Origin of the sequence: Brenneria rubrifaciens (genome assembly GCF_005484945.1) — a bacterium.
GTDB lineage: Bacteria > Pseudomonadota > Gammaproteobacteria > Enterobacterales > Enterobacteriaceae > Brenneria > Brenneria rubrifaciens.
This window is the reverse complement of the sequence record NZ_CP034035.1, coordinates 1,901,726-2,017,068: the sequence shown is the minus strand read 5'-3', so window position 1 is coordinate 2,017,068 and position 115,343 is coordinate 1,901,726. Positions and strand designations below refer to the sequence as shown.

The window sequence follows — 115,343 nt, the reverse complement described above, 5'->3', positions numbered from 1 at the left end:
CACGTGCCCGGAGGTGGGTTTAACCAGCCCCATGATACTTTTGAATAACGTCGATTTCCCACTGCCGTTTACCCCGACCAGCGCGCAAATCGTTCCGCCGCTCAGCGAAAAAGAGGCGTGCCGTATCGCCTGATGCCCGTTGCTATAAGTGACGGAAACATCATGGACATCTAATGATTGTGCTGCGGTATCACTGCTCATTGATCAAATCCTTTGGCGATGGTTTCTACCGTGACGTTCAGCAGGTCGATGTAGGTAGGGACCGGGCCTTTTTCATTTGACAGAGAATCAACATAGAGAACTCCGCCATACCTGGCCCCGGTTTCTTTGCTGACTTGTTTTGCCGGTTTGTCCGAGACGGTGCTTTCGCTGAATACGACAGGAATGTGTTTCTCCCGGACGGTATCAATCACGCGGCGTACCTGTTGAGGCGATCCCTGTTCATCCGCGTTTATTGGCCATAAGTATACTTCATTGAATTGATAATCTTTGGCCAGATAGCTAAAGGCGCCTTCACTGGTCACCAGCCACCGTTGCGCTTCAGGAATACGAGAGAGGCGTTCGCGCAGAGGGGCATCGATCGCGTTGACTTTTTCCGCATAGGCTTTGGCATTGCGATTATAGATGTCGGCATTCTGCGGATCGTATTTTACCAGTCCCGCACGAATATTCTCGATATAAATCCGCGCATTGGAAGGCGACATCCAGGCATGCGGATTGGGATTGCCATGGTAGGCGCCTTCACGAATGGATTGCGGCGTAATCCCTTCCGTCACCACTATGGCGGGAACATCTTTGACATTTTCAAAAAAGCGCTCAAACCAGCGCTCCAGATTCATGCCATTCCACAGTATCAACTGAGCTGACTGCGCTTTAACGATGTCGCGCGGCGTCGGCTGGTAGTCGTGAATTTCCGCTCCTGGTTTGGTAATTGACTCTACCGTCGCGGCATCACCTGCGATGTTTTGCGCGATATCCTGAATAACCGTGAAAGTGGTGACGACTTTGAGCTTTTCAGCCGCCTGAGTATGGACGCTGGCCAGCATGAGTAATGCGCACGGCAAGGCAAAACGTCGCAGATAGGGAAAGAAATGCGCCTGAAAGCCGGTCATGCTGATATCCTTACAAAGCTTGAGTATGGTGGGTGAGAATAATTATCAATATCATTTAAGTCAAGGGCCGGAAACGAGTAGCAAAGGTAGTTGAAGGTGATTGCGTGTCTGATGATAAGAGTGATGGCTGTGTGTACGCCCGTGCATATGAGCAAAAAACTCATAATGCTCCTTGCGGTTACAAAATATTGACCTAATTTAATAAATCGTACTCAATGTTGCAACGTAAGTCTAACTGAAACGATGATGCGTGCAATCTGCGCTTTTTGAGCTGACGGGTAAGTAAGCGAAATGAGGGGATAAAGTGTCGGATGAAAATTAACAAAACATTCAAAGCTGCCGATAAAAGATTGGTAAGTTAAATATACAGTATAAAACTCCATCAGGAAGGTGTGTAAAAGACATGAGCACTAAATCAGAAAAACGCTGGAAGCTAGCAAGTATCATTTTACTGACGCTGTTGGCCGGATTGTTTATCGTTATGATACAAGTCGATTAACCGGAAAAATTGATAAAAATCAGCAAAAAAGCCACTTTCATTTCTCTTTGAAACGAAGGTCGTGAGCTAATGAAGAAAAGTAGAAATAAAGTGCGAATATTTCTATAAGGCGTGGGGCGCAGGGGCGCTTTGTTCTCTGGTTTAATCTCTCTATACCAGGATTTAAGAACGCTAATTATTATAATAAATCGTTATAATTTGCCGCTCCAATAATTCGCTACATGTGTGTTTCTCTTTGTATTTTCTTATCTCTCTATAGGTGACTGATTGGACTGTTCGAGTCTAGATGTATTTAATCTTATCAATAGAATAAGTTAGCGCATGACGGCCTAATTCCGAACGATGGATGGCTCTAATTTGTGTGGTATGTCCACGACTGACAAAAAATGGCTTGCTATCGATTACAGAGTGTGTAATAACGCATTTGGGTAAAACGAGGTACAGTTCTGTATATGAATGGCATTTTCAGTAAAGAAGTCTTGAGTACAAACGTTAGCGTTGAATACCGCTTCTCTGCCGAACCTTATCTTAGTGCCTCAATCAGTAACGACTTTGGTTTGTCTGTATAACGCCTCTGGCGGTTTAACAATTAAAGGATATTTGAAATGGCAAAGATGAAAGGTCAGGTTAAGTGGTTCAACGAGTCTAAAGGTTTTGGTTTCATCACCCCGGCTGACGGTAGCAAAGATGTATTCGTACACTTCTCTGCAATTCAAGGTAACGGCTTCAAAACACTGGCTGAAGGTCAGAATGTAGAGTTTGAAATTCAAGATGGTCAGAAAGGTCCGTCAGCAGTGAATGTTACTGCGCTGTAATTTACAGTTCCCATTGCAAAACCCGCCATGTTGCGGGTTTTTTGTTGCCTGATTTTTATCAATGCAGCACCATTTTTGTGATATAGCGTCTTATCGATAAATGTGACGTCATTTAAAAAATATCTTTAGTAGGAAAAATGTGCTGATGTCTTATCAATGCCCACTGTGTCAGCAAGCCTTGCACCGGATAAATCAGCAATGGTCATGCGGCCGCCATAGTTTTGACTGTGCGAAAGAAGGCTATGTGAATTTGTTGCCGGTGCAATTTAAACGCTCGAAACAACCGGGTGACAGTGCCGAGATGATGCGGGCTCGCAGAGCGTTTCTGGATGCAGGCCACTATCAGCCGTTGCGTGAGTTCGTGACGCAGCGTGCTGATGAAAAATTAGCGCAAGACGCGACCGCCCTGCTGGATATTGGCTGCGGAGAAGGGTATTACACGGCGGGGCAGGCGGCGTGTTTGAAATGGCGAAGAGAACTGACAGTTTACGGACTGGATATCTCAAAAGCGGCGATCCAGCAGGCGGCGAAGCGCTATAAGAATGTCGATTTTTGCGTGGCGTCAAGCCTGCGTCTGCCTTTCGACGATCGGTCGCTGGACGCCATATTGAAAATTTATGCCCCCTGCAATGATGCCGAATTGCAGCGCACGGTGAAAATAGGCGGGTGGGTGATAACCGTATCACCTGGGCCTCGACATCTTTTTCAACTCAAGGCCGAAGTCTACGAGCAGGCGCAGTTGCATGTGATCAAAGATGAGACGCTGGTGGGATTTGAGCTTGTCGAGCAACAAACGCTGTCCTATCCGATGCAGTTGACGGGGCAGGAAGGTGCTGCATTGTTGCAGATGACGCCATTTGCCTGGCGGGCGACGCCGATGGTTAACCAACGTTTACAGGATGCGCCGCAATTCATTTGTGAGACAGACTTTATTATCCGGTTGCATCAGCGCATTGGGTCATTGCCAGCCTCGTCGTGTTGCGCTGGCCGGCAGGGGAGCGTGTAGGGATTGCCGTTATAAAAAATGGGCGGGATCGTTACGATCCCGCCCATTTTTCAGGAAATACCGGGAAGTCAGGCCAGATTGCCAATATGTTCATAGAGGATATTACAGCCAATACCTATCAGTATTACGCCGCCTACTATTTCGGCCTTTTTGCCAAGCAGCGGGCCGATGTATCTTCCAATCAGCATGCCGAACGTCACCATAATCATGGTTGCCATACCGATAACCATAGCGGTGTGGAAGATATTGACCTGCAAGAAAGCCAGTCCGACACCGATCGCCATCGCATCAAGACTGGTGGCGATCGCAGTGCACATCAGCAGCGCCAGACTATGTTTTTTGATTTTTTCATGCGCGCAGGCTTCTGTTTTCTTGAAGCCTTCGGCAATCATACGGCCGCCGAGGATCACCAGTAAGGTGAATGCAACCCAATGATCCCATTCGAGAATATACTGGCTGGCAAAAAAACCTAAGGTCCAACCGATTAACGGCGTAATGGCTTCAATGATACCGAAGATGAGACCGGTGCGTATGGCGTCCCGAAAACGGGGTTTGTGCAGTACGGCACCTTTACCGATAGATGCGGCGAACGCATCCATAGACATACCAAATGCAAGAATAAGGGTTGCTGATAAGTTCATTTTAAATAGCCTCGGCTGGGCGGTTCTCCATATCCACGTAGATCATCCCCAACCAGATGATGATCCCCCGTGTCTATGGTCTCGCCTGCCAATCGGCCGCCCGCACCACGTTTGAACTATCCATTATGCAGATAGGAAACGAGTATGTTGATACGAGCATTTCTGACGCTAAGATTATCAGAAACCGGCTACTCCCCAATGACGGCGCAACCTTAACATATTAATTATGGATCAAACAACAATAAATATTCTATGGATAATTGATGCAATTGATAATTGTTTTCATTTAAATAAGAGTAGCTAAAAAGACATTAAATAACTTCGATTAAGATAAGTTTATAATACCACTAATACGTTATGGTTATGTTCAATAATAATTCGATTTTTTAATGTTTTATTTTTAACCTATTGATTTTCAATCATAAAATTATATATTTTTTCCAGATCATCAAGCTGACTGACGTGTATTAGTAACCGGCGCTGTTCAAGGTCAATAACCAAAATCCCATCTTCTGATAAATTCATATTTTGAATACGGTGATAAGAAATAAATATATTGACATAAAAGAATCCTGTTAATTTGAACAATAATTTTGGGCGCCGAATATAAGCAAGATAGAACGCGATGAGTGCCAGAAAAAGTAAAAGCGCGGTGGTTATTGTCGTACCGTTATTCATGACATTCTTATAAATAAGAATTCCCACCAGACCAATGAAAATAAGGGCATCCAGCCGGTTTGTTCGTTTTAGCACAACGCGTAGCTGTGTTTTACCCTTCAGCTGATCCAGAATGAATTCAACGTAAACGGCATAAAACAGCGCCAGTCCGATCAGCATCACCAGAACGATATCCGTAAACGTCATGAGAGACTCCATGGGCAGCTATCAGCATCGAAGGACCGGGCACCTGCATCGTGAACCAGGGCGGCTTTAGGAAGATATCGCCGAGGGTTACCCGGCGATTTGACAGATTACACGCCTAGCAGACCAATCCAATAGCCAAATATACCGATGGCAAAGAATCCGATGATGAGCCACAGCGCGTTCACTTTACGCCTGAGCAGCCACATACAGCCGAATGTCAACAGCAAAGGAATCAATCCCGGCATGAGTTGATCGAGAATCGACTGAACCGTGGTTACCGTGGTCTCACCATTCTGGTTGGTGACCCGCGATACCACGAGCGGGACGTTGACGTGGGTCCATTTGTTAACCAGCGCCCCCATGACAAACAAGCCGAGAATGGATGCCCCCTCCGTCAACTTTTGCAGGAAGCCGCCGCCCATATCGTTAACGATATCCACGCCTTTGCGATAACCATAAGCAACCCCGTAGTAACGCACCAGCAGACGCACCAGATTAAACAGTACAAAGAAGAGCACTGGCCCCAGCAGGCTGCCGCTCATGGCGATACCGGCCCCCAGTGCGGCGAACACAGGCCGGGCCGTACCCCAAAATATCGGGTCGCCCACGCCGGCCAACGGCCCCATCAGACCGACTTTAAGCCCGTTGATAGCCCCGTCATCAATGGGTGCGCCGTTGGCACGCTGCTCTTCCATTGCCATGGTCACGCCAAGTACCGGGGCGGCAACAAACGGCTGGGTGTTGAAAAATTCCAGATGGCGCTTAATCGCCTGCTTGCGATCTTCCGAATTCTCAGGATAAAGACGACGGATCACCGGCACGATGGAGAAACAGAACCCCAGCGCCTGCATACGTTCAAAGTTCCATGAACCCTGGAAGAGATTGGAGCGAATGAACACCGCGCGAATATCGCCGGCAGTGAGTTTTTTGACTTCAGTTGTTTCACCCATTTTTCTCACTCCTCTTAGTCCAGTTCATTGTCAAGATCGTTGCTGCCGGCGGCCACCGGTAGACCCGAAGACTTGTTGTATTTCGGGCTCAGTTGGATATACAGCACGGCCATCACGATACCAATCACACCCAATGCGACCAGGTTGAAGTCGGTGAACGCGGCGGTCACAAAACCGAGATAGAAGAACGGCATCAGGTAGCCCGCGCGCATCATGTTGATGACCATGGCGTAACCGACAACGACAATCATGCCGCCCGCAATATTCAGGCCGTTGGTCACGACGTCTGGAATGGAGTTCAGTATGGCGTGAACGGCATCCGTGCCGACGGAAATTGCGACGATTACGGCAGGGATAGCGATACGCATCGCCTGAAGCAACAGGGCGGAGACGTGAAGCCAGCTAATCGCGCTTAAACTGCCGCGTTCAGCCGCGCTGTCAGCGGCATGCTGGAAGGCGACGGTGATGGTTCGGACAATGATCGTCAGAACCTGTCCTGCGGCGGCCAGCGGAATGGCCAGCGCAATCCCCGCTCCCACGCTCTGTCCGCCGGCAATAACCAGAATGGTCGAGATAATTGAAGCCAGCGCAGCATCAGGCGCAACGGCCGCCCCGATATTCATCCAGCCGAGGGCGATCATTTCCAGCGTACCACCGATTATAATCCCGGTTTGCAAATCACCCAGAACGGCGCCGATAAGCGTACAAGCCACCAGCGGACGGTGGAACTGAAATTCGTCAAGAATCGATCCCATCCCCGAGACGCAAGAGACGATAAATATCAGCACAATTTGAAGTGTGGTAATCTCCATTGTACTTCTCCTATGGAATATGTTTCTGAGTAAAATAGATCGTTACACAGCGATTTTGATTGATTATGTTAACCAATGTTTGCATTGACCCATGATAGTGTTAACGAGCCAACTTATTAATTAAGTCCATCATTTTGAGCTTGGTATCCGATGACACTTTTCTGACTTCTAATTCAATTCCCTTTTTATCCAGTTCTCTAAACGCGGCAATATCTTTTTCGTCGATAGAGACCGCATTATTGACCTGGGTTTTCCCCTGACGGTAAGCCATTCCGCCAATATTAACGGATGTTATTTTTACGCCATTTTCAACCAGCGTTAAGACATCGGTTGGATTAGTAAATAACAACATGACACGATCGGAGGCATATTTCGGGTTGTCATAAACGCGAATGGCTTTGGCGACATCCACCACATGCGCCGTAACGCCCGGCGGGGCAACCTGGGTCAGCAGTGTTTTACGCACGTGGTCGGCGGCAACTTCGTCACTGACCACAATAATGCGTGAAACGTTGGTTTCTTTAGTCCAGCGAGTAGCCACCTGACCGTGAATTAAACGGTCATCAATACGGGCCAACCCGATCGTCATATGTCCGCCAGTTCCGCTGACAGGGGCGGGGGCGGTAGCTTGCGCTTTCGGCGGTGCGGAGGCGGGCGCGACGGGTTTTTGCTGCTTCAGCGCTTTGACGCCATCTCTGCCCGCTTCAAGGGCAATGGAAACCAGATCGGCGAATGCAGGATTATCATCACGCGCCATAAAGGTTTCCGCCAGCATGGGAATATTAACCCCGGCGATAACTTCATGATTTTCCTTGTCCGTCACCAGGCGGCTGGCCGCGTTGAACGGGCTGCCTCCCCAGGTATCGACCAAGAACAATACGCCGTTCGACGTGTCTAATTGGGATAATTTATCCTGATATTTTTCTATTAATGTTTCAGCGTTCTCTCCGGGGACGAAATCGATCCAGGCGACATTACTCTGTTCACCAAGGATCATTTCTGCTGTTTTTAACAACGGCCCCGCAGTGGCTCCGTGAGTGCATAACATTATCGCAATACTCACTTGCTACCTCCTCATTATTCACGATCAAATTGAATGTGTAATGTGTCAGGAAACAGGGTTAACGCTCATGTGTTGAAAGTTAACCGTCGCGGTATCAGTATGGTCGTTAAAATTCAACTCGCTGACGTGGTCGGGTAATTAATGTGACCGTTTATTTAATTCAGTCAGCGAGTCAAGGCTGGCGACTAAACGTAACACTACGGTTCGACAGAATTATTTTAGCCATCGAAAAAATAAATAGTGTGATATTGCTCTAATGCTGCTCAGTTAAAAAATGGTTATTAATGAGTTACGCACGTTTTATCTGCGCGCTTGGTCTATAAGCGGGAAATCGATTTGAATGCGCGAGATGGTGATATTTTCACTTATAGTCTGGTTTTCACGGGGAGCGCGGTTTTATAAACCAACCGCCGCAGGGAAAAGGAGGTTTGAACATCTCGTAATCCCTCAATCTTGATCAATTTCTTTTGTAGAAAACGCTCGAAATCCGACAGGCTAGCGGCGACCACCCGCAGCATGAAATCATGACTGCCGGACATCAAGTGGCACTCCATCACTTCATCAAACGTGGCAATCTGTCGTTCAAACTTGTGGAAGGTTGTCTCTGATTTCGGCTCCAGCGTCAGCGAGATATAAGCGTTTACCGGAAACCCCGCTTTTTCCTGATCGAGCAGCGCGACATATTGCTCGATCACGCCGCGATCTTCCAGGTTTTTGAGCCGACGGGTACACGGCGTGGCCGACAGGCAAATCCGCTCCGCCAGTTCGGTGGTTTTTAATCTGGCATCATGCTGTAACTCATTCAATATTTGTGCATCGATGCGATCGATTTTCATGAGGTAATACTCGCTTTTTTCTATTTATAATGAGGTTAAATCACTCATCATTGGCATAATAAAGGTTATTTTTAGTTAAAACTCACTCAGTAATCAATGTTAATTTAAGCGCGTTAAGTGAATCGTCAGGCGAGTAAAATGCAAATATATGCATTTCTTATGGCTGGAAACGTTCGGTGAGAATGAGACTAATGCGTGTGCTAAGAAAATCGGTTGCGCGACAAAAAGAGCCGGGCGAGTGCGTTGAGGTTGTCACCGCCCATACGTTGAAAGATGATATTTACGGTCTGACGCTGGGTGTGATGTTTATAGCGGTGGGGCTGAATATGCTCAAGCTTTCCGGCATGGTTACTGGCGGCATTGCCGGTATTGCGTTACTGATTTCCTATTATGTCCCGCTTTCAATCGGCCTGCTGTTTGTAGTAGCCAATATCCCGTTCATGATTTTTTGTTACTTCAGTATGGGCCGCGCTTTCACGCTGAAAACGCTGATCGTCAATCTGGCTCTCAGCCTCGCTACACAAGGTATTCCTCATTTTATTACCATCAGCTATATCCATCCGCTGTTTTCCGCGTTGATTGGCGGCACATTTCTCGGCATGGGGATTCTTTCTCTCGCCCGTCACAACGCGTCGGTGGGGGGCACGGGCGTCGTCACCCTGTGGCTGTACCGGCGTTTCAATATGAACGTCGGCAAAACTCAGATGCTGCTGGACCTACTGGTGTTCTCGCTGTCACTGATCAATATGTCCGCCATGCTGCTTTTCTGGTCCGCGATCAGCGCACTGGCGATGAATGCGATGTTGATGAACTGGCACAAACCGGGCCGCTATCAAGCGGGGTGAGCAGGCCCCTGGCTGATGGATAAGATAACGTTCTTACCTCACCGGTATCAGTCTGTGTACCTTATCCATTGATTATTTCCAACCTTTTGCCGGAGATAAGCCAGTGTCGAAAACGCGCGAACATTATCAACATTTGCATCAAATCCCTGAGTTGGGTTTTCAAGAGGTTAAAACCTCGTCATATCTCGCGCACGAGTTGGCGCGCGAGGGTTTTGCCGTTACGCGCCAGGTAAATGGGACGACGGGGATTGTCGCTGAACTGGACAGCGGCATACCGGGTCCCGTGATGGCGCTGCGTGCCGATATGGATGCGCTTGGCCACATCATTGACGGTGAGCCGGTCGCGCGACATACCTGCGGGCATGATGCGCACGCCTCGGTGGTACTGACCACCGCTCAGGAGGTGATGAATGAAGGGATAGTTAAAAAAGGTCGTTTAAAGATCCTGTTCCAGCCGGCGGAGGAACTGGGAACGGGGGCGCTGGCTATGGTCGCGGGGGGCGCCATTGACGATGTTGATATATTACTCGGTTTTCACCTGCGTCCTCTTGAAGAGTGCCCGCTGGGGCAGGCTGTGCCGGCAATGCTGTATTCATCCTGCGCGACCATCGAGGCGTCGATCGCCGGAGTGCCGTCCCACGCGGCTCGCCCGCATTTGGGCGTGAACGCGCTGGATGCGGCGGCGGCGGCAGTGCAGGCTGTCAATATGATTCATCTGGCGCCGACGCTGACATACAGCGTCAAGGCGACACGGTTTATCTGCGATGCCGGCGTCACTAACTCGGTGCCCGCCGACGCCCGCGTGTGCTGGGATCTGCGCGCGCAATATAATGAGCCGATGGATGAATTGAAGGCCAAAGTCATCAGAGCGATTGAGCACAGCGTGGCGGCGCTGGGGGCGACTGCTGAGATTCGTGTGATAAAGGAAATGCCGGCGGCGGTGGTTGATGATCAGGTAACCGACTTGATTGCCGACGCCATTGCGGACGTATTGGGCGCGGATGGAGTAACTGAGCCAAAATTTACGCCTGGCAGCGAGGATTTCTTCCACTACGCGCGGGCGCGACCGCAGGTTAAATGCGGATTCTGGGGGCTGGGCGCCAACCTGACGCCGGGTCTGCACCATCCTGATATGCGTTTCGACCTTGAAGCGATGGCCCTTGGCGTCAGCGTGTTTAAAACCTGCGTGAAAAAAGTATTGGGGTGAAGAGGCGATGTCTCACGGCTGTCATCGGCTGACGATCGCCTTACCCGCAAGCAGAAAAACCACGCCCATGCTTTCTGTATTTATCACTCAAAAGGTGTAAGAAAATCTTTGTGAAAAAACCGGACAACCTGTTAGAGTAATCTTCCGTTAAATTGCTTAGGAGCACTGGGCATCAGCCCTTCCCATGGACTGTCACCGACAAAACGTTAACCGTTTACCTGCGCATGCTGGTGGTTTTCTGTACTCGGTTGGTTTTTCCGACCATTCCCTGAGTTACTCTGATTCATTCCAATTCTTTCTATTACCATTCAATGTCGATGACGCATTGAAGTCATCTGCTCGTTCATTTTTGGGAGTCTGACATGGAATTTTTGCTGGATCCTTCAATCTGGGCAGGGCTATTGACGCTGGTGGTACTTGAAATTGTTCTGGGTATCGACAATTTGGTGTTTATCGCGATTCTGGCGGATAAATTGCCACCCAAGCAGCGAGATAAAGCCCGCATTATCGGTCTGTCGCTGGCGTTGCTGATGCGTCTGGGCCTGCTATCTTTGATTTCCTGGATGGTGACGTTGACTCGTCCCTTGTTCAGCGTGGGCGATTTCAGTTTCTCCGGCCGGGATCTGATTCTGCTGTTCGGGGGGGTGTTCCTGCTGTTCAAGGCGACGATGGAGTTGCATGAACGGCTGGAAAGTAAATCCCATGACGAAAATGGTCATCGCGCCCATGCCAGTTTCTGGGCGGTAGTGGCACAGATTGTCATACTGGATGCGGTGTTCTCACTTGATGCCGTGATTACGGCCGTGGGCATGGTCAATCACCTCGGCGTGATGATGACCGCCGTGATTATTGCGATGGGGGTTATGCTGCTGGCCTCCAAGCCGCTGACCAATTTTGTCAACGCGCACCCGACGGTGGTGGTGCTCTGTCTCAGCTTCCTGCTGATGATCGGTTTGAGTCTGATGGCGGAAGGCTTCGGTTTTCATATTCCCAAAGGCTATCTGTACGCTGCGATTGGCTTCTCGATCCTGATCGAACTGTTCAACCAGATTGCCCGTCATAACTTCATAAAGCATCAGTCGCGGCGTCCTTTGCGCGAGCGTACCGCCGAGGCGATTTTGCGCCTGATGGGAACCCGCAAAACGACGGAGGAAATCGACGACGAACCGCAAAAAGTGACGACGGATACCTTCGCCGAGGAAGAGCGCTACATGATCAACGGCGTGCTGACGTTGGCGTCCCGTTCTTTGCGCAGCGTCATGACGCCGCGTACCGAAATTTCTTGGGTGGACTGCGATCGCTCCGTGGAAGATATTCGCTTGCAACTGCTGGATACGCCGCACAGCCTATTTCCGGTATGTCGCGGTTCGCTGGATGAGTTGGTCGGCGTGGTGCGTGCCAAGGATCTGCTGGTTGTGCTTGAAACGCACGCCGATGTCGAAAGCTTCGCGGCGGCAACGCCGCCTATCGTCGTGCCGGAAACCCTGGACGTGATTAATCTGCTTCCTGTCTTACGCCGTGCCAAAGGCAGCCTGGTCATGGTGAGCAATGAGTTTGGCGTGGTGCAGGGACTGGTGACGCCGTTGGATGTACTGGAAGCGATTGCCGGTGAATTTCCGGACGAGGATGAAACGCTGGATATTGTGGTTGACGGCGACGGCTGGTTGGTTAAAGGGGGAACGGACCTGCATTCGTTGCAGCAGGTGGTCAACAGCAGCGATCTGGTGAGTCCAAAAGAGGATTATGCTTCTCTGGCAGGGCTGTTGCTGGCAAATAGCGACGAGTTCCCGAAAGTGGGGGAAATCATCGAACTGCATCAACTACGTTTCCAGATTCGTGAAGTCTCGGAATACCGTATTGAATTGGTGAGGGTGGAGAAAATCGCCGATCCGGTTGAAGACGACGACGCGTCATAACGATTTGTGCGCAACATTGCCGCTCGCCAGCCGACGGTGTTGCGGCTAAATCCCATCCATACGGCTTGCTGGTGAATCGGCAAGCCGTATCCTTTTCCGCCTTTAATCGCGGGTTTTTCTTGAATTTAATCGCACTGAACCTTGATCGCCAAACCGCCGCGGGAGGTTTCACGGTATTTGGCATTCATGTCTTTACCCGTTTCATACATGGTTTCTATGACCTTATCCAGCGAGACGCGGGGTTCGCTGGTGCGGCGCATGGCCATTCGGGCGGCATTGATCGCTTTCACCGAGGCGATGGCGTTTCGCTCGATGCAGGGAACCTGAACCTGACCGGCAACCGGATCGCAGGTTAATCCCAAATTGTGTTCCATCCCGATTTCAGCCGCGATACAAACCTGCTCCGGGCTGGCGCCCATCAGCTCGGCCAAACCCGCCGCCGCCATGGAACAGGCGACGCCCACTTCCCCCTGACAGCCCACTTCCGCCCCGGAGATCGACGCGTTCATTTTGTACAAAATGCCAACGGCGCCCGCGGCGAGAAAATAGCGGATATAAATGCCTGGCCCTACCGGTTCGATGAAGTGGTCATAGTAGGCCAACACCGCCGGGACGATGCCGCATGCACCGTTGGTTGGCGCGGTCACCACGCGTCCGCCCGCCGCGTTTTCCTCATTCACCGCCAGCGCAAACATATTCACCCAATCCACGACGTTCATCGGATCGTTAGAGTGTTGGTCCGATGAAACCAGAATGCGGCGCAGGGCGGAGGCACGGCGTGGAACGCGCAACGGCCCCGGCAGCACGCCCTCGGTGTTCACGCCTCGGTCAATACATGTCCGCATGGTCTGCCAGATGGCCGCGAAATAATCTTCAATGTCCTGGCGGCTGTGCAACGCCAGTTCGTTACGCATCACCATACCGGACAGCGAGAGACCGCTTCGTCTGCAATGCTCCAGCATTACTTTGGCGGAATGGAACGCATAGGGGACAGCGACTTCGGTCAGCGAGGATTTTCCGAAGTTGGTTTCATCAACGATGAACCCCCCGCCGATGGAGTAATAGGTTTTGCCGTAAATTTCTTTGCTGCCGGCATAGGCCGCGATCGTCATGCCATTTTCATGCAACGGCAGGTTTTCGCTGTGGAAAACCATGCCGCCTTCGCGTGGGAAGTCAACTTCATGTAGCCCTTCCGCCACTAACAGACGCTCGCGCTGTTCGACATCCCGGATAAACCCCGGTATCGCGTCAATATCGACCGTGTCAGGCATATTGCCCGCCAGCCCCATGATGATGGCGATATCGGTGTGGTGGCCTTTCCCCGTTAATGACAGCGAGCCATAGACATCGACGGCAATGCGCGTGGTGGCGGTCAGCAAGTCCTGATTTATCAACTCATCGACAAATTGCTTACCGGCTTTCATCGGCCCAACCGTATGAGAGCTAGAAGGGCCAATACCGATTTTAAACATGTCGAAAACGCTTATCACGCGGAACTCCTTAAAAAGCTTAGCTTATACCTTAAAGCTAGAATAAAACTCGTTAAATCGCGCTATTGTAGTGTGGAATATGTTGCAGAGTTTTCTTTTTCGCATGAAATAAACTTATGCTGGTTCACAATACACGCTATATCAGAGAGATAAAGGGTATTTATGGCGTACTGGCAACATGCAGGGCGAGTTGGCGGATGATGGAGGCAGTCAATCCCCAGACAAACCGCCGCTGATACCAGGAGAGGTAAACACGATGGCGCTTTTGCTGTCGTTCGATATCCAGCGGGTAATAACGCGTCAGGGCAAAGGCCTCCTCCAGCGGGATTTCAAACAGTTCCGCCACTTCACTTTCATTGGGGTGAAAACGCGTCTGGGGTGAGATCAGTCCGACAACCGGCGTAACCTGAAATCCACTGACGCTGTCTACGGGCGGCAAGGTGCCGAGCACCTGCACATTTTGCGGCGGGATGGCGACTTCCTCCTGCGCTTCACGCAGCGCCGTCGCGATCGGCGAGCCATCTTCCTGGTCGGCGCTGCCACCGGGAAACGCCACCTGACCGGCGTGTTTTCGCAAATCCGGCGCGCGCCGGGTCAGCAGTAATGTTGGGGAAGGACGACAAACGATCGGCACCAGTACGGCCGCCTGGCGTTGTTGATACGCCGGGGAATGGGGCCGTAAGGTTTGCAGTTGAAAACGGGTAATAAACGCCGCCAAATCAAATGGCGCTGACGCGGTTTGTCTGTCAATGACTGGATGGGTCACAACTTTGCACCTGATTGTTTGGCTGTTGATCCAATATGGATAAAATGCGGCCGACTTTATCAAAGGTTTCCTGATATTCCGCCTGCTCCTGACTGTCAGCCACAATGCCGCCGCCTGCCCAGCAGTATATTTTTCCCTGTTCGGTTAATAATGTGCGGATGGCGATGTTGGTGTCCATGGTGCCGCAAACACTCAGATAGCCAATACTGCCGCAATAGGCATTACGTCGTTGCGGTTCCAGTTCTTCGATAATCTGCATCGCCCGTATCTTGGGCGCGCCGGTTATGGAGCCGCCAGGGAAACAGGCCCGCAGCAGCGCGAGGGCGTGACACGTATCCGGGAGCCGCGCTTCAATAGTGCTGACCAGATGATGGACGGCCGGGAAGGGTTCAACGGCGAACAACTCTGTTACACGGACGCTGCCCGGCACCGCCACGCGGCCGATATCGTTTCGCAGCAAATCCACGATCATCAGATTCTCCGCGCGATTTTTTTCGGAGTGCGCCAGGCGTTCGGCCTGCAAGGTGTCCGCATCTTGGTCAGACAACCGTGGCAACGTGCCTTTGATCGGCCGGGTCTGAATGCGGTGATTTTCCAGCCACAGGAAACGCTCGGGAGAGACGCTGATCACCGTATTTTCAGGTAAACGGATAAAGGCGGAAAAGGGCGCTTTATTCCCTTCCGACAGGCGCAGAAACGCCTGCCATTCATCGCCTTCATATTCCGCGCAGAAACGCTGAGCCAGATTGACCTGATAGCAATCTCCCGTCAGCAGATAATCCTGTATTTTATCGAATTTAACGCCGTACTCCTCGCGGCGCATGTTCGTGCGCCAGGGGGCGCGAAGTTGAAACGTTGACCGAACGTCATCGGCAGGCGACGCAGTCAGCCAGGCGAGCCGATCCTGAAGCGAACCTTCCGCGCCTTGTACGATCAGTGTTAGCGTCTGACGTTGATGATCCGCAACCAATGCCCAGTCATAGAGACCGACGGCCATATCAGGTAAATCAATGTCCCGTTCCGCCTGAACGGGCAATGTTTCAACACAACGCCCCAAATCGTAGCCGAACAAGCCCAGGGCGCCGCCCTGAAAAGGGAAGTCAGGATGCCTTTGCGCGGTAATGCCGAGTTGTTCCAGGGCTTGCTGTAACAGCGCGAACGGATCGCCTTCCACGACTTGGGTGGTTTCGTCGCGCGTTATCGCGGTTTTTCCGCCGCGGGTGGAGAGCGTAACCCGCGGGTCGGCGACCATGATGTCGAAACGGTTATGGGGGTGATCGGCAAAGCCTGAATGCAACAGCATCGCCCACGGCTGTTGTGAAAAGGGCGCAAAGCGCGCCAATAGCGCACCCGGCTGATAGGGGAGCGAGTGATAGACAAAGGAGGAGCCTGGAGGCTTTTCATGTAATTTCATACTTGGCAGGTGACGTTTATGCTGTTTCTGTCTGTTTGGCTATTCAGATCGGCTAGCGTATCACAAACCATAAGCGCTGGTGTATGACTGAAGGAGCGTGCGATGATACGCGCCAGGTTGGTAACCAGGAATTTATCATGATTACAGGCATGCCCGCGCTGACGCATCAACAGCAACAAGAAGCGGTGGAACGTATTCAGGAACTGATGTCGCAGGGAATGAGCAGTGGTCAGGCGATTGCGCGAGTCGCGGCGGAAATTCGTGAATCCCATAAGGGTGACAGTGTCACCGCAATGTTCGATGACGAGGACGATCGGGACAGCGGCCAGGAAGATCCCGATGCGACGTTTGACGATGGCGAAGAAGAGGAAGAACACTGACCGTTTTTCCTCTCCTGATGTGGTTTAAACGAAGTATTGGCATAATCAGCCCGGCGGGATCAGGGGATAGCGCCGGCAGTCTGAATCTGATTTAAGAGAGAGAGCGTGACAAGCGATCGTGTAATTGATGATTTTGCCACCAATGGGGCGTTAGCCAAAGCCATCAGCGGATTCAAACCGCGTGAACCGCAACGGCAAATGGCACAGGCGGTGATTCAGGCCATCAACAGTAAGCAGGCGGTGGTGGTGGAGGCAGGAACCGGCACCGGGAAAACCTACGCTTATCTGGCGCCTGCACTGCGCTCGAAAAAGAAAGTCATCATCTCAACGGGGTCGAAAGCCTTGCAGGATCAGCTCTACAGTCGGGATTTACCGACGGTGGCGCAGGCACTGAAATACAAGGGAAAGCTGGCGCTGCTTAAAGGCCGTTCCAATTACCTTTGTCTCGAGCGACTTGAGCAGCAATCACTGGCTGGCGGAGATTTATCCCCGCAAACTCTCAGTGAGCTGGTACGGTTACGGGGCTGGGCTTCTGAAACCACGGAAGGCGACGTGACCACCTGTAACGGGGTGGCGGAGGACAGTCCGGTTTGGCCGCTGGTGACCAGTACCAACGATAACTGTCTGGGGGGCGATTGTCCGCGATACAAAGAGTGTTTCGTGGTAAAAGCCCGCCGCAAGGCGATGGATGCGGATATCGTGGTGGTGAATCACCATCTGTATCTGGCGGATAGGGTGGTGAAAGAAAGCGGTTTTGCCGAATTGATCCCGGAAAGTGACGTGGTCATTTTTGATGAGGCACACCAGATTCCCGATATTGCCAGTCAGTACTTTGGTCAGCAGCTTTCCAGCCGGCAACTGTTGGATTTGGCGAAGGACATCATTATCGCCTATCGAACTGAGGTGCGGGATGCGGCTCAGCTACAGAAAAGCGCCGATCGTCTGAGCCAGAGTACGCAGGATTTTCGCCTGGCGTTGGGCGATCCCGGCTTTCGCGGCAATCTGCGCGACGTGCTTAGCCAGCCTGCTCTTCAGCATACGCTGGTCTTATTGGATGACGCGCTGGAACTCTGCTACGACGTGGCCAAACTTTCATTGGGACGCTCTGCGCTGCTCGATGCCGCCTTTGAACGGGCAACGCTGTACCGCAACCGGCTGAAACGCCTGCGGGATGTGCGGCAACCGGGTTACAGCTACTGGTATGAGTGCAATTCCCGCCACTTTGTGTTGGCGTTGACGCCGCTGTCGGTTGCCGATCGCTTCCGTGAACTGATGAAAGAAAAACAGGCGGCATGGGTATTTACCTCTGCGACGCTCTCCGTCAACGAACAGTTGAAACATTTTACCGATCGCCTGGGGCTGGACGAGGCCAGTACGCTGTTGCTGCCCAGTCCGTTCGACTACGCGAGGCAGGCGCTGCTTTGTGTGCCGCGTTATCTGCCGGAAACCAACCAGCCGGGCGCCGCGCGTAAGCTGGCAGCCCTATTGCGTCCGTTGATTGAAGCCAATCAGGGGCGCTGTTTTATGCTGTGTACATCGCATCAAATGATGCGCGATCTGGCCGCCGAATTCCGCGCCACGCTGACATTACCCGTGCTGTTGCAGGGGGAAACCGGCAAATCGCAGTTGCTGTCGCAGTTCGTGTCAGCAGGGAATGCGCTTCTGGTGGCGACCAGCAGCTTCTGGGAAGGCGTTGACGTGCGCGGCGATGCTTTGTCTTGTGTGATCATCGATAAATTGCCTTTTACTTCACCGGACGATCCCTTATTGAAAGCGCGTATCGAAGATTGTCGTCTGCGTGGCGGAGAGCCATTTGATGACGTACAACTGCCTGATGCGGTGATTACCCTGAAACAGGGCGTTGGTCGCCTGATTCGCGATACAGACGATCGCGGCGTGTTGGTGATTTGCGATAGCCGGTTGGTAATGCGACCTTATGGCGCTGTGTTCCTTAACAGTCTGCCCCCCGCCCCCCGCACGCGCGATATGGCGCAGGTTATTGAGTTTATTAATCAAAAAGCATAGCTATTGCCAGCGAACGGTAGGTGTCAAGGTGCAGGACAGTGGCTTGGATGATGACGGGGACACAGGGTGTTATGCTATTATGTGCGCCGTTAAGATTTATTTATCCCGCCTGAGGTTGGCATGTCTACGCGAATTCTAGCGCTTGATACCGCGACGGAAGCCTGTTCTGTCGCGCTCTGGAATGATGGTGAAATTCATTCTGTGTTTGAAGTTTGTCCCCGTGAGCATACTCAGCGAGTGTTGCCAATGGTTCAGCAGGTGCTGGCGGAAAGCGGTTTAACGCTTGGCGAACTGGATGCGGTGGCGTTTGGTCAGGGTCCAGGCAGTTTTACCGGCGTGCGAATCGGTATCGGCATCGCACAAGGCCTGGCGCTGGGCGCGGAACTGCCTATGATTGGCGTTTCCACATTGGCGACGATGGCGCAGGGCGCGTTTCGTCGGGTTAATGCTTCTCAGGTGTTGGCCGCGATTGATGCCCGGATGGGCGAGGTTTACTGGGCGCACTACCAGCGTAGCGTCGATGGCGTCTGGCAAGGCGAATCTTCCGAGGCCGTTCTGACGCCACAGCAGGTGCAAACATTGACGGCTGAACTGCGTGGCGAGTGGGCAACGGTAGGAACAGGCTGGCAAACCTATCCCGATCTGGTGAATCGAGCCGCGTTGACCTTGCGTGACGGCGAGATGCCGTTGCCACAGGCCGAAGACCTATTGCCACTGGCGCTTGCGCAATGGCGGGCCGGAAAAGCGGTGAGTGTTGAACAGGCCCAGCCGTGTTACCTGCGTAACGAGGTGGCCTGGAAAAAACTGCCTGGGCGTTGAATTTCAACGCGATTCGCTGGACTGGATGACGGTTACAGCCGTTTCCAACCGCGAGAAAACGGCAACTAATTCGATGCGTTATCCTCTTATTATCAGACCTTAAAAAAGGTGTATGTCATGACAGCGATTATAATGCATATGAAGCGCAAAAAATGGCTGGCACAGTTCGTATGGCAGGGGATCGCCGTTGCCGCTGTTTCAATGCTTGCTGGCTGCGTCAGCGTGCCTGATGCGATTAAGGGAACCTCTCCGACGCCTCAGGACGATCTGGTGCGGGTAATGAATGCGCCGCAACTTTATGTCGGCCAGGCGTCCCGCTTTGGCGGCCGGGTGGTCAATATTCATAATGACGCCAACCGAACCCGATTGGAAATCGTCAGTCTGCCACTCGACAGCGGCGCCAGACCGCGGCTGAATCAGCCTTCTGAAGGGCGCTTTATTGCCTATGTGAATCGCTTCCTTGAGCCGGTTGATTTTCAGGATCGATTGGTTACCGTCGTCGGCCCCATTACGGGCTCTGAGCAAGGCTCCATCGGCAATAAACCTTACCGCTTTGTGGTGGTGGAAGTGCAGGGGTACAAACGCTGGAACGTGACACAACAGGTGATGATGCCGCCCGGCGCTTACGGCCCGTGGGGGTGGGAAGGTCGATACGGCCGAGGCTGGGGCCCCGGTTGGGGTTTCGGCGGCGGTTGGTATGGACCTGTGCAAGTTGAAAATGTCGTAACAGAATAATATCTGTTGTAGACGAAAAATTCAGGCGACCCAGGTTGCCTGATTTTTTTTGAACAAATTACTAATACAACCTCAGTGATCGCTCTCGCGGCCTTGATATTGTTTGCTGGCTTACGGATAAGGTGAGTTAAAATAATGTTAATTAATGGGGCGGTGAGGGTGGCGATGCCACTGAAAAAATCTCTCGGGAGTAACGTTTTGGACAAAATTTGGTTATCACGCTACCCGGCCTCGGTGCCTGCGGAAATTGATCCGGATCGCTTTGCCTCACTGATTGATATGTTTGAAAGCACCGTAAAGCGTTATGCCGATCAAACTGCATTTATCAACATGGGTGAAGTGATGACATTTCGCAAGCTTGAAGAGCGTAGCCGGGCCTTTGCAGCCTATCTGCAAAACCGGCTTGGGTTAAAGAAAGGCGATCGTGTCGCTTTGATGATGCCCAACCTGTTGCAGTATCCGGTGGCGTTGTTTGGCGTGCTGCGGGCGGGGATGGTGGTGGTGAATGTTAACCCGCTCTATACGCCGCCAGAGCTGGAGCATCAGCTCAAAGATAGCGGCGCCAACACGATCGTCATTGTATCCAATTTTGCCCATACGCTGGAAAAAGTGGTCGCTAATACGTCGGTAAAACACGTTATTCTGACCCGTATGGGCGATCAGCTCTCCACGCCAAAAGGGACGCTGGTCAATTTTGTTGTCAAATATATCAAGCGGCTGGTGCCGAAATATCATCTACCCGGCGCTATCTCTTTTCGTCGGGCATTGCAGGAAGGGCGACGCCTGCAATATGTCAAGCCCGACGTCATCAATACCGATCTGGCCTTTCTGCAATATACCGGGGGAACGACGGGCGTTGCCAAAGGCGCGATGCTGACCCACCGCAACATGCAGGCAAATCTGGAGCAGTGTATCGCCGCCTATGGCCCCACACTGCGGGAGGGGCAAGAATGGGTGGTAACGGCATTGCCGCTATATCACATTTTTGCGCTGACGGTGAATTGCCTGCTGTTTTTTGCTCTGGGCGGAAAAAATAGGCTGATCACTAATCCCCGTGATATTCCGGCGGTCGTTAACGAATTGAAAGCGTTCCCGTTCACGGCGATCACCGGGGTAAATACCTTATTTAATGCTTTGCTGAATAACAAAGATTTTCATCAGCTTGATTTTTCCGCGTTGCGATTGTCCGTAGGCGGTGGGGCGGCGATACAGCAGGCGGTTGCCGAACGTTGGGAGACGCTCACGGGTAAACATTTGTTGGAAGGCTATGGGCTGACGGAGAGTTCGCCGCTGGTGTCGGGTAATCCCTATGACATGAAATGTTACAATGGTAGCATCGGGTTGCCGGTTCCTTCTACCGATATCAGGATCGTAGATGATAACGGCATTGACGTTGGGCCAGGAGAGGCTGGCGAGCTATGGGTCTGCGGTCCGCAGGTGATGCAGGGTTATTGGCAGCAGCCAGCGGCAACCGATGAAGTATTAAAAAATGGCTGGTTGGCGACCGGTGACATTGTCACGATTGATGATGAGGGATTTCTACGGATTATCGACCGCAAGAAAGAGATCATTCTGGTGTCCGGTTTTAACGTTTACCCCACGGAAATTGAAGATGTGATCGCACGCCATCCGAAAGTCTCTGAGTCTGCGGTGGTAGGGGTGCCGAGTGATTTGTCGGGTGAGGCGGTGAAAGCCTTTGTGGTGCGCAGCGATCCTTCGTTGACCAAAGCGGGCTTGATTTCGCATTGCCGCCGTAACCTTACCGGGTATAAAGTGCCAAAAGAAATTGAATTCTGTGATGATTTACCCAAATCAAGCGTAGGGAAAATCCTGCGACGGCAACTGCGAGACGAAAATCGTCCGGTCGCAAAGGCGGTAAACGCCTAAATCCGCGGCGAGAGCGATGATATATCAATAAAACGCCTCCAGCAGACGACGGGGCGCGATACCCTGGCTATCAGCATAAAAAGCGGCCTGCTGTGACCTGCGGCAATACGATCCGCCACAATGCATCAGGTCCGTTATTTTAGTCACGCCGGTTAGTCCGGCGTGACTTATTAGATTTATAAGCTATTGAGAGAATAATGTTTTGAATTATCAGTTGATTACTACCGACACCGGGTTAACACACGTTTGCACACTAGCGCGCCAGTATCGTCAGATTGCGCTGGATACCGAGTTCGTCAGAACAAGGACGTACTACCCGCAGTTAGGGTTAATCCAATTGTACGATGGCGAACGGCTTTCGCTTATCGATCCCCAGGCGATTAACGACTGGCTTCCTTTTCAACAACTGCTGCGTGATCAGCAGGTCACCAAATTTCTGCATGCCGGCAGTGAAGATCTGGAAGTGTTTCTCAATGCTTTCGGCCTATCTCCCTCTCCTTTTATCGACACCCAGATTCTGGCCGCCTTTTTAGGCAAACCGCTTTCCTTTGGTTTTGCCGCGTTGGTCGCCGAGTACATGGGAGTGACGCTCGATAAAAGCGAATCACGTACTGACTGGGTCGCCCGTCCGCTGAGTGAAAAACAGTGTGATTACGCCGCTGCGGATGTGTTCTATCTGTTACCGATGGCCCTTAAACTGGTAGCGCAAACCGAGGCGGCCGGTTGGACAAGCGCGGCGCTGGATGAGTGTCTTCTTCTGTGCCAGCGTAAACAGGAGGTTTTGGCGCCGGAGGAGGCTTACCGTGAAATTGGCAACGCCTGGCAGTTGCAAGGCCGCCATCTGGCGTGTCTGCAACGCCTTGCCGAGTGGCGTTTGCGTAAAGCCCGCGAGCGCGATAGCGCGGTGAATTTTGTGGTGCGTGAAGAACATCTCTGGCAGGTTGCCCGATTTTTGCCTTCGTCACTGGGAGAGTTGGATTCACTGGGGCTTAGCGGCCCGGAAATCCGCTACCACGGTAAAACGCTGCTGTCGCTGGTGGAGCAAACCGAGGGTATCGCGGATGCCGATTGCCCGGCCCCGATCGTCAATCTGATTGATTACCCCGGCTATAAAAAGGCATTTAAAGACATTAAGGCGCTGGTGCAGCGCTACAGCGAGAGCAGCGGACTCTCCGCCGAACTGCTGGCGTCACGCCGCCAAATTAACCGGCTATTGAACTGGCACTGGAAATTAACCGGACGGGACGCTTTACCTGAAATGCTCGTCGGCTGGCGCGATAATTTATATGGTCAGGCGCTGCGGGAAATTTTGCAGGGATATTAATTTTTGCTGATTTGTGATTAATCGCCACTCTCCTATTAATTTATTGAAACATGTCTTTTTAAGATGGGGGCGAATGGCGATTATTTCAGAAATATCTCAGTCAATTTTATCCATCTGGGGAAATCTTTGCCGTGACAAAAGCGAATAAACCATTGCGCGTAAATAAATTTGAAGCGCAAGATTGGGATGATTAATAGAGGCTGGATATATATACAACATCCCCTGCCAATGAGCAGGGGATGTTTATGACAGAAAAATCATTTAGGCGTTTCTTCCGCTTCTGGCAAAGTGACGTTCAACTCAAGCACGGAAATATCATCGCCTTTTTGCTCGAGTTGAACCGTTACCATTTCCGGGTCAATCTGCACATATTTACAGATGACCTCAAGTATATCCCGTTTCAATTGCGGCAGATAATGGGGCTCACTGTCTCCCCGACGTCGCTCCGCGACAATAATTTGTAGCCGTTCCTTGGCGATATTGGCTGTCGTTTTTTTGCGGGACAGAAAGAAGTCGAGTAGTGCCATAATTTATCCCCCAAAAAGTCGTTTAAGGAAACCTTTCTTCTCTTCCTCTACAAAGCGGAAAGCCCGCTCTTCTCCTAACAGACGGTCGACCGTATCGGCATAGGCTTTGCCCGCATCGGATTCGACATCCAGAATAACCGGTTCGCCCTGATTGGAGGCGCGTAGTACGGACTGATCTTCTGGAATCACGCCAACCAGCGGAATTCGCAGAATTTCAAGTACGTCTTCCATGCTCAGCATGTCGCCGCGGCTTACTCTGCCTGGATTATAACGGGTCAGCAGCAGATGTTCCTTAATGGGGTCTTCTGAGCGTTCCGCACGACGCGATTTTGACGATAGAATGCCAAGAATACGGTCGGAGTCACGAACCGAGGAGACTTCCGGGTTGGTCGTGATGATGGCTTCATCAGCGAAATACAGCGCCATCAGCGCCCCGGTTTCGATACCTGCCGGTGAGTCACAAACGATGAAATCGAACGCCATTTCGTTCAGATCGTTCAGCACTTTCTCGACACCTTCACGGGTCAATGCCTCTTTATCACGCGTTTGTGAGGCGGGCAGAATGTACAGGTTATCCGTGCGTTTATCTTTGATCAGCGCCTGATTCAGCGTTGCATCACCTTGAATAACATTAACAAAATCATAAACTACGCGACGTTCGCACCCCATGATCAGATCCAGGTTGCGCAGACCGATATCAAAATCGATAACGACGGTCTTTTTTTCTTTCCGGGCTAAACCGGTAGCAATGGCCGCGCTTGAAGTGGTCTTGCCAACGCCCCCTTTACCCGATGTAACAACAATGATGCGTGCCATAAATGTTTCCTTGTCAAAGGGTTTAGAACGTATCCCATCAGGCTGTGCCTATTGTCACGGCCAGTCATCGCCTGCTGGCATAGGTGCTAGTCTAGAGGTTTTATGTTTAAAACATTGTCCAGAAGGTCGAGGTTTATTCTCGCCGCCTGCCCGAAATATGACGCGGGTATCTGGTCGCTCAGCCAATAACGCCCGGCGATAGACACCAATTCTGCGGCCAGATGTGTACAGAATATCAGGCTTTGTTCATCGCCTGAGACGCCGGCGAGGGCGCGACCTCGCATCATGCCATAAATATGAATATTGCCATCGGCAATCACCTCAGCGCCCGCGCTGACGCTGCTGGCCACAATCAGATCGCAGTTTCGTGCGTAAATCTGCTGGCCGGAGCGTATCGGCGTATTGATGACTTGGGTTTTTACCGCGGCAGGGGCGGATGCAACGGTATCGTTTGGACGGCGTTGCGCTTTTCCTTCGCTCAGCAGAGGTAAACCTGCCTGCGTAATCATCTGCTTCAACTGCTCGTCTTTACAGCCGCTGACGCCGACGACGCGCAATCCTGTCGAAGAAATAGCCTGTTGTAATTTTATCCAGTCGGTTTCAGCCGTCAATGTGGCGACATTAATGACAACCGGGGCATTTTTCAGAAAAGCGGGCGCTTGCTCGATTTTCTCCTGTAGTGCCTGATAAATTACCTCGGGTTGGGAATCATGCAAATGAACAACCGATAAGGTAAAGCTGCTGCCTTTTAATTCTATTGGCGTTTGTGACATCTATCCTGACTCAGTTTCAGCATCTTTTAATCCCCAAAGTAACATTTGAGGCATGATATTCTAGAGCGCTGTAAGCATGTTATAGTCACAATTATATACAGGCAAGATGCCATTCCCATTAAATAGAGTAAAAAAAGATGTTTTGTGCGATTTATCGAAGTTCCAAACGTGATCAGACATATCTTTATGTCGAAAAAAAAGACGATTTTTCCCGCGTCCCGGAAGCGCTGATAAAAAGATTTGGTACGCCGCATTTCGCCATGCTATTGCCGCTCGACGGCAGTAAAAAATTAGCTAATGCCGATATTGAAAAGGTGAAACAAGCACTCAGGGAAGAGGGGTTCTATCTACAGGTTCCGCCTCCGCCGGAAACGTTATTAAAGACGCTTTGGTAAATGTAAAAAATTAATACCGACGTTTATTTTCAGATAATGCCTTAATCATAATATTGTGCCCAGAGTACTCAAAATGAAACCCGTATGAATAACCGGGTTTTTGTAAAAGTAGTCTGAACGGTATTCGACTCACGTCGACCGTCAGGTGACCTCACTCATTATTATTGTCCACGGCGAACATTCGACTGTTTGTTATCTGCTGCGACGCACGCCGCAACGCTTGGCGGAATGGCGGAATAGGCTGCGGGAACGGGCTGTTTTTATCGGATTGCATTTTATATGATGGTGCCAGGGGCATAACGACAGAGCGATAGATGCCATAATTACCCAACAATAACAGACAGGGCAGGAGAACATCCATGTATCAACACAGAGACTGGCAGGGGGCGTTGCTTGATTTCCCGGTCAACAAAGTAGTATGTGTCGGCAGTAATTACTCAGGGCATATAAAGGAGATGGGCAGTGCCACGCCAACCGAGCCCGTGCTATTCATCAAACCTGAGACGTCACTGTGTGATTTACGCCAACCAGTGGCCATTCCTAAAAACCTGGGCTCCGTCCATCATGAAGTTGAGCTGGCGGTGCTGATTGGCACACCGTTGAAACAGGCGAATGAAGAACGTGTTGCGCGGGCCATTGCCGGCTATGGCGTGGCGTTGGATTTGACGCTGCGCGATTTGCAAGCTGAATTTAAAAAAGCCGGGCAACCGTGGGAAAAAGCAAAGGGGTTTGATGGTTCTTGTCCTATCTCCGGTTTTATTCCGGTATCCGAATTCGGTGACGCGCAGCAGACTGATCTGGGCGTCAGAGTGAATGACGAAGTTCGTCAGCAGGGGAACACTCGCGACATGATCACGCCGATTCTACCGCTAATCGCCTATATGAGCCGCTTCTTTACGCTACGCGCGGGCGACATTATTCTGACCGGTACGCCGCAGGGCGTCGGGCCGATTCAATCTGGCGATATGCTGAAAATCTCAGTTAACGCTCATACCCTGAATACGCGTATCATCTAAACATCCGGCTACCTGTTTTTGTATCAGCGGGTAGCAACGCATGCTCCCGCCTGCTAAAGCCGCTATACACAGCCCCAAAAGATTAACTGGAAAAGAAAGAACATGAGTGAACGCCCCTTTTGGCAGCACAAGACATTGTCAGAGATGTCCGATGATGAATGGGAGTCGTTATGTGACGGCTGCGGTCAATGCTGTCTGAATAAACTGATTGATGAGGATACAGAGGAGATCTATTTCACCAATGTAGCCTGCGATCAACTGAATATAAAAAGTTGCCAATGTCGTAACTATGAACGCCGTTTCGAGTATGAAGCTGACTGTATCAAACTTACTCGTGAGAATTTGCTGACGTTCAACTGGCTGCCAGCGACCTGCGCATACCGTCTGATTAATGAAGGGAAGCCGTTACCGTACTGGCACCCGCTGCTCACTGGCTCCAAGGCGGCGATGCACGGCGAACGCATTTCTGTGCGCCATATTGCGGTACGAGAAAGTGAAGTTTTTGACTGGCAAGATCACATTTTAAACAAACCAGTGTGGGCCAGATAACAATAACGGGCATTCTTCACTGTGCAGTTTTTAATATGCTGTATAATTTTTGTACGCCAACGAACAGCATAGGAGGGGGGACAAATGGTTAACTTTGAAAAACTCATTATCCAATACGGCGATCAATATACTGATTTTGCTGCCTCCACGATTGCTTTTATGGAAAGCCAGCAGAAAGCGATCAACGCTGATGAGGTGACGAAAAATATGCCTAAAGAGAAGAGGCAATTTTTCAAGGAGAGATTAGTCCACTACCGGCATATCTATCGCCCTCAGCAGTGAAGGGGAGGCGTGTGTCTCAAGCCGTCACACCCTTAGCCCGGGTGTGACGTCGTTCTTATTGAGTCAGCGGCTGAAAAGGTCGCGACGCTTAGGGCGGAAAGGTTGGGCAATCAGAACCAATACGGCTATCAGCAGATAAACCGCGAAAATACCGACTAACCACTGCGGCATTTCCAGTGATAAAAATTGCCACTGACGTTCGGAACAGTCTCCCGATGCATTAAATACGGCCGGAAGCCATTTATCCAGCGGCAGCCATGACGGGAAGCTGACGAAGAAGTCACAGGTGTTAAAGGGAGACGGGTTAAGCAGTATATCCGTATGTTTCCAGGCAAGGCGCAGCCCTTCAAATGCGCTGTATATCCAGAGTCCAATAGCGGGATAACGCAGCAAACTGGCCGGGGCAATGGCGCCCAGCAAACCTGCGCCCATGACGCCGAAAAGTGCAGTGCGTTGATAGATGCAAAGTACGCAGGGTTTCAAGAGCATGACGTGTTGGAAATAAAGCGCGACCGATTCCAGAATCACGGCTGTTAATGCCATTAATAACCACGCACCGCGCCCACGTGAGCAACGGTTAAGAAATCGCAACATAACAAGTATTCCATGCTAAAAATGATCGAAATAGCGGTATAAACCGATCTGGTTTCTCCGCCATCATTTCACCGTTCACTGTGAAAAACATAACAATCTATTAATTTGATTTTTTTTAATTTCGCCGCGGTGCAGTGATGTCGAAAACACATCCGGTTTCCCGCTGCACATTACTATACACGATTGTGAGGGTGAGTGGCTGCCGGATATGTGTGTATCCGATATTGAGATCCCGTAATGTTGCGGCACGAAATCGATAAAAGGCGCCCATATGCATTCAATGCGTAACATCATATCCGAAATGTTTATATATAATTAAACAAAGAGCATCTCGTCGTCCGGTCCAATGATTATGTGAGTAATTTACATCCCAAATGTGTTTTGTGCAGGGCTGCGATGCTATGTCATGGTTAGTTCGTCTGGTATGATGAGGTCCGCTGTCATCGGTAAATATCGCTATGGAATATCAAACTCATGGTCATAAAGGCGCAAAGTCCGGCTGGATTCGCGGAAGAATATATCATTGAAAGTATATGGAATAATCGATTTCCTCCGGGTTCAATTCTGCCGGCAGAAAGGGAACTTTCCGAGCTGATAGGGGTAACGCGCACCACGTTGCGCGAGGTGCTCCAGCGATTGGCGCGTGACGGCTGGCTTACTATCCAGCATGGCAAACCGACGAAGATTAATAATTTTTGGGAAACCTCCGGGCTGAATATTTTGGAGACGTTGGCGAGACTCGATCACGATAGCGTGCCTCAGTTGATCGATAACCTTCTGTCCGTGCGTACCAATATCGCGGCGATTTTTATCCGTACGGCCTTGCGCCAGCACCCGGAAAAAACGCGTGAAGTGCTCACCCAAACCGGAACAGTGGGTGACAACGCAGAGGCTTTCGCCCAATTGGATTATAATGTCTTTCGTGGTCTGGCCTTTGCCTCGGGAAATCCTATTTATGGCCTTATCCTTAACGGACTGAAAGGGCTGTATATCCGTGTTGGCCGCTATTATTTCTCCAATCCCGATGCCCGCAAACTGGCGATGGATTTTTATGGTCGTCTGGAAGTGCTGTGTCGGGACGGGTTATATGAGCAGGTCATGGAGGTGGTCAGACACTACGGAAAAGAAAGCGGGGCCATCTGGCACACTATGCAGAGCGCTCTTCCACGAGATATCGCCGACATTCGTCGCTAGACGCATCTAATACGAAAGGGTATTCACGAGTCTGAATACCCTTGGTGGCTTCTCTCTCTTTGCATTATGCCTCAGGTTATTGCCGAATTCCTCGGCGGACAGCGCTCCAGCAACTCCACGCTGCCGTCCGTGTTCGCCTGCTCAAGATATACGTCAAATCCCCACAGGCGGTGAACATGCTTCATCACTTCCTGGCTGCTTTTATCCAGCGGCGCGCGATTATGAGGAATATAGCGTAGCGTTAACGAACGGTTACCGCGCAAATCCACATTCCACACCTGAATATTGGGCTCAAGATGGCTCAGGTTGTATTGCGCGGACAACTCCTGGCGGATCAAGCGATAGCCCTCTTCATCATGAATCGCGGCAATTTCAAGATAGTTGTTGTGATCGTCATCCAGCACGGTAAACAGTCGGAAGTCGCGCATGACTTTTGGCGACAGAAACTGGCTGATGAAACTCTCGTCTTTGAAGTTCTGCATGGCGAAATGCAGCGTATCAAGCCAGTCCTTACCCGCGATATCCGGGAACCAGTAGCGATCTTCTTCGGTTGGCGCCTGACAAACACGCTTGATGTCCTGAAACATGGCGAAGCCGAGCGCGTAAGGGTTGAAGCCGCTGTAATACGGGCTATTGTAGGGAGGCTGATAGATAACGTTGGTATGGCTGTGCAGGAACTCCATCATAAAGCGCTCAGACACCCGCCCTTCATCATAAAGATGATTAAGAATGGTATAGTGCCAGAAGGTGGCCCAACCCTCGTTCATGACCTGAGTCTGTTTTTGTGGATAGAAATACTGGCTGACTTTACGCACGATACGTAAAATTTCACGTTTCCATGGTTCCAGCAGCGGCGCGTTTTTTTCCATAAAGTACAGCAGGTTTTCCTGCGGTTCCCGCGGGAAACGATGGGCGCGTTCGGGTGAAATATCCTGTTCGCGCCGCGGCAGCGTTTTCCAGAGTTCGTTAACCTGGCTTTGCAGATATTCTTCGCGGCTTTTCTGCCGGGATTTCTCCTCTTCCAGCGAGATTTTCTGCGGTCGTTTGTAACGATCCACGCCGTAATTCATCAAGGCATGACAAGAGTCCAGCAGCCGTTCGACCTCTTCGACGCCATAGCGTTCTTCACACTGCGAGATATACAGTCGGGCGAAGATCAGATAATCGACGATAGAGCCGGCATCTGTCCAACTGCGAAACAGATAGTTTCCTTTGAAGAACGAATTATGCCCGTAGCAGGCATGAGCCATGACCAACGCTTGCATGGGCATGGTGTTCTCTTCCATCAGATAGGCAATACAAGGATCGGAATTGATGACAATTTCGTACGCCAGCCCTTGTTGACCGTGCTTGTAACGTTGCTCGGTTTCAATGAATTTCTTCCCGAACGACCAGTGAGAATAGTTGATCGGCATGCCAATACTGGAATAGGCATCCATCATCTGCTCAGAGGTAATCACTTCAATTTGATGCGGATACGTATCCAGCCGATAGTATTTCGCTACGCGATCTATCTCATCAAGGTAGATCTGTAATAGATCAAACGTCCAGTCTGGTCCATCATCAAGACGATTCGGTTTCTTTACCTGATCATTGGTCGATATAGCCATCAGCGCCCCCCTACATGACTGCATGTACGGTATCGTACAGACATTATTAATCAGCCAGATTGATAATTTAATTGGCTGACTCTATTTGATGAATAATCAATATATTAATGACCAACGGTTTGTTTGCGGAAAAGCTCGCGGAACACGGGATAGATATCTTCTGGATCGCGAATATGCTGCATGGCAAAGTTATCGAATTCGTCATGCAGCATTTCGTACTCACGCCACAGCGTTTGGTGTGAACGTCGGGTAATTTCAATGTAGCTGTAATAACGCACCATTGGCAGCAACTGATTCGCCAGAATCTGATGACACAGCGGGGAGTCATCCGCCCAGTTGTCGCCATCGGATGCCTGAGCAGCGTAGATATTCCACTGCGACGGATCGTAACGTTCGTGAATCACTTCTTCCATGAGTTTTAATGCGCTGGACACGATGGTGCCGCCTGTTTCCTGCGAGTAGAAAAACTCCTGCTCATCGACCTCTTTAGCCTGCGTGTGATGGCGAATATAGACGACGTCAACGTTTTTATAGCTCCGACTGAGAAACAGATAGAGCAGAATATAAAAGCGTTTCGCCATGTCTTTGGTCGCTTGATCCATTGAGCCGGAAACATCCATCAGACAGAACATTACTGCCTGACTGGACGGCTCGGCCCGCCGTTCGTAATTTTTATAGCGCAGGTCAAACGTGTCAATAAACGGGACGCGGGCAATCTTCTGACGTAATTCCGCGATATCCTGCCGTAAACGCTCCTCCTCCAGCAGTTGGGCCGGTTCAATACGCTCCAGTTGCTCCAGGGATTCCTCCATCGCGTGCAACTCCCGGCGTTTGCCTGCCGTCATTGCCATACGGCGGGCAAGGGAATTTTGCAGCGAGCGTACCACGCTGATATTGGCGGGAACACCGTTCGCCGTGTACCCGGCGCGGTGAGTCTTGTATTCGTTAAGCTGGCGGTGCTGCGTTTTCTTCAAATTAGGCAACGCCAGATCTTCAAACAACAGATCCAGATATTCATCCTTGGATATCTGAAACACGAACTCATCCTGGCCTTCGCCATTATTGCTGGCATCGCCCTGACCGGAACCGCCGCCTCCTCCCTGCGGCCGCTCAATGCGATCGTTTTGTATGAAGTGATCGTTGCCGGGATGGACGCGATGACGGCGTCCCCCGCGTCCCTGATGAAACATGGGTTCGTTAATGTCCCCATTGGGGATCGAGACAGACTCCCCGCTTTCGATATCGGTCACCGAACGCTTATTAATGGCCTCGGAAATCGACTGTTTAATTTGCGACTTATAGCGGCGCAAAAAGCGCTGGCGGTTAACCATGCTTTTGTTTTTGCCATTTAGCCGTCGATCAATGAAATAGGCCATACTACCCCCAAACGACTTTGCCCAGCTCCATGCACCATTATGATGACTTCCTCACTCGCAGATACCATTCACACAGCAAACGTACCTGTTTGCGGGTGTAACCCTTCTCCATCATACGATCGACAAAATCATCATGTTTCTTCTGTTCATCCGTTGAAGTCTTGGTGTTAAACGAAATGACAGGCAACAGTTCCTCGGTGTTGGAGAACATTTTCTTCTCGATCACCGTCCGTAATTTTTCGTAACTGGTCCAGTTCGGATTACGTCCGCTATTGTTGGCGCGTGCGCGCAGCACAAAGTTGACGATTTCGTTACGGAAATCTTTGGGGTTGCTGATACCCGCCGGTTTTTCGATTTTTTCCAACTCGGCGTTCAGAGATTCCCGGTCGAACAATTGGCCGGTATCCGGGTCGCGGTACTCCTGATCCTGAATCCAGAAGTCGGCATAGGTGACGTAACGATCAAAGATGTTCTGTCCGTATTCAGAATAGGACTCCAGATAGGCAGTCTGAATTTCTTTACCGATAAATTCCGCGTATTTCGGAATCAGATAGCCTTTCAGATGCTCAAGATATTTCTCTGCCTGATCTTGCGGAAACTGTTCACGCTCAATTTGCTGCTCCAGCACGTAGAACAGGTGGACCGGATTCGCCGCAACCTCGCTGTGATCGAAGTTGAAGACGCGAGAAAGGATTTTAAAGGCGAAACGGGTTGAAAGGCCGTTCATGCCCTCATCCACGCCCGCATAGTCGCGGTATTCCTGATAGGACTTCGCTTTCGGGTCAGTGTCTTTCAGACTTTCACCGTCATACACCCGCATTTTGGAATAGATGCTGGAGTTTTCCGGCTCTTTCAGACGGGAAAGAATGGAGAAACGGGCCAGTGTTTCCAGCGTTCCCGGTGCGCAGGGCGCGTGAGTCAGTTCGCTGTTGTTAAGCAGTTTGTCGTAAATTTTGACTTCTTCCGAGACGCGCAGGCAATACGGCACCTTTACGATATAAACGCGGTCAAGGAATGCTTCATTGTTTTTGTTATTACGGAACTGAACCCATTCTGACTCGTTGGAGTGCGCCAGAATGATGCCGTTGAACGGCAATGCGGCAATGCCTTCCGTACCGTTGTAGTTGCCTTCCTGCGTTGCCGTCAGCAGGGGATGCAGCACTTTGATCGGGGCCTTGAACATTTCCACAAATTCCATTATGCCCTGGTTGGCGCGGCACAGGGCGCCGGAATAGCCGTAGGCATCGGGATCGTTCTGAGCAAAGTGTTCCAGCTTACGGATGTCGACTTTACCCACCAACGCGGAAATGTCCTGATTGTTTTCATCGCCCGGTTCGGTTTTGGCGATACCCAACTGCGCGAGAATGGAAGGCCATACTTTGACAACCTTGAATTTGGTGATGTCACCCCCGAACTCCTGTAGGCGCTTAGCGGCCCAGGGCGACATGATGGTACCCAGATAGCGCCGAGGAATGGCATACTCTTTTTCCAGAATCGCGGCATCTTCCTGAGGATTGAACAGGCATAGTGGGTGATCGTTGACCGGACTGCGCTCGCCGTTGGCGCTGAGAATATAGATAGGGACGTGCTGCATCAGCACTTTCAGGCGTTCAGCCAATGAAGATTTCCCTCCGCCGACCGGCCCCAGCAGATACAAAATCTGTTTCTTTTCTTCCAACCCCTGAGCTGCGTGCTTCAAATATGACACGATTTGTTCTATGGCATCTTCCATACCATAAAACTCTTCAAAAGCAGGATAACGGGCGATCACCCGATTCGAGAATAAACGGGATAAATGCGATTCATGAGCGGTATCCACCATTACGGGTTCACCGATAGCCATTAACAATCTTTCAGCAGCGTTGGCGTAAGCGCTACGATCTTGCTGACAGATAGCAAGGAATTCCTGCAATGTGAACTCTTCATCCTTGGCAGCGTCGTAACGCTGGCGGTAGTGATCAAATATGTTCATAGCGATGCCCGTCCTTCGTCAATTAGCACAGATTAAGAGAGCGTGTAGAATGCGTACAGCCTATATAATGTATACCCACCATCCTTCAAATTCAGCAGTGCTGGTTTCCTTCCCTGGTTCCAGTCACGGTGTCATCACCGTTCCTGATGATTCGCTCCGTTGCCGATTTACCGCATCTTGAAATCGGTTGAGTATCATGCCCCCGAAAGAAGAAATCATCTGAGTACAGCAACCCTTATGCCAACTTGTCGTTTATGACAATCATGCAATTTTATACATGCCTGCCGACTCGGAAAACTTCACCTTCTATATTAAAGTTTAGTTTGCATCCGTAAAATTTCCTCTATCCGATAGACATCTTTTTAAGATATTTCAATGACTCACTTCCTGGCAATCGCGTGTAGTATCCCATAGGGTGGGCGTTAGAGGGGATGTCGTGTCTTCGTCATTCTTTGATATAACATATTCGCTTATCATATTTTTAATTAATCTGATATCGGGAAGGAGAACCACGTAAGCATCGCCTTAACCCCGGTAACCCGCAAAATAGGAAATAGAAAACTGTGAAAAACTCTCAATTAAGTCTGTTGGCAGCGTGTGTTGCCGCTGCTTTAACGTTGCCTTCCGCTTATGCGGCTGAGGTATCTTTAGGCGTTGGAGCGGCAGGCTCCACGTCAGTTTACCGCGGTGTTGATAACGACGTTTATCCTCTCCCCGTGCTGAACTATGAAAGCGAAAATTTCTATTTTCGCGGTTTGGGCGGTGGTTATTATTTGTGGAATGATGGAGCTAATCGTCTTTCGTTGACGGCATATTATCTGCCCTTGGGCTTTAAACCTGGTGACAGTGACGATCGGCAAATGAAGCAGTTGGATAAGCGCCGCGGGTCGCTGATGGCGGGCATGGCTTATCGTCATATCGCTGACTGGGGCGAAATTCGTACCGTACTGGCCGGGGATACGTTGGATAACAGCAATGGGTTGGCTTGGGACACCACCTACCTTTATCGCTTCACAATGGGCGATCTGAACATTACCCCCGGCATCGGCGCCACCTGGTTTAGTAAGAATATGAACCGTTATTACTATGGCGTCAGCCGCAGCGAGTCAGCACAATCAGGTTTTGCCCGCTACCGTCCTGGCGATGGTTGGGCGCCTTTTCTGGAACTCAGCGCGAATTACCAAATCAACTCAAGCTGGAGCACCTGGGCGGTGGGTCGCTATACTCGATTGTCTGATGAGATGAAAGATAGTCCGATTGTGGATAAAAGTTATAGCGCCCTGTTGTCGGTCGGCGTTAGCTACCGATTTTGATGGGGATTGACGGTCTTAGTGCATTTATTGCACAAAAATGGGGTGCTACACCCCATTTTGCACACTGATGGTGCATAGGGTGTTGGGCGATTTTGCTCAGGAGAGGACGAAGCGCCATGACTATAAAAAAAGTGACTTTTCCAGATGGAAGCATCGTACCTGCGATTGGTCAGGGAACATGGTATATGGGGGAACATGCTGAACTGAAAGCGCAGGAGGTTAAAGCGCTACAGGTTGGCATAGACCACGGACTGACGCTGATCGACACGGCGGAGATGTACGCCGATGGGCGAGCGGAGGAGATTGTGGGCGCAGCCATTCGTGGCCAGCGCGATAAGGTCTATCTGGTATCCAAAGTGTACCCGCACAATGCGGGCGGGCAGAAAGCCATCAACGCTTGTGAGCGAAGCTTGCAGCGTCTGCAAACGGACTCTATTGATTTGTACCTGCTGCACTGGCGCGGTGGCATTCCGCTGATTGAAACGATTAACGCCATGCAAACGCTACAGCAGGCAGGCAAAATAAGACAGTGGGGCGTTTCCAATCTGGATATTCAGGATATGCAGGCGCTGTGGTCGCTCAACGGCGGCAAAGCCTGCCAAACCAATCAGGTGCTTTATCATCTGGCTTCACGCGGAATCGAGTTTGATTTGCTGCCCTGGTGTCGGCAACATCATATCCCGGTTATGGCATATTGCCCGCTTGCTCAGGCCGGTCGTTTGCGTGACGATCTGCTGGCGCATTCGGTGGTGAAGAGCATTGCCGCTCAACGTGGTATGTCGCCTGCTCAGGTTTTGCTCGCGTGGGTCATTCGCCATCCAGACGTCATTGCCATTCCCAAAGCCAGTGCTGAACAACATGTGATAGAAAATGCGCGATCCCTGGAGATCATACTGTCACCGCAGGAACTGACGATGCTGGATCAGGTGTTTCCTGCTCCGACTAACAAGCAACATCTGGATGTGGTGTAGGGTAGCGCGCTTTCGCCAAAACGGTTGTAGGCCAATGCATCGGACCCCGTCAGCAGAAATGTGATTTCCTGATACGAATAATGCAGCTCAGTCGCATCGGTGATTGGACGCTGGGGGTAAGCGGCTGATTGATGCGCGCGGTTTCTACACATACAAAGGTTTTATAACCGTCATCGGTCATATCGCTGATGGTATGCGATAGTTCTGCACCCGGATTCCAGGATACGACATCACTGTGCTGATTGTGATGCACTTCAATTGTGCGTTGCAGCACAGGGTCATTAATCACACTAATGGACTGCGGATGAGTGTAGATGCGGTCTATTTGATCGGTAAAAACCAAATCCCCTTGCGCTGTAGACAGCTTGCCCTGATTAACCTTATCGATAAATTGCTCGCCCAGACCGCCGATGCTAATTTTGCTGATATCGCCGATCTTGAAATAGGTATGCAATGCGCTAGTGATGCTGTAATCCCCATGAAATTCCAGTTCGATACGACATTCTCTGCCCAGATGGAAACGGGCAATCAGCATAAATTCATGCGGCCAGGCGGCGCGGGTTTGTTCGTTGTCACGCAACGTGAACGCGAGTTGGACGCCATCGCCATCTTCGCTATGAGAAGTCAATGCCCACGGCATGAGGCGCGCAAAACCATGGTTAGGAGCGGCAGTCGGGCCAAACCACGGGAAACAGATTGGGACACCGCCACGAATAGCCACATGCTCGGCGAATGATGTGTTGCCACTCAGCCATAGAACCGGCGCTTCATTGGTTGGCTGCCAGCTTAGCAGGTGCGCCCCCTGTAGTGCGATTGCCGCACGCATCCGCGGATGTTCGACGACAATCACGGGCAATTGCTCTAACTGACGTTGGCTAATGGTTGGTGTAATTTGTTTTATGATGGGGAGGTTGAATATCTTATCGGTCATGATATTTGCCTTTTATGATTGCTATTCATGAGCGAAAACGGCTTTGACAGGCAGCAAATAAAAAAAGGACGACACTGCGTCGCCCTTCATCATTGGATCATCTCCGCGACTTATTTAGAAATGTGGGCGATCAGATCCAAAACCTTGTTGGAATAGCCTGTTTCGTTGTCGTACCAGGAAACCAGTTTTACAAAGTTATCGTTCAGCGCGATACCGGCTTTGGCATCGAACACAGAAGTCAGTTTTTCACCGTTGAAATCGGTAGAAACAACGTCATCTTCTGTATAGCCCAGAACGCCTTTCAGTTCGCCTTCAGCCGCCGCTTTGATCGCAGCACAGATTTCTTTGTAAGAAGCCGGTTTTTCCAGACGAGCGGTCAGGTCAACGACAGAGACGTTCGGAGTAGGAACGCGGAACGCCATACCGGTCAGTTTGCCATTCAGCTCAGGAATGACTTTACCTACAGCTTTAGCCGCGCCGGTAGATGATGGGATGATGTTCTGAGATGCGCCGCGGCCGCCGCGCCAGTCTTTGTGAGACGGACCGTCAACGGTTTTTTGAGTCGCGGTGGTCGCATGAACGGTCGTCATCAGCGCTTCAGCGATACCGAAATTATCGTTGATAACCTTGGCCAGCGGAGCCAGACAGTTAGTGGTGCAAGATGCGTTGGAGACAATTTCCTGACCCGCGTAAGCCTTGTGGTTTACCCCCATAACGAACATCGGAGTATCATCTTTGGACGGACCGGTCAGTACCACTTTCTTGGCGCCCGCGGTGATGTGTTTACGTGCGGTTTCGTCAGTCAGGAAGATACCCGTTGCTTCGGCAACCACGTCAACGTTGACTTCGTTCCACTTCAGGTTAGCTGGGTCTTTTTCTGCGGTGACGCGGATGGTTTTACCATTAACAATCAGGTGACCCTCTTTAACTTCAACGGTGCCGTTGAAACGGCCGTGCGTAGAGTCGTACTTAAGCATGTATGCCATGTACTCCGCGTCTAACAGGTCATTGATTGCAACAATTTCGATGTCAGAACGTTCTTGTGCGGCACGGAAAACAATGCGCCCGATACGGCCAAAACCGTTGATACCTACTTTAATAGTCATATTTCCACCAGCTAATTAATTAGTGAATAAAAGGTTGGTTGTAAAAATTACAAAAACCCTGCTGAGCGTCAAGCGGAATCGTGTCAATAGTTGCTGTAAGTCAAACCTGCGACCAACCTTTGAGTAAAATTCCACCTTTGCGGTAACTAAATAATATCTAAGACAGATATGGAGACGTAATACATCATAAAAAGCCTGATTTACTCAAAATTGTGACATGTATCACAATTGAATATTGATCATGATAAGGGGGTTTATACTAAGCTAAAAGAGCCTGCAATGTTGTTAATTTTTTGTTAGAATTAGTGATTATCTTAATGGACATAAACACTCTGTGAGATTTTTATGACAAACGATCCTTCTCAGCAACTACCGGCGGATGACGCTGAACTGACTGAAATGCAACGCTATGTCACACAGCAACGGGGCACCGAACCGGCTTTTTCCGGCAAATTACTGCATAATAAGCGGACTGGTATTTACCATTGTCTCTGCTGCCGGTCGCCGCTGTTCTATTCCGATAACAAATATGATTCCGGCTGCGGTTGGCCGAGTTTTGATCAGCCCGTATCACCGGAAGCGATTCGCTATCTTCAGGATGATTCGCACAATATGCAGCGTATCGAGATTCGCTGTGGACACTGTGACGCGCATTTGGGACATGTCTTCCCTGATGGCCCGAATACCACAGGAGAGCGTTACTGCGTAAATTCCGCCTCACTCAGCTTTATTGATGCGGTTGACGGCGAGCGAGTCGACGGTTAATCCGCGTTAACTTGCTGTTGTCCAAACTGAATGCGTCAATGATGCTTTAAACGATTCAGCTTGAGACGTTGATTATGTGCTGCGTAAGGAACTGGACATGCATCTTGATGAACTGATTGAGGCAATGACGCCGGAAATCTATCAACGCCTGGCAACGGCGGTAGAACTGGGAAAATGGCCTGACGGCGTCGCGTTATCGGCGGAGCAGAAAGAGAACTGCCTGCAAATGGTGATGATGTGGCAAGCTCGTCATAATGAGCAGGCGCAACATATGACGATTGGAACCAACGGCGAGATCGTGATGAAAAGCAAGCAAGAACTTAAGCGGCAATTCGACGCCGCCGCCATCATTAATCTCAAACCTCAGCATTAACTCCTGCGCGACTACGACGCTATCAGGTATGGGACGACATCAGACTGGCGATAACGTGATCTAAATCGAGCAGGTTGGCCCCACGCTGTTCCATCTCCTTTAACGCATTCTGACTGTCGTCAGGACTCAAATTTACCCCGCAGCACCCTTCGACCAGTACGTCAGTGACATATCCTAGCGCCAGCGCATCCAACACGCTGAATTTCACACAGTAATCCGTTGCCAGCCCCATCACGATCAGGTGGGTGATTTTTCTCGCTTTCAGCCAGCCATCGAGTTCGGTTTTGGTCCGGTGTCCGTTATCAAAGAACGCACTGTAGCTATCAATATTGGCCTGAGTGCCTTTTTGCACCACCCATTCGATATCCTGTCGATTTAGCGTAGGATGGAATTGCGCGCCAGTTTCCCCTTGTACGCAGTGCACTGGCCACCAAATTTGCGCTAAGCCGTCCAGTTCTCCTAACTCTCCGACGTTTGCGTGAGCGTTGACGGCAAAACTGCCGTGATCGGCAGGGTGCCAATCTTGGCTGGCGATCACCGGAACATTGGCGGCAAGGCAGACGCTGATGGCTCGATTGGCGATCTCGATGACCTGATCGCCCCCGTTGACCGCCAACGCACCACCGGGACAAAAGTCATTTTGTAAATCAATCAATAACAACGCTCTTTTCATGGCTTGCCCCCTGGATTCATTAATATTCAATCTTTATTGCTCAACTCTCCCCGAAGATTTTGCTGCATTCGTTGCCGAATTTCATCGGCGCTAAGATCTGGCTTACTGAGCAGATAGTGCAGTTTGGTCAGCGCGGCTTCCACCGTCATATCATAACCACTGATAACGCCTGATTGCGCCAGCGCATTGCCGGTAGCATAACCGTCCATATTCACCCGGCCGGCAATGCACTGTGTCAGGTTTACCACGACAATACCGCGTTCTGACGCCAGGCGTAGCTCATTCAGCAAATCAGGACTCTGCGGCGCATTGCCTACGCCGTAAGATCGCAGGATAAGCGCTTTAACCGGTTGGCGGAGGAAATTACTCACCACATCGGCTGAAATACCAGGATAAATGGTAATTACCCCGATAGGTTGCGGCGTAATATGATGCACTTTCAGCGGTGGAGAGTTTTCACAGCATGCTGCGGGAGCCAGACGGCGGATATGAATCCCGACCTCCAACAGCGGTGGATAGTTGGGAGAAGCGAATGCATCAAAACCATCCGCGTGCGCTTTGGTAGTCCGGTTGCCGCGTAATAACTTGTTGTTGAAGAAGAGGGCGACCTCATCCACCGGATGATTGGCGGCGACATAGAGCGCATTGAGTAGATTGGTTTGCCCATCGGAACGCAGTTCGGCCAAAGGGATCTGTGACCCTGTCACAATAACCGGCTTGGCCAGATTTTCCAGCATGAACGAGAGCGCTGATGCGGTAAAAGCCATGGTATCGGTGCCGTGCAGGATGACAAAGCCATCATACTTATCGTAATGCTGTTGAATGTCATCGGCGATGGCTTGCCAGTCCGCTGGCGTCATGTCGGATGAGTCAATCAACGGGGAATATTCATGGATGGTAAACCCAGGCATTTCAGTACGGTGAAATTCCGGCATCTGCGCCAATTGCTGCTGGAGATGCCCTGATACGGGGATATAGCCGTTGGCGGAGCGTCGCATCCCAATCGTGCCGCCCGTATAGGCGACATAAATAGATTTTTTCTGCATAGGTGGCGTGAATAAAGGTAAAAAAAAGAGTATAGAGGCAACGAAGAGGAAAAACAGCCCGGCATGGGGTAATACCGGGCTGGTGCTTGGTTAGCGGATTTCCCCACAGTTCAGACACAGGGCATATCTGTTCTGCGGATCGTTGAGATTATTCATGATCGACGGCTGCGAGCGTACGGCTTCGGCCAATTGCGCCACGGGAGCGGGCAGCATTGATTGGATCGCGGCGGGCAACCAGGCATAAACAGAGGTGTTGACCTGATTCAACACCGCATCAAACACGCTGGGCTGTTCCATATACCAGTTCAACTGATACCGGCCGAGTTTCGCCAGTTCCGCGGCTTTCTTCACTGCATCATCAAAGTCGCCGAGTTGATCGACCAGACCATTTTCTTTGGCATCGCTGCCGACCCAGACGTGCCCCTGAGCAATCGCATTGATTTGGTCCGGCGTTTTCTTACGGGCCTGGGCCACGATATCGATGAAGTTTTTGTAACCACGCTCAATGCTGATTTGCATCATCTGGCCGAATTCCGGGGGCAGCGATTTGGTTACCGACAGGTCGGCCAGCGGCGAGGTGGCAACACCGTCAGTATGCACGCCAATGTTGTCCAGTGAGTTTTCAAAGGTATTAATGACGCCAAAAATGCCGATGGAGCCTGTCAGCGTACTCGGACTGGAAATAATCGCGTTAGCTGGCGTTGAAATCCAGTAGCCCCCCGATGCCGCCATGCCGCCCATGGAAACGACAACCGGTTTGCCGGCCAGACGGACAGCCATCAATTCGGATCGGATTAGTTCAGAGGCGGTGACGCTGCCGCCGGGACTGTTTACGCGCAGCACAACGGCCTTCACCTTGGGGTCCAGACGAGCGTCACGGATCAAGGACGCGGTGGTATCGCCGCCGACCATTCCCGGCATTTCTAACCCGTCAATAATCTCGCCATTGGCGAAAATAACGGCGATCTGATTATTGCTCTGCACAGGTGGCTTGGTGGCGTAGTCGTAAATGCTAGTAAAATTGAAGTTGTTTGTTTTGTTATTCCAGCCAAACGCTTTGACCAGCGTCTGCTCGATAACTGAGCGGGAGGACACTTCATCAACCAGTTTATTCTGCAAGGCATAATTTGCCGTATCACCCTGAACCTCCTGCAATCCGGCAATCACACCTGCCGCACCGGGAAACAGTTGCTCGGGTGTGATCTGACGATTGGCGGAAACCGTATTCAGGTACTGCTGCCACAACGCATTGACCCATCGACCGTCCGCATCCTTTGCAGCGGCAGACATATCATCGCGCAGGTAGGGTTCGACAGCGGATTTATAGGTGCCGACCCGGAAAATATGGGTTGTGACCTTTAACTTATCCAGCAGGGATTTATAGTAGAGGTTGTTGGTTGCCAGACCGTGGAGATCGACACTTCCCTGGGGTGTCAGAAAAATCGTATTCGCAAAGCTGGCCAGGTAATATTGTGACTGGTCATAACTATCGCCAACGGCATAGATCGGTTTTCCGCTGTCGCGAAATTCACGCAATGCCTTACCAATATACTGTAATGAGGGCTGATCGGCGCCGGAAAAATCGCTCAGATCCAGTACCATGCCGGTAACGCTATCGTCTTTCTTCGCCTGACGAATGCTATCAACAATATCAAACAAGGAGTTTTCCTGGCGACGATTGCTGGATGCGCCGAAAAACTCACGGCCCACTTGACGTAATAGGTTATTTACCGAAGGCTTATCGACAACCACACCGGTTAAATCAACCAGCAACGCGCCGCGCGTGGTTTCTGCGGGAGAACTGTTGAATTGTGAATAAATCCCGAAGCCGACCAAAATTAGTGCGATAAGAAAAATGTTGAGAATAAATTCTCTGATAAAATTAAGCAGACGCCAGGTCCACTTAAAAAGCCCGCTAAAAATTCGCCACAATGTGCGCATAGTATCTCCGTGTTCGGGAAAACAGCTTAAAATCTATCCTAAAGGGCCATGTTACGGTGCATTTTGACACAGGGTAGCAAAGCTGTCGTTAATATACGCCGGGTAACGTGCTGCTTGAGATAGCTTCCTTATATCCTAAAGAGCGAACTGCAAAAAGTCAGCATCAAATATTGCCCGGATGCACGGAATTGGGGCTGTCTTGTAACAAAACTTCGACTTGTGCTACCGTGGCGCGCAATATTGGCCTTATTTGAGAAATAAGATTTCCATACAGGAGATGTGCGATGGATGCTCTCGAACTGTTACTCAACCGCCGTTCAGCGTCTCGCCTGACAATGCCCGCGCCTGCGGGGGAAGCCTTGAGCAATATTATTCAGGCGGGGATGCGAGCGCCGGATCATGGCACGATGCAACCCTGGCGGTTCTTCGTCATCGAAGGGGAAGGGCTGGCGCGGTTTAGCGACGTGCTGACCGACGCCGCGAAAGACCAGGGTATGGATGATGCGGGTATCGATAAAGCGCGGCAGGCGCCTTTTCGCGCACCGCAAATTATCACCGTGGTGGCGCACTGCGAAGAACATCCTAAAGTCCCGCGCTGGGAACAGATCGTTTCTGCTGGCTGTGCTGTTCAGTCGATGCAAATGGCGGCCCTGGCCCAGGGCTTTAACGGTATCTGGCGAAGCGGTGCCTGGACACATAGTCCACGCGTCCGTAAAGCTTTTCAGTGCCGCGAACAGGATGAAATCGTTGGATTCCTCTATCTGGGAACACCGTTGCTAAAAGCGTCAACTAAGGTTACGCCGCTCGACATGGAAAAGTTTGTTCATTCTTTCTGATAAGCGCCAATTGAAGATGTCGTGTTTGCCGGGGATGTTGTTACATGGTATTGCCGAACAGCGCCCGACAACGCTCTTTCAGCGCAATGGTGCGTAATGCGACTTTTTATTGCCGAAAAGCCCAGCCTGGCGCGGGCGATTGCGGATGTACTGCCTAAACCGCATCGGCGCGGGGACGGTTTTATCGCCTGCGGGCAGAGCGATGTCGTCACCTGGTGTGTCGGTCATCTCCTCGAACAGGCACAGCCGGATGTCTATGATGCGCGCTATGCGCGCTGGTCATTAGCCGATTTACCCATCATTCCTCAAAAATGGCTGCTGCAACCTCGTCCATCGGTCAGCAAGCAGCTCAACGTCATCAAAAAATTACTGGCCGACGCCGACGAAATCATTCATGCGGGCGACCCCGATCGCGAAGGACAACTGTTGGTTGATGAAGTGCTGGAATACCTTGCGCTGCCTGAGCAAAAACGCCATCAGGTGCGCCGTTGCCTGATCAACGACTTAAACCCGCAGGCTGTAGAGCGTGCCGTTTCGCGCTTGCGGGAAAACCGGGAATTTATTCCGCTCTGCGTGTCGGCGCTGGCACGATCTCGAGCCGACTGGCTTTATGGCATCAACATGACTCGCGCGTACACACTGCTTGGGCGTCACGCCGGCTATGAGGGGGTGCTGTCGGTCGGTCGGGTTCAGACGCCGGTGCTTGGGTTGGTGGTGCGACGCGATGAAGAAATCGAGAATTTTGTCCCCAAGGATTATTTCGAGGTTAAAGCGCATATTGTTACCCCTGCCGACGAACGATTTGTGGCGATCTGGCAGCCCAGTGAATCCTGCGAACCTTATCAGGATGCAGAAGGGCGGTTGCTCAACCGGGCGCTGGCGGAACATGTTGTTAAGCGTATCGACGGTCAGCCTGCGTTTGTAACGGGCTATAATGACAAACGTGAAGCAGAGACGGCGCCGTTACCCTATTCATTGTCAACGCTGCAAATTGAGGCGGCCAAACGCTTTGGGCTGAGTGCGCAGCAGGTGCTGGATATCTGTCAGAAGCTGTATGAAACGCACAAGCTGATTACCTATCCGCGTTCGGATAGCCGATACTTGCCGGAAGAGCATTTCGCCGGACGTCACGCGGTATTGAATGCCGTTTCGGTGCATCAGCCCGGTTTGTTGCCGCAGCCCGTAATGGATATCGATCGTCGTAACCGCTGCTGGGATGACAGTAAAGTGGATGCGCACCATGCGATTATCCCGACGGCCCGGAGCGCCGGAACGACGCTGTCGGATAACGAACGCAACGTTTACGGTCTGATTGCGCGGCAATACATCATGCAGTTTTGTCCAGATGCGGTTTTTCGCAAATGCGTCATTGAGTTGGACATTGCTGGCGGTAAGTTTGTCGCGAAAGCGCGTTTTCTGGCGGAAGCCGGCTGGCGGACTTTGCTGGGCGGAAAAGAACGCGACGAAGAGAATGAGGGTTCACCGTTGCCCGTGGTGGCAAAAGGCGACGAATTGTTGTGCGAGCGTGGCGAAGTCATCGAGCGGCAGACGCAGCCGCCAAGACCTTTCACGGATGCGACGCTGCTCTCCGCCATGACCGGGATAGCAAGATTTGTGCAGGATAAAGCGTTGAAAAAGATCCTGCGCGCTACCGATGGTCTGGGCACGGAGGCGACGCGCGCCGGGATCATCGAACTGCTGTTTAAACGCACATTCCTGTTCAAAAAAGGACGCTATATTCATGCCAGTGAGACCGGGAGGGCGCTAATCCATTCTCTGCCGGATAGCGCCGCGCTGCCGGATATGACCGCCCACTGGGAAGCGACGTTGACGCAAATCAGTGAAAAGAAGTGTCGTTATCAGGATTTCATGCAGCCGCTGACGCAGTCCTTGCAGGAGATGATTCATCAGGCCAGGCAAAACGGGGCGGTCAGCGCGTTCAAGGGGCTTGCTGCACCGCCAGCCGGTGGTAAAAAACGGCGAAAGCCTCAGTCTAACCGGAAGGAGCGGGATCAATGAGATTGCGAGTTTCTGTGTGTATTTTCAGTGCTGTTTTGACACTGCCGTCAATGGTGCAGGCCAATCGCGGAGGAACGGATATTGTGGTGCCGGTCCCTGCCGACGCGTGGGGAGCAGGATCTGCCGCGCGTGAACGGAACACTAACTGCATGCGCTGCTGCGTTTACGAAAACCGTAACTATTCGGAAGGCGCGATACTGAAAGTAGAAGGCGCGCTTTTGCAATGCGTACGCGACAAACAGACGGTGGGCACTAACGATTTGATTTGGCAATTAATCAAACAGTGACTGTCGTGAGCATCAGAGCAGTTGCGGGAGAGATACCGCAACTGCACAATTGTTACAAAGTGAATTCCGCCCATATCGGCGCGTGATCAGAGGGTTTTTCCATCGCCCGAATAGCATAATCGATACCGGTTTGGGTACAGCGTTCGGCCAGTATCCGGCTTGCCAGTATCAAATCAATGCGTAACCCCCGGTTGGTATCAAAACCTGCGGATCGGTAGTCAAACCACGAGAAACGGTCGTTACATTCGGGATGGGCGGCACGGAAAGTATCGATCAGCCCCCAGGATTGCAAGCGAGCCAGCCACTCACGCTCTTCGGGCAGAAAAGAGCATTTTCCCGTACGCAACCAGCGTTTGCGGTTATCTTCGCCAATGCCAATATCCAAATCGGTTGGGCTGATATTGAGATCGCCCATCACGAGCAGCGGTTGATTGGCGACATGATGCTGTTCGATATAGTGCTGTAAATCCTGATAGAAACGGGTCTTGGCGGGGAATTTGACCGGATGATCGCGGCTTTCTCCCTGTGGGAAATAGCCGTTTACTACGGTCAGCGTGCCGTGTTGGGTTGCAAAGTCCGCCATAATGATACGGCGCTGCGCGTCGGCGTCGTCAGTAGGAAAACCGCGCCGGACGGCAATGGGTTCGGATTTACATAACAGAGCCACGCCGTAGTGTCCTTTCTGTCCGTGATAGAAAACGTGATAGCCGTGTTGTTTAACGTCTTCCAGCGGAAATAGATCGTCATGGACTTTCGTTTCCTGTAAGCCGATAACATCCGGCTGATGCTGCTCGATAACCGCGGCCAACTGATGAGGACGAGCCCGCAGGCCATTGATATTAAAAGAAACAACTTTCATGCTAGCTGCCGTTCAAAGAAAATGTTTCCCGATGGTAGCAGAAATTACGGCCGGAGGTCACGACAGCTCGACCTCCGTGTCATCTGGCAATATGATTCGCGGCTATGACTGCTTGAACCGGACGCATGGAGACCGTATACTCCGCTGCTCGCAGGAGAGAGGGCAGCGGAAAATGATGCTCCGCCGAAGGCGCAAACTCCCATAATCGCTCAGGTCAGCATACTGCGAATTTCATTCACGCCAACTGGAGAGAGGTTGTTGCGACAACCCACCGAAGGGGCAAGCGGCGAACGCCGCGTAAACTCTCAGGTAAAACGGACAGAGGGAGGGGCACATTTCACAGGAAAGCTCGTGTGCTTACTTATATCTACCTGATCGCGATCACGGCTGAAGGCATGTCTGGCGCGTTGGCTGCCGGGCGACGGAATATGGACATATTCGGTGTCGGCATGATTGCGTTTATCACAGCGCTTGGCGGCGGTACGGTTCGTGACATTCTTCTCGGTAATTATCCCATCGGCTGGACTCAACACGTCGGTTATATTTATCTCACCATTGGCGCAGGCCTGTTCACTATCATCATCGCGCGTGTGATGCATCATTTGCATCGTCTGTTTTTAGTACTGGATTCGATGGGGTTGATCGCTTTTACGGTGATTGGCTGCAATGTCGCGCTGGGATTAAATTACGCCACGACGGTGGTGGTCATGGCGGGGATTGTGACCGGCATTTTTGGCGGTATTCTGCGTGATATTTTTTGTAACCGCACGCCGATGGTCTTGAGAAAAGAGCTCTATGCCAGCGTATCATTACTGGTGGCCTTGTTATACCTCGGCCTGAAAGCCCTGAATATAGACCACGATATCAACCTGTTGGTGTCCTTCACCCTGGGTTTATCCGTGCGTCTGGCGGCAATCCGCTGGTCGTGGCAACTTCCGGTTTTCTCTTACATGCCGGGTAGCTGGAAAAGTTAACTGAGTCTGAATAAAGTGCTGTCGGAGAATTTCGTTCCTGGCGGGGCGCATCATCTCAAATGATGCGCCTCTGTATAGCCATGTTCATTAAAACCTGGCGTGTTTGCCGGTTTTTTTACCTGGCGTCAGCCCTTTCACCTTGCGGGCTCGTCGCTTGCGACGTTAAAAGTTTCTTCCGAAAATTTTTATTTCACTCGGTTCTTCCTGGTACAAAAGCGATGTTCGTTTGGTAAATCAAAGAATGATGGTGCGATTTCCGTAAACGAAAACACGCTGCGCCAGCACGCGATAAAGCGCTCGGCTTAGCACATTCTTCTCCACATCACGCCCGGCACGCATCATGTCGTCAGCGGTATAGGTGTGATCTACGTTGATCACATCCTGCATGATGATTGGACCTTCATCCAGATTGTCATTGATATAATGAGCTGTTGCGCCGATGATTTTTACACCCCGCTCATAGGCCTGTTGGTAAGGACGCGCACCGATAAACGCCGGCAGGAACGAATGGTGAATATTGATCACCTGATTAGGATAGTGCTGAACGAAAGCGGGAGTCAGTATGCGCATGTATTTTGCCAGAACAACATAATCCGGTTGATACATATCAATCTGCTCGATCATCAGTTGATCATGCTCTTCACGAGTAAAACCTTCATGGCTGACCAAGCGGAAAGGAATGTCAAAACGTTCGACCAGCGTACGCAGCGTTTCATGGTTGCCAATAACGGCGGCAATCTCGACATCCAGTCCGCCGTAAGCGCTTTTCATCAGTAAATCGCCCAGACAGTGGGCTTCCTTGGTGACCAAAATAACAATGCGGCGGCGACCCACGCTGGTTAGCTCACGGGAGGAGCCTTCTGGAAGCGCGCCATCAAGGTCGGCCAGCAGGGTCGTATCATTAAAAATACCTTCCAGTTCCGTGCGCATGAAGAATCGCCCGGTGCGATGATCAACAAACTCGTTGTTCTGCACAATGTTCAGTTCGTGCTTATAGCAAATATTAGTAATTTTCGCGATAAGCCCTTTGGCGTCAGGGCAAATAGTTCGTAACACTTTTCTTTGTATATTCTGAGATTGCATGAGAGTGTGGATCCTGTCCAAAACTAAAATAGCGATCGTATATAAATGCAGTGCCGAAATTCACTGCGATTAATGAGTGTGGCCTCATTGTCCGCAGCATTTTTTGTATTTTCTGCCGGAACCGCAAGGGCAATGTTCATTTCTGCCCGTTTGCAGATGAATACCGTCTATATAATACCAGCGATCGTGATATCGAAGGAAGCGGGAGCGTTCCCGCATTACCCTGGATTCCCGCGAGTTTGTCGCCGAAGCATAGCGAGCGGCAAATTCGACATAGCCTTCATCTTGTGTCTTGCCGGGTGTGGTGGACAGAATATTAAGTCCAAGCCAGCAGGTGTCCCGGCAACTTTCCGCGATGGATGCGCGCCATTTCTCCGGTTGAAGGTCGGGATGCCAGGTGGCGATCAGATAGTCCACATCGTGTTTGACATAGGCGGTGTAACGCGAGCGCATCAATGTCCGCGGGTCAACGGCGGTAAAATTGTGGTCAAGATACGGTTGGCAGCATGCGCTATACTGCAACCCGCTACAACAAGGGCAATTTTCTGACACAGTCATTCCTGAAAAATATTTAATTAAAACTTAATAAATAATAGTGAGATCCTGGTTCAGGATGCCGATATGTTAATCAATTAGCTTTGGAAGTAGCAATGTGGGCTAGAATGAATAGACACGGAGTTCAACCATGCGGCAGGTAAAAGTTGGTCTGGCACTCGGTTCTGGAGCGGCCAGGGGATGGGCTCATATCGGTGTCATCAAGGCCCTCACCGAAGTGGGCATCAAGGTCGATATTGTCGCGGGCTGCTCTGTCGGGGCGCTGGTAGGGGCCGCGTATGCCACGCGTAATTTGGAGGTGATGGAACGCTGGGTATCGGGGTTCGGCTACTGGGATGTGATTCGATTGATGGATCTCTCCTGGCAACGCGGCGGCCTATTACGTGGCGATCGAGTTTTTAACAATGTAAAGCACTTGTTACGTACGCAGCAGATTGAACAGTGTGCTATTAAGTTCGGTGCGGTGGCGACAAACCTGAGCACAGGACATGAACTCTGGTTAACAGAAGGGGATTTGCACCAGTCAATCCGGGCGTCTTGCAGTGTGCCTGGTTTATTGTCTCCCGTTTGGTTCAATGGTTACTGGCTGGTTGATGGCGCGGTCGTGAACCCCATTCCGGTTTCTTTGGCTCGTGCGATGGGCGCCGATGTTGTCATTGCTGTCGATTTGCAGCAGGACGCCAGTCTTAATCAGCAAAACCTTCTATCGATTAAACCAATGACCGAAGAGATTGTCGCTGGCGTTGAGCCGAGTGACTGGCGTAGTAAAATCCGTGAGCGGTTGTTACGAGGGCGACGCCAGCGTAAAGAGATTTCGCCAACGGCAATGGAAATCATGAGCACATCGATTCAGATTCTGGAAAACAGACTGAAGATGACCCGAATGGCGGGTGATCCGCCGGATGTGCTTTTGCAACCCTATTGCCCGCAGATTGCCACTCTGGATTTTCATCGGGCGCAGGAAGCGATAGATGCAGGGCGTCAGGCGGTAGAGAAGAAACGCGATGAATTGTTACCTCTGGCTAATCAATTTCACTAAAAACCTGTATATACGGCGTCAAACGTTTGAGCGTTGGCGATAAGTAAATTTGAGCAATGAAGAGTCTGAAGCAAGGGGTAACGGATGGAACAACCATTAGCGGGCAAACATATTTTACTTATTGAGGATGAAGCCGTTTTCCGCTCCGTGCTTTCCGGTTATCTGACTGCGCTTGGGGCCTCGGTGTCAGAGGCTGTCCACGGGCTGGAGGCATTAAGTCTTTTGGAACATCACCGGCCTGATTTGATGATCTGCGATCTGGAAATGCCGATGATGGGCGGCATCGAATTTCTGGAACATCTGCGTATGTTGGATAATCCTCCCCCGATATTGGTGATTTCGGCAACCAGCCAGATGGCGGATGTCGCAAAAGTGCTGCGTCTTGGGGTTCAGGATGTGTTGCTTAAACCGATTCGTGATTATGCCCGTTTACGTGAAGCGGTGATGTCTTGCCTGTATCCAGATATGTTTACGTCCCCGGCAAATGAGCTTGAACAGCTAATGCAGGATCTCGACTCACTGAATCGATCTCCCGACGCGGTCGCAAAGCTGTTGGCGCAATTACAACCTCCGGTTCAGCAGATCCTCGCGCATTGTCGTATCAACTACCGTCAATTGACGGTTGCTGAGCAACCGGGACTGGTTTTGGATATTGCTGCACTCTCGGAAGAAGAACTGGCTTTTTACTGTCTGGATGTCACACAGGCTGTAAATAATAATGGAACATTAGCCGCGTTATTACTTCGGACATTGTTCAATGGACTGCTTCAGGAGCACTTGACCAATCAACAGCACCGATTGCCCTATTTACCGACGTTATTAAAACAAGTAAATCAATTGTTACGGCAGGCGAGTCTGGAAGGACGTTTCCCATTACTCGTTGGGTATTATCACCGTGAACTGAAACGGTTGATTCTCATATCCGCCGGTTTAAATGCCACCTTAAATGTCGATAGCAATCAGATTGCCCTGAATAGCGGCGTGCCATTAGGAACGCTTGATGTGACTTACCTCAATCAGTTAAATCACAACTGTGATGCCTGGCAATGCCAGATATGGGGTGGGGGGGGACGTTTACGGCTCATGCTGTCTACAGAATAATCCGATAGGTACGCAGATTACTCTCTCCAGACAATGTTCGCCTTCCGTTATTATATTTTATTTTCTAGTATGTAAGCAGTGATCTTATTTTTTATTGAACGATAGCGTTGGGCAAGCACCACCGCGTTAAACTGGTTATACTCATCCAGTTTTTTAGACCGGACAAATAAAGTTCATTATTTGAACGATATATAAGAGGTTGTTTATGTCGATTGTTAATAAGAAAGTAAAAAAAGCGGTAATCCCGGTAGCAGGATTAGGAACGCGCATGTTGCCGGCGACCAAAGCTATTCCCAAGGAAATGCTGCCATTAGTGGATAAACCGCTAATTCAATATGTGGTTAATGAGTGTATTGACGCCGGAATCAACGAAATCATTCTGGTTACCCATTCTTCTAAAAATTCGATTGAAAACCATTTTGATACCAGCTTTGAACTGGAAGCAATGTTGGAAAAACGTGTTAAACGCCAGCTGCTCGAAGAGGTTCAATCTATTTGTCCTAAACACGTCACTATTATGCAGGTTCGTCAAGGTCTGGCGAAAGGATTGGGACACGCGGTATTGTGCGCGCATCCATTAGTGGGTGATGAACCTGTTGCGGTTATTTTGCCTGATGTGATTATTGATGAATACGAGTCCGATCTGAAGAAAGATAATCTGAGCGAAATGTTGCAGCGTTTTTCACAAACGGGTCACAGCCAGATTATGGTTGAACCTGTTGAAAACGTCAGTAGCTACGGTGTTGTAGATTGCAAAGGTGTAGAATTAAAAGCGGGTGACAGCACGCCGATGGTGGGCGTAGTTGAAAAACCGAAAGCATCAGAAGCACCGTCTAATTTAGCCGTTGTTGGTCGTTATGTTCTTTCAGCGGATATTTGGTCTTTGCTGGAAAAAACGCCGCCAGGCGCAGGCAATGAAATTCAGTTAACCGATGCCATCGCCATGCTAATGGAAAAAGAGACAGTGGAGGCGTATCACCTGAAAGGGTTGAGTCATGACTGCGGCAACAAACTGGGCTATATGCAGGCGTTCGTTGAATACGGTATGCGCCATGGTGGTCTGGGCAGCGAATTTGCGCAGTGGTTGAAAGAAACGATTGAGGCTGAAGAAAAATAAATTCTAATAAAATTGTTGTTCTCTGCCTTATTACAAAAGATGAAGAGCAACAGTTCCCACCTATATCTCTCTCGTTTTTGGCAAAAAATTACCCCTGATAAAAATCAGGGGTATTAATGTTTTTTATTTTAGAACTGGATTAGAGCAGGAAATCGTCTAACGATTTACCTTGTTCTTCGATAGCTTTTTTGATTACCGCAGGAGTACGGCCCTGACCGGTCCAGGTTTTAACTTCGCCGTTTTCATCGGTATATTGATATTTTGCCGGGCGAGCCGCGCGTTTACTTTTACCTGCGACTTTTACAGAACCGAGAGATTGCAATAACTCGTTGGGATCAATGCCGTCGGCAATCAACATGTCGCGATATTGCTGCAATTTACGTGCACGTTCTTCAACTTCTGCCTGAACCTGGCTTTCTTCTTCACGACGTTCATTAACGACGACTTCCAGTTTCTCCAGCATTTCTTCCAAAGTATCCAAGCTGCATTCTCTAGCTTGGGCACGCAGAGTACGGATATTGTTTAAAATCTTTAGTGCTTCGCTCATTGTGATAATCTCAAATTTATATTTTAGGTAACGTGTGGCGTGTAGAGAGATAATAGAGTGCTATTTTCTTTTCTGCAATAGTCAACTTTGTAAGTTTGTTAAAAATTGCCAATTTTAAAACAGATATCACACCCAAAGTGACCTGAATATAAAATACGTTTACTGCGATGAGAAATAGATTTCCCCCGCCATTTTTTCAGCAACTAATGTGTTCGGAACGCTTATTGAACCCTGTATTGCTGTTATAAGGCGTCTTTATATCTTTATCTATCAATAGCTGCGGCAGGGTAAAAGTGAATGTAATAGTGCGTTGCACAATCTAAATGCGGGTTGTTACAATAAAGTTTAACCGTATAAGATACGATATAGCCTGCCTTTTGGAGCGCCTGAGTATGGCTCAGCTTTATTTTTATTATTCAGCAATGAATGCGGGGAAATCTACTGCGCTATTGCAATCTTCATATAACTATCAGGAACGTGGTATGCGGACGCTGGTGTTTACCGCGGAAATAGATAACCGGCATGGCGTTGGGGTAGTGAGCTCCCGTATTGGCCTCTCTTCTCCTGCGTTATTGTTTAATCCGCAGACGTCTTTATTTAGCCTGCTTGCGAAAGAACATCGGGCTCAACCTATTCACTGTGTATTAATTGACGAGTGTCAGTTTTTGACCCGTGAACAAGTGGACGAGCTTTCCGACGTAGTGGATCAATTAGATATCCCAGTATTGTGTTACGGCTTGCGTACGGATTTTCGTGGCGAACTGTTCTCGGGAAGCCACTATTTATTAGCCTGGGCCGATAAATTGATTGAGCTTAAAACGGTTTGTCACTGCGGACGTAAAGCGAACCGTGTATTGCGTTTGGATTCGCAGGGTAACCCGCTGCATGAAGGTGAACAGGTAGTGATTGGCGGCAATGAAAGCTATGTTTCCGTATGCAGAAAACATTATAAAATCGCATTGGGATTGAACGGAATCGTAAGCGAATAAAAGGTGAAAATCTGATTGGGCGCGAGGGTCGTATCAATGCGTTTTATTGCTTGCTGAATAGTTGGGTTGCCACGGGATGTCGAGTGCGCGCAGTTTTGGCTTCTAACGCGTCTATCGGGCTGCTCAGGGGATTGAAGGCAAAAAGGTATGTAGGGCATCAATACTGCGCTGTAAGCCTGACTACTGCGGTTGACAGCATAAAAATGCCCTGCATATAGGCAAGGCATTGAGATAATCGGCTGAAACAGCCTCAAAAGAGGCTGTTTGATGCAGCTTGAATCAACTGGTGACTTTCTTTGGTTGTTGTTTCACGATTTTTTCCGCAGGCACCGCTGGTTGGACCGCTTCTTTTGCCAGATCTTCAGAGAATTTACGGCCATAGTACGTGTCCATCAGAATTTGTTTCAGTTCTGAAATCAGCGGATAACGCGGATTTGCGCCAGTGCACTGATCGTCGAAAGCATCTTCAGACAGTTTATCCACTTTCGCCAGGAAATCCGCTTCCTGCACTCCCGCTTCACGGATGGACGTGGGGATGCCTAACTCTGTCTTCATTCCTTCCAGCCAGTTCAGCAGTTTTTCAATTTTCTGCGCGGTACGATCAGTTGGGGCGGTGAGATTCAGGTGATCAGCGATTTCGGCATAACGGCGACGAGCCTGAGGACGGTCATATTGACTGAACGTCGTTTGCTTGGTCGGGTTATCATTCGCGTTATAGCGGATAACATTGCAGATCAACATCGCATTCGCCAAACCGTGCGGAATGTGGAACTCCGAGCCCAACTTATGCGCTATCGAGTGACAAACACCCAGGAAGGCGTTGGCAAAGGCGATGCCGGCGATGGTCGCAGCGTTGTGAACTCGCTCGCGGGCCACTGGATTTTTTGCGCCATCGCGATAGCTGGCCGGCAAGTTTTCTTTCAGCAACTTCAGCGCCTGCAATGCCTGACCATCAGAATACTCATTCGCCAGCACGGACACATAGGCTTCCAGTGAGTGGGTAACGGCATCCAAACCACCAAACGCGCACAGAGATTTCGGCATATTCATCACCAGATTGGCATCAACGATGGCCATATCCGGCGTCAATGCGTAGTCAGCCAAAGGATATTTCTGTCCGGTGGAATCATCGGTCACAACCGCAAACGGGGTAACTTCGGAACCCGTACCGGAAGTGGTGGTGATGGCGATCATCTTGGCCTTCACGCCCATTTTCGGGAACTTATAGATGCGTTTACGGATATCCATAAAGCGCAGCGCCAGTTCTTCAAAGTGGGTGGCGGGGTGCTCATACATAACCCACATGATTTTCGCCGCATCCATCGGAGAACCGCCACCGAGCGCAATGATAATATCCGGTTTAAAAGAGTTCATTTGCTCTGCGCCTTTGCGCACGATGCTTAGTGTCGGATCGGCTTCGACCTCAAAGAAAACCTCAGTTTCCACACCGTGCTGTTTCAACACGTTGACCACTTGATCGACATAGCCGTTATTGAACAGGAAGCGGTCGGTCACAATGAACGCGCGTTTGGCTCCGTCGGAGGCGACTTCTTCAAGCGCGACGGGCAGGGAGCCGCGACGGAAATAAATGGATTTGGGAAGTTTATGCCATAACATATTTTCTGCTCGCTTCGCTACCGTTTTCTTGTTAATCAAGTGTTTCGGACCGACGTTTTCCGAGATGGAGTTACCTCCCCAGGAACCGCAACCCAGCGTCAGGGACGGGGCGAGTTTGAAATTATACAGGTCGCCGATACCACCATGAGAGGCAGGGGTATTGATCAAAATACGGGCGGTTTTCATCATGTTGCCGAAAATATTGATGCGTTCCTGCTGGTTGTCCTGGTCGGTATACAGGCATGAGGTATGCCCGATCCCGCCCATGGCGACCAGTTTTTCCGCTTTGGTAACCGCATCGTTAAAATCGACAGCGCGATACATGGCAAGCGTAGGCGACAGTTTTTCGTGGGCAAACGGTTCGGATTCATCGACGGCAGTCACTTCGCCAATTAGCACTTTCGTGTTGGCCGGCACGGTGATCCCGGCCATTTCTGCAATTTTCGGCGCTGGCTGGCCCACAATATCTGCATTGAGCGCGCCGTTTTTCAATAGAATCGCTTGAACAGCCTGAAGTTCTTTGCCTCTCAGCATGTATCCGCCGTGAGAAGCGAAACGTTCCCGAACGGCGTCATAGACGCGATCAACCACAATAACGGATTGCTCAGATGCGCAAATGACGCCGTTATCGAACGTTTTCGACATCAGAATTGAGGCAACGGCACGTTTGATGTCGGCCGTCTCATCGATCACTACCGGGGTGTTACCCGCGCCAACGCCGATTGCCGGTTTACCCGAGCTATAGGCGGCTTTCACCATACCAGGACCACCGGTTGCCAGAATCAGGTTGATATCCGGGTGATGCATTAGCTGGTTGGACAGTTCAACCGACGGCTGGTCAATCCAGCCGATAATATCTTTGGGCGCACCGGCGGCGATGGCGGCTTGCAGAACGATATCCGCCGCTTTGTTGGTGGCGTTTTTGGCCCGTGGATGCGGGGAGAAGATGATCCCGTTGCGGGTTTTTAGGCTGATCAGCGCCTTGAAAATAGCTGTAGAAGTTGGATTGGTTGTCGGTACGATTCCGCAAATCAGACCAATCGGTTCCGCGATGGTGATGGTGCCATAGTTGTCATCGGTAGAGAGCACGCCACAGGTTTTTTCGTCCTGATAGGCGTTATAGATGTATTCGGAAGCAAAATGGTTTTTAATTACCTTGTCTTCCACAATTCCCATGCCTGATTCGGCAACAGCCATTTTCGCCAGCGGGATTCGCGCATCGGCAGCGGCGAGTGCGGCTGCGCGGAAAATTTTATCGACTTGCTCTTGTGTATAGTTGGCAAACTCCTGCTGCGCTTTTTTTACTCTCTTCACTAGTGCGTTAAGTTCAGAAACATTGGTTACGGCCATAATGCTCTCCTGGTAATGTTAAACTCTTTCAGTCAATCGGTTGCTACAGTATAGGTAAACGCGCTGATAACGCGCTTTTCCAACCTCACACCACACTGCCTTACCTATTGATGCCGCATGGATTGACTCAAAGAGCTTTGTTGACCTTTCCTAAGGTTAACTATTCGGTTTTTAAAATACTGTAACCGTTGATATGGCACATCTTTAAAACATTATTCCTAAAATTGCTCTAAGTGTAGAAGATTCGCTTGTATGGTTGAACATGAAAAAAGCATACCGATTTGTAGGTGTCATTTTTGTGATCTCGATCTAGATTTTCGCATGCTGACACCTTTCAGCATGGCTAATTGTCGATATTGATTATCAACAACCTCTTCCGACCGTATTCCCTACTCGCACTTTTTCACATAAAAAATTCTTATATCATAAGCTTATTATTTGCTCTGTTATTTATTTGTTAAACGTGATCGCGATCCTTTTATCACCCTATATACGGGATGTATTTTGTTACCTTTGTAACAAAAGGAAATACGCGTTTTTATGATTTTCAATCGCAAGGTCAGATATCGAGCAGATCTTTTTTGTATCAATAACTTAATTATTTATTTTTTTAAAAATTTGTGTTTTTTTAAATGATATTATTTATCAAGTGGTTAATGATTTTTCTTTCCGATGTTATTTAAACATCGTTTTGACCATCATAAAGAAAATTCAGCAACATGAATTTAAAGATATTGGCGTAGATGTTCTCTTTTGATAGCTTCGAGCCAGCATGACCAATTCTTGATTATTTATAAGTTAATTTTATGGGTGCTGACAGGATAGAGAAAAGTGCCTGATGAAACCTCTGTGTCGAAACACACCAGCGGTATTGAGGATCGACAACACCTTATGTTGGCAGTGTAATCGGTACAGAACCGCTAAATAACATTTGCGGTTGAGACACATAAAGAGAATAGGTTGGCCACGATGAAATACAGGAGAGGAGAATGACACTCATGACTACAAGAAAAAGGCTCGCCGTCAGTAGTATAGTAACGCTGCTATGCGTAACGGCAACGGGGCAGACTTGGGCGGCTACTGTCCCTGCCGGTGTGCAACTGGCGGAAAAGCAGGAACTGGTGCGAAACAATGGCGCGGAGGTGGCTTCGTTAGATCCGCATAAAATCGAAGGCGTACCCGAGTCGAATGTGTCACGCGATCTGCTTGAGGGGTTGGTGATTTCGGATGCGAACGGCAAAGTGATCCCCGGCGTGGCGGAAAGTTGGGATAACAAAGATTTCAAAGTGTGGACGTTTCATTTGCGCAAAGAGGCGCGCTGGTCAAACGGTGATCCCGTCACGGCGCAGGATTTCGTTTACAGTTGGCAGCGTCTGGCCGATCCCAAAACCGCATCGCCTTATGCCAGCTATCTGCAATATGGTCATTTGGCTAATATCGATGACATCATCTCCGGCAAGAAAACGCCGGATACGCTAGGGGTAAAAGCCCTGGATGATCATACGCTGGAAGTCACGCTTTCCGAAGCGGTGCCTTATTTCTATAAATTGCCGATTCATCCAGCTTTGTCACCCGTGAATAAAGCGGTGGTCGAAAAGTATGGTGAAAAATGGACGCAGTCGCAAAACTGGGTCGGCAATGGCGCCTATAAGCTGAAAGAATGGATCGTGAATGAAAAATTAGTGCTGGAGCGTAACCCACAATATTGGGATAACACCGATACTGTGATTAATCAGGTCACCTATCTGCCGATTGCGTCCGAAGTGACCGATGTTAACCGCTACCGCAGCGGTGAAATCGATATGACCAACAATTCCCTGCCGATTGAGCTGTTCCAGAAGCTGAAAAGAGAGATCCCGCAGGAAGTGAAGGTCAATCCTTATTTGTGTACTTATTACTACGAAATCAATAATCAGAAAGCGCCATTTGATGATGTTCGGGTCAGAACCGCGCTGCGTTTGGGGTTGAGCCAGGATATTTTAACCAATAAGGTCAAAAATCAGGGCGATATTCCCGCTTATGGCTTTGTTCCTCCCTATATTGACGGGATAACCTCGGTACGACCGGAGTGGTTTAGCTGGCCGCAGGAAAAACGTAATCAGCAGGCGAAAAAACTGCTGGCTGAAGCAGGGTATACCACAGATAAGCCGTTGACCCTCAATCTGTTATATAACACCTCTGATTTGCATAAGAAGATGGCGATTGCGGCGGCGTCAATCTGGAAACAGAACATTGGTGTAAATATCAAGCTGGAGAATCAGGAGTGGAAAACCTTCCTCGATTCTCGCCATCAAGGCTCATATGATCTTGCTCGCGGGGGATGGTGCGCCGACTATAATGAACCGTCTTCCTTCCTGAACACTATGCTGTCAAACAGTAGCAACAACACGTCGCATTTTAAGAACAGCGATTTTGACGCGCTATTCGCCAAGTCCTTGCAGGTGAAAACGAATGAAGAACGTGCAGCGATTTATCAGCGGGCAGAGACGCTGTTGGATAAAGACGCGGTCATCGTTCCGGTTTATTACTATGCCAATATTCGGCTGGTGAAACCCTATGTCGGCGGGTTAACCGGTAGAGATCCGCTGGATAACGTTTACGTTAAAGATCTTTATATTATCAAGCATTAATAAAAATAACCGGCAGAACGTTATTTGTGCTGCCGGTTTAATAGGTATGAGCAATGTTAAAATTTATATTTCGCCGCTGTCTGGAAGCGATTCCGACCCTGTTTATTCTGATTACGCTCTCGTTTTTTATGATGCGCCTGGCGCCAGGCAGTCCTTTTACCGGCGAGCGTAATCTTCCACCGGAAGTGATGGCGAATATTGAGGCCAAATATCATCTGAACGATCCGATTCTGAAGCAATACGGCAATTATTTATTGCAGTTGGTTCAGGGGGATTTTGGTCCTTCTTTCAAATACAAAGATTATTCTGTGAATGATTTGGTGGCGGCGTCATTTCCTGTCTCAGCCAAATTAGGCGCGGCAGCCTTCTTGCTGGCCGTAATATCGGGCGTGACGGCGGGCGTGGCGGCGGCATTGAAACAAAACAGTAAGTGGGACTATACCGTCATGGGGTTTGCCATGACGGGGGTGGTTATCCCCAGCTTTGTCGTTGCCCCCTTACTGGTACTGATCTTTGCGATTACGCTGCGCTGGCTGCCGGGAGGCGGCTGGAATGGTGGCCAGGCCAGGTACATGATTTTGCCGATGGTCGCGCTGTCGCTCTCCTATATAGCGAGTATTGCGCGTATTACCCGAGGCTCGATGATTGAAGTTCTTCACGCCAATTTTATTCGTACCGCGCGTGCCAAAGGCTTGCCTATGCGCCGGATTATTCTACGCCATGCGTTAAAACCGGCTTTGCTGCCGGTGCTTTCTTACATGGGGCCGGCTTTCGTCGGTATCATCACAGGCTCAATGGTCATTGAAACCATTTTTGGCTTACCGGGAATCGGTCAGTTGTTTGTGAATGGCGCACTGAATCGCGATTATTCACTGGTGCTCAGCCTGACCATTCTGGTCGGCGGATTAACCATTTTATTCAATGCGATAATTGACGTGCTATACGCGGTTATCGATCCCAAAATCCGTTACTGAATCGGGGACGTTATGTTTTGGCATCGAAAAGAGATTAAGGCATTGGAAAATTTCAGTGAGCAGATCGAGATTGAAGGGCGCAGTCTCTGGCAGGATGCCCGGCTACGCTTTATTCATAACCGGGCCGCGCTTGCCAGCCTGTTTGTGCTGGGATTAATCACGCTGTTTGTGATTGCGGCGCCGATGTTGTCCCCCTTTAACTATGCGGATACGGACTGGGGCATGATGTCTTCCGCTCCCGATATGACCTCTGGGCACTATTTTGGCACCGACTCTTCCGGTCGCGATCTGCTGGTGCGAGTGGCGATTGGCGGGCGGGTTTCGCTGATGGTGGGCGTCGCGGCGGCGTTGGTGGCCGTGGTGGTCGGCACGCTGTACGGCGCGTTGTCTGGTTACCTGGGCGGGAAAGTCGACTCGGTCATGATGCGTCTGCTGGAAATTCTCAACTCATTTCCATTCATGTTTTTCGTCATCCTGCTGGTGACTTTTTTTGGGCAGAACATGTTTTTGATCTTCGTGGCAATCGGCATGGTGTCCTGGCTGGATATGGCGCGTATTGTGCGTGGTCAGACACTGAGTCTGAAACGTAAAGAATTCATTGAGGCGGCGATGGTCTCCGGCGTATCGACCCGCGGTATCGTGATTCGCCATATTGTGCCGAACGTGCTGGGTGTGGTGGTGGTGTATGCATCACTGTTGGTGCCCAGCATGATCCTGTTTGAATCTTTCCTGAGCTTTTTGGGGTTAGGCACCCAGGAACCGTTGAGCAGTTGGGGCGCATTGTTGAATGATGGTGCTAATTCAATAGAAGTCGCTTCTTGGTTGCTGTTTTATCCCGCGGCGTTTCTGGTGGCGACGCTATTTTGTTTCAATTTTATCGGTGATGGCTTGCGTGATGCCCTCGATCCGAAAGATCGCTAAGGAGTCGTTGTATGAACAGGATTAATTCAGCCTGTGAGAATGGGGCCCTCCTCAGCGTTCAGGATCTACGCGTGACGTTTCATACGCAGGATGGTGAAGTGACGGCGGTAAATGATCTTAATTTCACGCTGAATGCCGGGGAGACGCTCGGTATTGTTGGCGAATCGGGTTCCGGTAAGTCTCAGACCGCCTTTGCGCTGATGGGGCTGTTGGCTAAAAATGGTCATATTTCCGGCTCTGCGCTGTTTCGCGGCAAAGAGATCCTGAATTTGCCGCAGCAACAACTCAATAAACTGCGGGCGGAGGAAATCGCCATGATCTTTCAGGACCCGATGACGTCGCTGAACCCGTATATGCGGGTGGGAGAGCAACTGATGGAAGTCCTGATGCTGCACAAGCAGCTCAGTAAAAGCGAAGCCTTTGAAGAGTCGGTCAGAATGCTGGATGCGGTAAAAATGCCCGAGGCGCGCAAGCGGATGAAAATGTATCCCCATGAGTTTTCTGGCGGGATGCGCCAGCGCGTCATGATTGCAATGGCGCTGCTGTGCCGGCCTAAACTGTTAATCGCCGATGAGCCTACAACGGCGCTGGATGTGACGGTCCAGGCACAAATTATGACGTTGCTCAATGAATTGAAGCGTGAGTTTAATACCGCCATCATTATGATTACGCACGATCTGGGCGTGGTGGCCGGCATCTGTAATAAGGTGCTGGTGATGTATGCGGGGCGCACGATGGAATATGGTTCGGCGCGCCAGATTTTTTATCAACCTAGTCATCCTTATTCCATCGGATTGCTGAACGCAGTTCCTCGTCTGGACGCCGAAGAAGAGACATTGGCGACGATCCCCGGCAATCCGCCCAATTTGCAGCGCTTGCCGAAAGGATGTCCGTTTCAGCCCCGTTGCCCTTATGCCATGGATGTATGCCACAACACGCCGGCGCTGATGCCCTTTGATGACGGTCGCCTGCGCGCCTGCTTCAGAGCGGTCGAGGAGGTGCTATGAACAATTCTTCGGGAAAAACGGCACTGCTGGAAGTCGCCGATCTGAAAGTACATTTCAACATCAGAGATGAAAAACAATGGTTTTGGCAACCGGCTAAAACATTGAAAGCGGTGGATGGCGTCACGTTCCGGTTGCAAGAAGGGGAAACGCTCGGCGTGGTGGGCGAGTCCGGCTGCGGCAAATCCACCCTGGCTCGGGCGATTATCGGACTGGTTGAAGCCACTGGGGGGAAGGTGACCTGGCTGGGGAAAGATTTGCTGGGTATGGATCACCGGGAATGGCATAAGGCGCGTAGCGATATCCAGATGATTTTTCAGGACCCGTTGGCTTCGCTGAATCCGCGAATGACCATCGGTGAAATTATTGCCGAGCCGTTGAAAACTTATCACCCGGAATTGACGCGTCAGGCAGTAAAAGATCGCGTTAAAGAAATGATGCTTAAAGTCGGGTTACTGCCTAACCTGATTAACCGCTATCCCCATGAGTTTTCGGGCGGGCAGTGTCAGCGTATTGGTATTGCACGCGCGCTGATTCTGGAACCGAAACTGGTTATCTGTGACGAGCCGGTTTCAGCATTGGATGTGTCTATTCAGGCACAGGTAGTGAACTTGTTGAAGCAGTTACAGCGCGAGATGCGGCTGTCGCTGATTTTTATCGCACATGATTTGTCGGTGGTGAAGCACATATCCGATCGGGTGCTGGTGATGTATCTGGGGCATGCGGTGGAGTTGGGAACCTATCGCCAGGTTTACCATAATCCTCAACATCCCTATACGCGGGCGCTGATGTCGGCCGTGCCGATCCCTGACCCTGATAAAGAAGCAAACAAACAGATACAGTTGCTGGAAGGGGAACTGCCTTCCCCGATCAATCCGCCGTCGGGGTGTGTATTCTGCACGCGTTGCCCCATCGCCGGACCGGAATGTTCAAAAACCAGACCCGTTCTGGAGGGCAGCTTTTCTCACGCTGTATCCTGCTTGAAGGTTGATCCACAGGCGTTGCTGTCGGTAGAAGCAGAGAACTGAATGTTGAACGTCCCTTGCGAGGGACGTCTTTTTTTGGCGTGACGAGGTAATGACTTATTCTTTCCACAGGATATGGCAGAGTTTGTGGTTTTTTTCCCGGCAAATCAGTACGCGGGCGAAAATATCGGTGATGTCTGCGCCTTCCTGTTCGGCGAGTCCAATCACCACTTCAGCGAAAAAGTCAGGGTTCAGATCGAAATCAACGTGTTCGGCCCAGTCTTCAGCCGGATCGAATAGCTCGGCGCCGCCTCGCTCCTCGAATTGCAGGTTAAAAAGCAGAATATCTGCCGGATCGAGGTTATCTGCGGCCAGTTCCAGAAAAATGTCATAAGCCTGTTCCAACGCTTCGTCTTCGGTAAGACGATTATTCAAGTCCATAAAAGCTATTCCAGTTGATACGTAATCGCGTCATTAGAACACGGCAAAAGCCGTATTTATAGCAGGGGGCTGAAAAAGTAAAACAGCCGCTCGACAATTCGCTGCCAGTAAGGGCGGGTTTGCCATTGGGACTCGTTCAGTAAGGTGGAACGAGCGATATAGTCTTCCTGTACATGGGCCAGGTCGCCGCCAAAACCGGCATCATCAATGACCAGCGTAATTTCAAAGTTCAGCCACAGGCTACGCATGTCGAGATTCACGGTGCCGATCAGACTTAACTGACCATCGACCAGTACACTCTTGGTGTGCAACAGCCCGTCTTTGAACTGGTAAATTTTCACACCAGCGTCCAGCAGTTCGGTAAAGAAAGCGCGACAGGCCCAGCCTACCAGCACCGAGTCATTTTTGTAGGGCACAATGATACTGACATCCACACCGCGCTGCGCGGCGGTACAGATGGCGTGCAGCAGGTCGTCGCTGGGCACGAAGTAGGGGGTGGTCATGATCAGTTGATTGCGTGCGGAATAGACTGAGGTTAACAGCGCCTGATGAATCATCTCCTCCGGGTATCCCGGCCCGGAAGCAATCACTTGAATGGTGTGACCGCTCTCCTGTTCAAACGGCATCATGTTGACGTCAGGGGGCGGAGGCAAAAGACGTTTGCCCGTCTCCATTTCCCAGTCACAGCAGTAGATAATACCCAGCGTCGTCGCCACTGGACCTTCTATCCGCGCCATCAGATCAACCCATTGGCCGACACCGGCGTCCTGCTTAAAAAAGCGCGGATCGACCATATTCATGCTGCCGGTGTAGGCGATACGGTTATCGATCAGGATAATTTTACGATGCTGGCGCAAATCCATACGCCGCAGGAAGGCGCGGAATAAGTTGACCTTCAATGCCTCCACCACTTTGATCCCGGCGGTACGCATCAGTTCAGGGTGTCGATTGCGGAAGAAGTAAACACTGCCTGCCGAGTCGAGTAAGATGCGACAATTCACGCCGCGACGAGCGGCTGCAATCAGCGCGCTGGTGATGGGGTCGACCAATCCGCCGGGTTGCCAGATATAAAACACCATCTCAATGTTGTTGCGGGCCAGATTGATATCACGTAGCAGCGCCTTGATGGTGTCATCAAAGGTAGTGAGCAGTTGCAACTGGTTGCCTTTGACGCCGCCAACACCCTGACGCCGTTCACACAGTTGAAATAATGCACTGGCGACTTCGCTGTTTTCCGTGGCGAAAATTCGCCGATACTCCTTCAACTCGCGCAACCATTTTGCCGTGGAGGGCCACATTCTGCTGGCGCGTTCTGCCCGGCGCTTACCCAAATGCAATTCACCAAAGGAGAGATAAGCAACAATACCGACAAGTGGCAGGATATAAATGACCAGCAACCAGGCCATGGCTGACGGCACCGTCCGGCGTTTCATCAGAATACGCAGCGTGACACCCGCGATCAGCAACCAGTAACTGAAAACAAGCAACCAACTTATTACGGTATAAAATGTTGTCATAATGGCGTAACAGGTTCCTTACATAAATTATTGATAAAGTGTACGCATAGTTTTATGAAAGGGGAAACGCCTTTACTCTGAATAAAATAGCGCGTTTTTCGGTTTGCCTATTCGGAAAAATTTGAATGTTGTTTGGCGCGTGATAGGAAAGAACTATACTGTTTAGCGTCAGTTGCCGGAAGAAGGGTGACACGCATGAAACGTAGTCGGAATGAAGTGAGCCGTTGGCGGATGTTGCGCCAGTCCCAGCGTCGGAGAATCCGCTGGCTGGAGGCGCAATCGAGAACTTATCGCCATGTTCATTACGCCCGCTATTTGCAACAAAAGCATCAGCGGCGGGCATTGTTATATGCACTGACTTATGGATGGTGATTGCCTGGAAAATGCGAGTTGCAGAAAGCCAACGCTTCTGCAACTCTTCTTCGCGATATCAGGATAACGCGGGCAGTAATGTGCTATCGGTTTCTTGGGATGGTGTTTGTTCGTCGCAGGGCAACTGAAACAGAGAAACGCTCGCACTGAGTTGCTCGGTTTGCGCCAGCAGGGATGAGAATGTCGATGCCGAGGTTTCAACCTGATCCGCATTCCGTCGAACGCTGTCATTTAGCGTGCTGATGCGGTTGGTAACCTCATGAATACTCTGGCTTTGCTGGTGCGATATTTCCGATATTTCGTTTAAAAACGTACTGGTGCCTTTCGCGGCATGAATAATTTCCTGTAGGCTGTCATTCAGTTTTTTTACCAACAGGGTGCCGGATTCAACGCTGCGGTCTGAATCCCGGATGAGCGCATTAATATTTTGCGCCGAATGACTGCTTTGTGACGCCAGCGTGCCCACTTCGCGGGCGACCACGGAAAAACCGCGTCCCATCTCGCCAGCGTGAGCGGCTTCAATCGCCGCGTTCAAGGACAGAATATGTGTCTGAAAGGCGACATTTTCAATCATGCCGATCGCTTCCGTCATTTCCCGTGTTCTGCCTGTGATGTCCGACATGGCCGCTTTGACTTCATCCATCATGGTTTCACCCTGAAGCGCGATATCGCTGGCATCGTTGGCATGCAAGCTGGCCTGATGAGTATGATCGGCGTTTTGTTCGAGGTGCTGGCTCAACTGAATAATATGCTCTGTCGTGGCTTTCAACTCCTGGGACTGCTTGATGACCTGTTCGGATAGCGCCTGATTGTCCAGGGCGACCTTATCAACCTGGCTCAGCATAGTGTCCACGCTCTGGCGGACGCGGTTAATCAGCTCAACCAGTCCATCTTGCATTTGGATAACGCTGCCATGTAATTGGTTTATCTCCCGCGTGCCGGATTTATCCAGAGGGATGGATTGCGACAGATCGCCTGCCGCGATGTGTTGAAGATGTTGAATAATACGTGTCAGCGGACGAATGATAATACGGTTCACACCTAACCAGACGGTGATGGCGACCCCCAGCAAGACGCTCAGCACAACAATGAATATCAACTGTGCGCGATCAAGGGACGCCAGAAATTGTTGTCCGTGCTGTTTCTGTGATGCGTCGTTGCTTTGCAAATAGCTTGAGTATTTTTGGGTGAAATCGTTTTGATACGCCTGAATGGGAATGGCAAAGAAAATATCGATACTGTTGGTGGTTTTTATGCCCTGGGCCAATTCAACCAGCCCGTTATATAGCAGGTTATAGCTATTTTTCAGTTCATTCAGCGTCTGTGCATCAGCAAGGTCAGTCGAGGACTTTTCCAGTAATTGATAATTTGCCTGCGCCTGCGTCAATGACTCCTCGGCTTCATCCATCAGACTATGCCAACTGCCTTCTGAACCCGTTTCTTTATCTACCAGCAGGTAAATGCCGGCGCGGTTCAATTTGTCACTGGCATTCATCACGGCCATTCGGGTTTTATCCATCAGCGCCTGTTGTTGGCGCAGGTTTTCATTGGCGGAAATATCTGATTTAACCTGCGTCATGGTTCGGGAAAGAATGCTTACCGAAACCAGTTGCAATAAAGAAAATAGCCCGATGACGAGCAGTAAACCGGAAAGGATACCCAACCGACGGCGACGGTTTTTCCTCAGGATGCCAATATGTGAAGTAATGGACGTTAACATGTAGTTTGGCTCTCTACTAAAAAATAGCTTTCAAACTATCATGGCCAAATGACTAAAATATTTCAGCTTTTAGCAAGAGAAGGGGGAGGGGCAAGCTTACGTAATTTGATGGCGGCACTCCCTCCTCCGCCAGCAATGAAAGGTATCATGGCTATCGCGGGGCAAGCAGGTGATAGCCATGTTCCAGCCGGAAATCAAAATACTTTTTTAAAGGGTTTGACCAGTACGTGGCGGTAAACCCCCGCCGCAATGTAGGGGTCGGCTTCGGCCCATGATTTCGCATCGTCCAGAGAATCGAATTCCGCAATGACCACGGAACCGGTAAAGCCAGCCTCTCCGGGGTTTTCACTGTCTACTGCCGGTGTCGGACCCGCGGTCAGCAACCGCCCCTGATCGTGTAATTGCTTAAGACGGGCGAGATGATCGGGCCTTGACGCCAGACGTTTCTCCAGCGAATCGATGTTATCTTCAGCATAAACAACATAGAGCATAAAAAACCTCACAAACAGGAAAGTGAAACGGAGAGATGAATCAGCATACGTGATGATAATATCAGGACAAGCATATCGTTATGCAAGCGGAGCAGAGATGCTCGTTCACCCTGAATTTGTTTTTTTAACAATTGCCCGGGTTGTTATTGAACATGATTGCTATTTGCATTTAAACTTGAGCGGCATAAGAGGATAAAGACATACGATGCCGCAAACAACGTTTCTCGTTACCCGCCGTTATTCATGGCCATTTTTACTTTCAGTGAGCATCCACGGTTTGCTGATTGCAGCCTTGCTGTACACGTCATTCAATAATGCTATTGAACTGCCTCAGGAATCTAAACCTATCAGTGTGGTGATGGTAAATCCGGCTGCTTTTGAAGCAGCACCGGCAGCAAAACCGGCTCCTGTTGAACCGGAACCGGAACCGACGTCTGAACCTGTATCGGAGCCGGAGCCGGAGCCAGAACCGATACCGGAGCCGGTCCCCTTGCCGGAACCCAAGCCTCAACCGAAACCCAAGCCGAAACCGAAACCGAAACCGGTGAAAAAGGCCGAGGAACCGAAACCCGTCAAGCGTGAACGCGTCGTTGAGAAACAACCGCCTTCTCCATTTACCAGTGAAACGCCGGTCCGCAGTGTCGATAATGCGCCTGTCCAGCAGGCGCCAACGCCTTCGGCGAGCGCTCAGTCTACCGGCCCCAGGCCGCTGAACCGCGCTCAGCCACAGTATCCGGCTCGCGCCTTTGCGTTGCGGGTGGAGGGCAGGGTGAAAATGCAATTTGACGTCAATGGTTCCGGCCGGGTTGACAACGTTCGAGTGCTCTCCGCACAACCGCGTAATATGTTTGAACGCGAGATTAAGCAGGTCATGAGGAAATGGCGTTATGAAGCCAATAAACCCGGTAAAGATCTGGTAGTCACGTTCGTCTTTAGAATTGATGGCGGGGCAGCTATTGAGTAATGGCGTCTAAAAGAGTCATTCACAAAAAGAGCCGCTCAGCGGCTCTTTTTGTATGTTATCTGACGGAGGATGCGCAATGGGTTGAGTGGGGGTTCACGCCTCACCTGGATTAAAGTTGCTTTTGCCAACGGGGAGTTCGCGCGGGCGTCCTTCTTCATCAACCGCGACATAAGTAAACAGTGCTTCCGTGGCCCGATAACGTTGACCGATGGGTTCTGATGACACTTTTTTCACCCACACTTCAATATTGACGTTAATGGAACTACGACCGGTATGCAGGCAACGGGCGTAGCAACACACCACATCGCCAACCGCCACCGGCTTTAAGAACGACATACCGTCCACCCGGACTGTCACCACACGACCTTCCGCAATCTCTTTTGCTAAAATGGCGCCGCCAATGTCCATCTGTGACATCAGCCAACCGCCGAAAATATCCCCGTTCGCATTGGTGTCCGCAGGCATTGCCAGCGTACGAAGGACTAATTCTCCATGGGGTAACACGTCTTGTTTGCTCATTACGGTATCAATCAGTTTGGTTGAATTATAAAGTCACTGCGTGTTTATCAGGCTGGCACGGTTAATGCCCGTTTTCCTGTTCCTTTGACTTTTGCTCGTCACTGGGTAAGTGCCGGTAAATATAAATGCCGCAGATCAAAGTAAACAGTAGGGTGAATCCTGTCAGGCCGAAGACCTTAAAATTAACCCACACACTTTGTGGCATCCAGAACGCAATATAAATGTTTAGTAATCCACATGCCAGAAAGAACATAGCCCAGGAGAAGTTGAGTTTTCCCCACACTGCATGCGGCAGGGTTAGCTCTTTGCCCAGCATTCTCTGGATCAGCGTTTTCTTCATGACGAACTGACTCACCAACAGCGCGATAGCAAACATGGCATAAATAATGGTGACCTTCCATTTAATGAACTGATCGTTATGAAATACCAGGGTCAACGTTCCGAAAATAGCGACCATTACAAAAGTGGCCAGCATCATTTTTTCTACTTTCCGGTACACAAACCAGGTTACGACCAGCGCCAACGCGGTAGCCGCGATCAGGGCGCCGGAGGCGATATAGATGTCGTACAGTTTGTAAACAACAAAAAAAACGACCAGTGGAAGAAAATCAAGAAGCTGCTTCATTATGTCAATCCGTCACTTAACAATTAATTGGTGATGACCAGAAGGCCATCTGATAACCAAGACATTATCCTTTATTGTGGTGCACTGTTCCCGAGATATCGTAATAATTTGCAGAAAATTACGATTGGGCACTTTCTGCCGCCATGGGCGGCAAAGGGGAAAAGCGTGCCGCAAAGTGTGCGGCACGCCGTTATATCAAGAACGCAGCAGCATATAAAGACGGAACAGGTAGATCAGCAAAACCGCGGAAACCAGATTGCTCAGACCATTCAAGATCACGGCCGTTACGGTGGGAGACAGCATGTGCAGTTTGGTTACCAACAGCAAAATGGCAATTTTGGTCAATAGCCAAAAGATCACCGCCGGCGCGGTGACTTTAAAGTTACTGTAGGCAAGCCTGGCGCTGATTTTAACAGCACTGAATACGCCGCGCTTCTCCGTTACGGCAATCACCGGCGATAAGCTCAGGGCGACGGCCAGCAGGACGCCGGGGATGACTAAAAACAACATACCGAGCTGAATCAGCAGCGTGCAGAGAAGAATCAACAGGAACAGCCGGGGTAAAACCGGCGCGGAAGCGCCAATGGCGCGTAATGCGCTGGTGCGGTCCCCTGCGGACACCATCTGAATCAACATCAGAATACCGCCGGTAAGCAAGGCGTTACCGATTAGGGCTGAGAATGTGCCCGCTGCCGACATTTTCAGCAGTACGCGCTGTTGTTCCGGCGTCATTTGCTGGATTAAATCCATCATCCCCAGTTCCACAGAGGAAGACAGGTCGCTGCTTGTATTTTGTAGGATCTGTAGATCTTCATTACCTGGGGACATAGCATGATTCATGATGACAGTAATGAACGCGGTCAGCAGCGCCATCAGTAGAATGCTGATGAACTGATTGCGTGTAAAATTCATTGTGTCACGGTACAAAGTGTTAGCCGTGATAGGCATGCAAACTCCTTGAGGAAAAATGATCAATCGGTTTTAGCCGCTGATTGTACCCTGTTACGCTATCCTGTGGCACCCCGTCCGCCCGGTGACAGAGTCATTTAATTGTCACTCTTTGGTTTGAATTTCAGACGTCGCCGTCAATGGCGGTAATCCGTAATGCATCCGCGCACGATCGCAAGCCTCGTTGCGCTGGCCATTGTCCCCGGACTGCATGAACTCACGACAAGGCGAAGGGCGATGAGTGTAAATGGAACACCGGACGGATTCGCCAATATCTCCTTCTAATGCCGTGCAACGAGGTTGTTTGCTATTGGTTCCCGCCATGCAGCGTAGAAAAGGGGAAAGCGGTTCGGTGAGCAGCACAGGGACAGAACCTCCGCCATCGTTGGCTTCGGCCCAGTAAAAAGACACCCTGAAATAAGCGCAACAGGCGCCGCAGTGCATGCAGATGTTATCACTCATTTGGTTTTACCACCGCTGTTGACCGGTATTGAATCCTATTAGAAAGAGTAAAAATTTACCCCTTAAACGGGATTATAGGCAGTGTCATTTGCCTGAAGCGCATTTAATGGGTTTATGTCGGTTTTTGATGTGGATCAATTCTTTCTTTTTTAATGGCTTATCGATAATTGATGTGTATTGTTTTTTGCAAAAAACCTTTGAAAGATGTGATCTGGCTTAAAACAAGAATGCCTGCGGAGAGGTATATTTCGCTCGCATTTTTAAACCATATAAAGGGAGTGGATAATGAAAAAGGCGTCTTTCTTATTACTGGCAGCGGCATTGGTGCCATCATTCGTACAGGCACACCAAGCGGGTGATTTCATTGTTCGTGGCGGAACAGCAACGGTTCGCCCGGTGGAAGGGTCTGATAACGTGATGGGTAGCCTGGGTTCGTTCAAGGTCGATAACAACACGCAGTTAGGTTTAACATTTAGTTATATGGTCACCGACAACATCGGTGTAGAGCTGCTGGCCGCCACGCCCTTCACCCATAAGGTCGGGTTAGACAGCGTGGGGGGCACTATTGCGGAAGTCAGTCACTTGCCGCCGTCGCTGGTCGCACAGTATTACTTCGGTGAAAAAGCAGACAAGCTTCGTCCTTATCTTGGGGTCGGGGTGAACTACACCATGTTTTATGATGAAAAATTCAATCAAAGAGGTAAAAATGCGGGCTTGAGCGATCTGAGCCTGAAAAATTCTTGGGGGCTGGCTGCTCAGGCGGGGCTGGATTATGACCTGGATGAAAACTGGTTGCTGAATATGTCTCTCTGGTGGATGGATATTGATACGGATGTGAAATTCAAAGCCGGGAGCGAGCAGCAAATCGTAAGCACCCGTTTGGACCCGTGGGTATTTATGTTCGGTGTTGGGTATCGGTTCTGATCTTAATGAAATGGCAACATGCCTGTTTTTTTAGTTGCTGCCATCATCATTATTTATGGTGCGATAAAAAAAAACGGCGGTTAAAAATCCGCCGTTTTTTAATGCTTTCGACTTACGAACGCGTCGCGGCTTTCATCTCGCTGACAAACGTGTGCAACTGACTCAGCATTTCAACGGGCTGATGCTGATATTTTTCAATGATTCGCACAATGGCGGAGCCGGAAATGGCGCCTGCCGCACCTGTCGAGAGTGATTCACGCACCTGTGATGGTTCAGAAATCCCGAATCCCTGAAGGGGAGGCGCGGCATGATACTCGCGCAATTTGGCCACAAGGTGATGCAGTGGCAATTGAGCGCGCTTTTCCGTACCGGTAACCCCTGCGCGGGACAACAGATAGGTATAGCCCCGTCCGTACGAGGCAACTTCGCGCAGCAGATCGTCATCGGCGTTAGGCGGGCAGATAAAGATCGGCGCGATACCGTGACGTTGAGCCGCCGCGCGGAAAGGGGAGGACTCTTCCACCGGGACATCGGCAACCAGAACGGAATCAACGCCAACGTCCGCGCAGCGTTGATAGAACGCGTCAATACCGTTACTGAACACCAGATTGGCGTACATCAGCAGGCCAATAGGCACATCCGGGTATTTCTGCCGGATAGCCGCCAGCATTTCAAAACAGTGGCCGGGCGTTACACCGGCTGCAAACGCGCGGAGTGTAGCATCCTGAATGGTTGGGCCGTCCGCCAGCGGGTCCGAAAACGGGACGCCCAGTTCCAACGCATCAGCGCCGGCGGCAATCAACGTATCGACAATCTTCAATGATTGCTCGGGAGAGGGGTCGCCAAGCGTGACAAAGGGGACAAAGGCGCCTTCTTTTTTATCAGCCAGGCGTTTGAATAGATGTTGGTAGCGCGCCATTAAATTTCTCCCCGGTCTTTCAGAATATCGTGAACGGTAAATATGTCTTTGTCACCGCGGCCAGACAGGTTGACCACCAGTATTTGCGCTTTCTTCGGATCTTCCTTGATCATCTTGAGCGCGTAGGCCAGCGCGTGGGATGACTCCAGCGCCGGAATAATCCCTTCGTGACGGGAAAGCGCTTTGAAAGCGTCCAGCGCTTCGTCATCGGTGATCGAAACGTAATCCGCGCGGCCAATACTGTTCAGGTAAGCGTGCTGCGGCCCGACGGAAGGGAAATCCAGACCGGCGGACAAGGAGTAGGATTCTTCAATCTGCCCGTCAGTGGTTTGCATCATGGGCGATTTCATACCAAAGTAGATACCCACGCGGCCATGTTTCAACGGTGCGCCGTGCTGTCCCGTCTCTATGCCCAGCCCGGCCGGTTCGACACCAATCAGGCGAACTGCGGTTTCATCAATGAAGTCGGCAAACATGCCGATGGCGTTGGAGCCGCCCCCCACGCACGCCAGAACCGCATCCGGCAGGCGGCCTTCTTTTTCCAGCATCTGGGCTTTGGTTTCTTCACCGATCATGCGCTGGAACTCGCGTACAATCGTCGGGTAGGGATGTGGCCCAGCCGCGGTGCCCAGCAGATAATGCGCATTTTCGTAGCTGCCGGACCAATCGCGCAGCGCTTCGTTGCAGGCGTCTTTCAGGGTGGAAGAGCCGCTGTGTACGGGGATCACTTCCGCCCCCATCAAGCGCATGCGGAAAACGTTCGGCGATTGGCGTTCAACGTCTTTGGCGCCCATGTAGACGCGACATTTCAGCCCCAGCAGGGCGCAGGCCAGCGCGGTGGCGACACCATGCTGACCGGCGCCGGTTTCGGCGATGATTTCGCTTTTTCCCATCCGTTTGGCCAACAGCGCCTGACCGAGAACCTGGTTGGTTTTGTGCGCGCCGCCGTGCAACAGATCCTCTCGTTTCAGGTATAGTTTGGTGCGCGAGCCGACCGTCAGATTTTTACATAAGGTCAATGCCGTTGGACGCCCCGCATAATTCTTCAGCAGGTCGAGAAATTCAGCTTGGAAATCAGGATCTTGCTGAGCGCTGACAAAGGCTTCCTCCAGTTGGCGCAGTGCCGGGATGAGGATCTGCGGAACATACCGTCCGCCGAATTCACCAAAGTAAGGATTAAGTAACGTCATAATATTCCTGTCTTTTATTCGTTTAACCGTGAGCGGTGTTGCGGGTTTATACCGTGCGCAGCGCCTTAAACACCGCCGAAATTTTATTGGGATCTTTCTGCCCGGGCTGACTTTCCACGCCAGAATTAAAATCCAGCCCCATTGCGCCGAGTTGCGCCGCTCGCGTACAGTTTTCGGGATTCAAACCGCCGGCCAGCATGACATTGTCCAGTGAATGCCCCTCAAGCACTGACCAGTCAAACGCTTGACCGCTGCCGCCCTGAGCGTTGTCCAGTAAATAGCGATCGACATGCAACTGGTCGAGAGGGGGAAACGCCCCTTTAATACTCAACGCCTTCCAGATTTGGCAAGACGCGGGCAACCGCTGACGAAGTTGTGAGATGGTTTGTTGGCTTTCCTGCCCGTGTAGCTGAACGGCCGCTAATCCAAGTTGTCCGGCGATGTTGGCAATCTCGTCAACGGGCGCATCGCGGAACACGCCAACATAGCGAAGCGGAGCCCCTGCGATCACGGTTTCCGCCTGTGCCGGATCAATACGGCGTGGAGAGGCGTCCACAAAAATCAGACCGCCGTACAGCGCACCGCTACGATAAGCCGCCAGCGCGTCTTCTGGACGGGTGAGTCCACAGACTTTGTTTTCACCCAAAATGACGCGGCGCACCGCCAGAGTCAGATCGGGTTCGGCCATTAACGAGCTGCCAATCAGGAAACCATTGGCAAACCGGCTCAACTCGCGGATTTGCCCATAACGATTAATGCCTGACTCGCTGATAACGGTCACGCCAGAAGGCAGGCGCGGCGCCAGCGTCCGGGTACGATTGAGATCGATAGACAAATCGCGCAAATCGCGGTTGTTGATCCCCACCACACGGGCTTCCAACTTGATCGCCCGCTGTAATTCTTCTTCATTGCTGACTTCGGTCAAGATGCCCAATTTCAGACTGTGGGCGATGTCGGACAACTGTCGATACTGCGCATCATCAAGCACCGATAGCATCAGCAGGATCGCATCCGCCTGATAGTAGCGCGCCAGAAAAATCTGATAGGGTGAAATGATGAAATCTTTGCACAGTACCGGTTGCGGCACCGCTGCGCTGACCTGCGGCAGAAACGCGAAATCCCCCTGAAAGTATTTCTCATCGGTCAGCACGGAAATGGCCGAGGCATAGTCCTGATAAACCTGTGCGATGGCGCCGGGGTCGAAATCCTCACGGATCAATCCCTTTGACGGCGAGGCTTTTTTGCACTCCAGAATAAACGCCGGTTTACTCTGTTGCAGCGCCCGATAAAAATCACGCTGACTTGGCACGATCTCGTGTTGAAAGGTAGACAGCGGCTGTTTTTGCTGACGCGCTTCAACCCATAAGGCTTTATCACGCACGATTTTACCCAGAATCGTTTTACTCAGAAGCGTTTCCTGCATGGCTGCTTTATCCTCTGGCGGACAGGTCGATAACACGCTGATAAGCTTGTCCGCTCTGCATGACTTCTAATGCCTGTTGCGCATTCTGACGCAGATCCTCTTGTCCGAACAACCGCATTAATAGTGCGACGTTGGCGGCAACGGCGGCGCCATGCGCGCGCTCGCCTTTACCTTGTAGCAGAGATGTCAGAATATCACGGTTCTCTTCAGGCGTTCCGCCCTGCAATGACGATAGCGGATAACTATCCAAACCGAAATCCTTGTGCGTCAGTTGGTAAGTTTCAATCTGGCCGTTATTCAGCTCGGCAACCTGCGTGGGCGCATGGACGGCGACTTCATCCATCCCCCCGCCGTGAACCACGGCGGCGCGTCGATAGCCCAGCATACGCAGCGTTTCCGCGATGGGCCGAATCAGTTCCGGGCGATAAACCCCAATCAGCGCCAGCGGAGGCCGGGCCGGATTGACCAGGGGGCCCAGCACGTTAAACACCGTGCGGGTTTTCAACTGCTGGCGCACTGGCGCCGCATGGCGGAACCCCAGGTGATACTGCGGGGCGAACAGAAAACAGACACCCAAATCATCCAGCGCCTGACGCGCGGTCTGCGCCGGCATGTCAAGTTTAATGCCGAACGCCGCCAGCAGGTCGGATGACCCTGAACGGCTGGATACGCTGCGATTGCCGTGTTTGGCGACCTTCAGTCCGCAACTGGCTGCGACAAAAGCGCTGGCGGTGGAAATATTAATGCTGTTGGTGCCATCGCCACCGGTGCCGACGATGTCGGCAAACAAATAATCCGGGCGGGGGAACGGCTGGGCATCGGCCAGCAACGCCGCCGCCGCGCCTGCGATTTCATCCGGGTGTTCGCCCCGAACTTTCATACTGATGAGCGCCGCCGCCAGTTGGCCGGCCTCCAGTTCACCGTGAATGATGGCGGTAAACAGATCCTGGCTTTCCTGGCGGCTGAGGGTTTCAGCCCGGTATAATTTTTCCAATGTATCTTGTAATGGACATGTATTTTGCATGATCGCATCTTTCCTTAAGCCAAAGCCCAGTCCAGCGTTTGTTCGAGCAGACGCGCGCCGTGGGTGGTTAAAATTGATTCAGGGTGAAATTGGAAACCGCAAACGCGGTCCGCATCATTGCGCACGGCCATGACCATGTCGTTAAAGCGGGCGTTGACGGTTAGCGTGGCGGGGATCTTGCTGCCAACCAGCGAGTGATAACGGGCGACCGGCAGGGGAGATGGCAGGCCGTTAAACATGCCGGAACCATCATGTTCGATAGCGGAAGCTTTGCCATGCAGGATTTCGCCCGCTTGACCGACATGACCGCCGTAGGCTTCAACGATGGCCTGATGACCGAGACAGATGCCGATAATCGGTAATTTGCCGCGCAGATGCTGCAGCAACTGCGGCATACAGCCGGCAGCCGCCGGGGTGCCGGGGCCGGGGGAAAGCACCAGGACGGGGTTTTCCATGTGCTGCAAGTGCTGAATAATCACATCGGCAGGTATCCGGTTACGGTAAATCACCACGTTGTGTTGGCTTGCGCGCAACTGATCCACCAGATTGTAGGTGAATGAGTCAATATTATCGAGTAGTAGGATATCGGCCATCAGAACATCTCCTTTGCATTGTGCGCGCTGGCAATGGCCCGCAGTACCGCCCGGGCCTTATTACGGGTTTCATCGGCTTCCGCCTGTGGATCCGAGTCCAGAACGACCCCGGCGCCCGCCTGAACCGTGGCGATGCCATCTTCAACATAGGCGGATCGGATAACGATACAGGTATCGAGATCGCCATGCGCCGTGAAATACCCCACCGCGCCGCCATAGCTGCCGCGGCGGCTTTTCTCGCTCTCGGCGATAAGCTGCATGGCGCGGACTTTCGGCGCGCCGCTCAGCGTTCCCATGTTCATGCAGGCGCGGTAGGCGTGCAGCACGTCCAAATCTTCCCGTAGCCGACCGACCACGCGGGAAACCAGATGCATGACGAAAGAATAGCGGTCGACTTTGGTCAGGTCGGCGACATAACGGCTGCCTGGCTCGCAGATTCGCGCCAGATCGTTGCGCGCCAGATCAACCAGCATCAGGTGTTCCGCCAACTCTTTATGATCGGTGCGCATTTCCAGTTCGATACGGCTGTCGAGATCGCGATCCAACGCGCCATCCGCTCGGCGACCGCGGGGGCGTGTGCCGGCAATCGGGTAAATTTCGATCTGCCGGCTGTCCGCATCGTATTTCAATGAGCTTTCCGGCGAGGCGCCGAATAGCGTGAAATCCTGATCCTGCATGAAAAACATATACGGACTGGGATTATTGTCTTTCAGCGTCTGGTAGGCCACCAACGGCGAGGGGCAGGGCAGAGAGAAGCGGCGCGAAGGCACCACCTGGAAAATCTCGCCAAGGCGAATAGCCTGTTGCATCTGGCTGACCACTTCACCAAAGGCTTCATCGCTCTGATTGCAGTTTAGCGCCATACTTTCGATTGATTGGCGCGGCAGCGCGGGTGCCGGTTGAGTCAACTGCTGCTGCAACTGTTGCAAACGGTGTTGCAGCCGCTGCCGCTCGGCGTTATCCGGCGTAAACAAGCTGGCTTGCAGTTTGGTGACCTGTTTTTGATGGTCGAGAATCAATAATGTTTCCGCCAGATAGAAGCAGAAATCCGGGCAGCGTTGTTGCTGACTCAACGCCGGCAGTGATTCAAAGCCGGCGACCAAGTCATAAGCGAACAGTCCGCCGAGAAACATGGCTTCACGCTCATCTTTCGGGCTGTCCACCAGCGTCAGAATTTGCCGCAAAGCGTCAAAGACGGACAGTGAACGCAGGCGGGCATCTTCATCCTGAAGCGTATCCGCCTCGGGGAATGTCAGTTCGCGCCCATTCGGACGAAGTTCGTTGATGACCTCGGCTGGCAGCGCGGCGTCCAGCAAGGGGAGCAGGCCCGCGCCGTTTGCCGTCAGCGCCTGTACGGAAACCTGCGGGCCCAGTGCGGTGATACGCAGTGCGCTATCGACGATCAGCAGGCTTTGTAGATTTTCTTTGCTGTCAATTTCTGCGGATTCCAGCAGCAGCGTCGACGGCCTGGCGCCGCACAGTTGATGGAAGATCGCGCTTGGATCGCTGCGGTAGACGGCCTCAGCGCGCAGCAGTTCAAGTTTTGGTTTTGTTGTTGGCATTTATTGCTGTCCCTATTATTTTGTCCAAAAGAAAAGCCCGCTGGGTAAGCGGGCCTGAGAATATCTGCATGTTGTAATAACAGCTATGCGTGATTACTCCACCCGCGACAGGGAAGAGCGCCACCAACCACGTTTCGTCATTTGTTGCATCTGCATCGCCATTATCATCTTCTCACTATCGGTGTGCCGAACTTGTGTACTAGTTAACTAGTCCGCGTAGCAAAAGTCAACAACTGGAATAAGATTATTTAATCGGACCTGAAAGTGGTCCGGTTAACGCCGCACCAAGCGGTGGGGAAACGAATCTTATTTACCCTTTTGGGTGGGTTAATGGCATCATGCCGCTTTGTTGCCAACGTTTTACGCCTGCTTAAACGGGTGACGAACGTACATTGCCAGTCATGGATAGCGTTGTGCCGGAAGAATATCAATCAATATTGTCGTCATTTCCACTCTACGATCTGCATAGCCATACCACCGCATCGGATGGTCTATTAACGCCTGCCGAACTGGTCGCCCGAGCGGTGGAAAGGCGCGTGAACGTACTGGCTATCACCGATCACGATACCACCGGCGGAGTGGCGGAAGCACGGCGTGCGGTTGAGCAGCAGGGCTTGCCGCTCAGACTGATTTCTGGCGTGGAGATTTCCACGCAGTGGGAAAATCATGAAATTCATATCGTGGGATTGGGCATGGATATCGAACACCCAGCCTTGTGTTCGCTGTTGCAACTACAGGCGCAGTCCCGGCAGGATCGGGCCGAGCAAATCGCTATCCGGCTCGAAAAAGCCCGCGTTTACGATGCGCTGGCCGGGGCGAGTCGCCTGGCCACGGGCGGTCAGATCACCCGCGCGCATTTTGCCCGTTATCTGGTAGAGATTGGCGTGGCGCAGAATATTAACCAGGTATTCAGGAAATATCTGGCGAGGGGGAAAACCGGTTACGTTCCGCCCCAGTGGTGTACAATAAAGCAAGCGATTGATGTCATTCATCAATCTGGTGGCGTTTCGGTACTGGCTCATCCAGGGCGTTACGATTTAACGGCCAAATGGCTGAAACGCCTGTTAACCGAGTTTGCCGGTGACGGCGGGCAGGCGATGGAAATGGCGCAATGCCAGCAGGCGCCCGATGAGCGAACGCAACTGGCGCGCTATGCCAGAGATTTTCACCTGATGGGGTCGCAAGGGTCCGATTTTCATCAGCCTTGCGCCTGGATTGAATTGGGGCGGAATTTGTGGCTGCCTGCCAATGTCGACCCCGTCTGGCAACACCCGGCGCTATCCAACTAGCTGGCCCGGCATCTTCACGCGAATAGCGTGTTGAAATAAACGTGCCTTAAAGTAACAACGATCTAAATTATCACGATCCGCGATTAAGTCCGATTACGCGGAGCGCTGAAGGCGTACACCGGCATTTCAGAAGCACGAGGTAGTTTCATGAGTCAGTTTTTTTATATCCATCCGCAGAATCCACAACCGCGGTTGATTGCGCAATCCGTGGATTTTCTGCATAAAAGCGGCGTCATCGTTTATCCCACCGATTCCGGTTATGCACTGGGGTGCATGCTGGGCGACAAGAGTGCGATGGAGCGTATCTGCCGTATTCGCTCGCTGGATAGCAACCACAATTTCACGCTGATGTGTCGCGATCTGTCTGAACTATCGACCTATGCCTATGTCGATAATGCCGCGTTTCGCCTGATTAAAAACAATACGCCGGGCAACTACACTTTTATTCTTAAAGCGACCAAAGTGGTTCCGCGCCGCCTGATGAACGAAAAGCGCAAGACGATTGGTCTGCGCGTGCCGTCCAACCCCATCGCGCTGTCGTTGCTGGCGGTGCTGAATGAGCCGCTAATGTCCACCATGCTGATGTTACCGGGCAATGATTTTGCCGAATCCGATCCAGAAGCGATTCAGGAAATGCTGGGCAAACAGGTGGATTTGATTATTCACGGCGGTTTTCTGGGACAGCAGCCCACCACGGTTATCGATTTAACCGAATCGTCGCCGCAGATCATTCGTGAAGGCACCGGGGATGTGACACCATTTCGGTAGCCGTTGGTTGAATCGGCATACAAATGACGCGAATCTCTGTATAATCTCGCGAGCGTTTTTTCCTGTAATTGATTATTTTCCGTCATTCGTTGAATTTTAACAGCGAGTTATGACTCCCCCCGACGCCTGGGAAGGCGGCACTCAGAGGTTGCTCAATGAGCGAAAAGCTACAAAAAGTACTGGCGCGCGCAGGTCACGGTTCGCGTCGTGAAATTGAAGGTATCATTCAGGCAGGGCGCGTTAGCGTCGATGGCAAAATTGCCACGTTGGGTGATCGTGTCACCGTGACTAAAGCCACCAAAATCCGTATTGACGGTCATGTGATTTCCGTTAAAGAAACCGAAGAAACGGTGTGCCGCGTGCTTATTTATTACAAACCGGAGGGAGAACTGTGTACGCGCAGCGACCCGGATGGTCGTCCTACCGTCTTTGACCGGTTACCGAAAATCCACGGTTCCCGCTGGGTGGCGGTAGGCCGTCTTGACGTCAACACCTCGGGGTTATTGCTGTTTACCACCGATGGAGAACTGGCCAATCGCCTGATGCATCCCAGCCATGAAGTTGAACGTGAATATGCGGTGCGCGTCTTCGGCGAAATCAATGATGAAAAGATCAAACAGCTCAGCAAAGGCGTGCAGTTGGAGGATGGCCCAGCGTCATTTCGTACTATTCGCTATCAAGGCGGCGAAGGACTTAACCAGTGGTATAACGTGACGCTGACAGAAGGGCGTAACCGTGAGGTTCGCCGCCTGTGGGAAGCGGTCGGCGTTCAAGTCAGCCGCCTGATCCGCGTACGTTACGGCGATATTCAATTGCCTAAAGGTCTGCCGCGGGGCGGTTGGACGGAAATGGCGCTGAACGATCTCAACTACCTGCGCGAACTGGTGCAACTGCCGCCAGAAACCGTGACCAAACTGCCTGTCGAGCGGGAACGTCGTCGGGTTAAAGCGAATCAAATTCGGCGCGCGGTAAAACGTCACAGCCAGATTTCGTCGGCGCCCGCCAGACGATCGTCACCAAAACCAAAGCGTAGCAGGTAACTTCCATCCGTAATTGGGTGTGATCCCTGTGGAGTCAGGGATCACACCTGACGGCGTGTTTACCAATCGATCCCTTGCTGTGCCTTGATCCCCGCTTCAAACGCATGTTTGACCGGACGCATTTCGGTTACCGTATCGGCCATCTCCAGTAAATCCCGGTGGCAGCCGCGTCCGGTGATAATCACCGTTTGGCCGTCAGGGCGATGGTTGAGCGCGTCAACCACCTCATCCAGTTGCAGATAACCATAGCTGATCATGTAAGTCAGCTCATCCAGTACCACCAGATCCAATTGTGGATCGGCGAGCATTCGTTTGCCATGCTGCCAGACTTGTAATGCCGCATCGGTATCGGTCTGGCGATTCTGGGTTTCCCAGGTAAAGCCGGTGGCCATAACCTGAAATTCCACGCCGTGTTTTTGCAGCAGATTTTTCTCGCCGTTTGGCCATTCGCCTTTGATAAACTGAATAACGCCTGCGCGCAAATCATGTCCGACGGCGCGTGTCACCGTACCGAAGGCGGCAGTGGTTTTCCCTTTGCCATTCCCGGTAAAGATGATCAAAATACCGCGTATTTCATTGGCCGCAGCAACACGGGCATCGACGCGTTCTTTAATGCGTTGCTGGCGCTGTTGGTGACGTTCGTCGCTCATGAGGTAATCTCGTCTGGTTTATTTGGCCGGGCCCGCTTTTCTGCCCGGTTGCGCGTCAAAGCATATGCCGGTTTTCCGGCGGCTGTCATCACCCATTAAATAAAGGTATAGCGGCATGATATCCGCCGGGGTTTTCAGTTTGTCCGGGTTTTCTTGCGGGAAAGCGGAAGCGCGCATGGCGGTGCGCGTACCGCCGGGATTGATGCAGTTCACCCGTAAGGGTGTATGGCGATACTCTTCGGCAAGCACCTGCATCATACCCTCGGTCGCAAATTTGGAAACGGAGTAAGCGCCCCAACCAGCCCGGCCCTGTCGCCCCACGCTAGAACTGGTGAAAACCAGCGACGCGCTGGGGGATTTCAGCAGCAGCGGGAGCAAAGCCTGCGTCAGCATAAAGGTCGCATTGACATTGACCTGCATAACCCGATGCCAGGTTTCGACGGACTGTTTCGCCATCGGCACAACGTCCCCGAGTAATCCGGCGTTGTGCAGTACGCCATCCAGATGGGGGATCACCTGAGCCAGTTCGCCCGCAATCTGGAAAAAACGCTCGGAACGGGCGGTTAGCATGTCACAAACAATGATACGCGTTTCCGTCCCTTGCTCCTGCGTGATTTGCTGTTTCACCGCCTGAAGTTTGCTTTCAGTGCGGCCAAGCAGGATAAGACGGGCGCCAAATCGGGCATAGGTGAGGGCGGCTTCACGGCCGATGCCGTCGCCCGCACCGGTCACCAGGATGATGCGTTGTTGCAGCAAGTCGTTTTGAGGCTGGTAGTACACGGGGAATTCCTCTTACCGCGGCGGCGCTGCTGCCGCGTTTCAGATAACAGACCTGCCGGACACCTCGACTGGGCGCTATGTCCTCGCTGTATTGCCTGGGTATCCGGCTGAAAAGACATCCAATCGGGATGAGAATGGAGGAGTTATGCCTTAAATAACGCGTGTTTTCAATGAGAGCGGCGCCATATCTTATGGCGCACCTTCGCAAGCGACATAGAAAAACACGCCTGGCTTTTTTTACCGCGGCTGCGCTAAAAAGCAGCGGTAAGTAAAGCAGCAGTATAAATAACATCGCCATATGGCACGCCATCAGCTAGGTTAGGGGGTAGCATACGGCGCTGACGGCGTCGTTGGTTAGAATAATCAACATCATATTCAACACTCAGTTAATGAGGACGCTATTTGTGGAATTCCTTTTTCAGTATGGTTTATTTCTGGTCAAAGCGCTTACCATCGTGGTGGCGATTGGCGCGGTAGTGATTTTTGCTGTCGGTTTGTCACAGCGCAAGCGCCGGCGCAAAGGTGAGTTGCAGGTGATTGATCTGGGCGAACAGTATCGTGATATGCAGCGGGAAATTCAAAGCGTCTGTATGAGTGACGCTGAACGTAAGCGGTTATCCCGGCAAGAAAAAAAGAAAGAAAAAGCGTTGGCACGGCAGGATAAACAGCGTGCGAAACGCGGTGAAGAGAAAAATGTGAAGCCGCGTCTGTATGTGCTGGATTTTAACGGCAGCATGGATGCCGGCGAGGTAAGCTCGCTGCGTGAAGAGATTTCTGCTGTGCTGGCCGTGGCGAAACCGCAGGACGAAGTGTTGCTGCGTCTGGAAAGTCCGGGCGGCGTGGTACATGGATACGGGCTGGCCGCGTCGCAGTTGCAACGCTTGCGTCAGGGTGGGGTGCGCCTGACGGTCGCCGTTGACAAGGTGGCCGCCAGCGGCGGCTATATGATGGCTTGTGTGGCTGATCGCATTGTCGCCGCGCCGTTTGCCATCGTGGGGTCGATTGGCGTGGTGGCTCAAATTCCTAACTTCAATCGCTTGCTGAAGAACAAGGATATTGACGTCGAATTGCATACCGCAGGTGAGTTCAAACGCACATTAACTTTGTTTGGTGAGAATACGGAAGCCGGGCGGGAAAAATTCCGCGAGGATCTGAACATCACGCATGGGCTATTCAAGCAATTTGTACAGGCGATGCGCCCTTCGCTGGATATTGATTCCGTCGCAACCGGCGAGCACTGGTTTGGTTCTCAGGCTAAAGATCTTGGGCTGGTTGACGCTATTGGCACCAGTGATGATCTGCTGATTGCCGAAATGGAAAATCATGAGGTTCTCTGCGTCCGTTACACGCGGCGTAAACGCCTGCTTGATCGACTGACCGGCAGCGCGGGGGATGCGGTGGAGCGATTGATGCTACGCTGGTGGCAACGCGGAAATAAACCACTGCTCTAAGCGTGGTAGCGCGCATAAAACAGATCGCCCGCGATAATTCGCGGGCGATCTGTTTTTTAATCGATCAGATAATATTTTTCTGACAGCACCTGTGTCAGATGTTTAAACATATTGAAAACGGCCGTGGTTTTCAGCGTGGGTAACCCATTGGCATCAAGAAAAAATTCGCCGCGAAAAATTAGTACGTTATTTTTAGACTCTACGCTTTCAGCGACCATGCCGTGCAAATAATCGTCGTGATTATGAATAATGCCATTGGCTTCGGCCAGCAGTGCGTGACGGGCGATCGGCGATTTTGCTTCTCGTACCAGAGATTCATTGGACATTTGTTCTTAACTCCTGGTTCACAGATGATGTTTCTGGTGAGGAAAAGATTGTACTGCGCGGAACGATGCGATCGCAAATGTACCGAATTTTAGTGACTTGCTTGCCGATCGCGTTAACCAAGAATTGGCTAAAACGCCGTTTCCATGCTAATTAGGTTGCGTGGCGTTATTTATCAGGTAGAGTGTGGGATTTTGTGTCGCCAGTGGAATAATTTCTTTACGCCACGACGGTCTGCGCAGATTTAATGCGGTAACAGACAATATTTTTGTTCTGATAAAATAGAGGGTTGCAGGTGCCGCGTTGAAAAAAAACTTACCCGCGCAGGATAAATCCGCAACGCTGCAATCCTCAATTAATCGAGCATCCGCCCTTGTTTGTTCTGGCTGATGCCCCCAAAAGATCTCTGATTTTCAGAAGAACTAAGCAGGTAAAAGTACATATGGGTAAAGCTCTCGTTATAGTTGAGTCCCCGGCAAAAGCCAAAACGATCAATAAATATCTCGGCAATGACTATGTGGTTAAATCCAGCGTCGGTCATGTACGCGATCTGCCGACCAGTGGCTCAGTCAGTAAAAAGAGCACGGACTCGACCAAAGACAAAACGAAAAAAAGCGTTAAAAAGGATGAAAAATCCGCGTTGGTCAACCGCATGGGGGTCGATCCCTATCATGATTGGAAAGCCCATTACGAGATTTTGCCTGGCAAGGAAAAAGTTGTTTCCGAACTGAAAACGTTGGCGGAAAACGCCGAACACATCTATCTCGCAACCGACCTTGACCGCGAAGGGGAAGCCATTGCCTGGCACCTGCGGGAAATCATTGGTGGCGACGATAAGCGGTTCAGTCGCGTGGTGTTTAACGAAATTACTAAAAACGCCATTCAGCAAGCGTTTCAGAAACCGGATAAGTTAAATATCGACCGAGTAAATGCACAGCAGGCGCGTCGTTTTATGGACCGGGTGGTGGGTTACATGGTTTCTCCGCTGCTGTGGAAAAAGATTGCCCGTGGGTTGTCGGCCGGACGCGTACAGTCCGTCGCGGTGCGTCTAATCGTTGAGCGCGAGCGTGAAATCAAAGCGTTTGTGCCGGAAGAATACTGGGAACTGCACGCCGATTTAATGTCGGGTAATGACAACCAGTTACGAATGCAGGTCACTCATCACCACGACAAGCCGTTCAAGCCGGTTAACAAGGCGCAGACGCAGGCAGCGGTCAGCCTGCTGGAAAAAGCCGACTATGTGGTCGCCGAGCGTGAAGATAAGCCGACCAGCAGCAAACCCGGCGCGCCCTTCATTACCTCGACGCTACAGCAGGCGGCGAGTACCCGTCTGGGTTTTGGCGTGAAAAAGACCATGATGATGGCGCAGCGCCTGTATGAAGCGGGCTACATCACCTATATGCGTACCGACTCGACCAACCTGAGTCAGGATGCGCTAACCATGGCGCGCGAGTACATTGGCGCCGCGTTTGGTAAGCGGTATCTGCCCGATGCGGCCAACCACTACAGCAATAAAGAGAATTCACAGGAAGCGCACGAGGCCATTCGTCCTTCAGACGTGAACGTCTTGGCCGATAGCCTGAAAGATATGGAAGCGGATGCGCAGAAACTGTATCAGCTGATTTGGCGTCAGTTTGTGGCCTGTCAGATGACCCCGGCGCAGTACGATTCCACCACGCTGATTGTTAACGCCGTTGATTATCAACTGCGCGCCAAAGGGCGCACGTTGCGCTTTGACGGCTGGACGAAAGTCATGCCCGCGCTGCGTAAAAATGACGAAGATCGTACGTTGCCAACGGTGGCGGTCGGTGAGCTACTGACATTGCAACAACTGTTGCCGGGACAGCACTTTACCAAGCCACCGGCGCGTTACAGTGATGCGTCGCTGGTGAAAGAGCTGGAAAAACGCGGTATCGGGCGACCTTCCACTTACGCCTCGATCATTTCGACCATTCAGGATCGCGGCTATGTACGGGTGGAAAACCGCCGTTTCTATGCGGAAAAAATGGGTGAGATTGTTACCGATCGGCTGGAAGAAAACTTCCGTGAATTGATGAATTACGACTTCACCGCGCGGATGGAAAGCAGTCTGGACCAGGTGGCAAATAATCAGGCGGAATGGAAAGCGGTTCTGGATGAGTTTTTTGCCGAGTTCAGCAAGCAGTTGGAAACCGCAGAGCAGGACCCGGAAGCAGGCGGTATGCGCCCGAACCAGATGGTGATGACCAGCATCGATTGCCCGACCTGCGCCCGCAAAATGGGCATTCGCACCGCCAGCACAGGGGTTTTCCTCGGTTGTTCCGGGTATGCGCTGCCGCCGAAAGAGCGTTGCAAAACCACGATCAATCTGATCCCTGAAGCGGAAGTGCTGAATGTGCTGGAAGGGGATGAAGCCGAAACCAACGCATTGCGCGCGCGTCGCCGTTGTACTGAATGCGGCACCGCGATGGATAGCTATCTGATTGATAATCATCGTAAGCTGCATGTATGTGGCAATAACCCGGCTTGCGACGGTTATGAGATCGAAGAGGGTGAGTTCCGTATCAAAGGTTACGACGGCCCGATTGTCGAATGCGAAAAATGCGGTTCGGAAATGCACCTTAAAATGGGGCGCTTTGGCAAGTACATGGCCTGTACCAACGACGCTTGCGGCAACACGCGTAAAATTTTGCGCAATGGCGACGTCGCGCCACCGAAAGAAGATCCGGTGCCGTTGCCTGAGTTGCCTTGTGAGAAATCGGACGCGTATTTTGTGTTGCGCGATGGCGCCGCGGGCGTGTTCTTGGCAGCCAATACCTTTCCGAAATCTCGCGAGACGCGCGCCCCGCTGGTGGAGGAATTACAACGCTTCAAAGATCGTTTGCCTGAAAAACTGCGCTATCTGGCCGATGCGCCGGCGGTGGATAAAGACGGCAACAAAACGATGGTGCGTTTTAGCCGCAAGACAAAGCAGCAGTATGTCTCTTCAGAAAAAGAGGGCAAGGCGACGGGGTGGTCGGCGTTCTATGTTGATGGAAAATGGGTGGAAGGCAAGAAATAAGCCATTAAGACTCAACCAGGCCAGCCTTTTCAGGCTGGCTTTTTTGATCTGGGTAAGGGGATCGCGATTTATCCGGGAGAATAACCCTCCGTTGATATACCCTGCGTTATTTCAGGCCAACGCTGCGTGCAGAATGCGGTTTTTGGGTGAACGTCCATGCAATTATGGTTATATAAAAACTATTTTTATGATTAAATGACATTAATTGACTAAATATGCGCCTGAGTAACGGAACGGATAACAGCGCCTGTTTTGTCAATGGAACATCTTCAGACCAGAGATGCCGCACGCACAACCAATTGGGAATGGGATAAATTATGAAACTGCAACAGCTTCGTTATATTGTTGAAGTTGTTAACCACAATCTGAATGTTTCCTCTACCGCTGAGGGGCTGTATACCTCTCAACCAGGGATCAGCAAACAGGTCAGAATGTTAGAGGATGAACTGGGCATACAGATTTTCGCCCGCAGCGGAAAACACTTGACCCAGGTCACTCCCGCAGGACAGGAAGTCATTCGTATTGCGCGTGAAGTCCTTTCCAAAATCGATGCCATCAAAGCTGTCGCCGGAGAGCACACCTATCCCGATAAAGGTTCCCTGTTTGTTGCGACCACGCACACGCAGGCCCGTTACGCGCTACCCAGCGTGATCAAAGGGTTTATTGAGCGCTATCCTCGGGTATCACTGCATATGCATCAGGGGTCGCCTACCCAAATCGCGGAAGCCGTGGCCAAGGGAACGGCGGACTTCGCCATTGCCACGGAAGCGCTCCACCTTTATGACGACTTAATCATGTTGCCCTGCTATCACTGGAATCGAGCGGTAGTGGTGAAACCCGATCATCCACTGGCGTCGAAAAAAGAGATCACCATAGAAGAGCTGGCCGATTACCCCATTGTGACTTACACCTTTGGTTTTACCGGGCGCTCAGAGTTGGATACCGCGTTCAACCGGGCAGGGTTGACACCGCGGATTGTGTTTACCGCCACGGATGCCGATGTCATCAAAACCTATGTTCGTCTGGGATTGGGCGTCGGGGTCATTGCTAATATGGCTATGGACCCGCAAACCGAAACCGATTTGGTGACCATCAACGCCAACCGTATTTTCAGCTACAGCACGACCAAAATCGGCTTTCGACGCAGCACGTTTTTGAGAAGCTACATGTATGATTTCATCCAGCGTTTTGCGCCGCATCTAACTCGTGATGTGGTGGATAGCGCCGTTGCGTTACGCTCTAATGATGAAATTGAGGCGATGTTTAAAGATATTACATTGCCGATTAAGTAACAGAAGTACAGCCAGATACGAATAAAAGGCCGGAGAGTTCGACTATCCGGCCTTTTTACTGGACGCGTGATGAGCTGCTAGGCGTAAACTTTTTCTTTGAACTCGCAGAGATCTTCAATCAAGCAGGCGCCACAGCGCGGTTTACGGGCGACGCAAGTATAGCGGCCGTGCAGGATGAGCCAGTGATGGCAATCGACTTTGAATTCCGCCGGTACGACTTTAAGCAGTTTTTCTTCCACTTGATCGACGTTTTTACCCGGTGCGAAGCCGGTGCGGTTGCTGACGCGGAAAATATGGGTATCCACGGCAATCGTCGGCCAGCCGAAAGCGGTATTGAGCACCACGTTGGCGGTTTTTCGCCCTACGCCGGGCAGGGCTTCCAGCGCCGCCCGATCTTCGGGAACCCGGCTTTGGTGCTTTTCAATCAGAATGCGGCAGGTTTTAATGATGTTTTCTGCCTTGCTGTTAAACAGGCCGATGGTCTTGATGTACGTTTTTATCCCATCAACGCCCAATTCGAGCATGGCTTCCGGAGTATTGGCCACCGGGTAAAGTCTGGCCGTGGCCTTGTTGACGCTGACGTCGGTTGCCTGAGCGGAGAGCAGTACCGCGATGAGTAACTCGAATGGCGTACTGAACTTCAGTTCCGTTGTGGGATGGGGATCGTTGGCGCGTAGCCGTCTTAAGATCTCAATCCGCTTTTCCTTATTCATAATGATTCCCTTGCCGCCTCGCTTGAGGACGATTTTGTTACGACCGGCACGCTTGCTTTGCGTTGTTTCAGCTTTTCATCAATCAGGTATTTTGCCGCCAGCAGCAGCCCTAAACCGATAAACGCGCCGGGCGGCAACATTGCCAGCAGGAACGGCGAGTCCAGGTGGACGACCTCCATTCGCAGGGCTTTGGCCCAATCACCCAACAGCAGATCCGCGCCATCAAACAGCGTGCCGTTGCCCAGAATTTCGCGCAGGGAGCCCAGTACAAGCAACGCGCTGGTGGCGCCGAGTCCCATCGCCAGCCCATCTACTGCCGAGAGTCCTACCGGGTTTTTCGAGGCATAGGCTTCGGCGCGGCCGATGACAATGCAGTTCGTTACAATCAGAGGAATAAAAATTCCCAGTGATTGATATAACCCATAGGCGTAGGCGTTGATCAGCATCTGTACCATACTGACCACCGACGCAATCACCATGACGTAAATAGGGATACGAACCTCCGCCGGAACCCAGCGTCTCAGCGCGGAGACGGCAATGTTGGTACAGGTCAGCACCAGCGTCGTCGCCAGCCCCAATCCCAGCGCGTTGGTTGCGGTGGAAGACACCGCCAGCAGCGGACACAGACCGAGCAATTGCACCAGCGCCGAGTTGTTTTTCCATAATCCCTGAATCAGAAGATGTTTGACTTCACTCATTTATTTTCTCCGCAAACGGGCAGGGTATTGAGCTGTGGCGGCAGGGTTTGCAGATACAGGGCGCTACGTTTTACGCTGTTGATGACCGCGCGCGGCGTAATGGTCGCTCCGGTAAACTGGTCAAACATCCCCCCCTCTTTTTTCACCGCCCAGCGGTCGTCATCCCTGCCTTGCACCGTTTGACCGCTAAAACGGGTTATCCAGTCAGAAATACGGATTTCGATTTTATCACCTAACCCCGGCGTTTCATGATGCTCGGTCACCCGAACGCCCAATACATTGCCATGAAAATCGGCGCCGATCAGCAATTGGATGGCGCCGGAATACCCATCGGGGGCGGTGCTCTCTATCGCCGCCGCGATGGGCGCGCCGTCTTTACGGGCGACGAACAACCGGCGAGGCGACGTTGATCCCAATGCCGGATTGGAAACAAGGTAACACTCCTGTTGTATGTCGTTGTTATAGCTCGCTATAGGAACAACCTGATCCAACAACATTTTTTGCTGCATCAGCGCCTGTCTGGAAATGGTCGGCCCGGTCAGGCTGTTAACCACGGCGGTCAGGGCCGTGGTTAAGGCGGCAAACAGTGCCAGTGTCGTCGCATGGCGGCGCATTGTGGTAAACATAGCGGAACGATCCTCAGCGATGATGCCCGTAAGCGCGCGGTTTAGTGTAATAGTCAATCAATGGCACGGTGATATTCGCCAGCAATACGGCAAATGCCACGCCATCAGGATAACCGCCATAGGTTCTGATTAACCAGACCAGCAGGCCGATCAGCGCGCCAAAAATCAGACGGCCCCGATTGGTGGTCGATGCCGTTACCGGATCGGTGGCGATAAAGAACGCCCCCAGCATCGTGGCGCCAGAAAGCAGATGCAGAGCGGGCGGGGCGCATTTTTCCGGTGCCAGTAGCCACCCCAGAGAAGCGCACAGCGTCAGGCTAAGCAAAAAACTGACCGGAATATGCCAGCGAATGGTTCCGCGCGCCAGCAGAAACAGTCCGCCGATAAGAAAACCCAAATTAACCCACTGCCAGCCGATACCAGCCATGACGGTAGAAAACAGGGCCGTCGTGAACGGTGGCTGTTGCAGAATTTCCAGCGGTTGCTGGCCTGAACGTAAACCGGTTTTGAAGGTATCGAGCGGCGTGGCCTGACTGATGCCGTCAACCGTATGCATTAACTGTTGCACCGTGTGGCCGGAGGGCGTGTGCCCGGTCAGGATCGTCATCAACGCGTCGCTGAAGCCGACCGTCATGGCCTGGAGCGGAACGGGAGGCAACCAACTGGTCATCTGAACCGGAAAGGAGACGAGCAGCACAACGTAGCCAATCATTGCCGGGTTGAACGGGTTCTGCCCCAGCCCGCCGTATAACTGTTTGGCGATCACGATGGCGAATGCGGTTCCTATGACAATCATCCACCACGGCGCCAGCGGCGGCAGGCTAATACCGAGCAGAATGGCCGTCAGCAGCGCCGAATTATCCGCCAGCGTCGCGCGGACATGAAACTTTCTCAGTGACGTTGTCACGGCCTCGGTCGCCAGCGCGGTGACTGAGGCAAGGCCGACTTGAATCAGATTGCCGTAGCCGAAAAAATAGTACTGCGCCAGCATCCCCGGGATACAGGCGACGATAACCAACAGCATAATGCGCTGTGTACGTTGCTGATTGTGCGTAAAAGGTGAACTCGCGATTTTGAAAGCCATTTATTCCTCTTGAAACGTCGATGCCGCTTGTGCGGCTTTGCGCGCCTTCACCCGGGCGATAGCGGCGGCGACGGCCGCTTTGCGTGGGTCGATCGGTTCGTCAGCCACGTGATCAGCGTTATCTGGCGTCGCGGGTACAGATGCAGGGTCGGTATTGTCATGCTCAGTCTGTTGCCGGGCTTTGCGTGCCTTCACCCGGGCGATGGCGGCGGCGACGGCCGCTTTGCGTGGGTCGATCGGTTCGTCGGCCACGTGATCAGCGTTATCTGGCGTCGCGGGTACAGATGCAGGGTCGGTATTGTCATGCTCAGTCTGTTGCCGGGCTTTGCACGCCTTCACCCGGGCGATAGCGGCGGCGACGGCCGCTTTGCGTGGGTCGATCGGTTCGTCAGCCACGCGATCAGCGTTATCTGGCGTCGCGGGTACAGATGCAGGGTCGGTATTGTCATGCTCAGTCTGTTGCCGGGCTTTGCGCGCCTTCACCCGGGCGATGGCGGCGGCGACGGCCGCTTTGCGAGGATCGACGACATCGGTTACCGTATCGTTTGCGCTATCCGCTACGTCGGTTTCTGCAAGCGATGGTTTCTCCGGCGTTTGTGCCTTACCTGCGGCGCGAGCGGCCATGGCCGCTTTTTTATCGCGAACGCTTTCCAATGCGGCTTGGACTGCCTGTTGATCACTCATTGATGCGCCAGCGGCAGCTTGTTTATGCCGCGACTCGCGGGCCAGCTTTTCACGCTCAAGACGCGCCTGCTTAGCCTCAAAGCGCAGTTTAGCCTGTGCCGCGCGTTGCGTTTCCTCATCAACCGCTCGAATTTCGGCTTTTTCCTGTCGGTAATATTGCACCAACGGAATATTGCTTGGGCAAACATAGGCGCAGGCACCACATTCAATGCAGTCGAATAAGTGATGATTGCGGGCCTTTTCATGCTCCTGTCCCAGACTGAACCAGTACAGTTGTTGCGGCAACAACCCGGCAGGGCAGGCATCAGCGCATTGGCTGCAACGGATGCATGATTGCTCTTCGGCAACGGGTTCTATCTCGGTGGCGGAAGGGGCCAGCAGACAGTTACTGATTTTAACAACCGGCACATCGAGTGACGGCAACGTAAACCCCATCAGCGGCCCGCCCATGATCACCATAGGTTGATCATGGGCATGGAAGTCTGCGTGCGTGAGTAAGTGACGTACCGGCGTGCCCAGCCGCGCCCAGACATTACCGGGCTGGCGCAGCGCTTCGCCCGTCAGCGTTACCACGCGTTCGGTCATGGGTTCACCATCGATAACGGCACGCTTAATGGCGAACGTGGTGCCTACATTTTGCATCAGAACGCCAATGGCAGCGGAATGCTTACCAAAGGGGACTTCTTTGCCGGTGAGAATTTTAGTGAGCTGTTTGGCCCCGCCCGACGGATATTTGGTCGGGATCACGCGCAACTGTATATCGCCGCGCCGACGTAACGCATGGCGCATGGCTTCAATGGCTTCCGGTTTATTGTCCTCAATCCCGATAAGAATACGCTGGGGCTGTAGAAGATGATCAAGTATATCGATACCTTGAACGATTTCATCGGCGCACTCCTGCATCAGCCGGTCATCTGCCGTGATATAGGGTTCACATTCCGCCGCGTTGACAATCAGCGTTTCTATCCCGCGCAGGCCGCCCTGTAATTTTGCCGCGGTAGGAAAACCCGCGCCGCCAAGACCGGCAATCCCCGCTTGATGAAGGTGATTCAGCAGGGTATCGGCGCTTTGTGTGCGGTAATCGGCCAGCGTATGGCGTTCACACCAAAGGTCTTCACCGTCAGAAATGAGAATGACGCTTAATTCCGGTAAGCCGGAAGGGTGCGCCGTCATATGCGGACGAATGGCGCGGATCGTGCCGGAGGTCGGGGCATGAACGGGGAGCGTTCGCCCTTTGCCGAGGGTCAACGGCTGCCCGCGCAACACGTTTTCGCCCACTTTAACGCACAGTTCCCCTTCCGGGCCCAGATGCTGTTTAAGCGGAATAATGAACTGTTCAGGCAAGGGGAGGTGACGCAACGGTATCCGGCTGGATTGCGTTTTCATTTCTGGCGGATGAATGCCGCCATCGAAATCCCAAACTCTGTCTTTTTTAAAGGCGGAAAACAGCTTAAGCATGTTGTTCTACTTGAATAACGCGAACCGGAATCGTATTGAGATCCCACTTCCAGTTGGCGGGAGTGGGCTCGATGGGGCGCATCTCAATGCAGTCTGTCGGGCAGGGAGAGACACACAGATCGCAACCAGTACATAAATCACTGACCACGGTATGCACGGCTTTGGTACTGCCAACGATGGCATCCACCGGGCAGGCCTGAATGCATTTTGTACAGCCGATACAGTTAGTTTCATCAATCCACGCCACTTTGCGTTCGGGGTTCAGGACGGCGTTATCACCGTCGAGGGGCTGGGGACCGATATTCAGCTTTTCGGCCAGCTTGAGCATCATAGCTTCGCCACCCGGCCCGCACTTATTGATGTTTTCACCGTTCAGGCACACGGCTTCGGCATAGGGACGGCAACCGGGATACCCGCACTGTCCGCACTGGCTTTGCGGCAGCATGGCCTCGACCTGTTCTACCATGGGGTCGCCTTCCACCTGGAAGCGCCGCGAGGCATAGCCAAGAATGAGGCCGAAACACAGGGCGAGGGCGCTTAACGCCGCGATTGCGATCCAGATTGCCGTCATCAGAATTTCACCAGGCCGGTAAAACCCATAAATGCCAGCGACATCAGTCCGGCGGTAATTAAGGCAATGGCGTTCCCGCGAAACGGGGCGGGAACATTAGCAACCGCGAGACGTTCGCGAATAGCGGCAAACAGCACCATGACCAGAGAGAAACCCGCCGCGCCGCCAAAACCGTAAACGGTTGACTGAAGAAAACCGTGCGACATGTTCACGTTCAGCAACACCACGCCTAAAACCGCGCAGTTGGTAGTAATCAACGGCAGGAAAATCCCCAGTAAACGATAGAGATCAGGGCTGACTTTACGCACGAACATCTCGGAAAACTGCACCACGAATGCCAATACCAGAATAAACGCCATGGTGCGCAGGTAAAGAATATCCAGCGGCAACAAAATATATTCGTTGATCAACCAGGAAAACATCGCGCCCAGCGTCATCACGAAGGTGGTTGCCAGCCCCAGGCCAATCGCCGTTTCCAGTTTTTTGGAAACGCCCATAAACGGGCACAATCCCAAGAATTTCACCAGAACGAAATTGTTTACCAAGAGAATGCTAACAAATAATAAAGCGTATTCGGTCATTACAGCGCCTAAAGAAACAAAATCCGCACATTATCGGGCATTGTCGGGCTTTCAACAACACATCGATAGTAAGGTTATAGTCAAAGCCGGGGGATGTGTACCGCAATGCCGGGGTGGAAGGGGTATCGGGTAGGGAGCGGCGCCGGCGACGCTGTGAAATACCGTCGCTATCACACCTGAAAGCGTCTGCGCTCTTGGCATGAACGCCACTACCCAGGGCGGCCGAAACCGCCTTCTGATGGCGCAATCAATGCGCGCAAAGCTTGTAATAGACCTCATTCCAGCGCAGCGCGTCTTTGAAGGCGGGGAGGCGGGTGTCGTTATCGATAACCATCAGCTCAATATTTTGCATGTCGGCATATAACCGCATCGTGTCCAGATCCAACGCTTGCGTGAATACCGTATGATGCGCGCCCCCGGCCAGCATCCAGGCTTCGGCTGCGACTTCAAGTGACGGTTGAGCCCGCCAGATCGCCCGCGCTACCGGCAGTTTGGGCAGTGGGCGCGGCTGGTCGATGGTATCGACCTGATTCACCAGCATTCTGAAGCGATCGCCCATATCGATGACGCTGGCATTGAGCGCAAGACCCGCCGGCGCAGAGAAGATCAAACGCGCGGGATCGGCTTTACCACCGATACCCAGATGTTGCGCGTCCAGAATCGGCTTTTGCTCTTTGGCGATGCTGGGGCAAACTTCCAGCATATGAGCGCCTACCACCAGATCGTTATTCTGCTGGAAGTGATAGGTGTAATCCTCCATAAACGACGTGCCGCCCGCTAGTCCTGTCGCCATCACTTTCATGATGCGCAGCAGCGCCGCGGTTTTCCAGTCGCCTTCGCCGCCAAAACCATAGCCTTGTTGCATCAGACGCTGTACGGCCAGCCCCGGTAGCTGCTTCAACCCATAGAGATTCTCGAAATTGGTGGTGAAGGCGTGATAGCCGCCTTGCTCCAGAAAACGCCGCATGCCGAGTTCAATCTGCGCCGCATCCAATAGATTCTGACGATTTGGGCCATGAAGCTTGACGGCATCCGTCAGTTGATAGCTGGCTTCGTATTCTTCAACCAGCGTGTCGATGTCGCCTTTGGACACCGCATCGACGACAGTAACCAAATCGCCGATTCCCCAGGCGCTGACCGCGTATCCGAACTGAATCTGCGCCCCGACTTTATCGCCTTCGGTAACCGCCACTTCGCGCATGTTGTCGCCAAAACGCGCCACTTTCAGGTGGTTACTCTCCTGAATCGCCGCCGCGACGCGCATCCATTTAGCGATGCGCTGGTGCGCATTGTTATCCTGCCAGTGACCGACCGCCACCGGGTGCGCCTGACGCATACGCGCCCCGATAAACCCGAACTCCCGTCCGCCGTGCGCGGTCTGATTCAGATTCATAAAATCCATATCCATCACGTCCCACGGAATTTCAGCGTTGAATTGGGTATGGAATTGCAGCAGCGGCTTATGAAGAATGCGGAGTCCGCCAATCCACATTTTGGCCGGAGAAAAGGTGTGCAGCCAGATAAGCAAGCCGATACAGCTATCCTGGTAGTTCGCGTCGCGGCATAGGGATATGATTTCGTCCGGTGTTTTTACCAGGGGTTTTAGCACCAGTTTAACCGGCAGCCCGGCCTTCTGATTTAAGCTCGCAACGACGTTTTCCGCATGCGCTTTTACCTGCCGTAAGGTTTCTTCGCCGTAGAGATGTTGGCTGCCGATAACAAACCAGACTTCAAGCTGCTTAAAATGAACCATGACGACTCCTGTTCAAAAGGAAGAAAATAATCGATGTTAAGCTTCCGCGCTGGCCTGCGGGCTGTAAGCTGGCTCAGCCAGGCGACACCACTGCTGGTAACGTTCGTAAAGCTGCTGATAATGGGCGGCGCGCGGGGCATCCGGCGTCAGCGTGCGTTCAATACCGCTGGCCATGTGGCGTTGCGCGGTCGGAATATCGGCATGTCCGCCTGCGGCGACGGCGGCGAAAATGGCCGCGCCCAAGGCACAGCACTGCTCGGAGGCAACGATTTGCAACGGACGATTCATGACGTCGGCGCAAACCTGCATGATGATGGGGGACTTGCGAGCAATCCCGCCCAGCGCAAGAATGTTCTCAACCGGGACCCCCTGATTTTCAAAACATTCCATGATGGCGCGCGCCCCGAAAGCCGTTGCCGCAATAAATCCGCCAAACAGCCTGGGCGCATCCGTTGCCAGATTGAGATCGGTAATCACGCCCTTTAAACGTTGATTGGCAAACGGTGTTCTGCGGCCGTTGAACCAGTCGAGCACCACGGGCAGATGATCCAGCGTCGGGTTTTCAGCCCATGCCCGGGTGAGATGCTCAAGCAATTTATTTTCCGTTGCCTGTAATGGCGCGTTGAGTTCGGGATAGTCGCGGATGGCCTGATGCAGCGGCCAGCTCAACAGACGGCTGAACCAGGCGTACATATCGCCGAATGCGGATTGCCCGGCTTCCAGCCCGATATAGCCGGGCACCACGCTGCCATCCACCTGACCGCAGATACCGGCGATAGTGCAATTGGCAATGCGGGGTTCATCGGCGATTAGAATGTCGCAGGTGGAAGTGCCGATCACTTTAACCAACGTGTAGGGCTGTGCGCCGGCGCCAACGGCGCCCACATGACAGTCGAACGCGCCGCCGGCGATCGTCACGGTGTCCGGCAGACCGAGCCGCTGCGCCCATTCGGAGCTGAGGGTGCCGACCGGCTGCTCGGCCGTCCAGGTTTCGGTAAACATCGGGTATTGCAAGCATTCGGTCAGACAGGGATCAAGGGCGTGCAGAAAGGCTTTAGGCGGCAGACCGCCCCAGTCAGGATGCCAGAGCGACTTGTGACCGGCGCTACAGCGCCCGCGGCGGATTTTTTCTGGCGCGACCGTACCGGAGAGCAAGGCGGGCACCCAATCACATAACTCGACCCAGGAGACGGCGGTCTGGCGGACTCGCGCGTCTTCACGCGAGATGTGCAGGATTTTCGCCCAGAACCATTCGGAGGAATAGACGCCGCCAATATAGCGGGTATAGTCCGGGAATTGCCCGGCGCGGCATTGGGCCGTGATCGCCTCTGCGTCTTCTATTGCCGTGTGATCTTTCCACAAGACAAACATCGCGTTGGGGTTATCGGCAAATTCGGGACGCAGCGCCAGAACCTGGCCCCGTTCATCAATCGGCGCCGGCGTCGAACCGGTTGAGTCAATGCCAATACCGATAATCCGCTGACGCTGCTTCGCCGTCAGGCGAGCGACCACCACCCGGATAGCCTGTTCCAGTGATTCGATGTAATCCAGTGGATGATGCCGGAATTGGTTTTTGGCCGGTTGGCAATACTTGCCTTCGCGCCAGCGAGGGTAATAGACAACTTCCGCGGCTAATTCTTGCCCGAAATGGCAATCCACGGCCAGCGCGCGCACCGAATCACTGCCGAAATCGAGGCCAATCGTTACCGCATCCGCCACCATCGCTTCGCTCCTGTAATTGCGCTTTCAGTGCTGTTAACGATAAGCAAGGGATAAGCGAGGACGTAAGGAGCCGTTAGCTGGAAGTATGCATTTTTCTGCCGCCGATGCGCTTTTTGTGATGGGCGTCAAAAGTTAATGATTGGTTAAATTTGCTAAATATATGCACAAATCTGTCGTTGTTCCGGTATGTGATAGGGCTCTATCTTATTGATGAAAATACCCGCTAAAACATAAAGCGTCTGAATGCTGCAAAGTAAAGGAATAGACTAAGTCTGTGTTTTTCCTTTATAGCGGACCTGAAATACCCTACCGGGAACGATGCGGCGCATCAGTCTGGCTGGCGTATAAAAAGATAACTATAGCGGAGAACATCATGCATAAATTCACCAAGGTGCTGGCGACGATCGGGCTGGCTGCCGTTATGTCACAATCGGCTATCGCCGAAACGTTGAAGCTGGGGTTTCTGGTCAAACAACCGGAAGAACCCTGGTTTCAGACGGAATGGAGGTTTGCTGATAAGGCGGGGAAAGACCTCGGTTTTGATGTGATTAAAATTGCGGTTCCCGATGGAGAAAAAACCCTTAACGCTATCGATAGTCTGGCGGCCAGCGGCGCGAAAGGCTTTGTTATTTGTACGCCCGATCCTAAGCTGGGGCCGGCGATTGTCGCCAAAGCGCGCAGTTACGATTTGAAAGTCATCGCGGTGGACGACCAGTTTGTGAATGCCAAAGGCGAACCGATGGATACGGTGCCGCTGGTGATGATGGCCGCAACCAAGATCGGTGAGCGCCAGGGGCAGGAGTTGTGGAAAGAAATGAACCGGCGCGGCTGGAAGGTGGATGAAACCGCTGTTATGACCATTACCGCCAACGAACTGGACACCGCGCGCCGCCGCACCAGCGGTTCAATGGCGGCGCTGAAAGCCGCCGGTTTCCCGGAAAAACAAATCTATCAGGTGCCCACCAAATCCAACGATATCCCCGGCGCGTTTGATGCCGCCAACTCCATGCTGGTGCAGCACCCTAAAGTGAAAAACTGGCTGATCGTCGGGATGAACGACAACACCGTACTGGGCGGCGTTCGGGCGACCGAAGGTCAGGGGTTTAAAGCCGCGAACGTGATCGGTATCGGTATCAACGGCGTGGACGCCGTGAGCGAACTGTCCAAAGGACAGGCGACCGGCTTCTATGGTTCGCTGCTGCCAAGCCCTGACGTGCACGGATACAAGAGCATCCAGATGCTGAACGAGTGGGTGACCAAAGACGTTGAGCCGAAAAAATTCACTGAAGTGACTGACGTGGTGCTGATTACCCGTGACAACTTCAAGGTCGAACTGGAGAAAAAAGGTCTGATGTAAGTCGGGGGAACAGGGAGGTACGGATATTTACCGGTAAACGTTATTCAGCCTGCCAACACGCAGCGCAATCGAAACCCACTGGCGTTATCTATGGTGGTTTAACCACGAGGAAACGGACATGACAGCACAGTCGCCCTATTTGTCGTTTCATGGAATTGGTAAGGCGTTTCCCGGCGTCAAGGCGCTCTCGGATATCAGTTTTTTCTGTCAGGCCGGGCAGATCCATGCATTGATGGGGGAAAACGGCGCGGGTAAATCCACATTGCTGAAAATCCTGAGCGGTAACTATGCGCCCACGGAGGGAGAAATCCATATTCTGGATAAACCGGTTCAATTCAATACGACGATGGACGCCCTGAACGCCGGGGTAGCGATTATCTATCAGGAGTTGCATCTGGTCCCGGAAATGACGGTGGCCGAGAATATCTACCTCGGCCAATTGCCGCATAAATACGGCATGGTGAATTACTCGCTGCTTCGCTATGAGGCCAGGCTGCAACTTGAACATTTGGGGTTGGATCTCGACCCGGATACGCCGCTGAAATACCTGTCCATCGGGCAGTGGCAAATGGTGGAAATTGCCAAGGCGCTGGCCCGTAACGCCAAGATTATCGCGTTTGACGAACCAACCAGTTCGCTTTCGGCCCATGAAATAGAACAACTATTCCGGGTGATTAAAGAGTTGCGCAGCGAAGGGCGCGTCATTCTGTATGTTTCACACCGTATGGAAGAGATTTTCGCGCTGGGCGACGCGATCACCGTGTTTAAAGATGGCCGCTATGTACGTACGTTTGATGATATGCGGCAGGTAAACCATGAGTCGCTGGTGCAGGCGATGGTGGGACGCAATCTGGGCGATATCTATGGTTACTCGCCGCGCCCGCACGGTGAAGCGCGGCTGACGCTAAAGGAGGTGAAAGCGCAAGGCGTAAAATCGACGGTTTCGCTGAGTGTTCGGCAAGGGGAGATTGTCGGTCTGTTTGGGCTGGTGGGCGCGGGCCGCAGCGAATTGCTGAAAGGGTTGTTTGGCGCCACCCGGATAACCGCGGGCGAGGTGTTGCTGGATGGTAAACCGTTGCTGGTCGGCTCGCCGATCGACGCAATCCGCCAGGGCGTGATGCTGTGCCCCGAAGATCGCAAAGCGGATGGCATTATTCCGGTTCACTCGGTACGTGACAACATCAATATCAGCGCGCGGCGCAAGAGCGTGAAAGCCGGATTCCTCATCAATAATCAGTGGGAAGAGGATAACGCGTCACGCCGCATTGACGCGTTGAATATCAAAACGCCCTCGGCGGCGCAACTGATCATGAACCTTTCCGGGGGGAACCAGCAGAAGGTAATTCTCGGACGCTGGCTGTCGGAAGAGATGAAAGTCATTCTGCTGGATGAGCCGACCCGCGGGATTGACGTAGGCGCCAAACATGAGATCTACCAGGTGATTTACGCATTGGCGAAACAAGGAATTGCAGTGCTGTTCGCTTCCAGCGATCTACCCGAAGTGCTGGGGTTGGCCGACCGTATCATTGTGATGCGCGAAGGCGCGGTTTCCGGCGAATTGCTGCATGAAGAAGCCACGGAGCAGAAGGTACTGAGTCTGGCCATGTTACGAACCCCCGATATCGAATCCGCGGTCGCCTGACCGCGAAGGAGTCCAATAATGACAACGGTTACGTCTGCTGCCCCTGAAAAGAAGAACACAGGTACAGGAATGTCACGCATCTGGGATAACTACGGCATGCTGGTGGTTTTTGCCGTCCTGTTTGTCGGATGCGCTATTTTTGTGCCTAATTTTTCCTCCTTTATCAATATGAAAGGGCTGGGGCTGGCTATCTCCATGTCCGGCATGGTGGCTTGCGGTATGCTGTTCTGCCTGGCTTCCGGCGATTTTGACCTGTCTGTGGCGTCGATCATCGCCTGCGCCGGGGTGACGACCGCGGTGGTCATCAATATCAGCGAAAGCCTGTGGTTGGGCGTCGCCGCGGGTCTGCTGCTCGGCGCGGCCTTCGGGTTGCTGAACGGTTTCGTCATTGCGCGGCTTAAAATCAACGCGCTGATCACTACGCTCGCCACGATGCAGATCGCACGCGGTCTGGCTTACATAATCTCCGAGGGTAAAGCGGTGGGGATTGAAGATGAGCGTTTCTTTGAGCTTGGCTATGCCAACTGGTTGGGGTTGCCCGCGCCGATCTGGATTACCGTGGGCTGTATGATCCTGTTTGGGCTGCTGCTGAACAAAACCACGTTTGGCCGTAATACCCTGGCGATCGGGGGGAATGAAGAGGCGGCGCGTCTGGCGGGTGTTCCCGTGGTGCGCACCAAGATCGTGATCTTCACCCTCTCTGGTCTGGTTTCCGCAGCGGCAGGCATCATTCTGGCGTCACGGATGACCAGCGGACAACCCATGACCTCCATCGGTTATGAACTGATCGTGATTTCAGCCTGTGTGCTGGGCGGGGTATCGCTGAAAGGCGGAATCGGCAAGATTTCCTATGTGGTCGCCGGCGTGCTGATTCTGGGGACGGTTGAGAACGCAATGAATTTGCTGAATATTTCGCCATTTGCGCAATATGTGGTGCGCGGCTTGATCCTGCTGACCGCGGTGATCTTCGACCGCTACAAACAGCTGTCTAAGAAAACCCTATAAGCGTTTATCCACTGCGTTTTTACCGACGTGTAACGGAGGTTCAATGTATCACCGTATGGCGCATGAATCTCAGTCTAATCCGTTGCTGCCAGGCTATTCATTCAACGCTTATCTGGTTGCCGGATTGACGCCCATTTTGGCTGAAGGGGCGCTTGATTTCTTTATCGATCGGCCTGACGGCATGAAAGGCTATATCATTAATCTCACCATCAAAGGACAAGGACAGGTGTTCGACGGTGATGAGGCGTTCTATTGTAACCCTGGCGAGCTGTTGCTGTTTCCCCCCAAATCAAAACATTTTTATGGTCGCGCGCCCGATAGCGACTGCTGGTATCACCGCTGGGTCTATTTCCGCCCGCGAGCTTACTGGGCCGACTGGCTGGAGTGGCATAGCCAACATTGCGGCGTGGGAAGACTGAGCCTGCCGGATAACTCACTTTTGCTGGAATTTGACCGGCTGTTTGCCAATATCGAACAAACACAGCGTTCGGGCCGGCGTTTTTCACAAGAGCTGGGGATGAACCTGCTTGAACGGCTGTTGTTAAGGGCGATGGAAGAAGATCCGCAAAGTCCGCAGAAAATCATGGATCCGCGGGTGATCGAGGCTTGCCAGTTCATTACCGGTAATCTGGCGGGCGAGTTGCGCATTGACGACGTGGCCCGGCATGTTTGTCTGTCGCCGTCGCGTTTGGCGCATCTGTTCCGCGAACAGGTCGGCATCAATATATTGCGCTGGCGTGAAGATCAGCGGGTGATTCGCGCCAAGCTGCTGCTCCAGACGACGCAGGAGTCGATTGCCAATATCGGCAGGGTGGTGGGCTATGATGATCAACTCTATTTTTCCCGGGTATTCCGTAAACGCGTCGGCGTCAGCCCCAGTGATTTCCGGCGCCGCAGCAGTGAAATCAACTACCCGTCGGTCAACGGGGCTGCGGCATCCCCATGGGGGGAACGCGTAGGCGCGTAGTAGTTGTTTGAAAGTAACAGGATATGTCCGATAAATAGGCTATTCCCCTGATGCTATACTGAGGTCTACATGATGACGTTAACGCGGCCAGGGGGGATTTTCATGAGTGACACCATTCGTGTTGGGTTACTGGGTTACGGTTACGCCAGCAAGACATTTCATGCGCCGCTCATCGCGGGCACGCCGGGTCTGGAGTTGGTGGCGGTGTCCAGCAGCAGTGCCGATAAAGTGCGCGCTGACTGGTTAACGATGCGGGTCGAAAGCGATCCGCAAACGCTGCTCAGCGATCCCGAAATCGATCTCATTGTGATTCCGACGCCGAATGACACCCATTTTCCTCTGGCGAAACAGGCGCTGACGGCGGGTAAACATGTGGTGGTGGATAAACCGTTTACCGTGACGTTGTCACAGGCACATGAGTTAAGCATGGTGGCGGAACACACGGGTAAGCTGCTTTCCGTGTTCCACAATCGCCGCTGGGACGGTGATTTTCTGACGTTGCAACACCTGCTGCATACCGGATCGCTAGGGGACGTGGTGTACATGGAGTCCCATTTTGACCGCTTCCGTCCGGAAGTCCGTAAACGCTGGCGTGAAGACGGCACCGAGGGCAGCGGCATTTGGTACGATTTGGGACCGCATCTGTTGGATCAGGCTTTGCAGCTCTTTGGCCTCCCCGTCGCTATTCAGGTTGATATGGCGCAGCTAAGGCCCGGCAGTAAAGCGGTCGACTATTTTCATGCGACCCTGATTTACCCGCAACGCCGCGTCGTACTCCACGCCAGTTTGTTGGTGCCCGCGCCTTCGGCCCGATATACCGTTCATGGCACCAGGGGAAGCTTTGTCAAATATGGTCTTGATACCCAGGAAGATCGTTTGAAAGCCGGCGAACGTCCGCCATGGGGCGGTTGGGTAGAGGACAAACATGATGGCGTGCTGACCGTATACCGTGATGGCATTATGGTCGATCAGGTTGTGCCGACGTTGCCGGGCGATTATCTGGCGTATTATGCCGCCATCCGTGATGCGCTAACCGGTAAAGGGGCGAATCCGGTCAGCGTGCAGCAGGCGATTCAGGTGATGGAACTGATCGAGCTGGGATTGGTATCTCATCAGCAGAAAAAAACGGTGACGCTAAAAAATAGCTAGTGTCGACGATTTTTTATCATAAAGAGAGTCATCGGTTATTTGAGCAGGCGACCTCAGGCGCGCCTGTACTCTTTAAACCCGGCCTATGTACCTTGCCTGCGCAGCACTTTCTCACGCAGTTGCTGTTTTTCCCGTTCACTTAGAAAAGCGATAGCAAGACCGTTTTCCTGAGCCTGACGGGTATCGTTGGCGGTTAACCCGGCCAGCGGCGCGGCGACTTCATATTCATGCTTGATTTCAATCCCCTGAACCGCCGGATCATCGGTATTAATCGTGGCGGGAATTCCGTAGCGCAGGAAATGAACCAGCGGATGTTTATCCAGCGACCTGACGGTGCTGGTCTGAATATTGGATGTCAGACAGGACTCAATGCCGATAGCGTTTTCAGCCATGTAAGCCATTAGGCGGGTATCGGCGATCGCGGCTACGCCATGCCCGATGCGTTCCGCTTTCAACTGCGTGATCGCCTGCCAGATACTATCCGGGCCAGCCGCTTCGCCAGCATGGACGGTGATATGCCAGCCAGCGTCGCGGGCCTGACGGAAGTGTGAGAGGAAAAGATCGCCGGGATAACCCAATTCATCGCCGGCCAGATCAAGCGCCACAATCCGGTCACGGTAACTCAGCAAAGCATCCAGTTCCTGTTGGCAGGCATCAGTGCCGAACGTGCGGCTCATTATACCAATCAAACGAATGTCGATATTCCAATCGCAACAGCCCGCGGTCACGCCGTCGATAACGGCTTCAACCACGCCCGCGATCGGGAGTTTATGATTCATCGCCATATAGTATGGGGAGAAACGCAGCTCTGCATAATCCAACCCCGCGTTGACAGCATCCTCAACGTTTTCGTAAGCAATTCTGCGACAGGCATCCAGCGATCCCAGAACGGCGACGCCCCAATCCAGTTTTTGCAAAAAACTCAGTAAATCCGGTTCGTTTTGGGTGATTTGAACATGCGGCAGCAGTAACGCAAGGTCATTGGCTGGTAAGGCGATATTGAACTGTTGTCCCAGATCCAAAATAGTTTGCGCCCGGATATTTCCATCAAGGTGGCGATGAATATCCGTCAGCGGGAGTTGTGAATTAATCATGATGTACTCTTTGCAAAATCTGCCAGTCGTCCGTTAAGTGCAATAAAGTATAAAAAGAAAGCGGGGCAAATAGCCAATGATTGCCAGGAAAAGTCAGTTTTTTACCTGCCTGCGCTTAAAAACGTGGAGCGGTTAATTTTCATCCCGTCTTGAGTCTGGGAATAATTCGGATATAAATCAGTTCGCTGAGCAATTCGACCAACGTCTGACTGACGATGATGGCGGGTAATAGCGCGGTCGCCCCCGGCATTGCCAACGCCAGGGGCAGTACGACCAGCGAGTTTCTGGTTGCCGCGCTGAAGGCGACCGCCCGGCCGCCGGGTGCATCAAGGCGAAATAACCTGCCGATCATCCAGCCCAAAGCAGGCGCGACGATAGCGAAGAATATATAGAAAGGCAGCACCGTCAACACCGAACGCCATGCGCTTTGAAGCTGAGGCGTGACGGCGGCCACGACTACAAATAACACCAGTGCCGTCGCCGGAACGGGGAAAAATGACAAGACTTCAGCCGCGGTTTTCACCGTCTGATTGCGTGCGCTTCCCCACTGAATGGTTGCCGCCATCAGCAGCGGAATGGCAATCAGCCAGATAAAGGCGTGCAAAAACGGCGTGAAATGAATGGATGCCGCGGCTTCCTGGTTGAGAAAGAGGCCGAGGTAAAGCGGTAGCGCCAGCATTTGAACCAGTAACAAAACGGGCGTGGCAGCCAGCAGGCGCGACGCGTCGGCGCGGCCGATTTGAGAAAATGTCACAACATAATCAATGCAGGGAGCAAGCAATACCAACAGCATACCGAACCGGATAACCGGGTCGTCAGGCAAGAAAGGAAGTAAACCAGCAATAAACAAGGGGATGGCAATAAAATTCGCGCAGAGCAGCGCGGCAAGAAAACGCAGTTGGGTAACGCTTTTCCCCAGCGCCGTCATCGGCACCTGTAAAAAAGTGACAAACAGCATTAAGGCGAGAGCCGGATTGATGGCGGCAGCCAATGGGGTTGCGCCGGGGAAGATCTGTGCCGTCGGCCCGGCAAGGAGCACTGCGCTAAAATAGATCGCCGTCTGGTGTGTTTCCATGAAGGTTTTGAGTGCGTGCATGTTGAGTCTCTCGGCGGGGAAAAAACGGCGCAGGCAGAGCAGGGGAAAGTCCCGGCGGGAGCCTATTCCGCCCGCCGGGAATGCCTGCGCTGTTATTTTACGATTTGGGTATTATTGCGCAGGGGGCGTAATGATCGCCGGTTCCTGTTGGGCATTGGGCTGCGGCGCTTCCCCACTTTCGTCCGGTAAGCCGACAAACGGCGCGATAAAATTGGCCAGCGGCATTTTATTACCGTTGAAGTCAACCTGACCGTCAGCGTATTGCAGCGAACTGATGATGGCGTTGTCTTTGGTAACGGAGATCTGGTTCATCTGACCAATGCTCGCCATCATCTGCGCCTGCTGCCGTGCCATAGCGGTCGCTTGTTTCTTCTCTTCCTCGTTGGCAGGCTGCGGCCCGGCCTGAACCATCAACTCCGCCAGCATGGGTAACGGTACATTCAATTTGGCATCAATCTTTTTCACCGATTGAAGAATGATTTTTTCTTCATCTGACGCATTGGGATCGGTTGCCTTCGCACTATTTTGCAACGGATCGGTTAGATCCAGCGTAAGGGTGAATGTTCCTTCTCCTTTGCTGTTTTTCCAACTGACGGGGGAGACGGTGATATTCGGGTTTCCTTTCAGTAACTGCGGCAGGTATTGCAGAAAGGTCATGGTTATCTCGTGCTGAAAGGTTGCCGGGTCCTTACCTTCAGAATTTTTCAGAATTTGTTGAACGTTACGCTGATACCCGGTTGCGAACTGTCTTGCGCCTTCGCCATCAAGTTGCGAGACAGACATATTTACCTTGCCGGAGCCGAGGTTGCGGTCGCCTATGTTCAGGGATTCCAGCGCCAGCGCCAGTTTAGCCGCCAGATTTTTGTCATCTTCCGTTACGCTGGTTTGCAGAGAGGCATTATTTAACGTGACGGTGTCACCACCTTCGACCGTAAAGCTGACTGATTTGACGGAAAGCGCCGCATCGCCCAAATTGAGATCAAATCTGCCTTTCTGATTGTTGCCCTTCAGCGTGATATCATTCACAACGAGTTTTTCAGTTTCACCCCAGGGATTTTTCTTTTCACTCATCAGGTTGCTGATGCTGCCTTCCAGCTTGTTGCTGCCTAAATCGCGACCGATATCAAGCAGCAATTCTGTACCGCTGAATGCGAATTTCTGATCATTTTCTGCTATCTCCAGAGGAAGCAGCTTGACGACAGATTGGGTATCGCCGTTGTAGGCGAGCCGCGTTTCCGAAGTGAAGAAGGGTTCGCCTTTGGTTAAATCAAACAAGGATTTGACGGCAGTCGTGTTGGCCAGTTCACTGTGCACCGAGGCCATTGCCGGAGCCAGATTGAATTTTTTGAGCTGGGCCAGCGGGAAAGGCCCGTGGGAGACGATTTCATTGAATACCAGTTCCTCGCCAGGCGCAAGGATCTGCTGATCTTCGTTCGAACCATCGGCTTGCAGAACATAAGACAGTTTGCTGGTGAACACGCCCCCTTGGTAGTCGCGGTAAACAATTTTGAGTCCCGAGTCAGGATAGTCCTTTTTCAGTTGCATATTAAGGGTATCGGTAAAACCATCTAGCTGTTGCGCCAATTGTTTACCTGTGTACCAGGAAGCGCCGGTCCAGACGACTCCCAGAGCAATAATAACGCCAGCGGCAACGAACGACTTCTTCATTTTAATTTATCCTTGATTAAAAAAATTACGCCCTCTGTCATGGGGCTTAAGGGGATGACCGGATTTTACCGATTAAACACGCGGGCGATACGCCCTTGTCCCTGAACGCTTAATGGAGATTCATTGGCGGAAACAAAGCAGGACTCTCCAGCGTCAAGCCTGATCTGCTGATTATTTTTTTGCAGCAGCGCCTTGCCATCAACGCAGAAAACAATCGCGGCGCTGTTTTGCTTGAGCGTTTGCGCCTCATCACTCAGGTTATGCAGTGAAAAGGCAAAATCATCAACAGGAATGGGAAAGTCTAGTTCATTTCCCTGTTCGATGGGGGCAGTCAATAGTTGAGAGGCTGGTTTTGCTTCAAATTTAACGTTATTCAACAGTTCAGGGATATCAATATACTTCGGCGTTAATCCTGCCCGTAACACGTTATCCGAGTTGGCCATGACCTCCAGCGCCACGCCTTTAAGGTAGGCATGAGGCGTCTGCGCATATAAAAACATCGCCTGCCCGGGTTGCAGAGTCATAACGTTCATCAGCAGAGGAGAAAACAGGCCGCTGTCATCCGGGTAAAACCGGGTGATCTCGCGAATGGTGGACCAGGGTTCGTCCTGCCGACAGTTCAACGCCGCTTTTAGGACAGCCAGCGCCCGGCTTTTCTGATCGCCATCCATACTCAGCAGGTTGGCAAACAGTCTGGCGAGATTGTTGCTGTCTGGCTGTTGTAAAAACGCCGTAATGGATGGATGGGCGCCGGCAACGGGCTTTAACAGCTCGGCAATTTCAGATAATTCCCGAAAACCATTCATGGCCTGAAAGGACGTCAGAGCGAAGACTAATTCGGGCTTGTGGTTGGCGTCTTTATAGTTTCTTTCTGCGGCATCCAGTGCGATCCCGGCGGCATTTTCTTTGGCAAAACCGCGTTCTGCGGCTGATTTACTGGGGTGAACCTGAATGGACAGCGGTTGTTCCGCGCATAGCACTTTAAACAGGAAGGGGAGTTCGCCAAAACGCTGTGCGATTGCCGCGCCAAGGTGAGTGGGTAAATCTTCGGCGATAAAATCCCGCAGATTATGTTCGTGACCATTTTCATCAATAATGCAAGAACTGCTTTTCGGATGGGCGCCCATCCACAACTCTGCCATAGGTAAGTCATTCGGGTTATCAATTGCATATAGCTCAGTTAAAGCGCGTTTGCTGCCCCAGGCATAGTGCTGGACGCGGTTGAGCATTTTTTGCATATTGGCTCCATGCGGTTATAAAAAACGCGCGAATTGATATAGGTAAGATGATTACATTACTTAATAAATGAGTCGGTAGTGAATACGCTGTATCGGCTCACATCATGGTAATGTTTTGTATGCCACTATTCCAGAGAGTGAATATCCCATATTTTGAATGTTAAGGAGAAAGGGTAATGACAACCACGCGTATTGAAAAAGACTCGATGGGACCGATTGATGTGCCCGCCGATTGTCTGTGGGGGGCTCAGACGCAACGCTCACTGGAACATTTCCGCATTTCCGAAGAGAAAATGCCACGGGCGTTGATTGATGCGCTGGCACAGACGAAACGGGCTGCCGCCAGTGTCAACATGGATTTAAATTTATTGCCTGCCGAGAGGGGCCACGCCATTGTTCAGGCTGCTGATGAAGTATTGGCGGGGAAACACCCGGGCGAATTTCCTTTGGCTATCTGGCAAACCGGCTCCGGCACGCAGAGTAACATGAACATGAATGAAGTGCTGGCCAACCGCGCCAGCGAGTTATTAGGCGGCGAGCGCGGAAACAGCAGGTTGGTTCACCCTAATGATGACGTAAATAAAAGCCAAAGCTCCAACGATGTTTTTCCTACCGCGATGCATGTTGCGGCCGTTATCGCCATCAACGAGCACTTGATCCCTGAATTGAAGGAACTGCATCAAACGTTGGCGTCGAAAGCCGATCGGTTCAAGGACATTGTGAAGATAGGGCGAACCCATTTGCAGGATGCCACGCCACTGACGCTGGGACAGGAAATTTCTGGTTGGGCGGCGATGTTGCAGCAGAACCTGAAGCATATTGAAAACAGCGTTCCGCATATTTGCGAACTGGCGCTGGGCGGCACCGCGGTGGGAACCGGTCTGAATACCCATCCTGAGTATGCGGTGCGGGTGGCGGCTGAACTGGCGGCGTTGACCGGACAGCCATTTGTCACTTCGCCGAACAAATTCGAGTCGTTAGGCACCTGCGATGCGCTGGTTCACGGACACGGCGCGCTGAAAGGGCTGGCGGCGTCACTAATGAAAATCGCAAACGATGTGCGCTGGTTGGCATCGGGGCCACGCTGCGGGATTGGCGAACTGAGCATTCCTGAAAATGAGCCGGGCAGCTCCATCATGCCGGGTAAAGTGAACCCGACGCAGTGTGAAGCGATGACCATGCTGTGTTGTCAGGTCATGGGAAATGATGTCGCCGTCAACATGGGCGGCGCCTCGGGTAATTTTGAGCTTAATGTGTATCGCCCGATGGTGATTCATAATTTCCTGCAATCCATTCGCCTGTTGGCGGATGGGATGAAGAGTTTCAATGAGCATTGTGCAATCGGTATTGAGCCGAATCGCGAGCGAATTGATCAACTATTGAATGAGTCATTGATGCTGGTAACGGCGCTGAATACGCATATCGGCTATGACAAAGCGGCTGAAATCGCCAAAAAAGCCCATAAAGAAGGTTTGACGTTAAAAGCTTCGGCGCTGAAGCTGGGGTATCTCACGGAAGCGCAATTTGACGAATGGGTCAGACCTCAGGATATGGTCGGGAGTTTGAAAGCATAAATCATTTAGAATCATTATATTAATGATAAGCCTGCTGGTTCACGCCAGCAGGCTGTTTGTTTTAGCTGTCGGTATAAAGATGCAAACGCGGGATTAGCAAACGTAGTGGCGCAGCCTGTGGCTTATGCTTATGTTTGATGTTATTGGCATCGTAAGGGTTTAGCTCGCCGATAATTGGAATACTGTTGCCGGTTTCCTGCTGGATCAAGACCAATAGCGGGGACGGGCAGGGGTGTTGCACCTGCTTCTGCTGCTCGGCATACCAGACACGGGCGATCGGCTGAACTTTGACCGGGCGCTTGATCTTCAGTTTCGCGTGTTGCGGCAAACGCAATACCGCGTCGATTTCCTGTTCCACCAACTCAGCCCACTGTTCTTTGCTATAGGGAGCCAAACCGCGCTCTGCTTTCAGGCTTTTTCCCAGTTTTTCCAGCAGTTCGGCGCGGTGCATGTTTTTAATAATATGCTTGTTAGCCCATCCAAAACGTACGGAGGTCGGATTGGTGAGCAACATCAGCGAACGGTAAGCGCTCAGCGTAATTAAACCGCGCAAGTGCGTATGCACAAACTCAAAGCGTTGTTCCGGCGCCAACCCGGATTCAACCGTGATGATCCGCTCCAGATCTTTTTTTAGCCTGTTGATATCAATAATCAGTTGATTCGCCAGACGATACTCATCCTGATCAACGGAAAAGCACAGGGCGCCAGGTAAGCGAACTGCGGCTTTGCTGCTGATTGTTTCGGGATAGTGGTGGATGAACAGACGTTGAAAATGCGCCAGTCCTCTGTCGAGGGCTGCTTGTCCGACATGCTGAGTGACAAAAATTTGCTCAATGGCATCGTGTTCAGAGCCTTTTTCTATATCAGGCAGGGAGTAGACTCGGCCGGCTACAAACCGGAAAGATGAGAACAATTCCTGCATTCGCGCCAGTTTCTTCTCCAGCGAACCAAAGCACAGGTTCATGCGGTCAATCAGCGAATAAAGATCCATAATAGGTCATCAATTTAGTTACAACATACTAATGAATATACATCTAATCCGATACATCAGCAAAAGTGCATATACTTATGGGTTTATCAGCACGGCGGGGAGGCAATCTGTAAGCGTTATGATTGACAACATAACCAACTGGATAAAACTGATTATTTATTCAAAACTTCAATTTCGGTAGTTTTCGGGTTTTAATGCCAATATGTACTACTTTCTCTGCATTAACAGCCTTACAGACTTCACCACTGAAGCCGCTAAACATGCTTAAATAATTTTTTATTTTTGGCACATCAGTGGTGTTTTCAAATAATAAGTGCACTTATTTCTATGACTGGCCCTTCTTGTGAAGAATTTAAAGCTGTTTCAATCGAAAACTAATCAGTAAAGAGAGTAACAGCAATGAGCCTAAAAAAAGGGTAATACCAGACCAGCCGAACCAATGCCAGAAAATGCCGCCTAATGTCCCGGCAAGACTGGAACCCAAGTAATAGCAAAACAGATACATCGAAGACGCCTGGCCCTTTGCCCGACGCGCCCGCTGACCAACCCAACTGCTGGTCACTGAGTGAGCGGCAAAAAAACCCGCGGCAAATAGCATCATGCCGCAAAAAATCAAGACCAGCGTGTTTAAGGCGGTAAGCCCCAGTCCGAACAGCATCAAAATAATGGCGATATTCAACACAGGGCCACGCCCGAAACGATAAGTTAATGTACCTGCTTTGGGTGAACTATAACTTCCTGTAAGGTAAACGAGCGACAGCAATCCCACTACCGCCTGGCTAAGCAAATAGGGTGCGGCCAGCAGTCGATAGCCAATGTAATTGAACAGGGTAACGAACGACCCCATC

109 protein-coding genes, 1 riboswitch and 1 other annotated feature (2 of these 111 running past the window's edge) are annotated in these 115,343 nt (G+C 51.7%); of the genes, 49 read left to right on the top strand and 60 right to left on the bottom strand.

Features of this window, described 5'->3' with window-relative positions:
• Both EH207_RS09375 and EH207_RS09370 read right to left on the bottom strand, forming a co-directional pair.
• Positions 1-201 carry the start of a manganese/iron ABC transporter ATP-binding protein gene (locus EH207_RS09375; protein WP_137713765.1) on the bottom strand. It extends 693 nt beyond the left edge of the window, so only the first 201 of its 894 coding nucleotides appear in the window; the start codon lies at positions 199-201; its stop codon lies off the left edge, out of view.
• Positions 198-1,112, bottom strand: a complete 915-nt coding sequence (locus EH207_RS09370; RefSeq protein ID WP_137713764.1) for a metal ABC transporter substrate-binding protein — start codon at positions 1,110-1,112, stop codon at positions 198-200. Before EH207_RS09370 ends, EH207_RS09375 begins: the two co-directional genes overlap by 4 nt.
• 951 nt (positions 1,113-2,063) lie before the next feature.
• Here EH207_RS09370 and EH207_RS09365 point away from each other — a divergent pair.
• From EH207_RS09365 to rlmA, 3 genes are all read left to right on the top strand, one after another.
• Entirely contained in the window at positions 2,064-2,180 is a 117-nt protein-coding gene (locus EH207_RS09365) for a DUF2627 domain-containing protein (RefSeq protein WP_137713763.1), read from the top strand.
• A gap of 36 nt (positions 2,181-2,216) precedes the next feature.
• Positions 2,217-2,426 carry a transcription antiterminator/RNA stability regulator CspE gene (cspE, locus tag EH207_RS09360; RefSeq protein ID WP_137713762.1) on the top strand — a complete coding sequence of 70 codons (210 nt, stop codon included), beginning with the start codon at positions 2,217-2,219 and terminating at the stop codon, positions 2,424-2,426.
• Positions 2,427-2,571: 145 nt separating this feature from the next.
• Positions 2,572-3,432, top strand: a complete 861-nt coding sequence (rlmA, locus tag EH207_RS09355; RefSeq protein ID WP_137713761.1) for a 23S rRNA (guanine(745)-N(1))-methyltransferase — start codon at positions 2,572-2,574, stop codon at positions 3,430-3,432.
• 68 nt (positions 3,433-3,500) lie between these two features.
• Here rlmA and mntP read toward each other — a convergent pair whose 3' ends face one another.
• The 6 genes from mntP to EH207_RS09325 all read right to left on the bottom strand — a co-directional run bounded on the left by mntP (position 3,501) and on the right by EH207_RS09325 (position 8,598).
• A complete protein-coding gene (mntP, locus tag EH207_RS09350; RefSeq protein WP_137713760.1) occupies positions 3,501-4,073 on the bottom strand; it encodes a manganese efflux pump MntP in 573 nt (190 codons plus the stop codon).
• 405 nt (positions 4,074-4,478) lie between these two features.
• A complete protein-coding gene (locus EH207_RS09345; protein WP_137713759.1) occupies positions 4,479-4,937 on the bottom strand; it encodes a DUF986 family protein in 459 nt (152 codons plus the stop codon).
• A gap of 107 nt (positions 4,938-5,044) precedes the next feature.
• On the bottom strand, positions 5,045-5,887 hold the full coding sequence (locus EH207_RS09340; RefSeq protein WP_137713758.1) for a PTS mannose transporter subunit IID: 843 nt from the start codon (positions 5,885-5,887) through the stop codon (positions 5,045-5,047).
• 14 nt (positions 5,888-5,901) lie between these two features.
• The gene (locus EH207_RS09335) at positions 5,902-6,699 is read right to left on the bottom strand and encodes a PTS mannose/fructose/sorbose transporter subunit IIC (protein WP_137713757.1); all 798 of its coding nucleotides are present in this window, start codon (positions 6,697-6,699) and stop codon (positions 5,902-5,904) included.
• A 100-nt stretch (positions 6,700-6,799) separates the two neighbouring features.
• Positions 6,800-7,762: a PTS mannose transporter subunit IIAB gene (gene manX / locus EH207_RS09330; protein ID WP_137713756.1), complete on the bottom strand. Its 963-nt coding sequence runs from the start codon at positions 7,760-7,762 to the stop codon at positions 6,800-6,802.
• A gap of 365 nt (positions 7,763-8,127) precedes the next feature.
• Positions 8,128-8,598: an Lrp/AsnC family transcriptional regulator gene (locus EH207_RS09325; protein ID WP_137713755.1), complete on the bottom strand. Its 471-nt coding sequence runs from the start codon at positions 8,596-8,598 to the stop codon at positions 8,128-8,130.
• A gap of 197 nt (positions 8,599-8,795) precedes the next feature.
• On the opposite strand from EH207_RS09325, the gene EH207_RS09320 reads away from it, so the two are divergent.
• The 3 genes from EH207_RS09320 (at position 8,796) to EH207_RS09310 (ending at position 12,566) form a co-directional block, all read left to right on the top strand.
• Positions 8,796-9,443, top strand: a complete 648-nt coding sequence (locus EH207_RS09320; protein ID WP_246048954.1) for a YitT family protein — start codon at positions 8,796-8,798, stop codon at positions 9,441-9,443.
• Between the two features lie 103 nt (positions 9,444-9,546).
• Positions 9,547-10,650, top strand: coding sequence for an amidohydrolase (locus EH207_RS09315; RefSeq protein WP_137713753.1), 1,104 nt, complete (start codon positions 9,547-9,549; stop codon positions 10,648-10,650).
• 362 nt (positions 10,651-11,012) lie between these two features.
• Complete coding sequence (locus EH207_RS09310) at positions 11,013-12,566, top strand: TerC family protein (RefSeq protein WP_137713752.1); 1,554 nt, start codon at positions 11,013-11,015, stop codon at positions 12,564-12,566.
• A gap of 125 nt (positions 12,567-12,691) precedes the next feature.
• On the opposite strand, the gene EH207_RS09305 is transcribed toward EH207_RS09310, so the two are convergent.
• The 3 genes from EH207_RS09305 to pabB form a co-directional block, all read right to left on the bottom strand.
• On the bottom strand, positions 12,692-14,056 hold the full coding sequence (locus EH207_RS09305) for an L-serine ammonia-lyase (RefSeq protein WP_137713751.1): 1,365 nt from the start codon (positions 14,054-14,056) through the stop codon (positions 12,692-12,694).
• A gap of 160 nt (positions 14,057-14,216) precedes the next feature.
• Entirely contained in the window at positions 14,217-14,822 is a 606-nt protein-coding gene (locus EH207_RS09300; protein WP_137713750.1) for a CoA pyrophosphatase, read from the bottom strand.
• The gene (gene pabB, locus EH207_RS09295) at positions 14,803-16,236 is read right to left on the bottom strand and encodes an aminodeoxychorismate synthase component 1 (protein WP_137713749.1); all 1,434 of its coding nucleotides are present in this window, start codon (positions 16,234-16,236) and stop codon (positions 14,803-14,805) included. The genes EH207_RS09300 and pabB overlap by 20 nt, the downstream gene beginning before the upstream one ends.
• A gap of 137 nt (positions 16,237-16,373) precedes the next feature.
• On the opposite strand from pabB, the gene EH207_RS09290 reads away from it, so the two are divergent.
• From EH207_RS09290 to rnd, 6 genes are all read left to right on the top strand, one after another.
• Positions 16,374-16,616 carry a YoaH family protein gene (locus tag EH207_RS09290; RefSeq protein ID WP_137713748.1) on the top strand — a complete coding sequence of 81 codons (243 nt, stop codon included), beginning with the start codon at positions 16,374-16,376 and terminating at the stop codon, positions 16,614-16,616.
• 105 nt (positions 16,617-16,721) lie between these two features.
• Entirely contained in the window at positions 16,722-18,641 is a 1,920-nt protein-coding gene (gene yoaA, locus EH207_RS09285) for a DNA repair helicase YoaA (RefSeq protein WP_137713747.1), read from the top strand.
• 120 nt (positions 18,642-18,761) lie between these two features.
• Positions 18,762-19,460: a tRNA (adenosine(37)-N6)-threonylcarbamoyltransferase complex dimerization subunit type 1 TsaB gene (tsaB, locus tag EH207_RS09280; RefSeq protein WP_137713746.1), complete on the top strand. Its 699-nt coding sequence runs from the start codon at positions 18,762-18,764 to the stop codon at positions 19,458-19,460.
• Positions 19,461-19,661: 201 nt separating this feature from the next.
• Positions 19,662-20,195 carry a Slp family lipoprotein gene (locus EH207_RS09275; RefSeq protein WP_246048966.1) on the top strand — a complete coding sequence of 178 codons (534 nt, stop codon included), beginning with the start codon at positions 19,662-19,664 and terminating at the stop codon, positions 20,193-20,195.
• Positions 20,196-20,393: 198 nt separating this feature from the next.
• Positions 20,394-22,082 carry a long-chain-fatty-acid--CoA ligase FadD gene (gene fadD / locus EH207_RS09270; RefSeq protein WP_137713744.1) on the top strand — a complete coding sequence of 563 codons (1,689 nt, stop codon included), beginning with the start codon at positions 20,394-20,396 and terminating at the stop codon, positions 22,080-22,082.
• A 202-nt stretch (positions 22,083-22,284) separates the two neighbouring features.
• Positions 22,285-23,406 carry a ribonuclease D gene (gene rnd / locus EH207_RS09265; RefSeq protein WP_137713743.1) on the top strand — a complete coding sequence of 374 codons (1,122 nt, stop codon included), beginning with the start codon at positions 22,285-22,287 and terminating at the stop codon, positions 23,404-23,406.
• Positions 23,407-23,663: 257 nt separating this feature from the next.
• Here rnd and minE read toward each other — a convergent pair whose 3' ends face one another.
• The 3 genes from minE to minC all read right to left on the bottom strand — a co-directional run bounded on the left by minE (position 23,664) and on the right by minC (position 25,522).
• Positions 23,664-23,933, bottom strand: a complete 270-nt coding sequence (minE, locus tag EH207_RS09260; protein WP_015840174.1) for a cell division topological specificity factor MinE — start codon at positions 23,931-23,933, stop codon at positions 23,664-23,666.
• A gap of 3 nt (positions 23,934-23,936) precedes the next feature.
• Complete coding sequence (minD, locus tag EH207_RS09255; RefSeq protein ID WP_137713742.1) at positions 23,937-24,749, bottom strand: septum site-determining protein MinD; 813 nt, start codon at positions 24,747-24,749, stop codon at positions 23,937-23,939.
• A gap of 86 nt (positions 24,750-24,835) precedes the next feature.
• Complete coding sequence (gene minC / locus EH207_RS09250) at positions 24,836-25,522, bottom strand: septum site-determining protein MinC (RefSeq protein WP_137713741.1); 687 nt, start codon at positions 25,520-25,522, stop codon at positions 24,836-24,838.
• Between the two features lie 137 nt (positions 25,523-25,659).
• Here minC and EH207_RS09245 point away from each other — a divergent pair, with 137 nt between their 5' ends.
• The 4 genes from EH207_RS09245 (at position 25,660) to EH207_RS09230 (ending at position 27,764) form a co-directional block, all read left to right on the top strand.
• Positions 25,660-25,917, top strand: coding sequence for a YcgL domain-containing protein (locus EH207_RS09245; RefSeq protein ID WP_137713740.1), 258 nt, complete (start codon positions 25,660-25,662; stop codon positions 25,915-25,917).
• 359 nt (positions 25,918-26,276) lie between these two features.
• Positions 26,277-26,933: a fumarylacetoacetate hydrolase family protein gene (locus EH207_RS09240; RefSeq protein WP_137713739.1), complete on the top strand. Its 657-nt coding sequence runs from the start codon at positions 26,277-26,279 to the stop codon at positions 26,931-26,933.
• 102 nt (positions 26,934-27,035) lie between these two features.
• Positions 27,036-27,482, top strand: coding sequence for a YcgN family cysteine cluster protein (locus EH207_RS09235; protein WP_137713738.1), 447 nt, complete (start codon positions 27,036-27,038; stop codon positions 27,480-27,482).
• 84 nt (positions 27,483-27,566) lie between these two features.
• Positions 27,567-27,764 (top strand): DNA polymerase III subunit theta, encoded by a 198-nt coding sequence (locus EH207_RS09230; protein ID WP_137713737.1) that lies wholly within the window; start codon positions 27,567-27,569, stop codon positions 27,762-27,764.
• Between the two features lie 63 nt (positions 27,765-27,827).
• On the opposite strand, the gene dsbB is transcribed toward EH207_RS09230, so the two are convergent.
• The gene (gene dsbB / locus EH207_RS09225) at positions 27,828-28,358 is read right to left on the bottom strand and encodes a disulfide bond formation protein DsbB (protein WP_137713736.1); all 531 of its coding nucleotides are present in this window, start codon (positions 28,356-28,358) and stop codon (positions 27,828-27,830) included.
• 474 nt (positions 28,359-28,832) lie between these two features.
• Here dsbB and fadR point away from each other — a divergent pair, with 474 nt between their 5' ends.
• Complete coding sequence (fadR, locus tag EH207_RS09220; protein ID WP_137713735.1) at positions 28,833-29,552, top strand: fatty acid metabolism transcriptional regulator FadR; 720 nt, start codon at positions 28,833-28,835, stop codon at positions 29,550-29,552.
• Positions 29,553-29,623: 71 nt separating this feature from the next.
• Here the strand turns inward: fadR and EH207_RS09215 are convergent, their stop codons facing one another.
• The 3 genes from EH207_RS09215 to yeaG form a co-directional block, all read right to left on the bottom strand.
• Positions 29,624-31,162, bottom strand: a complete 1,539-nt coding sequence (locus tag EH207_RS09215) for a SpoVR family protein (protein WP_137713734.1) — start codon at positions 31,160-31,162, stop codon at positions 29,624-29,626.
• 104 nt (positions 31,163-31,266) lie between these two features.
• The gene (locus tag EH207_RS09210) at positions 31,267-32,538 is read right to left on the bottom strand and encodes a YeaH/YhbH family protein (RefSeq protein ID WP_137713733.1); all 1,272 of its coding nucleotides are present in this window, start codon (positions 32,536-32,538) and stop codon (positions 31,267-31,269) included.
• 37 nt (positions 32,539-32,575) lie between these two features.
• Positions 32,576-34,510: a protein kinase YeaG gene (yeaG, locus tag EH207_RS09205; protein ID WP_137713732.1), complete on the bottom strand. Its 1,935-nt coding sequence runs from the start codon at positions 34,508-34,510 to the stop codon at positions 32,576-32,578.
• A 563-nt stretch (positions 34,511-35,073) separates the two neighbouring features.
• Here yeaG and EH207_RS09200 point away from each other — a divergent pair.
• Positions 35,074-35,823, top strand: coding sequence for a MipA/OmpV family protein (locus EH207_RS09200; protein WP_137713731.1), 750 nt, complete (start codon positions 35,074-35,076; stop codon positions 35,821-35,823).
• Positions 35,824-35,939: 116 nt separating this feature from the next.
• Positions 35,940-36,794: an aldo/keto reductase gene (locus EH207_RS09195; protein WP_137713730.1), complete on the top strand. Its 855-nt coding sequence runs from the start codon at positions 35,940-35,942 to the stop codon at positions 36,792-36,794.
• A 49-nt stretch (positions 36,795-36,843) separates the two neighbouring features.
• Here the strand turns inward: EH207_RS09195 and EH207_RS09190 are convergent, their stop codons facing one another.
• A complete protein-coding gene (locus tag EH207_RS09190) occupies positions 36,844-37,725 on the bottom strand; it encodes a D-hexose-6-phosphate mutarotase (protein ID WP_137713729.1) in 882 nt (293 codons plus the stop codon).
• 110 nt (positions 37,726-37,835) lie between these two features.
• Positions 37,836-38,831: a glyceraldehyde-3-phosphate dehydrogenase gene (gene gapA, locus EH207_RS09185; RefSeq protein ID WP_137713728.1), complete on the bottom strand. Its 996-nt coding sequence runs from the start codon at positions 38,829-38,831 to the stop codon at positions 37,836-37,838.
• 345 nt (positions 38,832-39,176) lie between these two features.
• Between gapA and msrB the strand changes: the two genes are divergently transcribed.
• On the top strand, positions 39,177-39,596 hold the full coding sequence (msrB, locus tag EH207_RS09180; RefSeq protein ID WP_137713727.1) for a peptide-methionine (R)-S-oxide reductase MsrB: 420 nt from the start codon (positions 39,177-39,179) through the stop codon (positions 39,594-39,596).
• 97 nt (positions 39,597-39,693) lie between these two features.
• Positions 39,694-39,969 (top strand): YeaC family protein, encoded by a 276-nt coding sequence (locus tag EH207_RS09175; RefSeq protein WP_137713726.1) that lies wholly within the window; start codon positions 39,694-39,696, stop codon positions 39,967-39,969.
• Positions 39,970-39,991: 22 nt separating this feature from the next.
• On the opposite strand, the gene pncA is transcribed toward EH207_RS09175, so the two are convergent.
• The 3 genes from pncA to sppA all read right to left on the bottom strand — a co-directional run bounded on the left by pncA (position 39,992) and on the right by sppA (position 43,629).
• Positions 39,992-40,642: a bifunctional nicotinamidase/pyrazinamidase gene (gene pncA, locus EH207_RS09170; RefSeq protein WP_137713725.1), complete on the bottom strand. Its 651-nt coding sequence runs from the start codon at positions 40,640-40,642 to the stop codon at positions 39,992-39,994.
• Between the two features lie 26 nt (positions 40,643-40,668).
• Positions 40,669-41,688: an asparaginase gene (gene ansA / locus EH207_RS09165; protein WP_137713724.1), complete on the bottom strand. Its 1,020-nt coding sequence runs from the start codon at positions 41,686-41,688 to the stop codon at positions 40,669-40,671.
• Positions 41,689-41,778: 90 nt separating this feature from the next.
• The gene (gene sppA / locus EH207_RS09160) at positions 41,779-43,629 is read right to left on the bottom strand and encodes a signal peptide peptidase SppA (protein ID WP_137713723.1); all 1,851 of its coding nucleotides are present in this window, start codon (positions 43,627-43,629) and stop codon (positions 41,779-41,781) included.
• Between the two features lie 284 nt (positions 43,630-43,913).
• Here sppA and EH207_RS09155 point away from each other — a divergent pair, with 284 nt between their 5' ends.
• From EH207_RS09155 to EH207_RS09145, 3 genes are all read left to right on the top strand, one after another.
• A complete protein-coding gene (locus tag EH207_RS09155) occupies positions 43,914-44,465 on the top strand; it encodes an NAD(P)H nitroreductase (RefSeq protein ID WP_137713722.1) in 552 nt (183 codons plus the stop codon).
• 96 nt (positions 44,466-44,561) lie between these two features.
• On the top strand, positions 44,562-46,484 hold the full coding sequence (locus EH207_RS09150; RefSeq protein ID WP_137713721.1) for a DNA topoisomerase III: 1,923 nt from the start codon (positions 44,562-44,564) through the stop codon (positions 46,482-46,484).
• Positions 46,481-46,771, top strand: a complete 291-nt coding sequence (locus tag EH207_RS09145; RefSeq protein ID WP_137713720.1) for a DUF1496 domain-containing protein — start codon at positions 46,481-46,483, stop codon at positions 46,769-46,771. Before EH207_RS09150 ends, EH207_RS09145 begins: the two co-directional genes overlap by 4 nt.
• Before the next feature lie 52 nt (positions 46,772-46,823).
• Here EH207_RS09145 and xthA read toward each other — a convergent pair whose 3' ends face one another.
• Positions 46,824-47,630, bottom strand: coding sequence for an exodeoxyribonuclease III (gene xthA, locus EH207_RS09140; RefSeq protein ID WP_137713719.1), 807 nt, complete (start codon positions 47,628-47,630; stop codon positions 46,824-46,826).
• Positions 47,631-47,864: 234 nt separating this feature from the next.
• Positions 47,865-47,962, top strand: a riboswitch (glycine riboswitch).
• A gap of 21 nt (positions 47,963-47,983) precedes the next feature.
• Here xthA and EH207_RS09135 point away from each other — a divergent pair.
• Positions 47,984-48,604 carry a trimeric intracellular cation channel family protein gene (locus tag EH207_RS09135; protein WP_137713718.1) on the top strand — a complete coding sequence of 207 codons (621 nt, stop codon included), beginning with the start codon at positions 47,984-47,986 and terminating at the stop codon, positions 48,602-48,604.
• 234 nt (positions 48,605-48,838) lie between these two features.
• Here the strand turns inward: EH207_RS09135 and purU are convergent, their stop codons facing one another.
• Together purU and EH207_RS09125 are read right to left on the bottom strand one after the other, a co-directional pair.
• Entirely contained in the window at positions 48,839-49,687 is an 849-nt protein-coding gene (purU, locus tag EH207_RS09130; RefSeq protein WP_137713717.1) for a formyltetrahydrofolate deformylase, read from the bottom strand.
• Between the two features lie 84 nt (positions 49,688-49,771).
• Positions 49,772-50,239, bottom strand: coding sequence for a YchJ family protein (locus tag EH207_RS09125; protein WP_137713716.1), 468 nt, complete (start codon positions 50,237-50,239; stop codon positions 49,772-49,774).
• 133 nt (positions 50,240-50,372) lie between these two features.
• On the opposite strand from EH207_RS09125, the gene rssA reads away from it, so the two are divergent.
• From rssA to galU, 3 genes are all read left to right on the top strand, one after another.
• Positions 50,373-51,281: a patatin-like phospholipase RssA gene (gene rssA, locus EH207_RS09120; RefSeq protein WP_137713715.1), complete on the top strand. Its 909-nt coding sequence runs from the start codon at positions 50,373-50,375 to the stop codon at positions 51,279-51,281.
• Positions 51,282-51,365: 84 nt separating this feature from the next.
• On the top strand, positions 51,366-52,382 hold the full coding sequence (gene rssB, locus EH207_RS09115) for a two-component system response regulator RssB (RefSeq protein WP_137713714.1): 1,017 nt from the start codon (positions 51,366-51,368) through the stop codon (positions 52,380-52,382).
• A 205-nt stretch (positions 52,383-52,587) separates the two neighbouring features.
• On the top strand, positions 52,588-53,499 hold the full coding sequence (galU, locus tag EH207_RS09110) for a UTP--glucose-1-phosphate uridylyltransferase GalU (RefSeq protein ID WP_137713713.1): 912 nt from the start codon (positions 52,588-52,590) through the stop codon (positions 53,497-53,499).
• A gap of 139 nt (positions 53,500-53,638) precedes the next feature.
• On the opposite strand, the gene hns is transcribed toward galU, so the two are convergent.
• The gene (hns, locus tag EH207_RS09105) at positions 53,639-54,046 is read right to left on the bottom strand and encodes a histone-like nucleoid-structuring protein H-NS (RefSeq protein WP_009112886.1); all 408 of its coding nucleotides are present in this window, start codon (positions 54,044-54,046) and stop codon (positions 53,639-53,641) included.
• A gap of 392 nt (positions 54,047-54,438) precedes the next feature.
• Here hns and EH207_RS09100 point away from each other — a divergent pair, with 392 nt between their 5' ends.
• Positions 54,439-55,035, top strand: a complete 597-nt coding sequence (locus EH207_RS09100) for a thymidine kinase (protein ID WP_137713712.1) — start codon at positions 54,439-54,441, stop codon at positions 55,033-55,035.
• A gap of 279 nt (positions 55,036-55,314) precedes the next feature.
• Here EH207_RS09100 and adhE read toward each other — a convergent pair whose 3' ends face one another.
• Positions 55,315-58,002: a bifunctional acetaldehyde-CoA/alcohol dehydrogenase gene (adhE, locus tag EH207_RS09095; RefSeq protein ID WP_137713711.1), complete on the bottom strand. Its 2,688-nt coding sequence runs from the start codon at positions 58,000-58,002 to the stop codon at positions 55,315-55,317.
• A 989-nt stretch (positions 58,003-58,991) separates the two neighbouring features.
• Between adhE and oppA the strand changes: the two genes are divergently transcribed.
• From oppA to oppF, 5 genes are read left to right on the top strand one after another with little or no spacing between them, the layout of a single operon-like run.
• Positions 58,992-60,632, top strand: a complete 1,641-nt coding sequence (gene oppA / locus EH207_RS09090) for an oligopeptide ABC transporter substrate-binding protein OppA (protein ID WP_175413663.1) — start codon at positions 58,992-58,994, stop codon at positions 60,630-60,632.
• Positions 60,633-60,685: 53 nt separating this feature from the next.
• Positions 60,686-61,606, top strand: a complete 921-nt coding sequence (oppB, locus tag EH207_RS09085; RefSeq protein ID WP_137713709.1) for an oligopeptide ABC transporter permease OppB — start codon at positions 60,686-60,688, stop codon at positions 61,604-61,606.
• A gap of 12 nt (positions 61,607-61,618) precedes the next feature.
• Positions 61,619-62,527, top strand: a complete 909-nt coding sequence (gene oppC / locus EH207_RS09080) for an oligopeptide ABC transporter permease OppC (RefSeq protein ID WP_137713708.1) — start codon at positions 61,619-61,621, stop codon at positions 62,525-62,527.
• 11 nt (positions 62,528-62,538) lie between these two features.
• Positions 62,539-63,534: an ABC transporter ATP-binding protein gene (gene oppD / locus EH207_RS09075; protein WP_137713707.1), complete on the top strand. Its 996-nt coding sequence runs from the start codon at positions 62,539-62,541 to the stop codon at positions 63,532-63,534.
• A complete protein-coding gene (gene oppF / locus EH207_RS09070; protein WP_137713706.1) occupies positions 63,531-64,559 on the top strand; it encodes a murein tripeptide/oligopeptide ABC transporter ATP binding protein OppF in 1,029 nt (342 codons plus the stop codon). Before oppD ends, oppF begins: the two co-directional genes overlap by 4 nt.
• 54 nt (positions 64,560-64,613) lie before the next feature.
• Here oppF and EH207_RS09065 read toward each other — a convergent pair whose 3' ends face one another.
• Together EH207_RS09065 and cls are read right to left on the bottom strand one after the other, a co-directional pair.
• Positions 64,614-64,937 carry an HI1450 family dsDNA-mimic protein gene (locus tag EH207_RS09065; RefSeq protein ID WP_137713705.1) on the bottom strand — a complete coding sequence of 108 codons (324 nt, stop codon included), beginning with the start codon at positions 64,935-64,937 and terminating at the stop codon, positions 64,614-64,616.
• A 56-nt stretch (positions 64,938-64,993) separates the two neighbouring features.
• Positions 64,994-66,454, bottom strand: coding sequence for a cardiolipin synthase (cls, locus tag EH207_RS09060; protein WP_137713704.1), 1,461 nt, complete (start codon positions 66,452-66,454; stop codon positions 64,994-64,996).
• A 195-nt stretch (positions 66,455-66,649) separates the two neighbouring features.
• Here cls and EH207_RS09055 point away from each other — a divergent pair, with 195 nt between their 5' ends.
• Complete coding sequence (locus EH207_RS09055) at positions 66,650-66,826, top strand: YciY family protein (RefSeq protein ID WP_137713703.1); 177 nt, start codon at positions 66,650-66,652, stop codon at positions 66,824-66,826.
• 58 nt (positions 66,827-66,884) lie between these two features.
• On the opposite strand, the gene EH207_RS09050 is transcribed toward EH207_RS09055, so the two are convergent.
• Together EH207_RS09050 and EH207_RS09045 are read right to left on the bottom strand one after the other, a co-directional pair.
• Positions 66,885-68,546, bottom strand: coding sequence for a methyl-accepting chemotaxis protein (locus EH207_RS09050; protein WP_137713702.1), 1,662 nt, complete (start codon positions 68,544-68,546; stop codon positions 66,885-66,887).
• Positions 68,547-68,740: 194 nt separating this feature from the next.
• Positions 68,741-69,037 (bottom strand): YciI family protein, encoded by a 297-nt coding sequence (locus tag EH207_RS09045; RefSeq protein ID WP_137713701.1) that lies wholly within the window; start codon positions 69,035-69,037, stop codon positions 68,741-68,743.
• A 205-nt stretch (positions 69,038-69,242) separates the two neighbouring features.
• On the opposite strand from EH207_RS09045, the gene tonB reads away from it, so the two are divergent.
• Entirely contained in the window at positions 69,243-70,001 is a 759-nt protein-coding gene (gene tonB, locus EH207_RS09040) for a TonB system transport protein TonB (protein ID WP_137713700.1), read from the top strand.
• 93 nt (positions 70,002-70,094) lie between these two features.
• On the opposite strand, the gene yciA is transcribed toward tonB, so the two are convergent.
• From yciA to EH207_RS09020, 4 genes are all read right to left on the bottom strand, one after another.
• Positions 70,095-70,520 carry an acyl-CoA thioester hydrolase YciA gene (gene yciA / locus EH207_RS09035; RefSeq protein ID WP_137713699.1) on the bottom strand — a complete coding sequence of 142 codons (426 nt, stop codon included), beginning with the start codon at positions 70,518-70,520 and terminating at the stop codon, positions 70,095-70,097.
• A 61-nt stretch (positions 70,521-70,581) separates the two neighbouring features.
• Positions 70,582-71,145, bottom strand: a complete 564-nt coding sequence (locus tag EH207_RS09030; protein WP_137713698.1) for a septation protein A — start codon at positions 71,143-71,145, stop codon at positions 70,582-70,584.
• 195 nt (positions 71,146-71,340) lie between these two features.
• Positions 71,341-72,093, bottom strand: coding sequence for a YciC family protein (locus tag EH207_RS09025; RefSeq protein ID WP_137713697.1), 753 nt, complete (start codon positions 72,091-72,093; stop codon positions 71,341-71,343).
• A 105-nt stretch (positions 72,094-72,198) separates the two neighbouring features.
• Positions 72,199-72,555 carry a YkgJ family cysteine cluster protein gene (locus EH207_RS09020; RefSeq protein WP_137713696.1) on the bottom strand — a complete coding sequence of 119 codons (357 nt, stop codon included), beginning with the start codon at positions 72,553-72,555 and terminating at the stop codon, positions 72,199-72,201.
• Between the two features lie 285 nt (positions 72,556-72,840).
• Here EH207_RS09020 and ompW point away from each other — a divergent pair, with 285 nt between their 5' ends.
• On the top strand, positions 72,841-73,479 hold the full coding sequence (gene ompW, locus EH207_RS09015; RefSeq protein WP_137713695.1) for an outer membrane protein OmpW: 639 nt from the start codon (positions 72,841-72,843) through the stop codon (positions 73,477-73,479).
• Between the two features lie 112 nt (positions 73,480-73,591).
• On the opposite strand, the gene trpA is transcribed toward ompW, so the two are convergent.
• From trpA to EH207_RS08985, 6 genes are read right to left on the bottom strand one after another with little or no spacing between them, the layout of a single operon-like run.
• Entirely contained in the window at positions 73,592-74,398 is an 807-nt protein-coding gene (gene trpA / locus EH207_RS09010; protein ID WP_137713694.1) for a tryptophan synthase subunit alpha, read from the bottom strand.
• On the bottom strand, positions 74,398-75,591 hold the full coding sequence (gene trpB / locus EH207_RS09005; protein ID WP_175413727.1) for a tryptophan synthase subunit beta: 1,194 nt from the start codon (positions 75,589-75,591) through the stop codon (positions 74,398-74,400). Before trpB ends, trpA begins: the two co-directional genes overlap by 1 nt.
• 43 nt (positions 75,592-75,634) lie before the next feature.
• A complete protein-coding gene (trpCF, locus tag EH207_RS09000) occupies positions 75,635-77,011 on the bottom strand; it encodes a bifunctional indole-3-glycerol-phosphate synthase TrpC/phosphoribosylanthranilate isomerase TrpF (protein ID WP_377804947.1) in 1,377 nt (458 codons plus the stop codon).
• A 7-nt stretch (positions 77,012-77,018) separates the two neighbouring features.
• The gene (gene trpD, locus EH207_RS08995; protein WP_137713692.1) at positions 77,019-78,035 is read right to left on the bottom strand and encodes an anthranilate phosphoribosyltransferase; all 1,017 of its coding nucleotides are present in this window, start codon (positions 78,033-78,035) and stop codon (positions 77,019-77,021) included.
• Between the two features lie 14 nt (positions 78,036-78,049).
• Complete coding sequence (locus EH207_RS08990) at positions 78,050-78,628, bottom strand: glutamine amidotransferase-related protein (RefSeq protein ID WP_137713691.1); 579 nt, start codon at positions 78,626-78,628, stop codon at positions 78,050-78,052.
• Positions 78,628-80,190: an anthranilate synthase component 1 gene (locus EH207_RS08985; protein WP_137713690.1), complete on the bottom strand. Its 1,563-nt coding sequence runs from the start codon at positions 80,188-80,190 to the stop codon at positions 78,628-78,630. The genes EH207_RS08990 and EH207_RS08985 overlap by 1 nt, the downstream gene beginning before the upstream one ends.
• Positions 80,191-80,217: 27 nt before the next feature.
• Positions 80,218-80,322 (bottom strand) — a sequence feature (Trp leader region).
• A 269-nt stretch (positions 80,323-80,591) separates the two neighbouring features.
• Between EH207_RS08985 and rnm the strand changes: the two genes are divergently transcribed.
• From rnm to rluB, 3 genes are all read left to right on the top strand, one after another.
• The gene (gene rnm / locus EH207_RS08980; RefSeq protein ID WP_175413726.1) at positions 80,592-81,479 is read left to right on the top strand and encodes an RNase RNM; all 888 of its coding nucleotides are present in this window, start codon (positions 80,592-80,594) and stop codon (positions 81,477-81,479) included.
• A 147-nt stretch (positions 81,480-81,626) separates the two neighbouring features.
• Positions 81,627-82,247, top strand: coding sequence for an L-threonylcarbamoyladenylate synthase (locus EH207_RS08975; protein ID WP_137713688.1), 621 nt, complete (start codon positions 81,627-81,629; stop codon positions 82,245-82,247).
• Between the two features lie 155 nt (positions 82,248-82,402).
• Complete coding sequence (gene rluB / locus EH207_RS08970; RefSeq protein ID WP_137713687.1) at positions 82,403-83,287, top strand: 23S rRNA pseudouridine(2605) synthase RluB; 885 nt, start codon at positions 82,403-82,405, stop codon at positions 83,285-83,287.
• A 59-nt stretch (positions 83,288-83,346) separates the two neighbouring features.
• Here rluB and cobO read toward each other — a convergent pair whose 3' ends face one another.
• Both cobO and EH207_RS08960 read right to left on the bottom strand, forming a co-directional pair.
• Positions 83,347-83,937 (bottom strand): cob(I)yrinic acid a,c-diamide adenosyltransferase, encoded by a 591-nt coding sequence (cobO, locus tag EH207_RS08965; RefSeq protein WP_137713686.1) that lies wholly within the window; start codon positions 83,935-83,937, stop codon positions 83,347-83,349.
• 18 nt (positions 83,938-83,955) lie between these two features.
• Positions 83,956-84,717 carry a YciK family oxidoreductase gene (locus EH207_RS08960; RefSeq protein ID WP_137713685.1) on the bottom strand — a complete coding sequence of 254 codons (762 nt, stop codon included), beginning with the start codon at positions 84,715-84,717 and terminating at the stop codon, positions 83,956-83,958.
• A 404-nt stretch (positions 84,718-85,121) separates the two neighbouring features.
• Here EH207_RS08960 and sohB point away from each other — a divergent pair, with 404 nt between their 5' ends.
• Entirely contained in the window at positions 85,122-86,168 is a 1,047-nt protein-coding gene (gene sohB / locus EH207_RS08955; RefSeq protein WP_137713684.1) for a protease SohB, read from the top strand.
• 56 nt (positions 86,169-86,224) lie between these two features.
• Here the strand turns inward: sohB and EH207_RS08950 are convergent, their stop codons facing one another.
• Positions 86,225-86,494, bottom strand: a complete 270-nt coding sequence (locus EH207_RS08950; RefSeq protein ID WP_137713683.1) for a YciN family protein — start codon at positions 86,492-86,494, stop codon at positions 86,225-86,227.
• 440 nt (positions 86,495-86,934) lie between these two features.
• On the opposite strand from EH207_RS08950, the gene topA reads away from it, so the two are divergent.
• Entirely contained in the window at positions 86,935-89,532 is a 2,598-nt protein-coding gene (gene topA / locus EH207_RS08945; protein ID WP_137713682.1) for a type I DNA topoisomerase, read from the top strand.
• A 317-nt stretch (positions 89,533-89,849) separates the two neighbouring features.
• Entirely contained in the window at positions 89,850-90,824 is a 975-nt protein-coding gene (gene cysB, locus EH207_RS08940) for an HTH-type transcriptional regulator CysB (protein WP_137713681.1), read from the top strand.
• 77 nt (positions 90,825-90,901) lie between these two features.
• On the opposite strand, the gene nth is transcribed toward cysB, so the two are convergent.
• The 9 genes from nth to EH207_RS08895 all read right to left on the bottom strand — a co-directional run bounded on the left by nth (position 90,902) and on the right by EH207_RS08895 (position 100,714).
• Positions 90,902-91,537 (bottom strand): endonuclease III, encoded by a 636-nt coding sequence (nth, locus tag EH207_RS08935; protein ID WP_137713680.1) that lies wholly within the window; start codon positions 91,535-91,537, stop codon positions 90,902-90,904.
• Positions 91,534-92,235, bottom strand: coding sequence for an electron transport complex subunit E (locus tag EH207_RS08930; RefSeq protein WP_137713679.1), 702 nt, complete (start codon positions 92,233-92,235; stop codon positions 91,534-91,536). Before EH207_RS08930 ends, nth begins: the two co-directional genes overlap by 4 nt.
• The gene (gene rsxG / locus EH207_RS08925; protein WP_137713678.1) at positions 92,232-92,861 is read right to left on the bottom strand and encodes an electron transport complex subunit RsxG; all 630 of its coding nucleotides are present in this window, start codon (positions 92,859-92,861) and stop codon (positions 92,232-92,234) included. Before rsxG ends, EH207_RS08930 begins: the two co-directional genes overlap by 4 nt.
• A gap of 13 nt (positions 92,862-92,874) precedes the next feature.
• Complete coding sequence (rsxD, locus tag EH207_RS08920; protein ID WP_137713677.1) at positions 92,875-93,945, bottom strand: electron transport complex subunit RsxD; 1,071 nt, start codon at positions 93,943-93,945, stop codon at positions 92,875-92,877.
• Positions 93,946-96,087 (bottom strand): electron transport complex subunit RsxC, encoded by a 2,142-nt coding sequence (gene rsxC / locus EH207_RS08915; protein WP_137713676.1) that lies wholly within the window; start codon positions 96,085-96,087, stop codon positions 93,946-93,948.
• On the bottom strand, positions 96,080-96,658 hold the full coding sequence (rsxB, locus tag EH207_RS08910; protein WP_137713675.1) for an electron transport complex subunit RsxB: 579 nt from the start codon (positions 96,656-96,658) through the stop codon (positions 96,080-96,082). The genes rsxC and rsxB overlap by 8 nt, the downstream gene beginning before the upstream one ends.
• The gene (gene rsxA / locus EH207_RS08905) at positions 96,658-97,239 is read right to left on the bottom strand and encodes an electron transport complex subunit RsxA (protein WP_137713674.1); all 582 of its coding nucleotides are present in this window, start codon (positions 97,237-97,239) and stop codon (positions 96,658-96,660) included. The genes rsxB and rsxA overlap by 1 nt, the downstream gene beginning before the upstream one ends.
• 247 nt (positions 97,240-97,486) lie before the next feature.
• Entirely contained in the window at positions 97,487-98,992 is a 1,506-nt protein-coding gene (gene araA, locus EH207_RS08900) for an L-arabinose isomerase (RefSeq protein ID WP_137713673.1), read from the bottom strand.
• A 36-nt stretch (positions 98,993-99,028) separates the two neighbouring features.
• Positions 99,029-100,714: a ribulokinase gene (locus tag EH207_RS08895; RefSeq protein ID WP_137713672.1), complete on the bottom strand. Its 1,686-nt coding sequence runs from the start codon at positions 100,712-100,714 to the stop codon at positions 99,029-99,031.
• Positions 100,715-101,087: 373 nt separating this feature from the next.
• Between EH207_RS08895 and EH207_RS08890 the strand changes: the two genes are divergently transcribed.
• The 5 genes from EH207_RS08890 to EH207_RS08870 all read left to right on the top strand — a co-directional run bounded on the left by EH207_RS08890 (position 101,088) and on the right by EH207_RS08870 (position 106,834).
• Positions 101,088-102,071 carry an arabinose ABC transporter substrate-binding protein gene (locus EH207_RS08890; RefSeq protein WP_137713671.1) on the top strand — a complete coding sequence of 328 codons (984 nt, stop codon included), beginning with the start codon at positions 101,088-101,090 and terminating at the stop codon, positions 102,069-102,071.
• A 118-nt stretch (positions 102,072-102,189) separates the two neighbouring features.
• A complete protein-coding gene (gene araG / locus EH207_RS08885) occupies positions 102,190-103,713 on the top strand; it encodes an L-arabinose ABC transporter ATP-binding protein AraG (protein WP_137713670.1) in 1,524 nt (507 codons plus the stop codon).
• A gap of 18 nt (positions 103,714-103,731) precedes the next feature.
• Positions 103,732-104,718, top strand: a complete 987-nt coding sequence (gene araH / locus EH207_RS08880; RefSeq protein ID WP_137713669.1) for an L-arabinose ABC transporter permease AraH — start codon at positions 103,732-103,734, stop codon at positions 104,716-104,718.
• 43 nt (positions 104,719-104,761) lie between these two features.
• Entirely contained in the window at positions 104,762-105,685 is a 924-nt protein-coding gene (gene araC, locus EH207_RS08875; RefSeq protein ID WP_137713668.1) for an arabinose operon transcriptional regulator AraC, read from the top strand.
• Between the two features lie 102 nt (positions 105,686-105,787).
• A complete protein-coding gene (locus EH207_RS08870) occupies positions 105,788-106,834 on the top strand; it encodes an oxidoreductase (protein ID WP_137713667.1) in 1,047 nt (348 codons plus the stop codon).
• Between the two features lie 83 nt (positions 106,835-106,917).
• Here EH207_RS08870 and add read toward each other — a convergent pair whose 3' ends face one another.
• The 4 genes from add to manA all read right to left on the bottom strand — a co-directional run bounded on the left by add (position 106,918) and on the right by manA (position 111,930).
• Positions 106,918-107,928 carry an adenosine deaminase gene (gene add / locus EH207_RS08865; RefSeq protein ID WP_137713666.1) on the bottom strand — a complete coding sequence of 337 codons (1,011 nt, stop codon included), beginning with the start codon at positions 107,926-107,928 and terminating at the stop codon, positions 106,918-106,920.
• 139 nt (positions 107,929-108,067) lie between these two features.
• Entirely contained in the window at positions 108,068-109,024 is a 957-nt protein-coding gene (locus EH207_RS08860; RefSeq protein ID WP_137713665.1) for an arsenic resistance protein, read from the bottom strand.
• A 111-nt stretch (positions 109,025-109,135) separates the two neighbouring features.
• Positions 109,136-110,692, bottom strand: coding sequence for a YdgA family protein (locus EH207_RS08855; RefSeq protein WP_137713664.1), 1,557 nt, complete (start codon positions 110,690-110,692; stop codon positions 109,136-109,138).
• A 65-nt stretch (positions 110,693-110,757) separates the two neighbouring features.
• On the bottom strand, positions 110,758-111,930 hold the full coding sequence (gene manA, locus EH207_RS08850; protein WP_137713663.1) for a mannose-6-phosphate isomerase: 1,173 nt from the start codon (positions 111,928-111,930) through the stop codon (positions 110,758-110,760).
• Positions 111,931-112,106: 176 nt separating this feature from the next.
• Between manA and fumC the strand changes: the two genes are divergently transcribed.
• Positions 112,107-113,504 (top strand): class II fumarate hydratase, encoded by a 1,398-nt coding sequence (gene fumC / locus EH207_RS08845; RefSeq protein ID WP_137713662.1) that lies wholly within the window; start codon positions 112,107-112,109, stop codon positions 113,502-113,504.
• Between the two features lie 61 nt (positions 113,505-113,565).
• On the opposite strand, the gene tus is transcribed toward fumC, so the two are convergent.
• Together tus and EH207_RS08835 are read right to left on the bottom strand one after the other, a co-directional pair.
• Positions 113,566-114,495, bottom strand: a complete 930-nt coding sequence (tus, locus tag EH207_RS08840) for a DNA replication terminus site-binding protein (RefSeq protein WP_137713661.1) — start codon at positions 114,493-114,495, stop codon at positions 113,566-113,568.
• A 352-nt stretch (positions 114,496-114,847) separates the two neighbouring features.
• On the bottom strand, positions 114,848-115,343 hold the end of the coding sequence (locus tag EH207_RS08835) for an MFS transporter (protein WP_137713660.1). 764 nt of this gene lie beyond the right edge of the window; the window shows 496 of its 1,260 coding nt (coding positions 765-1,260); its start codon lies beyond the right edge, outside the window; the stop codon is at positions 114,848-114,850.

Coding starts and splice junctions, on each gene's coding strand:
- EH207_RS09240 (WP_137713739.1), top strand. CDS start 26,277: ATGTATCAACACAGAGACTGGCAGGGGGCGTTGCTTGATTTCCCGGTC.
- EH207_RS09310 (WP_137713752.1), top strand. CDS start 11,013: ATGGAATTTTTGCTGGATCCTTCAATCTGGGCAGGGCTATTGACGCTG.
- EH207_RS08855 (WP_137713664.1), bottom strand. CDS start 110,692: ATGAAGAAGTCGTTCGTTGCCGCTGGCGTTATTATTGCTCTGGGAGTC.
- cysB (WP_137713681.1), top strand. CDS start 89,850: ATGAAACTGCAACAGCTTCGTTATATTGTTGAAGTTGTTAACCACAAT.
- EH207_RS08975 (WP_137713688.1), top strand. CDS start 81,627: ATGAGTCAGTTTTTTTATATCCATCCGCAGAATCCACAACCGCGGTTG.
- nth (WP_137713680.1), bottom strand. CDS start 91,537: ATGAATAAGGAAAAGCGGATTGAGATCTTAAGACGGCTACGCGCCAAC.
- minD (WP_137713742.1), bottom strand. CDS start 24,749: ATGGCACGCATCATTGTTGTTACATCGGGTAAAGGGGGCGTTGGCAAG.
- EH207_RS09290 (WP_137713748.1), top strand. CDS start 16,374: ATGATTACAGGCATGCCCGCGCTGACGCATCAACAGCAACAAGAAGCG.
- EH207_RS09100 (WP_137713712.1), top strand. CDS start 54,439: ATGGCTCAGCTTTATTTTTATTATTCAGCAATGAATGCGGGGAAATCT.
- fadR (WP_137713735.1), top strand. CDS start 28,833: ATGGTCATAAAGGCGCAAAGTCCGGCTGGATTCGCGGAAGAATATATC.
- araG (WP_137713670.1), top strand. CDS start 102,190: ATGACAGCACAGTCGCCCTATTTGTCGTTTCATGGAATTGGTAAGGCG.
- minE (WP_015840174.1), bottom strand. CDS start 23,933: ATGGCACTACTCGACTTCTTTCTGTCCCGCAAAAAAACGACAGCCAAT.
- EH207_RS09050 (WP_137713702.1), bottom strand. CDS start 68,546: ATGTTAACGTCCATTACTTCACATATTGGCATCCTGAGGAAAAACCGT.
- topA (WP_137713682.1), top strand. CDS start 86,935: ATGGGTAAAGCTCTCGTTATAGTTGAGTCCCCGGCAAAAGCCAAAACG.
- EH207_RS09215 (WP_137713734.1), bottom strand. CDS start 31,162: ATGGCTATATCGACCAATGATCAGGTAAAGAAACCGAATCGTCTTGAT.
- EH207_RS09175 (WP_137713726.1), top strand. CDS start 39,694: ATGCATCTTGATGAACTGATTGAGGCAATGACGCCGGAAATCTATCAA.
- rsxC (WP_137713676.1), bottom strand. CDS start 96,087: ATGCTTAAGCTGTTTTCCGCCTTTAAAAAAGACAGAGTTTGGGATTTC.
- oppC (WP_137713708.1), top strand. CDS start 61,619: ATGTTTTGGCATCGAAAAGAGATTAAGGCATTGGAAAATTTCAGTGAG.
- mntP (WP_137713760.1), bottom strand. CDS start 4,073: ATGAACTTATCAGCAACCCTTATTCTTGCATTTGGTATGTCTATGGAT.
- EH207_RS09195 (WP_137713730.1), top strand. CDS start 35,940: ATGACTATAAAAAAAGTGACTTTTCCAGATGGAAGCATCGTACCTGCG.
- minC (WP_137713741.1), bottom strand. CDS start 25,522: ATGTCACAAACGCCAATAGAATTAAAAGGCAGCAGCTTTACCTTATCG.
- EH207_RS09065 (WP_137713705.1), bottom strand. CDS start 64,937: ATGGACTTGAATAATCGTCTTACCGAAGACGAAGCGTTGGAACAGGCT.
- msrB (WP_137713727.1), top strand. CDS start 39,177: ATGACAAACGATCCTTCTCAGCAACTACCGGCGGATGACGCTGAACTG.
- EH207_RS09020 (WP_137713696.1), bottom strand. CDS start 72,555: ATGAGTGATAACATCTGCATGCACTGCGGCGCCTGTTGCGCTTATTTC.
- oppA (WP_175413663.1), top strand. CDS start 58,992: ATGACACTCATGACTACAAGAAAAAGGCTCGCCGTCAGTAGTATAGTA.
- hns (WP_009112886.1), bottom strand. CDS start 54,046: ATGAGCGAAGCACTAAAGATTTTAAACAATATCCGTACTCTGCGTGCC.
- EH207_RS09345 (WP_137713759.1), bottom strand. CDS start 4,937: ATGACGTTTACGGATATCGTTCTGGTGATGCTGATCGGACTGGCGCTG.
- rssA (WP_137713715.1), top strand. CDS start 50,373: ATGCGGCAGGTAAAAGTTGGTCTGGCACTCGGTTCTGGAGCGGCCAGG.
- trpA (WP_137713694.1), bottom strand. CDS start 74,398: ATGGCGCGCTACCAACATCTATTCAAACGCCTGGCTGATAAAAAAGAA.
- trpCF (WP_377804947.1), bottom strand. CDS start 77,011: ATGCAGGAAACGCTTCTGAGTAAAACGATTCTGGGTAAAATCGTGCGT.
- rluB (WP_137713687.1), top strand. CDS start 82,403: ATGAGCGAAAAGCTACAAAAAGTACTGGCGCGCGCAGGTCACGGTTCG.
- EH207_RS09045 (WP_137713701.1), bottom strand. CDS start 69,037: ATGCTCTATGTTGTTTATGCTGAAGATAACATCGATTCGCTGGAGAAA.
- EH207_RS09325 (WP_137713755.1), bottom strand. CDS start 8,598: ATGAAAATCGATCGCATCGATGCACAAATATTGAATGAGTTACAGCAT.
- tus (WP_137713661.1), bottom strand. CDS start 114,495: ATGGATCTTTATTCGCTGATTGACCGCATGAACCTGTGCTTTGGTTCG.
- EH207_RS09235 (WP_137713738.1), top strand. CDS start 27,036: ATGAGTGAACGCCCCTTTTGGCAGCACAAGACATTGTCAGAGATGTCC.
- EH207_RS09190 (WP_137713729.1), bottom strand. CDS start 37,725: ATGACCGATAAGATATTCAACCTCCCCATCATAAAACAAATTACACCA.
- cls (WP_137713704.1), bottom strand. CDS start 66,454: ATGACAACATTTTATACCGTAATAAGTTGGTTGCTTGTTTTCAGTTAC.
- sppA (WP_137713723.1), bottom strand. CDS start 43,629: ATGCGCACATTGTGGCGAATTTTTAGCGGGCTTTTTAAGTGGACCTGG.
- araA (WP_137713673.1), bottom strand. CDS start 98,992: ATGGTTCATTTTAAGCAGCTTGAAGTCTGGTTTGTTATCGGCAGCCAA.
- EH207_RS08890 (WP_137713671.1), top strand. CDS start 101,088: ATGCATAAATTCACCAAGGTGCTGGCGACGATCGGGCTGGCTGCCGTT.
- tonB (WP_137713700.1), top strand. CDS start 69,243: ATGCCGCAAACAACGTTTCTCGTTACCCGCCGTTATTCATGGCCATTT.
- EH207_RS09055 (WP_137713703.1), top strand. CDS start 66,650: ATGAAACGTAGTCGGAATGAAGTGAGCCGTTGGCGGATGTTGCGCCAG.
- EH207_RS09155 (WP_137713722.1), top strand. CDS start 43,914: ATGGATGCTCTCGAACTGTTACTCAACCGCCGTTCAGCGTCTCGCCTG.
- manA (WP_137713663.1), bottom strand. CDS start 111,930: ATGCAAAAAATGCTCAACCGCGTCCAGCACTATGCCTGGGGCAGCAAA.
- EH207_RS09340 (WP_137713758.1), bottom strand. CDS start 5,887: ATGGGTGAAACAACTGAAGTCAAAAAACTCACTGCCGGCGATATTCGC.
- rlmA (WP_137713761.1), top strand. CDS start 2,572: ATGTCTTATCAATGCCCACTGTGTCAGCAAGCCTTGCACCGGATAAAT.
- purU (WP_137713717.1), bottom strand. CDS start 49,687: ATGCAATCTCAGAATATACAAAGAAAAGTGTTACGAACTATTTGCCCT.
- EH207_RS08930 (WP_137713679.1), bottom strand. CDS start 92,235: ATGAGTGAAGTCAAACATCTTCTGATTCAGGGATTATGGAAAAACAAC.
- EH207_RS09275 (WP_246048966.1), top strand. CDS start 19,662: ATGCTTGCTGGCTGCGTCAGCGTGCCTGATGCGATTAAGGGAACCTCT.
- pncA (WP_137713725.1), bottom strand. CDS start 40,642: ATGAAAAGAGCGTTGTTATTGATTGATTTACAAAATGACTTTTGTCCC.
- EH207_RS09365 (WP_137713763.1), top strand. CDS start 2,064: ATGAATGGCATTTTCAGTAAAGAAGTCTTGAGTACAAACGTTAGCGTT.
- rsxA (WP_137713674.1), bottom strand. CDS start 97,239: ATGACCGAATACGCTTTATTATTTGTTAGCATTCTCTTGGTAAACAAT.
- pabB (WP_137713749.1), bottom strand. CDS start 16,236: ATGAAATTACATGAAAAGCCTCCAGGCTCCTCCTTTGTCTATCACTCG.
- xthA (WP_137713719.1), bottom strand. CDS start 47,630: ATGAAAGTTGTTTCTTTTAATATCAATGGCCTGCGGGCTCGTCCTCAT.
- EH207_RS09145 (WP_137713720.1), top strand. CDS start 46,481: ATGAGATTGCGAGTTTCTGTGTGTATTTTCAGTGCTGTTTTGACACTG.
- add (WP_137713666.1), bottom strand. CDS start 107,928: ATGATTAATTCACAACTCCCGCTGACGGATATTCATCGCCACCTTGAT.
- galU (WP_137713713.1), top strand. CDS start 52,588: ATGTCGATTGTTAATAAGAAAGTAAAAAAAGCGGTAATCCCGGTAGCA.
- EH207_RS09335 (WP_137713757.1), bottom strand. CDS start 6,699: ATGGAGATTACCACACTTCAAATTGTGCTGATATTTATCGTCTCTTGC.
- oppD (WP_137713707.1), top strand. CDS start 62,539: ATGAACAGGATTAATTCAGCCTGTGAGAATGGGGCCCTCCTCAGCGTT.
- EH207_RS09245 (WP_137713740.1), top strand. CDS start 25,660: ATGTTTTGTGCGATTTATCGAAGTTCCAAACGTGATCAGACATATCTT.
- gapA (WP_137713728.1), bottom strand. CDS start 38,831: ATGACTATTAAAGTAGGTATCAACGGTTTTGGCCGTATCGGGCGCATT.
- yeaG (WP_137713732.1), bottom strand. CDS start 34,510: ATGAACATATTTGATCACTACCGCCAGCGTTACGACGCTGCCAAGGAT.
- EH207_RS09370 (WP_137713764.1), bottom strand. CDS start 1,112: ATGACCGGCTTTCAGGCGCATTTCTTTCCCTATCTGCGACGTTTTGCC.
- EH207_RS08950 (WP_137713683.1), bottom strand. CDS start 86,494: ATGTCCAATGAATCTCTGGTACGAGAAGCAAAATCGCCGATCGCCCGT.
- trpD (WP_137713692.1), bottom strand. CDS start 78,035: ATGCAAAATACATGTCCATTACAAGATACATTGGAAAAATTATACCGG.
- fumC (WP_137713662.1), top strand. CDS start 112,107: ATGACAACCACGCGTATTGAAAAAGACTCGATGGGACCGATTGATGTG.
- cobO (WP_137713686.1), bottom strand. CDS start 83,937: ATGAGCGACGAACGTCACCAACAGCGCCAGCAACGCATTAAAGAACGC.
- tsaB (WP_137713746.1), top strand. CDS start 18,762: ATGTCTACGCGAATTCTAGCGCTTGATACCGCGACGGAAGCCTGTTCT.
- EH207_RS08870 (WP_137713667.1), top strand. CDS start 105,788: ATGAGTGACACCATTCGTGTTGGGTTACTGGGTTACGGTTACGCCAGC.
- EH207_RS09210 (WP_137713733.1), bottom strand. CDS start 32,538: ATGGCCTATTTCATTGATCGACGGCTAAATGGCAAAAACAAAAGCATG.
- araH (WP_137713669.1), top strand. CDS start 103,732: ATGACAACGGTTACGTCTGCTGCCCCTGAAAAGAAGAACACAGGTACA.
- EH207_RS09150 (WP_137713721.1), top strand. CDS start 44,562: ATGCGACTTTTTATTGCCGAAAAGCCCAGCCTGGCGCGGGCGATTGCG.
- yciA (WP_137713699.1), bottom strand. CDS start 70,520: ATGAGCAAACAAGACGTGTTACCCCATGGAGAATTAGTCCTTCGTACG.
- EH207_RS09025 (WP_137713697.1), bottom strand. CDS start 72,093: ATGCCTATCACGGCTAACACTTTGTACCGTGACACAATGAATTTTACA.
- EH207_RS09230 (WP_137713737.1), top strand. CDS start 27,567: ATGGTTAACTTTGAAAAACTCATTATCCAATACGGCGATCAATATACT.
- EH207_RS08985 (WP_137713690.1), bottom strand. CDS start 80,190: ATGCCAACAACAAAACCAAAACTTGAACTGCTGCGCGCTGAGGCCGTC.
- EH207_RS08895 (WP_137713672.1), bottom strand. CDS start 100,714: ATGGTGGCGGATGCGGTAACGATTGGCCTCGATTTCGGCAGTGATTCG.
- oppB (WP_137713709.1), top strand. CDS start 60,686: ATGTTAAAATTTATATTTCGCCGCTGTCTGGAAGCGATTCCGACCCTG.
- ansA (WP_137713724.1), bottom strand. CDS start 41,688: ATGCAGAAAAAATCTATTTATGTCGCCTATACGGGCGGCACGATTGGG.
- rsxD (WP_137713677.1), bottom strand. CDS start 93,945: ATGGCTTTCAAAATCGCGAGTTCACCTTTTACGCACAATCAGCAACGT.
- EH207_RS09030 (WP_137713698.1), bottom strand. CDS start 71,145: ATGAAGCAGCTTCTTGATTTTCTTCCACTGGTCGTTTTTTTTGTTGTT.
- ompW (WP_137713695.1), top strand. CDS start 72,841: ATGAAAAAGGCGTCTTTCTTATTACTGGCAGCGGCATTGGTGCCATCA.
- rssB (WP_137713714.1), top strand. CDS start 51,366: ATGGAACAACCATTAGCGGGCAAACATATTTTACTTATTGAGGATGAA.
- EH207_RS08860 (WP_137713665.1), bottom strand. CDS start 109,024: ATGCACGCACTCAAAACCTTCATGGAAACACACCAGACGGCGATCTAT.
- rsxB (WP_137713675.1), bottom strand. CDS start 96,658: ATGACGGCAATCTGGATCGCAATCGCGGCGTTAAGCGCCCTCGCCCTG.
- adhE (WP_137713711.1), bottom strand. CDS start 58,002: ATGGCCGTAACCAATGTTTCTGAACTTAACGCACTAGTGAAGAGAGTA.
- rsxG (WP_137713678.1), bottom strand. CDS start 92,861: ATGTTTACCACAATGCGCCGCCATGCGACGACACTGGCACTGTTTGCC.
- dsbB (WP_137713736.1), bottom strand. CDS start 28,358: ATGTTGCGATTTCTTAACCGTTGCTCACGTGGGCGCGGTGCGTGGTTA.
- araC (WP_137713668.1), top strand. CDS start 104,762: ATGTATCACCGTATGGCGCATGAATCTCAGTCTAATCCGTTGCTGCCA.
- oppF (WP_137713706.1), top strand. CDS start 63,531: ATGAACAATTCTTCGGGAAAAACGGCACTGCTGGAAGTCGCCGATCTG.
- rnm (WP_175413726.1), top strand. CDS start 80,592: ATGGATAGCGTTGTGCCGGAAGAATATCAATCAATATTGTCGTCATTT.
- EH207_RS08990 (WP_137713691.1), bottom strand. CDS start 78,628: ATGGCCGATATCCTACTACTCGATAATATTGACTCATTCACCTACAAT.
- cspE (WP_137713762.1), top strand. CDS start 2,217: ATGGCAAAGATGAAAGGTCAGGTTAAGTGGTTCAACGAGTCTAAAGGT.